Source organism: Symbiobacterium sp., assembly GCF_040797425.1.
Taxonomy (GTDB): domain Bacteria; phylum Bacillota; class Sulfobacillia; order Symbiobacteriales; family Symbiobacteriaceae; genus Symbiobacterium.
On record NZ_JBFNEH010000006.1, the window covers coordinates 1 to 108,488 of the forward strand.

At 68.2% G+C, this 108,488-nt stretch carries 94 protein-coding genes and 1 pseudogene; 21 read left to right on the top strand and 74 right to left on the bottom strand.

What is annotated here, in order from left to right:
* Positions 1-219 precede the first annotated feature (219 nt).
* The 18 genes from pheT to sleB all read right to left on the bottom strand — a co-directional run bounded on the left by pheT (position 220) and on the right by sleB (position 20,649).
* Positions 220-2,841: a phenylalanine--tRNA ligase subunit beta gene (gene pheT / locus AB2385_RS03010; protein WP_367653445.1), complete on the bottom strand. Its 2,622-nt coding sequence runs from the start codon at positions 2,839-2,841 to the stop codon at positions 220-222.
* 19 nt (positions 2,842-2,860) lie between these two features.
* Entirely contained in the window at positions 2,861-3,892 is a 1,032-nt protein-coding gene (gene pheS / locus AB2385_RS03015; protein WP_367653446.1) for a phenylalanine--tRNA ligase subunit alpha, read from the bottom strand.
* Positions 3,893-4,897: 1,005 nt separating this feature from the next.
* Positions 4,898-5,995: a polysaccharide pyruvyl transferase CsaB gene (gene csaB, locus AB2385_RS03020; protein WP_367653447.1), complete on the bottom strand. Its 1,098-nt coding sequence runs from the start codon at positions 5,993-5,995 to the stop codon at positions 4,898-4,900.
* A gap of 27 nt (positions 5,996-6,022) precedes the next feature.
* Entirely contained in the window at positions 6,023-7,588 is a 1,566-nt protein-coding gene (gene murJ / locus AB2385_RS03025; protein ID WP_367653448.1) for a murein biosynthesis integral membrane protein MurJ, read from the bottom strand.
* Positions 7,585-8,664 carry a glycosyltransferase family 4 protein gene (locus tag AB2385_RS03030; protein WP_367653449.1) on the bottom strand — a complete coding sequence of 360 codons (1,080 nt, stop codon included), beginning with the start codon at positions 8,662-8,664 and terminating at the stop codon, positions 7,585-7,587. Before AB2385_RS03030 ends, murJ begins: the two co-directional genes overlap by 4 nt.
* A complete protein-coding gene (locus AB2385_RS03035) occupies positions 8,661-10,286 on the bottom strand; it encodes an O-antigen ligase family protein (protein ID WP_367653450.1) in 1,626 nt (541 codons plus the stop codon). The genes AB2385_RS03030 and AB2385_RS03035 overlap by 4 nt, the downstream gene beginning before the upstream one ends.
* A gap of 12 nt (positions 10,287-10,298) precedes the next feature.
* Positions 10,299-10,793 (bottom strand): DUF4330 domain-containing protein, encoded by a 495-nt coding sequence (locus tag AB2385_RS03040; protein WP_367653451.1) that lies wholly within the window; start codon positions 10,791-10,793, stop codon positions 10,299-10,301.
* A complete protein-coding gene (locus AB2385_RS03045; protein ID WP_367653452.1) occupies positions 10,780-11,925 on the bottom strand; it encodes a glycosyltransferase family 4 protein in 1,146 nt (381 codons plus the stop codon). The genes AB2385_RS03040 and AB2385_RS03045 overlap by 14 nt, the downstream gene beginning before the upstream one ends.
* A 73-nt stretch (positions 11,926-11,998) precedes the next feature.
* Positions 11,999-12,802, bottom strand: a complete 804-nt coding sequence (locus AB2385_RS03050) for a TrmH family RNA methyltransferase (protein ID WP_367653453.1) — start codon at positions 12,800-12,802, stop codon at positions 11,999-12,001.
* Entirely contained in the window at positions 12,799-13,464 is a 666-nt protein-coding gene (locus tag AB2385_RS03055; RefSeq protein ID WP_367653454.1) for a TrkA family potassium uptake protein, read from the bottom strand. Before AB2385_RS03055 ends, AB2385_RS03050 begins: the two co-directional genes overlap by 4 nt.
* Positions 13,461-14,831 (bottom strand): TrkH family potassium uptake protein, encoded by a 1,371-nt coding sequence (locus AB2385_RS03060; RefSeq protein ID WP_367653455.1) that lies wholly within the window; start codon positions 14,829-14,831, stop codon positions 13,461-13,463. Before AB2385_RS03060 ends, AB2385_RS03055 begins: the two co-directional genes overlap by 4 nt.
* Positions 14,832-14,846: 15 nt before the next feature.
* Entirely contained in the window at positions 14,847-15,497 is a 651-nt protein-coding gene (locus AB2385_RS03065; RefSeq protein ID WP_367653456.1) for a TrkA family potassium uptake protein, read from the bottom strand.
* A gap of 113 nt (positions 15,498-15,610) precedes the next feature.
* Positions 15,611-15,964, bottom strand: a complete 354-nt coding sequence (gene rplT, locus AB2385_RS03070; RefSeq protein ID WP_367653458.1) for a 50S ribosomal protein L20 — start codon at positions 15,962-15,964, stop codon at positions 15,611-15,613.
* Between the two features lie 61 nt (positions 15,965-16,025).
* Positions 16,026-16,220 carry a 50S ribosomal protein L35 gene (gene rpmI, locus AB2385_RS03075; protein ID WP_367653459.1) on the bottom strand — a complete coding sequence of 65 codons (195 nt, stop codon included), beginning with the start codon at positions 16,218-16,220 and terminating at the stop codon, positions 16,026-16,028.
* A 17-nt stretch (positions 16,221-16,237) separates the two neighbouring features.
* Positions 16,238-16,786, bottom strand: a complete 549-nt coding sequence (gene infC, locus AB2385_RS03080; protein ID WP_367653534.1) for a translation initiation factor IF-3 — start codon at positions 16,784-16,786, stop codon at positions 16,238-16,240.
* Between the two features lie 305 nt (positions 16,787-17,091).
* Entirely contained in the window at positions 17,092-18,180 is a 1,089-nt protein-coding gene (locus AB2385_RS03085) for an acyltransferase family protein (protein ID WP_367653460.1), read from the bottom strand.
* 343 nt (positions 18,181-18,523) lie between these two features.
* Complete coding sequence (ypeB, locus tag AB2385_RS03090; RefSeq protein WP_367653461.1) at positions 18,524-19,930, bottom strand: germination protein YpeB; 1,407 nt, start codon at positions 19,928-19,930, stop codon at positions 18,524-18,526.
* A gap of 17 nt (positions 19,931-19,947) precedes the next feature.
* Positions 19,948-20,649: a spore cortex-lytic enzyme gene (sleB, locus tag AB2385_RS03095; protein ID WP_367653462.1), complete on the bottom strand. Its 702-nt coding sequence runs from the start codon at positions 20,647-20,649 to the stop codon at positions 19,948-19,950.
* A gap of 227 nt (positions 20,650-20,876) precedes the next feature.
* Between sleB and AB2385_RS03100 the strand changes: the two genes are divergently transcribed.
* The gene (locus tag AB2385_RS03100) at positions 20,877-22,199 is read left to right on the top strand and encodes an amidase domain-containing protein (RefSeq protein ID WP_367653463.1); all 1,323 of its coding nucleotides are present in this window, start codon (positions 20,877-20,879) and stop codon (positions 22,197-22,199) included.
* A gap of 52 nt (positions 22,200-22,251) precedes the next feature.
* On the opposite strand, the gene proC is transcribed toward AB2385_RS03100, so the two are convergent.
* The 20 genes and pseudogenes from proC to trxB all read right to left on the bottom strand — a co-directional run bounded on the left by proC (position 22,252) and on the right by trxB (position 49,891).
* Entirely contained in the window at positions 22,252-23,097 is an 846-nt protein-coding gene (gene proC, locus AB2385_RS03105) for a pyrroline-5-carboxylate reductase (protein WP_367653464.1), read from the bottom strand.
* Positions 23,098-23,446: 349 nt separating this feature from the next.
* Positions 23,447-25,138, bottom strand: a complete 1,692-nt coding sequence (abc-f, locus tag AB2385_RS03110) for a ribosomal protection-like ABC-F family protein (protein ID WP_367653465.1) — start codon at positions 25,136-25,138, stop codon at positions 23,447-23,449.
* Between the two features lie 761 nt (positions 25,139-25,899).
* Positions 25,900-29,301, bottom strand: coding sequence for a DEAD/DEAH box helicase family protein (locus AB2385_RS03115; RefSeq protein WP_367653466.1), 3,402 nt, complete (start codon positions 29,299-29,301; stop codon positions 25,900-25,902).
* A gap of 1 nt (position 29,302) precedes the next feature.
* Positions 29,303-30,490 (bottom strand): restriction endonuclease subunit S, encoded by a 1,188-nt coding sequence (locus AB2385_RS03120; RefSeq protein WP_367653467.1) that lies wholly within the window; start codon positions 30,488-30,490, stop codon positions 29,303-29,305.
* On the bottom strand, positions 30,487-32,025 hold the full coding sequence (locus AB2385_RS03125; protein WP_367653468.1) for an N-6 DNA methylase: 1,539 nt from the start codon (positions 32,023-32,025) through the stop codon (positions 30,487-30,489). The genes AB2385_RS03120 and AB2385_RS03125 overlap by 4 nt, the downstream gene beginning before the upstream one ends.
* Positions 32,026-32,396: 371 nt before the next feature.
* A complete protein-coding gene (locus AB2385_RS03130; protein WP_367653469.1) occupies positions 32,397-33,851 on the bottom strand; it encodes an aldehyde dehydrogenase family protein in 1,455 nt (484 codons plus the stop codon).
* A gap of 133 nt (positions 33,852-33,984) precedes the next feature.
* The gene (tatC, locus tag AB2385_RS03135; protein ID WP_367653470.1) at positions 33,985-34,701 is read right to left on the bottom strand and encodes a twin-arginine translocase subunit TatC; all 717 of its coding nucleotides are present in this window, start codon (positions 34,699-34,701) and stop codon (positions 33,985-33,987) included.
* A 296-nt stretch (positions 34,702-34,997) separates the two neighbouring features.
* Positions 34,998-35,609 (bottom strand): methyl-accepting chemotaxis protein, encoded by a 612-nt coding sequence (locus AB2385_RS03140; RefSeq protein ID WP_367653535.1) that lies wholly within the window; start codon positions 35,607-35,609, stop codon positions 34,998-35,000.
* Positions 35,610-35,988: 379 nt separating this feature from the next.
* A pseudogene (locus AB2385_RS03145) lies at positions 35,989-36,174 on the bottom strand (HAMP domain-containing protein); the annotation flags it as partial.
* A gap of 51 nt (positions 36,175-36,225) precedes the next feature.
* Complete coding sequence (locus AB2385_RS03150; RefSeq protein ID WP_367653471.1) at positions 36,226-36,702, bottom strand: CHASE3 domain-containing protein; 477 nt, start codon at positions 36,700-36,702, stop codon at positions 36,226-36,228.
* A 653-nt stretch (positions 36,703-37,355) separates the two neighbouring features.
* On the bottom strand, positions 37,356-38,363 hold the full coding sequence (locus tag AB2385_RS03155) for a M42 family metallopeptidase (protein ID WP_367653472.1): 1,008 nt from the start codon (positions 38,361-38,363) through the stop codon (positions 37,356-37,358).
* The gene (locus AB2385_RS03160) at positions 38,360-39,388 is read right to left on the bottom strand and encodes a M42 family metallopeptidase (protein ID WP_367653473.1); all 1,029 of its coding nucleotides are present in this window, start codon (positions 39,386-39,388) and stop codon (positions 38,360-38,362) included. Before AB2385_RS03160 ends, AB2385_RS03155 begins: the two co-directional genes overlap by 4 nt.
* Positions 39,379-40,434 carry a M20/M25/M40 family metallo-hydrolase gene (locus AB2385_RS03165; protein ID WP_367653474.1) on the bottom strand — a complete coding sequence of 352 codons (1,056 nt, stop codon included), beginning with the start codon at positions 40,432-40,434 and terminating at the stop codon, positions 39,379-39,381. Before AB2385_RS03165 ends, AB2385_RS03160 begins: the two co-directional genes overlap by 10 nt.
* 46 nt (positions 40,435-40,480) lie before the next feature.
* Positions 40,481-40,951, bottom strand: coding sequence for a DUF523 domain-containing protein (locus AB2385_RS03170; RefSeq protein WP_367653475.1), 471 nt, complete (start codon positions 40,949-40,951; stop codon positions 40,481-40,483).
* Positions 40,952-41,305: 354 nt separating this feature from the next.
* Positions 41,306-42,883, bottom strand: coding sequence for a peptide ABC transporter substrate-binding protein (locus AB2385_RS03175; protein ID WP_367653476.1), 1,578 nt, complete (start codon positions 42,881-42,883; stop codon positions 41,306-41,308).
* 897 nt (positions 42,884-43,780) lie between these two features.
* Complete coding sequence (locus AB2385_RS03180; RefSeq protein ID WP_367653477.1) at positions 43,781-44,830, bottom strand: stalk domain-containing protein; 1,050 nt, start codon at positions 44,828-44,830, stop codon at positions 43,781-43,783.
* Positions 44,831-45,041: 211 nt separating this feature from the next.
* Positions 45,042-45,890 carry a M15 family metallopeptidase gene (locus tag AB2385_RS03185; protein WP_367653478.1) on the bottom strand — a complete coding sequence of 283 codons (849 nt, stop codon included), beginning with the start codon at positions 45,888-45,890 and terminating at the stop codon, positions 45,042-45,044.
* A gap of 109 nt (positions 45,891-45,999) precedes the next feature.
* Positions 46,000-46,809, bottom strand: coding sequence for a PleD family two-component system response regulator (locus AB2385_RS03190; RefSeq protein WP_367653479.1), 810 nt, complete (start codon positions 46,807-46,809; stop codon positions 46,000-46,002).
* A gap of 110 nt (positions 46,810-46,919) precedes the next feature.
* Positions 46,920-48,809: a selenocysteine-specific translation elongation factor gene (selB, locus tag AB2385_RS03195; protein WP_367653480.1), complete on the bottom strand. Its 1,890-nt coding sequence runs from the start codon at positions 48,807-48,809 to the stop codon at positions 46,920-46,922.
* A gap of 134 nt (positions 48,810-48,943) precedes the next feature.
* Positions 48,944-49,891: a thioredoxin-disulfide reductase gene (gene trxB, locus AB2385_RS03200; protein WP_367653481.1), complete on the bottom strand. Its 948-nt coding sequence runs from the start codon at positions 49,889-49,891 to the stop codon at positions 48,944-48,946.
* A gap of 1,144 nt (positions 49,892-51,035) precedes the next feature.
* On the opposite strand from trxB, the gene AB2385_RS03205 reads away from it, so the two are divergent.
* Positions 51,036-51,941, top strand: a complete 906-nt coding sequence (locus AB2385_RS03205) for a 1,4-dihydroxy-2-naphthoate polyprenyltransferase (protein WP_367653482.1) — start codon at positions 51,036-51,038, stop codon at positions 51,939-51,941.
* Between the two features lie 176 nt (positions 51,942-52,117).
* Here AB2385_RS03205 and AB2385_RS03210 read toward each other — a convergent pair whose 3' ends face one another.
* On the bottom strand, positions 52,118-52,807 hold the full coding sequence (locus tag AB2385_RS03210; RefSeq protein WP_367653483.1) for a hypothetical protein: 690 nt from the start codon (positions 52,805-52,807) through the stop codon (positions 52,118-52,120).
* A 538-nt stretch (positions 52,808-53,345) separates the two neighbouring features.
* Between AB2385_RS03210 and AB2385_RS03215 the strand changes: the two genes are divergently transcribed.
* Positions 53,346-54,872 (top strand): N-acetylmuramoyl-L-alanine amidase, encoded by a 1,527-nt coding sequence (locus AB2385_RS03215; RefSeq protein ID WP_367653484.1) that lies wholly within the window; start codon positions 53,346-53,348, stop codon positions 54,870-54,872.
* A 52-nt stretch (positions 54,873-54,924) separates the two neighbouring features.
* Here the strand turns inward: AB2385_RS03215 and AB2385_RS03220 are convergent, their stop codons facing one another.
* The 4 genes from AB2385_RS03220 to AB2385_RS03235 all read right to left on the bottom strand — a co-directional run bounded on the left by AB2385_RS03220 (position 54,925) and on the right by AB2385_RS03235 (position 58,955).
* The gene (locus AB2385_RS03220) at positions 54,925-56,040 is read right to left on the bottom strand and encodes a lysostaphin resistance A-like protein (RefSeq protein WP_367653485.1); all 1,116 of its coding nucleotides are present in this window, start codon (positions 56,038-56,040) and stop codon (positions 54,925-54,927) included.
* A gap of 208 nt (positions 56,041-56,248) precedes the next feature.
* Positions 56,249-56,818, bottom strand: coding sequence for a hypothetical protein (locus AB2385_RS03225; RefSeq protein WP_367653486.1), 570 nt, complete (start codon positions 56,816-56,818; stop codon positions 56,249-56,251).
* The gene (locus AB2385_RS03230) at positions 56,815-57,558 is read right to left on the bottom strand and encodes a type 1 glutamine amidotransferase (protein WP_367653487.1); all 744 of its coding nucleotides are present in this window, start codon (positions 57,556-57,558) and stop codon (positions 56,815-56,817) included. The genes AB2385_RS03225 and AB2385_RS03230 overlap by 4 nt, the downstream gene beginning before the upstream one ends.
* 2 nt (positions 57,559-57,560) lie before the next feature.
* Positions 57,561-58,955, bottom strand: a complete 1,395-nt coding sequence (locus tag AB2385_RS03235; protein WP_367653488.1) for a MurT ligase domain-containing protein — start codon at positions 58,953-58,955, stop codon at positions 57,561-57,563.
* Positions 58,956-59,124: 169 nt separating this feature from the next.
* Between AB2385_RS03235 and AB2385_RS03240 the strand changes: the two genes are divergently transcribed.
* The 4 genes from AB2385_RS03240 (at position 59,125) to AB2385_RS03255 (ending at position 62,505) form a co-directional block, all read left to right on the top strand.
* Positions 59,125-60,324, top strand: coding sequence for a hypothetical protein (locus tag AB2385_RS03240; protein WP_367653489.1), 1,200 nt, complete (start codon positions 59,125-59,127; stop codon positions 60,322-60,324).
* Between the two features lie 201 nt (positions 60,325-60,525).
* Positions 60,526-61,137 (top strand): MFS transporter, encoded by a 612-nt coding sequence (locus tag AB2385_RS03245; RefSeq protein ID WP_367653490.1) that lies wholly within the window; start codon positions 60,526-60,528, stop codon positions 61,135-61,137.
* Complete coding sequence (locus AB2385_RS03250) at positions 61,137-61,799, top strand: hypothetical protein (protein WP_367653491.1); 663 nt, start codon at positions 61,137-61,139, stop codon at positions 61,797-61,799. Before AB2385_RS03245 ends, AB2385_RS03250 begins: the two co-directional genes overlap by 1 nt.
* A 58-nt stretch (positions 61,800-61,857) precedes the next feature.
* On the top strand, positions 61,858-62,505 hold the full coding sequence (locus AB2385_RS03255) for a nitroreductase family protein (protein WP_367653492.1): 648 nt from the start codon (positions 61,858-61,860) through the stop codon (positions 62,503-62,505).
* 107 nt (positions 62,506-62,612) lie between these two features.
* Here AB2385_RS03255 and AB2385_RS03260 read toward each other — a convergent pair whose 3' ends face one another.
* The 3 genes from AB2385_RS03260 to AB2385_RS03270 all read right to left on the bottom strand — a co-directional run bounded on the left by AB2385_RS03260 (position 62,613) and on the right by AB2385_RS03270 (position 65,016).
* The gene (locus AB2385_RS03260; RefSeq protein WP_367653493.1) at positions 62,613-63,380 is read right to left on the bottom strand and encodes an amino acid ABC transporter ATP-binding protein; all 768 of its coding nucleotides are present in this window, start codon (positions 63,378-63,380) and stop codon (positions 62,613-62,615) included.
* A 1-nt stretch (position 63,381) separates the two neighbouring features.
* On the bottom strand, positions 63,382-64,038 hold the full coding sequence (locus AB2385_RS03265) for an amino acid ABC transporter permease (RefSeq protein ID WP_367653494.1): 657 nt from the start codon (positions 64,036-64,038) through the stop codon (positions 63,382-63,384).
* 63 nt (positions 64,039-64,101) lie between these two features.
* The gene (locus AB2385_RS03270; RefSeq protein ID WP_367653495.1) at positions 64,102-65,016 is read right to left on the bottom strand and encodes an ABC transporter substrate-binding protein; all 915 of its coding nucleotides are present in this window, start codon (positions 65,014-65,016) and stop codon (positions 64,102-64,104) included.
* Between the two features lie 133 nt (positions 65,017-65,149).
* Between AB2385_RS03270 and AB2385_RS03275 the strand changes: the two genes are divergently transcribed.
* Complete coding sequence (locus AB2385_RS03275; RefSeq protein WP_367653496.1) at positions 65,150-65,956, top strand: hypothetical protein; 807 nt, start codon at positions 65,150-65,152, stop codon at positions 65,954-65,956.
* 493 nt (positions 65,957-66,449) lie between these two features.
* Here AB2385_RS03275 and AB2385_RS03280 read toward each other — a convergent pair whose 3' ends face one another.
* The 10 genes from AB2385_RS03280 to AB2385_RS03325 form a co-directional block, all read right to left on the bottom strand.
* Entirely contained in the window at positions 66,450-66,719 is a 270-nt protein-coding gene (locus tag AB2385_RS03280) for a DUF2007 domain-containing protein (protein ID WP_367653497.1), read from the bottom strand.
* A gap of 178 nt (positions 66,720-66,897) precedes the next feature.
* Entirely contained in the window at positions 66,898-67,569 is a 672-nt protein-coding gene (locus tag AB2385_RS03285) for a hypothetical protein (protein ID WP_367653498.1), read from the bottom strand.
* Positions 67,570-67,619: 50 nt separating this feature from the next.
* Positions 67,620-69,035: a CCA tRNA nucleotidyltransferase gene (locus tag AB2385_RS03290; RefSeq protein ID WP_367653499.1), complete on the bottom strand. Its 1,416-nt coding sequence runs from the start codon at positions 69,033-69,035 to the stop codon at positions 67,620-67,622.
* 4 nt (positions 69,036-69,039) lie between these two features.
* On the bottom strand, positions 69,040-69,882 hold the full coding sequence (locus AB2385_RS03295) for an HAD family hydrolase (protein WP_367653500.1): 843 nt from the start codon (positions 69,880-69,882) through the stop codon (positions 69,040-69,042).
* Between the two features lie 79 nt (positions 69,883-69,961).
* A complete protein-coding gene (locus AB2385_RS03300) occupies positions 69,962-70,597 on the bottom strand; it encodes a thiamine diphosphokinase (protein ID WP_367653501.1) in 636 nt (211 codons plus the stop codon).
* 75 nt (positions 70,598-70,672) lie between these two features.
* Positions 70,673-71,275: an RNA polymerase sigma factor gene (locus AB2385_RS03305; RefSeq protein WP_367653502.1), complete on the bottom strand. Its 603-nt coding sequence runs from the start codon at positions 71,273-71,275 to the stop codon at positions 70,673-70,675.
* Between the two features lie 182 nt (positions 71,276-71,457).
* On the bottom strand, positions 71,458-72,351 hold the full coding sequence (locus AB2385_RS03310) for a DUF72 domain-containing protein (RefSeq protein WP_367653503.1): 894 nt from the start codon (positions 72,349-72,351) through the stop codon (positions 71,458-71,460).
* Positions 72,352-72,435: 84 nt separating this feature from the next.
* Positions 72,436-72,783, bottom strand: coding sequence for a spore coat protein (locus tag AB2385_RS03315; RefSeq protein ID WP_367653537.1), 348 nt, complete (start codon positions 72,781-72,783; stop codon positions 72,436-72,438).
* Complete coding sequence (locus AB2385_RS03320; RefSeq protein WP_367653504.1) at positions 72,776-73,051, bottom strand: hypothetical protein; 276 nt, start codon at positions 73,049-73,051, stop codon at positions 72,776-72,778. Before AB2385_RS03320 ends, AB2385_RS03315 begins: the two co-directional genes overlap by 8 nt.
* Positions 73,052-73,135: 84 nt before the next feature.
* On the bottom strand, positions 73,136-73,750 hold the full coding sequence (locus tag AB2385_RS03325; protein WP_367653505.1) for a superoxide dismutase: 615 nt from the start codon (positions 73,748-73,750) through the stop codon (positions 73,136-73,138).
* Positions 73,751-74,086: 336 nt separating this feature from the next.
* On the opposite strand from AB2385_RS03325, the gene udk reads away from it, so the two are divergent.
* From udk to AB2385_RS03365, 8 genes are all read left to right on the top strand, one after another.
* A complete protein-coding gene (gene udk / locus AB2385_RS03330; RefSeq protein WP_367653506.1) occupies positions 74,087-74,722 on the top strand; it encodes a uridine kinase in 636 nt (211 codons plus the stop codon).
* 107 nt (positions 74,723-74,829) lie between these two features.
* On the top strand, positions 74,830-75,048 hold the full coding sequence (locus tag AB2385_RS03335) for a NifU family protein (RefSeq protein WP_367653538.1): 219 nt from the start codon (positions 74,830-74,832) through the stop codon (positions 75,046-75,048).
* Positions 75,049-75,076: 28 nt separating this feature from the next.
* Positions 75,077-75,373: a hypothetical protein gene (locus AB2385_RS03340; RefSeq protein WP_367653507.1), complete on the top strand. Its 297-nt coding sequence runs from the start codon at positions 75,077-75,079 to the stop codon at positions 75,371-75,373.
* Positions 75,374-75,688: 315 nt separating this feature from the next.
* The gene (locus tag AB2385_RS03345) at positions 75,689-77,353 is read left to right on the top strand and encodes a peptide ABC transporter substrate-binding protein (protein ID WP_367653508.1); all 1,665 of its coding nucleotides are present in this window, start codon (positions 75,689-75,691) and stop codon (positions 77,351-77,353) included.
* A gap of 104 nt (positions 77,354-77,457) precedes the next feature.
* Positions 77,458-78,390, top strand: coding sequence for an ABC transporter permease (locus AB2385_RS03350; RefSeq protein WP_367653509.1), 933 nt, complete (start codon positions 77,458-77,460; stop codon positions 78,388-78,390).
* A gap of 6 nt (positions 78,391-78,396) precedes the next feature.
* Positions 78,397-79,314: an ABC transporter permease gene (locus AB2385_RS03355; RefSeq protein WP_367653510.1), complete on the top strand. Its 918-nt coding sequence runs from the start codon at positions 78,397-78,399 to the stop codon at positions 79,312-79,314.
* 12 nt (positions 79,315-79,326) lie between these two features.
* The gene (locus AB2385_RS03360; RefSeq protein WP_367653511.1) at positions 79,327-80,331 is read left to right on the top strand and encodes an ABC transporter ATP-binding protein; all 1,005 of its coding nucleotides are present in this window, start codon (positions 79,327-79,329) and stop codon (positions 80,329-80,331) included.
* Between the two features lie 41 nt (positions 80,332-80,372).
* A complete protein-coding gene (locus tag AB2385_RS03365) occupies positions 80,373-81,320 on the top strand; it encodes an ABC transporter ATP-binding protein (RefSeq protein ID WP_367653539.1) in 948 nt (315 codons plus the stop codon).
* Positions 81,321-81,420: 100 nt separating this feature from the next.
* Here AB2385_RS03365 and AB2385_RS03370 read toward each other — a convergent pair whose 3' ends face one another.
* From AB2385_RS03370 to typA, 5 genes are all read right to left on the bottom strand, one after another.
* Positions 81,421-82,176: a hypothetical protein gene (locus AB2385_RS03370; protein ID WP_367653512.1), complete on the bottom strand. Its 756-nt coding sequence runs from the start codon at positions 82,174-82,176 to the stop codon at positions 81,421-81,423.
* Between the two features lie 117 nt (positions 82,177-82,293).
* Positions 82,294-82,992 carry a response regulator transcription factor gene (locus AB2385_RS03375; protein WP_367653513.1) on the bottom strand — a complete coding sequence of 233 codons (699 nt, stop codon included), beginning with the start codon at positions 82,990-82,992 and terminating at the stop codon, positions 82,294-82,296.
* Positions 82,993-83,010: 18 nt separating this feature from the next.
* The gene (locus tag AB2385_RS03380; protein WP_367653514.1) at positions 83,011-84,612 is read right to left on the bottom strand and encodes an ATP-binding protein; all 1,602 of its coding nucleotides are present in this window, start codon (positions 84,610-84,612) and stop codon (positions 83,011-83,013) included.
* A 77-nt stretch (positions 84,613-84,689) separates the two neighbouring features.
* Positions 84,690-86,018, bottom strand: coding sequence for a pyrimidine-nucleoside phosphorylase (locus AB2385_RS03385; RefSeq protein ID WP_367653515.1), 1,329 nt, complete (start codon positions 86,016-86,018; stop codon positions 84,690-84,692).
* 300 nt (positions 86,019-86,318) lie between these two features.
* Entirely contained in the window at positions 86,319-88,178 is a 1,860-nt protein-coding gene (typA, locus tag AB2385_RS03390; RefSeq protein ID WP_367653516.1) for a translational GTPase TypA, read from the bottom strand.
* A gap of 202 nt (positions 88,179-88,380) precedes the next feature.
* Here typA and AB2385_RS03395 point away from each other — a divergent pair, with 202 nt between their 5' ends.
* Positions 88,381-89,253, top strand: a complete 873-nt coding sequence (locus AB2385_RS03395; RefSeq protein WP_367653517.1) for a S8 family serine peptidase — start codon at positions 88,381-88,383, stop codon at positions 89,251-89,253.
* 371 nt (positions 89,254-89,624) lie between these two features.
* Here the strand turns inward: AB2385_RS03395 and AB2385_RS03400 are convergent, their stop codons facing one another.
* The 6 genes from AB2385_RS03400 to AB2385_RS03425 form a co-directional block, all read right to left on the bottom strand.
* Positions 89,625-90,866, bottom strand: coding sequence for a hypothetical protein (locus tag AB2385_RS03400; protein ID WP_367653518.1), 1,242 nt, complete (start codon positions 90,864-90,866; stop codon positions 89,625-89,627).
* 166 nt (positions 90,867-91,032) lie between these two features.
* On the bottom strand, positions 91,033-91,860 hold the full coding sequence (locus tag AB2385_RS03405; RefSeq protein WP_367653519.1) for a GNAT family N-acetyltransferase: 828 nt from the start codon (positions 91,858-91,860) through the stop codon (positions 91,033-91,035).
* Positions 91,861-91,957: 97 nt separating this feature from the next.
* Positions 91,958-93,043 carry a DNA polymerase IV gene (dinB, locus tag AB2385_RS03410; protein WP_367653520.1) on the bottom strand — a complete coding sequence of 362 codons (1,086 nt, stop codon included), beginning with the start codon at positions 93,041-93,043 and terminating at the stop codon, positions 91,958-91,960.
* Positions 93,040-94,398 (bottom strand): UDP-N-acetylmuramoyl-L-alanine--D-glutamate ligase, encoded by a 1,359-nt coding sequence (gene murD, locus AB2385_RS03415; RefSeq protein ID WP_367653521.1) that lies wholly within the window; start codon positions 94,396-94,398, stop codon positions 93,040-93,042. Before murD ends, dinB begins: the two co-directional genes overlap by 4 nt.
* Positions 94,399-94,558: 160 nt before the next feature.
* Positions 94,559-95,752 carry a pyridoxal phosphate-dependent aminotransferase gene (locus tag AB2385_RS03420; protein ID WP_367653522.1) on the bottom strand — a complete coding sequence of 398 codons (1,194 nt, stop codon included), beginning with the start codon at positions 95,750-95,752 and terminating at the stop codon, positions 94,559-94,561.
* A gap of 192 nt (positions 95,753-95,944) precedes the next feature.
* Positions 95,945-98,200 (bottom strand): SH3 domain-containing protein, encoded by a 2,256-nt coding sequence (locus AB2385_RS03425; RefSeq protein ID WP_367653523.1) that lies wholly within the window; start codon positions 98,198-98,200, stop codon positions 95,945-95,947.
* A gap of 306 nt (positions 98,201-98,506) precedes the next feature.
* On the opposite strand from AB2385_RS03425, the gene hcp reads away from it, so the two are divergent.
* A complete protein-coding gene (gene hcp, locus AB2385_RS03430) occupies positions 98,507-99,793 on the top strand; it encodes a hydroxylamine reductase (protein ID WP_367653524.1) in 1,287 nt (428 codons plus the stop codon).
* An 89-nt stretch (positions 99,794-99,882) separates the two neighbouring features.
* Here hcp and AB2385_RS03435 read toward each other — a convergent pair whose 3' ends face one another.
* From AB2385_RS03435 to AB2385_RS03450, 4 genes are all read right to left on the bottom strand, one after another.
* The gene (locus AB2385_RS03435) at positions 99,883-100,089 is read right to left on the bottom strand and encodes a hypothetical protein (protein WP_367653540.1); all 207 of its coding nucleotides are present in this window, start codon (positions 100,087-100,089) and stop codon (positions 99,883-99,885) included.
* A 308-nt stretch (positions 100,090-100,397) separates the two neighbouring features.
* Positions 100,398-100,613 carry a hypothetical protein gene (locus AB2385_RS03440; protein WP_367653525.1) on the bottom strand — a complete coding sequence of 72 codons (216 nt, stop codon included), beginning with the start codon at positions 100,611-100,613 and terminating at the stop codon, positions 100,398-100,400.
* Between the two features lie 50 nt (positions 100,614-100,663).
* Positions 100,664-101,155, bottom strand: coding sequence for a methylated-DNA--[protein]-cysteine S-methyltransferase (locus AB2385_RS03445; protein ID WP_367653526.1), 492 nt, complete (start codon positions 101,153-101,155; stop codon positions 100,664-100,666).
* A gap of 73 nt (positions 101,156-101,228) precedes the next feature.
* Positions 101,229-103,202: an AMP-binding protein gene (locus tag AB2385_RS03450; RefSeq protein ID WP_367653527.1), complete on the bottom strand. Its 1,974-nt coding sequence runs from the start codon at positions 103,200-103,202 to the stop codon at positions 101,229-101,231.
* Between the two features lie 265 nt (positions 103,203-103,467).
* Between AB2385_RS03450 and AB2385_RS03455 the strand changes: the two genes are divergently transcribed.
* Positions 103,468-104,181, top strand: coding sequence for a hypothetical protein (locus AB2385_RS03455; RefSeq protein ID WP_367653528.1), 714 nt, complete (start codon positions 103,468-103,470; stop codon positions 104,179-104,181).
* Positions 104,182-104,322: 141 nt separating this feature from the next.
* Here the strand turns inward: AB2385_RS03455 and uvsE are convergent, their stop codons facing one another.
* Complete coding sequence (gene uvsE, locus AB2385_RS03460) at positions 104,323-105,237, bottom strand: UV DNA damage repair endonuclease UvsE (RefSeq protein WP_367653529.1); 915 nt, start codon at positions 105,235-105,237, stop codon at positions 104,323-104,325.
* A gap of 12 nt (positions 105,238-105,249) precedes the next feature.
* Positions 105,250-105,861, bottom strand: coding sequence for a response regulator (locus AB2385_RS03465; protein ID WP_367653530.1), 612 nt, complete (start codon positions 105,859-105,861; stop codon positions 105,250-105,252).
* A 251-nt stretch (positions 105,862-106,112) separates the two neighbouring features.
* Here AB2385_RS03465 and AB2385_RS03470 point away from each other — a divergent pair, with 251 nt between their 5' ends.
* Positions 106,113-107,276, top strand: coding sequence for a sensor histidine kinase (locus AB2385_RS03470; protein WP_367653531.1), 1,164 nt, complete (start codon positions 106,113-106,115; stop codon positions 107,274-107,276).
* On the opposite strand, the gene AB2385_RS03475 is transcribed toward AB2385_RS03470, so the two are convergent.
* On the bottom strand, positions 107,233-108,018 hold the full coding sequence (locus tag AB2385_RS03475; RefSeq protein ID WP_367653532.1) for an arylesterase: 786 nt from the start codon (positions 108,016-108,018) through the stop codon (positions 107,233-107,235). The two genes, AB2385_RS03470 and AB2385_RS03475, sit on opposite strands and share 44 nt — an antisense overlap.
* 97 nt (positions 108,019-108,115) lie before the next feature.
* On the opposite strand from AB2385_RS03475, the gene AB2385_RS03480 reads away from it, so the two are divergent.
* Complete coding sequence (locus AB2385_RS03480) at positions 108,116-108,418, top strand: hypothetical protein (RefSeq protein ID WP_367653533.1); 303 nt, start codon at positions 108,116-108,118, stop codon at positions 108,416-108,418.
* Positions 108,419-108,488 lie beyond the last annotated feature (70 nt).

Consider the following 108,488-nt stretch of genomic DNA (forward strand, 5'->3'; position numbering starts at 1 on the left):
GATTCAGCGCAGTCCGTCCGCGGGAGTGTGCTGAATCTTGACACTCCCGCCCCCGGAGACCTGGCTGCGTCCACCGTAAGCTCCGCCCCGTCCGACAAAAACGGAGAGGCAGCCGCCGAAGCGGTTGCCTCTCCGTTCATCGTCACTCTGCCGTCCATCCCACGAGGTCGGCACCGAACCGACCACCCGGGGTGCGTGACCCCCGCCACCGCGGCTCCGTCAGCCCCGCAGCTCCGCCCCCAGCGCCTTCAGCGCAGCCAGGATGCGGCCCTGCACAGGCTCGAGATCGGCGTCGGTGAGCGTGCGGTCGGCGGCCCGGAAGGTCAGGCGGAACGCCAGCGAGCGCTTGCCCGGGGCCACCCCCTCGCCCTGGTACAGGTCGAAGAGCTTCACGTCCTCCAACAGCTCGCCGCCGGATTCCCGGATCACCGCCTCCACCTGGGCGGCGGGGAGGTCGACGTCGACCACGACCGCCAGGTCCCGGGCGACGGCGGGGAACCGGGGCACCGGGTGGTAGACGGCCTGGGGCCGCATCGCCGCCAGCAGCGGGCCGAAGGCGATCTCGGCCACGTAGACCCGGGCGGGCAGTTCCCACTCGCGCTGCACCCGCGGGTGCAGCTCGCCCAGGAGGCCAACCTGCTCACCGCCGATCACCAGGGCCGCCTGCCGACCCGGGTGCAGCACCGGGCTGTCGCTGCGGACGAAGCTGGCGCCCTCCACGCCAAGGCCCCACAGCAGGTGCTCGATCACGCCCTTGAGGGCGAAGAAGTCGGCGGGCTTCTCCGGGCTCCGCCAGCCCAGCGGGGACAGGTTGCCCGTCATGGCCACGGCGAGCGCCAGCGGCTCGTCGGGCAGCTGCTGCCCTTCGATGGGGAGATAGACGTGGCTGATCTCGAACAGCGCCAGGTCGCGGATCTGCCGGTTGACGTTGTACTTCACCACGTCCAGCAGCCCCGGCAGCAGCATCGTGCGCAGCGTCGAGCGCTCGTCGTACATCGGGTTCGCCAGGGTGAGGTACCGCCGGTGCGGGTCGTCGGCCGGCAGCCCCAGCATGTCGTACACCCGCGGGTGAACCAGCGAGTGCGTCAGGACCTCGGTGAGACCCGCCCCCGCCAGCAGGCGCCGCGCCGCCAGCTTCGCCTCCGCCTGGGGCGAACGGCCGCCACGGTTGGAGGCCAGCACGGGAAGCTCCAGCGGGATCTGGTCGTAGCCCTCGCAGCGAGCGATCTCCTCGATCAGGTCCACCTCAATGGCGATGTCGCTGCGGCGGGTGGGAACGACGACGACCAGGATTTCGCCGTCGCCGGGGATCAGGCCCGCCAGCTGCTCGCCGGCCTCCTCCAGCGCCGCCCGGGCGGCTCGGGCCCAGGCCCGGTACGCCTCGGGGTCGGACGGTACCGGGGAGACCTGGTGCATGGCGGTCCAGACCGGCCGGCCGCCCAGGTCCTCGCCCTCCTCCTCCTCGGCCTCCGGGGCGCCGGCGGCCAGGTCGGCGATCAGGTCCTCAGGGCGCAGGACCGCCATGCCGAGGCTGCGCAGGTGCTCGGCCATCCGCTCGGGGGTGAGCTGCAGCCCCGTGAGGGCATTGGCCTTCTCGGTGCGCAGCAGGATGACGGGCGGGACGGTGGGACGCGGGTAGACATCCACGTGGCCGGCAATCACCGTGCCCCCGGCGAGGTCGGCCATGAGCTGCGCCGCCCGGTCGGCGGCCCGGATGCAACCGGAGGGGTCGACTCCCTTGGTGAACCGCTTGGACGCCTCGCTGGGCAGGTTGTAGCGCAGCGACGTGCGCCGGTTGTTGATGTTGTCGAAGTGGGCCGACTCGATGAGGATGTCCACCGTCTGGTCGGTGACCTCGGACTCCTCGCCGCCCATCACGCCGGCCAGGGCCACCGGCCCCTCGCCGTCGGCGATGACCAGCACGTTCTCGTCCAGGACCCGCTCCTGGCCGTCCAGGGTGGTGAACCGCTCGCCGTTACCGGCCCGGCGGACGATGATCTGCCGGCCGCGGATCTTCTCGTAGTCGAAGGTGTGCAGCGGCTGGCCCAGTTCGAGCATGACATAGTTGGCGATGTCCACGACGTTGTTGATCGGCCGCATGCCCGCAGCGCGCACCCGGGCCTGGAGCCACAGCGGCGAGGGGCCGATCTTCACCCCGCGCACCACGCGCGCCACGTAGCGGCTGCAGAGGTCGGGGGCGTCGATGCGGATCTGGATGAAATCGTGGGTGTCCGTCCCCGGCTGGTCCGGCGTGTAGATCTCCGGCAGCCGCACCTCTGTCCCCAGGATCGCGGCCACCTCCTGGGCCACGCCGATCATGCTCTGGCAGTGGGCCGCGTAATTGGCCGTGAGGTCCAGCTCCAGGACCCAGTCGTTCAGGCCGAGCACCTCGGCCACATCCATGCCCGGCTCCAGCCCCTGGTCGGCGGGCAGAATCAGGATACCGTCGGCGTCATCGCCCACCTGCAGTTCCACCTCGGAGCAGAGCATGCCGTGGGAATCCAGGCCCCGGAGCTTCTTCACCCCCATCTCCACGCCGCCGGGCAGCTTGGCACCGGGCACAGCCGCCGGCACCAGGGCACCCACCGTGACGTTCTGGGCGCCGGTGAGGATCTGCAGCACCTGGCCGCCGCCCACGTCCACCTGGCAGACCCAGAGGGTGTCGGCGTTCGGATGGTGCTCCATGGCCACCACCCGGCCCACCACGACCCCCTCCACCCCGGGGTTCGCGGACCTCAGGTTCTCCACCACCACGCCCCGGGCCGTCAGCCGCTCGGCCAGTTCCTGCGGGGAGAGGTCCACCTGCACATACTCCTTCAGCCAGTTGTACGAAACCTGCATGTGTGCCGCCTCCCCCTCGCTAGAACTGCCTCAGGAACCGCATATCGTTGTTGACGAAGTGCCGGATGTCCTCGATGCCGTACATCAGCATCGCCACCCGCTCGGGGCCGTATCCGAAGGCCCAGCCGGAGACCTCCTCGGGATCGTAGCCGCCGGCCCGGAGCACGTTCGGGTGCACCATGCCGGAGCCGCCGATCTCGATCCAGCCCGAGCCCTTGCACGTGCGGCAGCCCTTGCCGCCGCAGAAGATGCACGAGATGTCCATCTCCGCCGAGGGCTCCGTGAACGGGAAGTACGAAGGCCGCAGGCGGATGCCCACGTTGGGGCCGAAGAGGCCGCGGGCCATCTCGGTAAGGGCCCCCTTCAGCGAGGCCATGGTGATGCCCTTGTCGATCACCAGCCCCTCGACCTGGTGGAACATCATGGCGTGGGTCGCGTCCTCGAAGTCACGCCGGAAGACCCGGCCGGGACAGATGATCTTCACCGGCGTGCGGCCCTTGGCGACCTCGAGCATGTACCGGATCTGCGTGTTGGAGGTATGCGTGCGCAGCAGCACCTCGTCGGTGATGAAGAGCGAGTCCTGCGCGTCGCGCGCCGGGTGGCCCTTGGGGATGTTCAGCGCCTCGAAGTTGTACCAGTCGGTCTCCACCTGGCGCGACTCGGCCACCTCGTAGCCCATGGCGATGAAGATCTCCTCGATGCGGTGGATCACCTGGTTCAGGATGTGCAGATGGCCGCGGCGCACCGGCTCGCCAGGCAGGGTCACGTCCACCCGCTCCGCCTCCAGCCGGGCGGCCAGCTCGGCTTCGGCCAGCACCTGCTCCCGGGCGTCCAGCGCGGCGGTGATCGCCTGCTTGATCTCGTTGCCCAGGGCGCCCATCGCCTTGCGTTCCTCCACCGTGGGGAGCTTGCCGAGGCCGCTCAGGGCGCGGTTCAGCTCAGACTTCTTGCCGAGGTAGCGCACGCGCATCTCCTGGATGGTTGCCACGTCCGCCGCCTTGGCGATGGCCTCCAAGGCCTCATCGCGCAGCTTCAGCAACTGGTCCTTCAACAAGGCCACCTCCGGGAAAATCAAGATGAGCGCCTTCGTCCCCAACGGGACGAAAGCGCTCGCTTCCGCGGTACCACCCGATTTGAGCCCTGCAGGGCTCCGCTCGTCCAGGCGCCAGCACGCCCCCCTCCTGTAACGGGAAGGACCCGTCCCCACCTACTCAGTCTTCCCGACTCCATCTTGCCGGACCCATCCAGGCCCGGCTTGGAAGCCGTTCAGCGGGGCAGCTCCGGAGGGAACTTCACACGGCGGGCGGAGAGCCGGCTTCCAGTCGGGGCCTGGCCTCCCTGGACACCGCCACTGCCGGTTACTTTCCTCCATCACAGCCGTTGACAACAGTGCCACAACCTGTGCAGTTGAGTATAGCAAACGACTACTGGACTGTAAAGCGCTTATACAGCAGGTAAGCGATGATGGAACCGGTGTGGGAGAAGATGGTCCAGAGCACCTCAGCGGTAGCGGAGTTGGGGTTGGTCAAGCCGCCACTCCCTCCCTCTGCCCTTGTTCCATTTGTCCGACATCGGGTATTATAGCATGCCCCCCACCGCCCCTCAAGGCTTCACCGTGCGAACATAGTGCAGCCGTGAAGCGGGCAAGAAAGGAAACCGCACCACCGCGATGCCGAAAAATGGAAGCCCTGCCCGAGCGCTCGACAAGCGCTTCCAGGCAAGGCTGGCAAAGGCGGGGCATGCCACCGCTTCCATCTCTGCAGACAGCCGGGGCGCCGAGCCCCGCTGCCCTGGCCGGGGCGGGAGTACGAGGGCCTGGCCGGGCAGGGTGAGCGAAGCCGCGTTGCTGGCGCCGGTTCAGGCTCCGCAGGCGGACGGCGCGGCGCAGCGGAGCGAACTGCGCAGCGAGCACGCCCGTCCGCCGAGGAGCACTACCGCCGGTCTGCGCCAGCGGCGGCGAGCCGCCCTGCCCGGGCACCCGCCATGCGCTTCCAGTCGGGGCGAGGCAGGGCGCGCGAAACCGCGTTGCTGGCGCCGGTTCAGGCTCCGCAGAAGCTCACCCCTTCGGCAGCAACTCCACCGCCAGCTCCGCATTCAGCCGGGCCAGCGGCACCAGCCGGTCCATATGCCGGAGCAGCTCCTCCCGACAGGCGTCCGCGTTCCCAAGCGCCCGCCGCCCCGCCGCCGCCACCGCCTCCGGGTCAAGCGCTCCGAGGCTTCCCGCCACCGGCTGCCCGATCAGGCGCAGGAACGCGTCGTTCTTCGGATCGTACGAGAGACCCACCAGCGGCACCCCACTCATGGCGGCGAACACCAGCGAGTGGTACCGGAGCCCCACCAGCAGGTTGCACCGGGCGATCATCGCCCGCAGTTCCTCGTAGTTGTACGTCCCCTGCAACACCACCGCAGGCGACTGCATGTGCGCGGCCACCGCCTGGCCGGCCGCCACGTCCTTCTGCTGCTGCATGGGGATGAAGACCACCGCCGCCCCGAACTCCCGGGCCAGCTGATCCAGCGCCCGGGCGAGGCCCGGTTCGTTTTCCCCTTCCCCCTGCTTCCACGGCCGCACCGAAACGCCGATCAGCGGACGGCTCACGTCCACGCCGGCGGTGCGGAGCAGCGCCTCCCCCCACTCGGGGTCCGCGGGGCCGAGGGTGAGAGCCGCGTCGGCCGTCACCGTGATGGGCGGCCGGCGCACCCCGAGCCGCCGGAAGGCCTCGGCCGCCTCCGGGTCGCGGGCGGTGATCAGGTTCACCCGGTTCACGATCAGCGGCACCAGCACCTTGCCCAGAGGCCGCACAATGGGGCCCACGCCCTGGGCGTAGAACATCACCGGCCTGCGCCGGATCTGCGCCAGCGTGGCCAGGCCGAGGTAGTAGATGAGCGACCGGCTGCTGGTGACGTCCTGCAGCAGGCTGCCGCCGCCGAACATCACCAGGTCGGCCCGCCCGATGGCCTCCCAGATGGCCTTGAGGTCGCTGCGGCTGACGGCGCGGATGCCGTGCAGGCTGCGCGTCTGCGCGGCCGTGCCCGAGATGGCGGTGAAGGTCACGTCCGGACGCAGCTCGCCGATCGACCGCCGGATGCCCGCAAGCATCGCCTCGTCGCCTGCGTTGTGGAAACCGTAATACCCGGCGATCAAGATCTCAGCCACAGTTGCTCCCTCCTTCCACCCGGCTCATCACGCACGCCTCCGCAGCCGGCGCACGGCCCGCTCCACAACCTCCGCCCCTTCCCGGTTGCCCAGGAGAAGGGCAAGGCCCACATGCACTGCCACCACCACGCCCAGCCCGGGGAAGAGCCGCACCGACTGCGCCAGCAGTCCGCTGCCCGGCGCCACCGCCGAGAGCAGCCGGAAGAGCCCCCAACCCGCCAGGGCGCCGGCCGCCGCGGTGCAGAGGTTGACGCCGACGCGGGCGGCCAGTTCCCGCCCGCCGATCGTTCCCAGCTGCGCCCGCAGCCGCCAGAGCAGGAAGGCGACCGAGACCAGGGTGGCGAGGGTCTGCCCCAGCGCCAGCCCTCCGTGGGCCAGCGGCCCGGCCAGGGCCAACTTGAACAGCAGGCTGAAGGCAACCAACACGGCGGCCGCCTGCATCGGGGTGCGGGGGTCCTGCATGGCCCAGAAGCAGCGGTTCAGGAAGTCCTGCCAGCCGAAGAGCAGAATGCCCGGCGCGTAGAACAGCAACGCATACGCCGTGGCCCGGGTGGCCGCCGGGTCGAACGCCCCCCGCTCGAAGATGAGCTGCACGATGGGCTCCCGGAAGACCAGGAGGCCGATGGCCATGGGCAGTAGCACGAAGCTGAGGATGCGGAGGCCGCGCGCGGCGCTCTGGCCCAGCTCCTCCCTGTTCCCCTCGGCCGCTTCCGACGCCAGGGTGGGGTAGAGCACCGTGGCGATGGCGGCGCCCACCACGCCGTAGGGCAGGGAGTTGACCCGCACGGCATAGTTCAGGGCCGAGATGGAGCCCTCGGCCAGCCCCGAGGCCAGGAACCGGTCGAAGAAGTCCTGAATCTGAATGACCCCGGTGGTGACCAGCACCGGGAGAATCAGCCGCCCCACCTGCGCCAGGCCCGGGTCGTGCCAGTCGATCCGCGGTCTGTAGACGAAGCCGAGGCGGCGCAGTCCGGGCAGCAGCATCAGGGCGCCCGCGGCGGCACCGACCACCACGGCCTGAGCGACCCAGTGGACCTGGGAAGGCTGCGCCACGAGCAGCAGCGTCAGCACCACCGGCAGGTTGTTCACCATGCCGACGAAGGCAGGGGCGGTAAAGCGCTGGTTGGCGTTGAGCACGGCCGTCGCCACGCCGGCGAGCCCCATGAAGAGGAGCATCGGCAGCATGGTGCGGGTGAGCGAAATCGTCAGGGCCTGCACTTGGGCGGGGAACCGGGGCACCAGCGCCGGCACGAACCAGGGCGCCAACGCCCAGCCCAGGAGCAGCAGCAGCACCGTCACCAGCAGGGTCAGGGTGAGCACGCTCCGGACCAGGTTTTCGGCCGCGCGTTCCCCCTGCCGCTGCAGCACCTCCCGGTAGACGGGAATGAAGACCATCACCAGGCCGGCGCTGACGGTGGCGAAGAGCGAGTACGGCAGGTCCTGCGCCGTCAGGTAGGCATCCGTGGTATAGCTCGCACCGAACCGGGCGGCCAGGAGCATCTCCCGCACGTAGCCGAGGATGCGGCTCAGGATCGTGGCGCCCGAGATGATGGTCGCGGCCTTCACCAGGGTGCGCGGGGTCGCGGCCATCATCGCGCTATCAACTCCTCATAGAGTGCGTCGGTCTCGGCGGCCATTCGGTCGGCGCTGAACTGAGCGGCTGCGCGCGCCCGCCCGGCGGCGCCCATGCGGGCGGCCAGTGCGGGGTCCGCCAGCAGCCGGCGGATCGCCCCGGCCAGGGCCTGCGGATCCTCCGGCTCGACCAGGAAGCCGGTCTCGCCGTGCGCCACCACCTCGGACAGCCCGCCCGTGCAGGACGCGACCACCGGGCGGCCGGCGGCCATCCCCTCCACCGCCACCAGCCCGAGCCCCTCCGAGCGGGAGGGCACCGCCAGGATGCCGATCCGACTCAGGAAGGCCGGAACGTCGGAGACGAAGCCGACAAAATCCACCGGCAGCCCCGCCGCCTGCGCCTCCAGCGCGGCGCGCTGAGAGCCGTCGCCGCCGATCAGCAGGCGGGCCTCGCCCCTGAGCTCCGCCATGGCGGCGATGAGCACGTCGAAGCCCTTCTCCCGCTCCAACCGGCCGAGGGCCCCCACCACCCCGGGAACGGGCGGTTGCGCCGCCTCATACGACCGGGTGTCGACGCCCCCGTGGATCACGCGCACGCGCCCGGGGTCGGCCCCCTGGGCAATCAGCGCGTCGCGCACGGCCACGGAGACGGCCACAATGCGGTCGGCCAGGTGCCGCACCGCCAGGGTGCGGAGCAGGCTCCCGGCCTCCCGGATCTGCACCGACGCCTCGGCGGCCGAGGCGAAGCCGTGCTTGGTGTAAATCACCCGGGCGCCCGCCAGCCGGCCGGCGATGCGCCCGGACAGGGCGCCGTGGGCCTGCACGATCTGCGGGCGCCAGCTGCGCATGAGGGCCAGCAGCCCCTGCACCGCAGGCCAGGAGAGGGAGCGGTCGGCCCCGGGGTAGAGGAAGACCGGCACGCCGGCGCGCCGAAGGGCGGCCGCCAGCGCCCCGTCGGGGCAGGCCACCGCCACCTCGTAACGTGCGGCGATGCGGGGCTGGGTGACCAGCGTGAGCACGTACCGGCCCGCACCGCCAATGTTGGTATCGCTGCACACGTGCAGGACCCTGGGCTTGCCGGATTTCGCTGAAGTCAAGCTGTTCGTCCCTCTCTATGGCCCAAGGCGAGCCCCGCCCCCAGGCCGGCGACGGCCCAAAAGGCGAAGAGCACCTTAGGGTTGTACCACACGTAGTCCACCATGCCGTGGACGAGCAGGCCGGTGAGTGCACAGGGCACCGCGGCCAGCAGGTAGCTGCTCAGCGGCCTCGCACCCGTCACGAAGGGCCGGCGCACCACGGCGAGAAGAAGCCACAGCACGAAGACGAGGCCCAGCACGCCCATCTCGGCCAAGATCTCCAGCGGCACGTTGTGGGCGTGGGCCGCCCGCGCACCGGAGAGCATGAACTCCTGGTAGCCGGCGGCAAACGCCTCGGCGCCTGCTCCGGCGCCCAGTACCCAGTACTTCCGCAGCATGGCCAGCACGCCGATCCAGATGTTCACGCGGTAGAGGTTCGACGTGTCCTGCAGCGAGAAGGCCGAGAGCAGCCGGTTCAGCAGCGCATCGGGCGCCGCCAGCACCACCGCCAGGCCGCCGAGGAAGAGGAACACCGCCCAGCGGCGGAAACGCATCAGAATGAAGAGGCCGACCGCACCCGCGAAAGCAAGCCAGCCACCCCGGGAGCCGGTGAGCAGCAGGGCGAGGAGCATCAGGGCCACGGGCAGGGCCAGGGGCAGCTGCCTGCGGGGGTTCTGCAGCCACAGGGCGATGGCCGGCGGCAGGAAGAGCGTCATGTACTCGGCCAGGTAGTTGGGGTTGCCCATGCTGGCGAAGACGCGGATCACGCTCTCCGCCTGCTCGGGATCCACCCACGACTCCTCCACCTCGGGCGGGTGGATCACCTGGTAGACGCCCCACAGGGCCATCAGCATCGCACCGGCCAGCACCGGCCCGAGGAGCACCGCCGCGTCCCGGGAGGTGCGCACCTGGTCGGCGACGAGCCAGAAGAGCAGCCCGGCCGTGAGCCAGATGATCAGGTTGCGGAGGCTGGAGGCGGGCGTGAGCGACTGGAACGTGGACGCCGCCGTCACCAGGAGGAACAGGGAGAACGGCAGCAGGGCCGACGGCGTGCGCCAGCGGAAGTCGCCCCGGACCATCCTCAGCACCAAGGCCAATCCGGCCAGGGCCCACACGCCCACGATCATCAGGGCGGTGGAAAGCGAGGACATGCCGTGCGGCACCAGGGGCAGCAGGCCCAGGAGCATTCCCAGCAGGTAGACCACCGGCGAGGTGGCCCGCTCGGCCTCCGCCTCAGCCGGGGCGAGGACCACATCGTCCGCGTAGCCCCAGAAGAGCCGCCAGAGGTGGCTGCCCGCCAGCAGGCCCCCGACGGCCCGGGCTGCGCGCCGGCAGAGCCCCACCACCAGGCTGCCTTCCCAGACTCCGGCGAGCCACGGACCCAACCGGCGTCCCACCGCCTCGTACAACCGGGCGAGCCACCCGAGGGCACGCCCCACCCGGCCGCCGCCGGCGGCCCCGGCGGGCCAGTCCGAGTACCAGAAGCGGCCCAGCAGCGAGCCGGCGAAGACGCGCCCGCAGAAGGCGCCCAGCGCGGAGAGCGCCCGGCCGGTCAGGCTCGCCTCCCACACGCCCAGGAGCCAGGCAGCCAGGCGCCCGACGAGGCTTGTCTCCCACAGATCCAGCAGGGGTGACCGCACCATGGGCGTCGCCCCCTACTGCTGGTCCGGGGTGAGGTTGAACGCCACGGTGGTGCCGGTTGCGGCCCAGTAGGCGCTCTTGAACTGGATGCTCCGGCCCACCTTCACCTCGATACCGCTCATGGTGATGCCGTTGGGCGACACCCGGGCGGGCCCCCGGATCGTCACATACAGGTCAAAATGCGTATCAGACTCATACGACACGATGCCATCGGCCACTTCCCAGGCGATGAGGGCGGGCTCGGCGTCGACGGCGACGATCTTGCCCATCCAGGTGTTGGACTTGCTGTCGAACACGTCGTCGCCCACTTTGATCGCATCCACCGTCCACTGGGTGACGGCCGGCACCCGGAAGGTCATCTCGATGGTCTGGTCCTGCCCCGCCGGGGCGGCCTCCTGCCCGGCCAGGGCGCCGTAGGCGAACCTTCCCGCCACCGCCAGGATGCCCAGGAGCACCACCAGGTCGAGCAGGTTGATCTTGCCGAAGAGCCGGCCCTTATTGTCGATCACCAGTCAGCACCTCCGCGTACACGTCTAAGATGCGGGCCGTCACAGACTCGATGGAAAGGCTGGCCACCACGAACTCCCGCCCCGCCCGGCCGAGGCGCGCCCGCTCGGCGGCCCGTTCGGGGCCCAGCAGGCTGGCGATGTCGGCTGCCAGGACGGCGGGATCGAGAGGGGTACCGCCCTCGCGGGCGGTGAAGTTGGCCGCCGCGTAGACCGGGATCCGCTCCGGGGTGAGGATGCCCCGGTATCCCCCCTCGCCGGCGATGACCACCGGCCGCTCGCACAGCATCGCCTCGGTGGCGGTGCGCGCCACGGCCACCACCACGTCGGCCAGGTTGAAGAAGGCGGCCACGTCGAGGCGGTGGCCCACGGCGGCCGCGGCGGGCCGGCCCAGCCGGGCGTTCACCTCGTCGGCCAGGCGCTGCACCTCCGCGTAGCGGTTGCCGTCGCCGAGGATCCAGAGGCGGATCGTCGGGAACTGCGCATTCAGCGAGGGCAGCGCCCGGAGCAGGGCCACGGCCGTGTCGGCAAACTCATCGGTGAGCCGGCTGGCGTGCACCACGTGCGGGCCGCCCAGGTCTGGCCCCAGCTCGGCCAGCAGCGGGCCGATGTCGACGCCGGGCCGGAACTCGCCGGTCTCGAAGCCGTTGGGGATGACGCGGATGATCTCGGGCGGCGCGCCCAGCGGCCCCTCCAGGTGGCGGCGCACGTCCTCGCTCACGGCGATGGCCCGCTGGCCGAAGGTGGTCAGGTACTTCCACGGGAAGCCGGCGGCGTAGGTGCCGTGGTAGGTCGTCACCAGCGGGATGCCCCGGCCCCGCACCACCAGGGAGCAGAGCCAGGCGGGAATGCGGGCGTGCGCGTGGACCAGGCCCACGTTGTACCGGGCGATCACGCGCCGCAGGCCGAAAAAGGCGCGCGCCATCACCAGCGGGTTGCGGCTGGCCATGGGCACGACTTCGTGCGGAATCCCCCGCTCCGTAAGCATCGGCACCATGCGGCCGCCAGCCGAGGCGACGACCACGCGGTGCCCGCGCCGGTGCAGTTCCCGGGCGAGGCTGATCACGTGGGTCTCCGCCCCGCCCAGGTCCAGGGCCATGGCGGCGAGCAGGATCGTTGGCAGGTTGTTGGGCATGGCGCACCGTCCCCCCTGTGCGAGGGCTGTCTCAGGTATTTTACCTGTAACGTTTCGCGCAAACAAGTCGGGGTCAGCGGCCGCGACCCTGCTGCCGCAGCGCCTCGTAGAGGAGGAGCGACGCCGCGACGGCAGCGTTCAGCGACTCGGTGGGCCCCACCATTGGAATGGAAAGCACGCCGTCGGCGCAGTCGCGCGCGAGCGGCGAGGGGCCCGCCCCCTCGTTCCCGATGACCACAGCGGCCCCCCGCGCCAGGTCCACGTCCCACGGTGCCAGGTCGCCGCCGGCGTCGGCCACGTAGATGCGGCGCCCCCGGGTGCGCAGCGCTGCGAGCGCCTCGCCCAGCCCCAGCTCCACCACCGGGAGCCGGAAGAGCGATCCCATCGCCCCCCGCACCACCTTTGGGTTCAGGGGGTCCGCGCCGCCGCAGACCACGGCGCCGCCGCCGCCCAGCGCCTCCAGCGAGCGGATGGCGGTGCCCAGGTTCCCGGGATCCTGCAGGCCGTCCAGCACCAGCACCAGGCCGGGCCCGAGGTCGTCCAGGCCGAAGCGGCGCGGACGGAAGACGCCCACCACTCCCTGCGGCGTGCGGGTGTCGGCGGCCCGTTCCAGGGCCGCGGGCGTGACCGCGTGGAGCGGCACGCCCCGGGCCGCGGCCGCGCGCAGCAGGGCGGCGCCGCGGGGGCGCTCCGCCAAATCGGGGGTGTAAAGGAGGTAAGCCACCTCCACCCCCGCGGCCAGCGCCTCCTCCACCAGCCGCACGCCCTCCATGTGGGCCAGGCCCGCCGCCTCCCGCTCTTTCCGCTCCCGGGCCAGCAGCCGGGCCTGCTGAACCAGCTTGTGTTTCGGCCCCAGCGGGGCCTCGTGGCCGCTCATCCTTGCTGCAACATCCTCTCGAGTTGTCTGACGCCCTCTTTGCTCCCCAGCAGCACCAGGTGGTCGCCGGGTTTGATCTGGTCGGTGGCCAGCGGCGCGGCGTTGATGTGCTCGCCCGACTTCAGCGCCAGCACCGAGATGCCGAAGCGGGCCCGCAGGTTGGCCTCGCGGAGGGTCAGGCCCTCCAGCTGGGGCGGCGCCTCCATCTCCAGGATGGTGTACTCCGGCGAGAGCTCGATGTAGTCGATCTCGCTGCCGGTGAGCAGGGAGTGGGCGACCCGCGCGCCCATGTCGCGCTCGGGGTAGAAGACCCGGTCGGCGCCCACCTTCTCGAGGGTGCGGCCGTGCAGCTCGCTCATCGCCTTGGCGACCACCAGGGGCACGCCCTGCTCCTTCAAGAGGACGGTGGTCAGGATCGAGGCCTCGACGTCGTTGCCGATGGCGACGACGCCGACGTCGAAGTTGCGCAGGCCCAGGGCCCGGAGCGCCTCCTCGTCGGTGGAGTCGCAGGCGACGGCGTGGGTGAGCTCTGCGGCGAAGTGGTCCACCAGGTCCTGGCTCTGGTCGATGCCCAGCACCTCGTGGCCCATGCGCTGCAGGTGCAGCGCCACGCTGGACCCGAACCGGCCCAGCCCGACCACGACGATCGTCTTTCGGCTCATCCGATCATCACCCGCTCCTCCGGATAGTCGATGTGCGCCCGCTCCCGGCGCCGCTGGGCCAGGGCCACGGCGGCAGTGAGCGGCCCGATGCGGCCGATGTACATGGTGAGGGCGATCAGCAGGCGGCCGGGGATGCTCAGGTGGGGCGTGACACCCGTCGTGAGCCCCACGGTGGCGAATGCCGAGGTGCCCTCGAACAGGACGTCGGCGATGGTGACCGGGTTGGTGGGGTCGGAGACCACATGGCTCTCGGTCACGAGCAATACGCCGCCCACGACGACGATGAGGACCAGGGCCATCGCGGCGATGGCGATCGCCCGGTCCAGGAGCTCCCGGGGCAGCCGCCGGCCCATCACCTGGATCTCCTCGGTGCCCCGCACCGTCGCCCGCACGGCCAGGATGATCACCGCGAAGGTGGTTGTCTTGATGCCGCCTCCCGTGCCTCCGGGCGAGCCGCCGATGTACATCAGCACGATGGCCACCAGCAGGGCGGCGTAAGCCATCTTCCCCATGGAGATGGACTCAAAGCCGGCGGTGCGGAAGGTGACCGACGTGAAGAAGGCGTTGAAGAGCTTGTCCGTGAGCGGCAGCGGCCCCAGGGTGGCCGGATTGCTGTACTCCAGCGCCAGGATGAGGAGCGTGCCCGCGACCAGCAGCCCGCCCGTCACGACCAGCACGATCTTGGTCTGCAGGGCGAAGCGCTCCCACCGCCGCTGGCGCCAGATGTCCTGCATCACGATGAAACCGATGCCGCCGAGGAGGACCAGTGCGGCCACCACCAGCAGGATGAACGGGTCCCGGTTAAAGATGCGCAGTGAGTGAGAGGTGAGGTCAAGGCCCGCATTGTTGAAAGCACTGATCGCGTGGAATACCCCGAAGTAGAGCGCCTTCCCCGGGGGAAAGTACGCGAGGAAGCGCAGGGCGAGCAGCACGGCCCCCACCGCCTCGATGACCAGGGTCGTGGCGATGATGGTGCGGGTCATCTTCACCACCCCGGCGATGGAGAAGGAGCCGAGGGCCTCCTGCATCATCAGCCGCTCCTGCAGCCCGATGCGCCGGCCCGTCACCAGGAACATCATCGTGGAGAGGCTCATGATGCCGAAGCCGCCTGCCTGGATCAGCAACATGATGACGATCTCTCCGAAGGTGCTGAAGGTGCTCGCCACGTCCACCACCGCCAGGCCGGTGACGCAGACGGCGGAGGTGGCCATGAAGAGGGCGTCCACCAGCGACAGCTGCTGCCCCGGCTCGTGGGCGATCGGCAGGGCGAGCAGGACGGTTCCGGCGAGGATCATCAATGCAAAGCCGAGGGCCAGGACCTGCGACGGAGTGAACGCCGGCGCCTGCCGGCGCTGCTGCGTTGCCATGTTCCGCCCTCCCCGCTACTCGCCCTGGAGCCGGGTGATGCCCTCGGCCGACCCGATGACCACCATCACGTCGCCCTCGGCGATGCGCTCGGCGGCCCGCGGCGAGACGATCACCCGGTTCCCCCGCTTGATGGCCATCACGTTCAGCCCGAAGCGGTGAGGCAGATCGAGTTCCAGCAGGCTCTTGCCCAGCACCGTTTTGGGGGGAGCAATCTCGGCCATGCCGTACTCATCAGACAAGCGCACATAGTCGATGATGCCGCCCGTGGCGATGTTGCTGGCCACGCGGATGCCCATGTCCCGCTGCGGGTAGACGACCCGGTCGACGCCCAGGTGCTTCAGGATGCGGCCGTGGGCCTCGTCCTGCGCCTTGGCCACCAGGTAGGGCACGCCGAGATCCCGGCAGTTGAGCACCGTGATCACGCTGGCCTCGACGTTGTCGCCGATCGCCACGATGACGGTGTCGAACTCCTGAATGCGCAGTGCGCGCAAGGCGGCCGGGTCAGTGCAGTCGGCCCTGACCACCCGCCCGAGCACGGGCGCCAGGTCGTCCACGCGGCTTTGATCGATGTCCACCGCAAGCACGTACTGCCCCATCTCGGTGAGCGTCCGGGCGACGCTGGCGCCGAACCGTCCGAGTCCGATTACCGCATATCGCTTGCGCATGGTCGCTGCTCCCTTCGCTGACGGGTGAGTGCCCGGTGTCGCTAGCCCCCAATATACTCCAACTCCGGACAAGTGGAAAGCCCACCCGGGAAGGGTGGGCGTGAGGAACGACGTTACAGGCTGGCCTTGGCCTTCTCCACCAGGGCGGAGAAGCCGGCGGCGTCGTTGACGGCGATGTCGGCCAGGACCTTGCGGTTCAGCTGCACGCCGGCCTTGCTGAGGCCGTTCATGAACTGGCTGTAGGTGAGACCGTTCATGCGGGCGGCGGCGTTGATGCGGGCGATCCAGAGCCGGCGGAAGTTGCGCTTCCGCTGCCGCCGGTCGCGCCGGGCGTAGTACAGCGCCTTCATCACGGTCTCGTTGGCGGGGCGGAACAGCTTGCTCTTGCCACCCCAATAGCCCTTGGCCAGCTTCAGGATCTTCTTATGCCGAGCACGGGTGGTCTTCCCGGGCTTGATGCGCGCCATGTTGCTCTCCTCCTATATCCGCTCCGGAGCCCCCACCCCGGAGCGCGGTGATGGTATATGGCTAGTGGGGCAGGATCTCCCGGATATTCTTCTGGAACGCCGGGGAGAGGACGAGGTTCCGCTTCAGGGCGCGGATCCGGCGCTCACGCTTGTGAGTGTTCTTGTGGTGCTTGTTCGTGGGGTAATGCTTGACCAGGCCGCTGCCCGTCAGCTTGAACCGCTTGGCAGCGCCGCGATGGGACTTCATCTTCGGCATGGCTGGGTTACTCCTCCTTACTGTTCCTGGCCCTGCTGGGCCGACTTGGATTCGAGGTTCGGCTTCGGGGCCAGGATCATGATCATGTTCCGGCCCTCAAGCTTGGCGGGGCGTTCCACGACGCAGATGTCCTTGACGGCCTCGAGCAGCCGGTCAAGCACCTCCTTGCCCAGTTGGGCGTGGACCACCTCGCGGCCGCGGAACATGATCGTGGCCTTGACCTTGTCTCCATCCCGGAGGAAGGCCTCCGCCTGACGCCGCCGCACCGCGAAGTCGTGCTCCTCGATGTTCGGCCGCATCTTGACCTCTTTGATCGTCACGACCTTCTGCTTCTTCCGCGCCTCGCGCTCCCGCTTCGCCTGCTCGTACTTGTACCGGCCGTAGTCCATGATCTTGCAGACCGGCGGCCGGGCGTTGGGCGCGACCTCCACAAGGTCGAGTCCCCGCTCCTCGGCGATGCGCAGCGCCTCGCGCACGGAGAACACGCCCAGCTGTTCGCCCGTTTCCGAGACAAGCCGGACCTCGCGGGCCCTGATCATTTCATTGACCCGGACCTGTTCCTTGATACACGTACACCTCCTGACCGCTGTGCCGGGACGGCCTCTGGCAGAGACACAGCAGAAACGGGTGGCCGAAGGCCACCCGTATCGTAAGCTGAACCGGCTACGCCGCCATGTGGCGACGACCCGACAACCCGACCTCGAAACCGTACTGGCAACCGGCCGTACGGTGAGAAGCGGTGGCTTCTGCTTCTGAGGTTCCCGTCTCTTCACTTGCGTGCCTAAGCGTACCATGTTGCGCACAGCTTGTCAAGCGTATGCGATCGTTCCGCGCAGCATTCGCCCGCGGACAACCCCCATCGCCCCCGGGTTCACTGGCGGCCATGCGGGGCGGTTGCTGCGGCCAGTTCCGCCGCACCCGGCTCCCGGGCCGGAGCCGGACGGGCCCGGCCGTCCACGCCGAGCCGGCCCACCACGAAGGCGCCCCAGCGGAAGCGGTTGAGGGCGTAGGTGACCAGCCCTGCAGCCAGCGCGGCCGCCATCCAGAGGGCCAGGATGATGACCTCCCGAGGCAGGTAGAAGAAGGGGCGGGCCACCCGCAGGAAGAGCTCCAGGAAGAACCAGTGGAGCAGGTAGATGCCGTAGGAGGCGCGGTTCACATGGTTGAGCAGCGCCGGAACCCGCTGGAAGCGCCCCGTGATCCAGAAGCCGACCAGGATTACGGCCACGGCGTAGACGAAGATATCGAACCGCTGCGAGGTGAGGGGCAGGAAGCCGGTCTCGGTGAAGTAGACGGCCGTTGCGGCCGAGGCAAGCAGCAGCAGCACGGCGCCCGGCCAATACCGCCCGAGCCACGCCTGGAACGCATCCCGTTCACGGCCCGAGTAGTAGCCCAGCACGTAGTAGAACACCCAGGCCGGCAGCAGGTGGTACCAGTTGAAGCCCAGGTACGGCAGGCTCACCCAGCCCAGGTTCAGTGCGGCCAGGTAGAGGAAGTTCACCACACCCGCCGCGGTGAGCATCACCTTGGGCCCGAAGCGGTCCATCAGCGGCTTCATGAGGGGATGGACGAGGTAGAACTGCATCACCACGAGCACGAAGTAGCCGTGATACCCGCCCCGGATGTTGTAAGAGAGCCGCGGGAGGAAGGGAACGTGCCAGTTGTAGGCCTGCCAGGCGGCGTAGAAAGCGGCGAAGACGAGGTAAGGCGTGAGCAGGTACTTCACCCGCAGCCAGATGGTCTCGCCGTACGTCCGCTTCCGCTTGGAGTAGCCGATGAGAAACGCGGACATGAACGCAAACACGGGCGTGCTGAAGAGCACCAGGGTTCTAACGGCGGTCAACCCCGGTCCCGCCTCGGCCCCACCGAGGGTCAGCGTGATCGAGTGCATCAGGACCACAGTGAGGCAGGCGATCGCCCGGACGATGATCAGTTCCGGAACAATTTTCTTGCGTTCCACGCCAGGACCTCCCAGAGCACCGCTACTGACCACGGCCTGGCGCCGGAGCGCCGGCGGGCGCGGTCGATCCCGGTCGTGGGTTCCTGCGGCCGCCCGACGGGGCGAACCGCACCAGTCTGCCGTCAAGCATGACGAAAGATGGCCCTCCTTGTGTTCGGACTGCGTACCGTAAACACTTCGGGAGAAGGCCATCGCTTGCCTGCTGATTCCGCAAAAAAAGTCTGGCCGGCATGTTCCAACTTCGGCCAGCACAGGAGACCGGCAGTACGGCATCGGTTTGCGGCGGCGCGAAAACAGCCCGGGGGCTCCCCGGGCTGTCCGTTCCAGCAGCGCCCTTCCTGTCTTAGATGGCCAGCGTGCCGCTGGGCGTGATGATCATCTGCAGGATGCGCTCCTCCAGGCCGGTCTGGGCGTTCACGTAGACCAGGTACGTCTCCTCCCCCAGCTTGCCGCGGAACTCCCAGGCGAGCACCTCGCCGTCGCCCGCCTCGGTGGGGATCAGGGCGAGGCGGGCCTCCTCCACCGCCAGTTCGGGGTTGAGCACTGCCGCGGCCTGCTCCTGCGTCACCACCGGAGCGAGGCCGCCCCGCTCCCGGTGCGACATCACGTAGCCGTACGCATCCACCCCCACCACCTCGCCACGGTCGAGCGCCACCCGCACCTTCACCTGGTCGGGGTAGACCAGCACGCCGTTCGGAGCGGCCACGAACTGCACCGTGGCGAAACCGTCCACCACCTCGCCGTAGGTGGGCGCCATCGCCGGGTAGCCGTGCGCCGCCAGGTAGGCGAGGCCGATCTCCCGGGCCTGCTCCAGGGTGAACTGCGCCTCCCCGGCCGGCCGGGCGTTCACGTAGGAGACCAGGTGGCCGCCCTCGCGGGTCACGTCCACCGTGATGGCGGGCTGCCCCTGGCCGGGCGAGAGGCGCACGGCGTAGACCGGAGGGATGCCCTCCCGCTGGTCCACCTGCACCACCGTCGCCGAGACCCCCTCGGGCAGGTAGGTGAGCGCCAGCCGCTGCGCCTCCTCGGCGGTGATCGGCGAGCCGCCCATGGCGGGGATGCGCTTCTCCAGGTGGTCGGAGAAGGGGCCGTCGTAGACCAGCACCGGCATCTGGTCCATCTGGGGCCCGATCTGGTCCAGCCCGCCGGGCAGCAGGCTCTTCTCCGACTGGTCCTGGGTGGCGTTTCGCCGCGCCAGGGTCAGCCGCTCCCGCCACCCGGAGAACAGGTCCGACAGCCCCGCGCTGGCCTGCGCAAAGCGGAAGCCGTCGCGGAGGGCCGCCTGGCCGCTCTGCCGCAGCTGCTCGGTGAGTTCGGTGGCCGCCTGGTACAGCCGGGCCAGTTCCTGCCGCTGCGCCTGTTCCATCGCCCGGCCGGCGGCCTCGCTGCGGACAATGCTGTAGGCGAAGTCGCCCACCTGGTTCAGGAACTTGCCCGTGGCGGCGCCCAGCTCCTCCGGCAGGGGCAGGGCCATGAAGTTCGCTGCGGCAAGGCTCGCCCGGCGGTAGACCTCGCCCATGTAGAGGGCGTTCTGCCGGGTGGAGCCGGCGGCCAGGCTCTTGCCCATCACGCCCCGCATGGCCTCCACGTGGCTGATCATCTCGGCGAAGTTGCGCTGCCGTTCGGCCTCGAGTTCATACGCCAGGGCCTGGGTCTGCCGGACCAGGTGGGCGGTCCAGGCGCCCCACACGCCCAGGGCGGTCGCCGCGATCACCCCGGCGGCGATGCCGCCCACAAGGCTGCGACGCACGGGCTACCCCTCCCTTCTCAGCGGGCGAAGACGTGGCTGCCGATCTGGGTGATGATCGGCCGGGACCAGACCCACTGGCTCACGGCCGTGGCCGGGTTCCAGAAGAAGACGGCGCCGTAGGTGGGATCCCAGCCGTTCACGGCGTCCCGGGCCGCCCGGAGGTCCTCGGCGGTGGGCGGGGTGCTGTAGATGCGCCCGTTGCTGACCGACTCGAAGGCGTAGGGCTCGTAGATCACCCCTTCCAGAGTCTTGGGGAAGCGGGGGTCGGCCACCCGGTTGAGCAGCACCGCGGCCACGGCCACCTTCCCCTCGTAGGGCTCCGCCTCGGCTTCCGCCCGCACCACCCGGGCCAGCAGGTCGATGTTGACCCCCGGGCGGGACGTGGCCGCCTGGGTCTGCCCTCCGTAGCCCAGGGCCTCCCACGTCTGCGAGCCGACCACGCCGTCCACGGTGAGGCCGTTGCGCTGCTGGAAGAGGCGCACGGCCCCGGCGGTCTGGCTGCCGAAGACGCCGTCCACCGCGCCGTTGTAGTAGCCCCACTCCTTCAGCTTGCGCTGCACGTCCCGCACGGCGTCCCCCGTGGCCCCCTGGCGCAGGGTAGGCCGGGCGGCCGCCTCCACCTCCCCGCGGCCGCCGGCGGGCCCGCGGGGTAGGAGGCCGCCGGGGCCGAGCACGAACGCCGCGCAGAGCACCAGCACCGCTGCGATCCCCTTGCGCACGTCTGCTCCCTCCGTTCAAACCGATCGTCTGCGCCCTAGTCTGTCACCGCGGTGCCCGTGCTATGTTGCGTGCAGCGCAGGACGACAGAAACTGGATGCGCGCCGGCCCCGGTCACGATCACGGAAGACAGAATCAGGATGCACGACGGCCACCGGAAGGGGACAGAATAACGCCAGCATGCCACTGCCAGGTGGCGCCCAACGACCGCTCAAGTGAGGGGATGCGCGTGCTCAAGCGGCGGACCCGTCTGTTCTTCTGCGCGCTGCTCAGCGCGGCGCTGCTCGGCGCCGCGGCGTACCCGCCCGCGCCCGCCCGTGCGGCCTCGCCCGGTGCCATCCTCCCGGTCCGAGACGGCAGCGGGACCGGCCACGCCGAAACCGACGGCGCCCTCCCGGCGGCCGCGCCGTCCGAGACCCGGCCGGCGCCGCCGGGAGGCGAGCAGGGCTCCCACACGGGGGAGGCGCCCGTGCCTGAGTCGCCGGCCGAACCGGAGAAGCCCGACTTTCCGGCGCTACTCAAGGAGATCTACCAGCGCAGGGCCCGGCGGTTCGTCGAGGGTCCGGCCGGGCCGCCGCTCCAGGACGACTTCCTGCTGGAGAAGAAGACCGCGCAGTGGGCCCTGGCGCACGAGGAGGCCAAGTACAAGTATGTAGAGACCTGGGCCCGGGAGCGGGGGGTCCGGTTCGTCGAGGCCAGGAGCGACATCTGGGCGAAGGAGCTCAAGGTGACGGAGGACCGGGCGCGGTTCTACGTGGCCCAGACCCTTCAGCTGGGCTACCAGTACCCCGGAGAGGAGGTCGTGAACCGGTTCGGCGTGGGCAGCCACCACATCATCGAGCTGCACCGCACGGCGGACGGCCGGTGGCTCATCGGCCTGGAGTGGTACTCCGACCCGCTGGGTGACGAAACCGAGACGCCCGCGGAGACGCCCAAGCGAAGGCCCGCAGCGGGCGGTCCGCGCCGGACGCTCGCCGGGGGGCCGGGGACGTTGGATGCGGCTGCCGCGGCCGCAGGGGCGGTCGGGACGTCCGCCGGGGCCGCCACGGAACTGGCGGCGCGCCGCTACAACCGGGAAGGGGCCGTGCAGTATGCCGACACCTATTGCGGCCTGGCGGCGGGCTGCGGCAACGGGAACAAGTACAACCCCAAGTTCCGGAACTACATGGGTGAGGGCGGCGACTGCGCCAACTTCGTCTCCCAGGCCCTGCGCCACGGCGGCAACCTGCCGGTGCCCTACTTCACCCGGGTGGACGGCCTCATCTCCCACCTGCGCTACGCCGGCCTCGGCGACCTGGTGGCCAGGGGCGACTTCGGCACCGTGTGGCAGATCGCCGCCGGCAAGCCGAGCGGCTTCCGGTCGTTCGTGAAGCCCGGCGACGTGCTGGCCTACCAGTACAAGGGGAAGATGGCCCACGTGGCCCTGATCACGGGCTTCGACAGCCGGGGCTACCCGGTGGGCAACTCGCACACCGTAGACCGCTACCATGTCCCGTTCGACCTGGGCTGGGACAAGTCGACGATCTACTGGTTCGTGCAGATGCGTGAATAGAAGCGGGCCGGGGGAAGCCCTCCGGCCCGCGACGCTTGTTCTGGCACCTCGCTCAATCCCCCACCTCGCTGGCGGGCACGGCCGGCGCCTGGCCGAGCTCCCGGGAGCGCTCGGTAGCCCGGGCGATGGCCCGCACTAGGGCCTGCGTGAAGCCCGCCTCCCGCAGGACCTGCAGCCCCGCCGCCGTTGTACCGCCGGGCGAGGTGACCTGCTCCCTGAGCTCCGCCGGGTCGGCGCCGGTGGCGGCCAGCGTCATGGCGGCGCCCTTCACGGTCTGCAGCGTGAGGGCCCTGGCCACCTCCGGGGAGAGGCCCACCGCCTCGCCGGCCTCGATCATCGCCTCGACGAGCAGGTAGATGTAGGCCGGCCCGCTGCCCGAGAGGCCCGTGACGGCGTCCATCTGCTCCTCGGGCACGGTGCAGACCTGGCCCACGCTGCCCAGGATGGCGGTCACCAAGTCCATCGCCTCGGGGGTCGCAAAGCGGCCGCCGCAGATGGCCGTGGCCGACTCCCCGACCTGGCACGACGTGTTGGGCATCGCCCGGATCACGACGACGCCGGGCGTCACCCGCTCCTCGATGTACCGGGTGGTGATGCCCGCGGCCAGCGAGAGCAGGATCTGCCCCTGCCGGAAGCGCCCGCCCACCTCGGCCAGCAGCCCGCCCACATCCTTCGGCTTGCAGGCCACCACCAGCACCTGGCAGACGTCGACCACGGACCCCTTGCTGCCGGCGGTGCGCAAGCCGTAGCGCCGGGCCAGGTAAGCCAGCCGCTCCCGATCGGAGCGGTTGCTGACCAGCACCTGCTCGGGCCGGACGATACCGGCGTTCAACATGCCCCGGATCAGCGCCTCTGCGATGGCGCCAGCCCCCAGGAAGCCCACGTTTCCCGTCAACATCCGCTCCACCTCCGTAAGCGTTCGCCCGGCCGGCCTCAAACCAAAAGCCCTTCGCCCTCCTCATGGAAGGGCGAAGGGCTTGCTGCCTCCGCGGTACCACCTTCATTGGCCGCCTCTGCGGCCCACTCGCACAGGTCTGACAACCCGTGGCCACGGTTAACGGCTGGCCAGACCGGGGCGGCTCGTCGCCGCCGGCTCCGGGGCGGGTTCGAGCGGCTCGTGCCGACCCGGGCTCTCAGCACCGCCTGGGTGGCGGGCCCGGGCTCTCTGCCGGCGGAGGGTACGCTCTACTGTTCCCCATCCTCGCCTTTCGGTATTGACTGCATCTTACCAGTGAAACGTCGCCCCGTCAAGTCCTTTTTTGCTTTAAAGCGCGCAAGGTCCTGCTCAGCCGGATGAACTCCTCCTGCAAGGCCTCGGCCTCCCCCTCCTGCGGGGCGGCCAGGGCGGCGCTGAGCTGGGCCAGGCGGGTCTCCAGCAGCAGAATCTCCTCCGCGGCGGAGCGCGCAGTCTCGGTCCAGCTCCCGACCCGCCGGGTAAACTCGGCGTAGTTTCCCCGGAAGAACTCGAGCCGTCCGTCCGCGACGTGCAGGATGCAGTCGGCCAGTCGCTGTACCAGGTAGCGGTCGTGGGAGACGAGAATCAGGGTGCCCGGGTAGTCGGCCAGCGCCTCCTCCACCCGCTCCCGGGAGGCGAGGTCCAGGCCGTTGGTGGGCTCGTCCAGCACCAGCAGGTCGGGATCGGCCAGGAGGAGCTTCGCGACCGCCAGCCGCACCCTCTCGCCGCCGGAGAGCACCTCCACCGGCTTATACACTTCATCGCGCCGGAAGAGAAGACAGGCCAGCAGGGTGCGGATGTGCGGCTGATCGGCGGCGGGGTTGCCACCGCTGGCCTCCTCCAGCACCGTATTGCGCGGGTCCAGGGTCTCCAGCTCCTGCGCCAGGTAGCCGACCCTCACCGGCGCCACGTACAGGCGCCCCTCCGCGGGCTTCAGCTCCCCGGTGAGCAGGCGGACCAGCGTGGTCTTGCCGCTGCCGTTGGGGCCCAGCACCGCCACCCGGTCTCCCCGCTGCACATAAAAGGAAGCGTTGCGGAACAGCCAGCGCCGGCCGTCGTAGGTAAACCCCAGGCCCTCGGCCAGCACCAGGTTGCGGGCCACGTCGGTGCCGCCCCGCAGGGAGAGGTGGACGCGCTCCTGCTCCCGGGGCTTCTCCACCTTGATCCGCTCCAGCCGCTTCTCCCGCGCCTTGGCCACCCGCATGTGATCGCGGGCACTGTTGCGATCAAACCCCTTCTGGAACGGGCTGGCGGTGGGGTCGGGGCGGGCGTTGTGGGCCCGGTTCGCCCATTCCCGCTCCCGGCGGATCGCGGCTTCCAGCTGCCGCTTCTTCCGCAGGTACTCCCGGTACTCGGCGTCGGCCCGCTCCCGCTCAGCCTGCTTCTGCCGGGCGTAGGCGGTGTAGTTGCCCGCGTACTCCCGGATGCGGCCGTTCTCCAGTTCGAGGATGCGGGTGACCACCTGGTCCAGGAAGTACCGGTCGTGGCTCACCAGCAGCACGGTGCCCCGGTAGCGGCAGAGGACGTCCTGCAGCCAGTCCAGTCCCTCGGTGTCGAGATGGTTGGTGGGCTCGTCCAGCAGGAGGAGCTCCGGGGTCCCGGCGAGCACCTGCGCCAGCGCCGCCCGGGTCTTCTGCCCGCCCGAGAGGGCGCCGGCCGGGCGGCGGAGCAGGGCCCGGTCGATGCCGCAGCGGCCCAGCAGGACGGGATCCACCGGGCCCAGCAGCTCGCCCAGCGGCCGGTCCGGGTCCCACCGGTCCTCCTGGCTGAGGTAGCCCCGGCTGATGTCCGGGTGGATCCAGTGGAGCGTGCCCCCGTCGGGCGCCAGCTCGCCGGCGAGGATGCGTAGCAGGGTGGACTTGCCGCAGCCGTTCAGCCCTACCAGCCCGACCCGCTCCCCCTGCGCCAGGTCGAAGCTGACGCCGTCCAGCACCGTCCGGTCAGCGAATTCTTTCCGCAGGTTGCGGACTTGCAGTATCATCATCGGGAACCGCCTCCTCCGTGATGGTCGGGGCGGCCCCGTGCACGGGCCTGACAAAACAGGACCACGGTTCCTCCCGTGGTCCTGATCTCCGCAGTAGAATACGAAGTGTGCGACATGCGCAGACAGGCGCCACCGTGACGGGACCGCTTCAAGCCGCGCCCGGTCCGCCGGCCATCCAGCCGGTGGTGCGAGCGCCGTGTTCAGCTTAGAAAGCGGTCGTCCGCTTCACGGTCGTGTACCTCCGCCTGTGGCAACAGATTTCGTAACCAGTGTAGGGGTTGGCGAAGTGAAAGTCAAGGGAGCTGGGGGGCCATGAGCGCTGAGCGACGAGCGGTGCGCGAATAAGTTCTTCCTTGGCGGGCACAAGATGAGGAATGGGCACTCCGATCAGGAGTGCCCCGGAGCCCGCATGTTGCCGCCTCATCATTCGAGACGGCGGTCGAGGACTCTGTATGAGGGTTCGACCGCTACCGGGTAGCGGGAGAGATGCCCTGGTAAGGGTCAGCATGAACGCGATGAGCTTCGAAGAGCTCAGTTTCGAAGGTAAAGGTCACGCTGATCTTCACCACGTGGCATCCTCCTTTCGGAGGCGGGCCTGCGATTGCTCCCATACGCACAGTAGCACAGAACACACCGCACGGTCTGTCGAAGGCTGTCGGTGTGTTCGCTCTTTCGTTCGCCACTGTTCAGCAAGAAGCAACCGTCCCCCGCAACCAGAAAATGCCCCCCGGTACTGTGCAGTCAGAACCGTCGGTCGCGGATTAGGAAACAGCCCGCTGCCGGATCTCCCGGAGGATCGAGACCAGCCGATCCACCTGTTCCAGCGAGAACAGCCCCTCCGGCCCCGTAGGGCTGAGGTCGGTAAAGGGCGACTCGTACAGCCGCCCGGGGTCCATGACCCCGTGGTCAGTCAGGTGATCGATGATCAGGTTGACAAACTCAATCTGATTCGCCGTGGCGGTCGAGTCCTTGAGGAAGTCTGCGAAGGCCCGCTTCGCGGCCTCCCGGTCCAGCCCGACCAGCGACCGGATGAAGAGCCCGAGGCCGTCCGATGCGGCCTTCGCGGCCTCCAGCTCCTCCGGTGAGCCCACTCCGGCTTCCATCATCATGCGCTCCAGCTCCGTCAGATCGGTAGCGGTGAGCGGCCGGTTGGTACGGAGCTTCCGAATGGTTACGTGATCCGCAACATCCAGCAGGAACTGGCGGGCCTTGGCCCGGAAGCGCTCCAGATCAGGTCCGCCGCCCAGGTCGGTCAGCACCACCTCGACCCCCGTACCGATCTCGTCCTCGAAGTCGGTGTAGATCGGCTTGCGCCTCTGCCTGTCGATGAAGGGGATGAGGCCGCGCAGGCGTCGCCGGGCGATCTCCAACATGTCCACCGTGACACCTTGCCACCAGGCGTCCGTCTGCATGTCAAGGATCAGCTCCATCTCCGCCGCAACCAGGGGTATGGCCGCTTTCTCCTCCAGCAGCCCCACAAGGTCCCGTACCTTGCTCTGAAGTCGCTTGAAGCGGGGGCTGCCGCGGAGCAGGTCCAGCTGGAGGCCCAGCATCAGCAGGTCGAAGCGCTTGCTCTCCTCCGGCTCGGGCTCCAGCCCGCTGGGCAGGCCGGCAACCTCGCTGAGATCCAGATAGTCGGACGGGCTCAGAGACTCCCAGGCCTCCGCATCCGCGTACCGCTCCACAAGGCGACGCTTGGGACGGACGACGAAGTTGTCGACGTTCATGGACGCGATCTCCGTGCGCAGCAACTCGGCGTTGGCCTGACGCACCGCAGCCAGCGTGGACGTTCCGCCATAGGGCGCATCGCCTTCCCCGACCTGGCCGCCGCCCTGCAGCCGCCGGTCCAGCTCCTTAATGAGCTCCAGGCGGGTGGTGAACAGCCGCTTGCTGAGCGATTCGCCGATCGCCCCCTCTGTCGTCTCGGCGTTCTGGCTGAAGAACTCCAGGTTCTGGCAGAAGTCGAAGATGTAGAAGTACTCCTTGTCCCGGCCGGGGCCGAACAGGTCGGGGCATAGGCGGGTCCCGCGGCCGATCATCTGCCAGAATTTGGTCTTCGACCGGACGATCTTGAAGAAGACCAGATTCACAACCTCGGGCACGTCGATGCCGGTGTCCAGCATGTCCACCGAAATGGCGATGTGCGGCGGCTTGTTCGGGTTGGAAAAGTCGTCGATCAGGCTCTGCGCGTACTCGGTCTGGAAGTCGATCACCCGCGCAAACTCGCCCTTGAGGTGCGGGTAGTTGGCGTTGAAGCGTTCCTCGATGAACTTGGCATGGTCGTGGTTCTTGGCAAAGATGATCGTCTTGCCCAGGCGGTCGCCTCCGGCCACTTTGATGCCGCGGGTCATCAGGTACTCCAAGACCTTGTCGACGGTATCCGCGTTGAAGAACCACTTGTTGACCGCCTGTGCCGAGACGCTCTCAGGGGGCTCCTCCCCCTCACCCCAATCGATGAGGTCCCACTGCTCCTTCTCTTCGGGGGACAGATCGTCGTACTTGATCCCTTCGCGCTGGAACTTCAGGGGCACGGAGACCGCCTTGAACGGGACCAAAAACTTGTCCTTGACCGCGTCCTCGTAGGTGTACGCGTCGGTCGGAACGCCCTCCTCCAGGTCGAACAGGCGATATGTATTCCGATCAACCTCCTCCTTGGGCGTGGCCGTGAGCCCCAGGAGCAGAGCGTCAAAGTACTCGAAGATCGCCCGATACTTGTGAAAGACAGAACGGTGCGCCTCATCGATGACGACAAGGTCGAAATAGCCCACACCGAAGCGGCGCTGCCCGTCCTTCTTCTCGTTGATCAAGTTCATCATGGTCGGGTAGGTGCAGACGTAAACCCGACCTTCGGTGGTCTTGTCCGTTACGAGGTTGACCGGTGCGGAATCGGGCAGGTATTTCTTGAACGCGCCGACGGCCTGGTTGACCAGCGCCAGCCGGTCAGCCAGGAAAAGCACGCGCTTCACCCAGTTGCAGCGCATGAGTAGGTCTACCAACGCGATGGCAGTACGGGTCTTGCCGGAGCCCGTGGCCATGACGAGCAAGGCCTTGCGCCGCTTGTCGCTCTCAAAGGCCTCGCCCACCCGACGGACGGCGCGGATCTGATAGTAGCGGTTGACAATGTCGGTGTTGATCGGCGCCTCACGCAGCGACTTGCGGCTGGTCCGGCGCTGGATGAGGAGTTCCAACTCGTCCCGTGTGTAAAACCCCTGCACGCGCCGGGGCGGGTACATGGTATCGTCCCAGAGCCAGTGCTCGTACCCGTTGGTGTAGAAGATCACCGGACGGCGGCCAAACTGCCGCTCCAGACAGTCGGCATAGAGCTTGGCTTTCTGTTGGCCAACTCGCGGGTCTTTGCGAGTGCTCTTGGCCTCGACCACAGCAAGCGGCAAGCCATCGGCCCCCCAAAGGACATAGTCCACATAACCCTCTTCACTCTCGTTTGGCATACCCTCCACAGGGAACTCCCGGTCGCGGGGCTGATCGAGCGCCCAGCCGGCCTCCCTGAGCAGCAGATCGATGAAGGCGTCGCGGGTCTCCTCCTCGGAGTAGTCGTGTAGATCGGGCTGCGCCTCATTGGCCCGCTTCGCGGCCGCGATCTCCGCCCGCAGCCGCTCCAACTCCGCGTTCAGGGCATCCCTGTCCGCCTGCAGCTGGGCCAGCTGCTCGTCCCGCTCACGCAGCTCGGCCTCCAACCGCTCGAGGGCCTCCCGGGACTGCGGGGAAACAGCCTGAGCGGGCGGCAGCAGACTGGGGTCGAAGGAGAGCGACGGATCGGGCCTGGCGCCCCGGGCGTAGGTGCGGGCAAGCCAGTAGGTCACGTGGAACAGCTCACGCACTGCCAGCAGGGCGTCCCGCTTGTCCACGGGGCCCGGTTCGTGCACGGCCTCGTTGCCCAGGCGCATGATGAGCTGAGCCTTGTAGAAGATCTTGTTGCCGACGGTCTCCCTGAAGGTGGGCTCATGGATCAGCGCGCTCAGGTTGCTCTGATACGGCCGGCGCAGAGAAGAGTCATACCGGTAGAGCCAGTGGACGAGCCGCTCCAGCGTGTACCGCGCGTAGAAGCACGCGGCCCGAGGGTCGCTGTTGACGAGGGACTCCGCCCGCTGAGCGTTTTCGAAGAGGTCGGGCCACTCTTCGGCCAGGAAGGCGAAGTTGCTCATGTTACAACTCCCCTTTGAAGGCACGGTGCTGCAGGGAGGCGTACAGGGCTTCGAACTGGACCAACGACGTGCGGTACTTCGACTTCAACTGTTGAATGGTTGAAACTTGCTCCCCAAATTTGCGCTGTCGCTCGATGGGGGGAACAACCAAAGTAATATCTGCTAACATGGTTTGATTGATCTTGTATGTGCCGTTGGTAGTTCTCGCTAGCAGTTCGATCTGGTGTCGAACCAACGGCGAGTTCCACATCTGCTCAAAAAACACCTTGTCTACCAGGTCAGCAGAAAGCCTAATAGCAATCATGGTGTCCGGGAAAATTACGCCAGGCATGGAATAAGGCGGAAAGTGCCCTCTGCCTACCAAGTCCAGGTTTCCGTTTCCCCGGCAGATCAGGAAATCATTTTCATCAACCATGTATTGTGGTCCTGGAATCGATACGAAGCTACCGTTTTTGACGGCAGTGACGTCAAATTCACTGCCCGTAATCGCACTGAGGGTTAAGACGTTGTAGTTGGCCGTACCGCCCTTAGCCGGTGATACCCCGTTCCGCGGCGGCGCAGTTAACAGTTCCTGGAGACGTATCGTCGGCCATCGCCTGGTATTGATGGCGATGTCCCCAAACGAGTCCACAAATAGAGTTCTAATGAGTCCATCAAGTGTTGTGAGACTTTTCCTCCGACTGTTGATGAGGGCCTCGGCCCGGTCGAGCACCTCCGCGATCCGCCTTTGCTGATCTAACGGTGGCAGGTAAATCTCGACCGCAGCCATTACCTCCTTCGAGATCTCCTTGAAAGTTGCACCTCTTCCCAGACTCTCTAGGTACAGTCGGTTCCTCCGCAACCAGTGATACAGAAACTTCGAGTCTACCTGTTTCGGATCCGGGACTAGGCTCTTAAACCCTTGGTTAGTGGCCATAGGCACCGTGTTAATTGCTACGTAGCCAATCGGAGCGCGCGAACTAAAGAGAACCGATCCCGGTGGGAGTATTTCTGCGGCGCAACTGTCCAGCCCAGCACGTGTAATCTTGCGTTGAGTGTCGGTGATATAAGGACCCGATAGCTCACTGAGATCTTTGGGCGTTGCCCACGGAATATCTCCGTCCCAGTAATCGGGACAGTTTGTGCGAGGAGTACCACCGGACACGATCTGGCAACAATCCCCCAACCGGGTCCGTCTCCATCCCCTCATCCCAGCATCCTCCTCAACTCTGTCAGCCCCTGCTGAATCTCCTCCTCCAGCCGGGCGAGGTCGGAGAAGATCTCCTGCGGCGAGCGGTGCTCCACCTCTTCGTGCTCCAGTTCCTTGTACCGGTTTAGGCTGAGATCGTACCCCTGCTCCGCGATTTCATCCTTCGGCACACAGAAGCTCTGGGCCGTGCGCGGGCGCTTCCGCTCAGCCCCCTTCCGTTCCTTCCAGCGCCGGAGCACATCGGGCAGGTTGTTCTTTTCGTGCTCCTCGGGCGTCAGCGGGCTTTCGGGCACCGGCCCCAGCTTCTCCAACGGCAGCAGCGGCTGCCGCTTGTCGTCGAGGCTCCAGCCGTCGGCCTGCACGTCGTAGAACCACACGTAGTCCGTGCCGCCCGAGTTCGTTTTGGTGAACACCAAGATAGCTGTGGATACGCCCGAGTACGGCTTGAAGGTGCCGCTGGGCAGCTTGATCACCGCCTCCAGCTTGTGCCCCTCTACCAACTCCTTGCGGATCGTCCTGTGCGCCTTGGACGAGCCAAACAGCACGCCCTCGGGGACGATTACCGCAGCCCGGCCACCGGGCTTCAGAAGCCGCAGGAAGAGCGCCAGGAAGAGCAACTCGGTCTTCTTGGTCTTGACCACCTGCAGCAGTTCTTTGGCGCAGTTCTCGTAGTCCAGCGATCCGGCGAAGGGCGGATTGGCGAGGATGAGGGTGTAGCGTTCCGCTTCGCCGGCGTTGTCGCTGCTCAGCGAATCGCGGTACTCGACCCGGGCGTTCTCCACTCCATGCAACAGCATGTTCATGTTGCCAATGCGCAGCATGGTCTGGTCGAAATCGAAACCGTGGAACATGGAGTTATGGAAATGCTGCCGCTTGGCATCATCCCGCAGCATCTCGGGATAATGCTTCCGCAGATACTCCCCCGCAGCCACCAGGAAGCCGCAGGTGCCGCTGGCCGGGTCGCAGATCACGTCGTCGGGCGTGGGGGCGGCGATCTCCACCATCAACTGGATGATGTGCCGCGGCGTGCGGAACTGGCCGTTCTGCCCCGCAGTGGCGATCTTCGAGAGCATGTACTCGTAGAGGTCACCGCTGGTGTCCCGATCGCCCAGCGGCACCTGATCCACCATGTCGACCACCCGGGCGAGAAGGGCCGGGGTCGGGATGGTAAAGCGCGCGTCCTTCATGTGCCGCGCGTAGGTGGAGCCCTCGCTGCCCAGGGCACGCAGGAAGGGGAAGACGTGCTCCGACATCACCTCATACATCTCAGCAGGCGCGAAATGCTTGAGGCGGGACCAGCGCATGTCGTCGTACGGGCGGCCCTTGGCGTCGGTCCCCTCCGGGAAGATTCGCCGCTCCATGGGCCGCTTGAGCCGCCGGGCCTTGTTCTCCTCAAGGATCTGCAGGTCATCAAGCCGGCGCAGGAAAAGCAGGTAGGTGATCTGTTCGATCACCTCCAGGGGGTTCGAGATGCCGCCCGACCAGAAGGCGTCCCAAATGCGGTCAATCTGATTGCGCAGTTCGCCAGTCAGCATGCGTGAGCAGACTCCCCACAAGTGTAGTAGTTCCAGTGCGTATCACTAAGATGGATGCTCCAACACCCTCCATATGTTCTCGATTTCTGCCCTGCTCCCCTCCCCTGGTGCGGCAGACCCCCGTTGTCGCCGCGTCAACCCCTACAAGATGACCCCGGCGGACCGCCGGGGTCATCTCATGCGCAGGCTGAGCAGGTTCAAGCTCAGTTGCTCGTCAGTCCCTTGCAAGCCGGGCTCAGAGCCATCGAAACGGCGGTTCTGTCGATGGGCCGCAAGCAGGGGAAGTGAGCGGCTGGCGATCGGTAAGCACATGCCCACTCACCGCTCACCACCCACTTCCCCTCCCACCGCCCACGACCCACAGCCCACTGCTAGAACGGATACTCCCGCTCCTTCAGCTGCACCGAAATCCACTTCAGCGTCGTGAATTCGTGCAGCGCCCACTCGCCGCCGTAGCGGCCGATGCCCGAGGCCTTCTCGCCGCCGAAGGCGATGAGCGGCTCGTCGTTCACGCTCTGGTCGTTTACGTGCACCATGCCCGAATGGATCTGCATCGCCACCTCGACGCCGTGCTCCAGGCTGCCGGCATGGACGGCGCCGCTCAGGCCGTACTCCGTGTCGTTGGCCACCCGGATGGCCTCCTCCTCGCTCTCCACCGGGATGATCGCCGCCACCGGGCCGAAGATCTCCTCCCGGGCGATGGGCATGTCGTTCCGGACGTCGGCCAGGATGTAGGGGCTCATCAGGTTCCCCTCTACCTTGCCCTCCAGCACAACCCGGGCGCCCTGCTCCACGCTGCGGTGGATCAGGTCGAGGATCCGGTCCACCTGCTTCCGGTTGATCAGCGGGCCGACGACGGTATCCTTCTCCCGCGGGTCGCCCACCTTCAGGCGGCTGGCGGCGTTCCGGAACTTCTCAATGAACGGCTCGTAGACCTTCCGGTGCACGATGATGCGGTTCAGCGCCATGCAGATCTGGCCCTGGTGCAGGAACTTGCCGAAGGTGGCAGACCGGACGGCCTTGTCCACGTCCGCGTCCTCCAACACGATGAGGACGTTGTTGCCGCCCAGCTCCAGGGCCACCCGCTTCAGCATGCGGCCGCTGATCTCGGCGACCCGACGGCCGACCTCGGTGGAGCCGGTGAAGGCGATCACGCCCGGAATCGGGTGCTCCACGAACGCATCGCCGATCTCAGACCCGGTGCCTACCACCACGTTGAGCAGCCCGGGCGGGAAGCCTGCCTCCTCGAAGAGCTTGCCGATCAGGAGGCCGCCGGCAACCAGGGTGTCGCTGGCCGGCTTCACCACCACCCCGTTGCCGCAGGCCAGGGCCGGGGCCACCGCCCGCATGGCCAGGAACATGGGGAAGTTGAAGGGGCCGATGACGCCCACGACCCCCACCGGCACGCGGAAGATGCGATTCTCCTTCCCCGGGATGATGGAAGGCACAATCTGACCCTGCATCCGGAGGGGATAGGTGGCGGCCTCCCGCATCATGCCGATGATGGAGTCGAACTCGATGCAGGCCTTCACGTAGGTGCTCCCGGTCTCCACCTGGAGGGTTTCGATGATGTCGTCGCGGTGGCGGGCGAAGACCTCCGCCGCCCGGTTCATCATGGCCGACCGCTCAAAGGGACTCACGCGTTGCCACTCCCGCTGCGCCGCCTGCGCCGCGCGATAGGCCTCGTCCAGGTCTGCGCGCGTCGCCATGCGAATCGTCAGGAGCGGTTCGTCGGTATACGGGTTCCGATCGGTGTACACGTGCTCGCTGCTGCCTTCACGCCACTTGCCGCCGATCAGCTGCTTGGTCCACTGGCTGAAATCCATCTGCCATCCCTCCATCGCATGCTAGGCCATACCTGCGCCAATGGTGTTGCAACGGGCGGGCTGTCATTCCCGCCCTCGACCAGTGATTCAGGGCCCCGTCCATGCGGCGAGGTCGAAAGCGCTGGCCGCGCGCCTACGGGTTCTTCGGCGCGGCGAACCGGGCCAAAATGATCGCCAGTTCGTAGAGTCCGTACAGCGGCACAAGGAAGATCAGCATCGAGATCACGTCCGGCGGCGAGAGCACGGCCGCCAGGATCATGATCGCCAGGAAGGCGTACTTGCGCACCCGGGCCAGGAACTGGGCAGTCACCAGCCCCAGCCGGGCGAGGATGAGCACCACCAGGGGCAGCTCGAAGGCGATCCCCAGCGGGTTGCAGATGCCCAGGACGAACGAGAGGTAGGCGCTGGGCGTAATCATCTGCGCGACGTAGGCGGTCGCGGCCATCGACATGAAGAACTGCTTGGTGATGGGCACCACCACGAACCAGCCAAACGCCCAGCCCAGAAGGAAAAGCCCCGTGGCAAACGGCAGGCCGATGTAGAGCACCCGCTTCTCGTTGGGCCTCAGGGCGGGCAGGATGAAGGCGACCGCCTGGTAGACCACCACCGGAAAGGCGAGCACGATTCCCAGCAAGATCGCCAGCTTGAACTGGGTAAGAAACGTATCCGCGAAGGTATACTGGACCAGCTGCACGCCGTCGGCCCGGGCCATGTCCATGATGGCCTTGAAGATGGGCTGCGAGACGAACAGCGCGATCACGACCCCCACGGCCACCGCGAGCAGCGACTTGATGATGCGCTCCCGCAGCTCCGCCAGGTGTTCGACCAAGGGTTGCTCCTTGTCTTCCATGTAGCCTGACTCCCCACTCTCCCCGGCGGTCCACGCGGTCGCGCGTCCGCCTACATCTGAAGTGTAGCCCGCCCGTGCACCAAGCGTCAACCATCGCGGGATGCCCCTGCCACCCGCCGGCCGGCGCCACGCAGCGTCACTCCACCCAGGAGCAGCGGTCCCAGTCCGGCCCGCTGCGCCGCGAGGCCACCACCGCTACCCTCCCGGAGACACCGAGGGGCCGCCCCCCCACAGGGAGCGGCCCTTCGGGCTCAATCGGCCGGCCGAGCGGTTCTGCGCCGCGGGCCGTCGCCAGGTTACAGATGGAACCGCCTGACCCGCTCCTGCAGTTGGGCGGCGATGTCCGAAAGGCCCTTGGCCGACGTCGCCGTCTGCTCCGCGGCGGCCGTCAGTTCCTCCACCGACGCCGACACCTCCTCCGCGGCCGCCGCGTTCTCCTCCGCCAGCCGCGCGATGCGGTCCACCGCGTCCGTCACCTCCACCACGCTGGCCGCCATCTCCTCGCTCGCCGCCGTGTTCTCTTCCGTCATCGCCGCCACCGCACCAAACGTCTGCACCGCCTGGGCAGAGCTCTCCTTCACCTGCTCTGCCGTGTGCGCAATCCGCTCCACCTCGGCCACCGACTGCTGCACCACCCGCAGGATCTCCTGCAGTGCCTCGCCCGCCTGCGCCGCCAGCTCGTTGCCCGCCGCCACGCGCTCGGTGCCCAGGGCCATCGCCTTCACCGCCTCGGCGGTACCCGTCTGAATGTCCCGGATCAGCGCCGCAATCTGCCCCGCCGATGCCGCCGACTGCTCCGCCAGCTTGCGCACCTCTTCCGCCACCACGGCGAAGCCACGCCCGTGCTGCCCCGCCCGTGCTGCCTCGATGGCCGCATTCAGCGCCAGCAGGTTGGTCTGGTCCGCAATCCCCCGAGATCGCGTCCGTGATGGAGCCGATCTGCCCTGACAGCCGCTCCAGTTCCTTAATCCGCTCGGCCGCCTGGCTCACCGCGTCTCCCACCTGCCTCAGCGCCTGCAGGGTGCGCTCCACCACATCGGCGCCCGAACGGGCCCGCTCCGCAGCCTGCGCCGCCTCTTCGGCGGTGGACACCGCTGCCCGGGTCATCTCATCCAGCGCACCGGCCATCTCCTTCTGCCGCACCGCGGCCGCCTGCTCCGCCGCAGACGACAGTTCCTGCGATGCCGTGAACAGCGATTCGGAGGTCTGGTGGATCCCCTGCACCACGTCCCGCAGGCTGGCCAGCATCTTGTTGAACGCCCGTGTCGTCTGGCCCACCTCGTCCTCCGACGTCACCTGCAGTTCGCTGATCCCCAGGTTCCCGGCGGCCATCTGGCCGGCGGCCTCTGCCAGCTTCTGCACCGGCTTCACGATGGCCCGCGCCACGGCGACGGCCAGGACGACGCCCCCCACCAGGGCCAGCCCCACCGTCACCAGGATGGTGATCCGCATCCGCTGTGCATCTGCGAGCATCGTGGCGCGCTCCTCTGTATCCAGCCGCGTCTGGCGTTCCACGACCAGTTCTCACTCTTCGAGGATCGACTCCATCAGAGGGACTCCCTGGGACTGCAGGATGGCGGTGGCGGACTGCGTGTCCTTGCTGCGCACCTGCGCCGCGACCGAGTCGAGTACGGCGTCATATTGCTCCTGCAACGATCTGAGCTTCTGAATTCGCCCGAACGTCTCCTGGGACTGGGCGTGTGCGTACATGTCGTCGAGCGTCGCATATACCCTGGTCTGGGCGTCTTCAATCTTATCCAGAGACGTACTGTCACCAAAAAGGATGTAATTTCGGATGTAAGCAAGCTGCTGCAGGAAGTCCGCCTTCACGTGCAGACTGCCCTGGAGCAGCACGGAGCGTCGGCCCAGGTCGTTCACGGATGTCACCACATCGCCCAGGGAGCTGATGGTGAACGTACCGACGGCTCCGAGCATCACGATCACGAGCAGGGGCGCCGCGAGAACCTTGGTAAAGATGGTCAGCCGCTTCAGCAAGCGCATACCTGTACCTCCTGCAGATGTTGGTGTGACGCATCGACAGTAGAAGAGAACCGGGAATGGCCTGGTGAAGATGCTTCGTCCGTGCGCCGCCGGCGCTTGGCAGGTGCAGTCCCTCTCCGACCACGCTAGTCCATGGCGTGCGACCTCCCTTACTTAGTCCATAATCTGTTATGTAGTTAATATGTACATTTATGGTGAAGTGATCTTTATCGTAGACGGCCAGGAAGAACTTGGTCAAGGATGATGACGGAGGAAAAGTCATACCTAATTGTGACCATCGGGCCTAACAGTCCCTACCACACGCCGGACATAGTGCGAATGGACAGGTGCAGTCACACGCTCTCCGCCGCCGGCGGCCGCAGACTCCCTCCCCGCTGCTGCCCGCCACAGGAAAACCGTGGCCCGATGCGTACCGGACCACGGTTTTCGCTCTTGAGCCCGCGGCAACCTTACGGCCGTGTGCCTGTCCGCAGCGCCCGGATGCGCCGATGAAATGCAGAAATGCGCGCACCCGGCCTGTTCAGGCCCTGCCAGAACACAAGACGAACGGAGACGGCGGACCTGGCCACGCGGGCCCAGGCCAGTCGCATAACAGCGGGCACCCGGCGGCAAGACCGCCGGGTGCCCGGTGCTGTTCCCTCTTGATCCGACCGCTAACCCAGTTCCAACGGACGGGCCAGCAGCTTGAGGAGCAGGTCGGCCGCGCCATGTGCATCGCGGAGGCTGGCCATCTCCGCCCCCGTGCCCTGGTAGCGGACCGGGATGTCGACCACCGCCGTGGGCACGCCCGCGCCGGCAGAGGCCACGACGCGCCCCTCGCTGTCGGTGGGGCTCACCGCGCGCTGCAGCGGGATCAACTCGGCTGCAGCCACCGCTGCGATCTCCTCCGCCAGGCCGTGGTGCGCCACGTACACCGAGTCCTTCAGCCGCAGGGACGGACCGCCGCCCAGGCGGGTGGTCAGCTGCCGGACGCCAGGCTGGTCGCCGCTCAGTGCCGAGTCCACGACCACGGCCACGTCGGGCTCGGCACCGAAGGCCGCCACCGCGGCCCCGCGCGGCGCCACCTCGCCCTGCGACGTGAAGGCGAAGATCACCGTGTGGGCGGTCTCCTTCAGGTGCGCCGCCACCTCCAGCAGGACCGCGCAGCCGAGGCGGTTGTCCAGGTTGGGGCCGACGAGCAGGTCGTCCCACGCCTCGACGGGCCCAGCCAGGGTGCACATGTCGCCGAGAGGAACCCGCTCCAGGGCCTCCTCCCTGGACGTCGCACCGATGTCGCAGAAGAGTTTCTTGAACGTGAGGTCCTTCGGCTCCTCGCCGTGCTCGGCCTGCAGCACGCCCACCGCGCCGCTGCCCCACACGACCCGCTTCCCCACCAGGTGATGCGGCTTCAGCCCGCCCACGGGGGCGAGGTATATGAGCCCCTTGTCGCTCACGTTGAGGGCGATGGCTCCAGGGGTATCCATGTGGGCGGAGATCAGCACCCGGCGGCCGCCCGGTGCGCCGTTGCGCACGGCCAGCAGGTTGCCGAACCGGTCGGCGCGCACCTCATCCACGTACGGTGCAATCTGGGCGCGCAGGGCGTCAGCCACCCGCTGCTCCCGGGCCGAAGGGCCCCAGATTGACGCCAGCTGCTGCACGCGCTCAAGCAGTTTCTCGCTCATGGGCGGAAGTCCCCTTTCTCGACGCTCTCCAGGAATCGCCGGACCAGCTGCACCGCGCCGTCCACGTCGTCCAGGTGGCAGAGGGCAGCGTTGGTATGGATGTAGCGGCAGGGCACCGAGATCGTGCAGGCCGGCACGCCCTCCCGCGCGAGGGCGATCGTACCGGCGTCGGTGCCGCCGGAGGTGAGGCGCCGGAACTGGTGCCGGATGCCATGCGCGCGGGCCAGGCGGACCAGCTCTTCCCACACCCGCTTGTGCGGAATGCCGGCGGCGTCCATGAGGGAGATCACCGGCCCCTCCCCCATGTTGGTGATGGTATCAAACGGGTCAACCCCGGCCACGTTGGCGGAACCCGTGCCCTCCAGGGCCAGGGCCACGTCCGGCTTCAGGTGGAAGGCCGCCGCCTTCGCCCCCCGCAGCCCCACTTCTTCCTGGACGGTGAAGGCCCCCAGCAGCGTGATGCCGGGGAAGTCGTACTCCAGGAGCACCCGGGCCAGCACCGTGCAGCCCACCCGGTCGTCCATGGCCTTGCCCTTGGCCACCCGGTCGCCCAACAGTTCGAACTGGGTGGCGAAGTAGACCGGCTCGCCGGGCTCGATGCCCAGGGCTTCCACCTCCGCCCGGGAGCGGCAGCCCAGGTCGACGTACATCTCGTCGAAGGGAATGACCTTCCGGCGCTCCTCGTCGCTGCAGAGGTGCCAGGCCTTGGCGCCGATCACGCCGGGGATGCGCCGGTGGGTGAGCCACACCTGCCGGCCGGGGAGCACCCGGTCGTCCAGGCCGCCCACCTTCTTCAGCGACACGTACCCGTCATCGGTGATCGAACCCACCAGGAAGCCCACCTCGTCCATGTGGGCGTCCAGCATCACCCGCACGGGCCCCGATCCCTTGCGGACGATCAGGTTGCCCATGGGGTCGGACCACATCTCGTCAACCCGCGGCGCCAGGACCTCCTTCAGGAGGGCGCGCACCTCGCCCTCGTCGCCGGAGACGCCGCAGGCGTTGGACAGGCGTTCTAGTAGCATCGCAACTCCTCCACGAAGGCCTGATCGATCCGGGCCACCACCCGGGCCAGGAGCCGGCCGGCCTGCCGGATGTCGGCCAGGTCCACCAGCTCCACCGGCGTGTGCATGTACCGGAGGGGGATCGAGAGGATGCCGGTGGCCACGCCGCCCCGCACCACCTGCATGCCCCAGGCGTCGGTGCCGGACGGGCCGGACATCACCTCCAGCTGATAGTCGATCCCCACCTCTTCGGCCACCTGCCGCATGAGCTTCACCAGTCTGGGCGTGCAGTTGGGCCCCACCCCGATGGTGGGCCCCCCGCCCAGCGGGAAGGCGTCCTTCTCGCTGCCGGGGTGGCGGGCGAAGGTAACGTCCACGGCGATGGCGATGTCGGGTTGCAGGGCGTACGTGGCCGCCACCGCCCCGGGATAGCCGCCGAACTCCTCGCCCACCGAGCCGACGGCGTAGAAGTCGGCGCGGTGGCGCAGCGTCTTCAGCTCCTCCAGGGCCACGGCCAGGGCGGCCTGGCTCGCCCGGTTGTCGAGGTAGCGGCTGGAGATGCGCCCGTTCTGGAGCACCCGGAACTGGTAGCGGAAGAGCACCGGGTCGCCCACCTGAACGAGCGCCCGCACCTCTTCCTCCGGCAGGCCGGTGTCGATGTAGAGCTCCTCCACCGGCACCAGGCGCCTGCGCTCCTCGGGGCTGGTCACATGCGGCGGCTTGGAACCCACCACGCCGGGAATGATCCGACGGCCGTGAACCTCCATCTCCTGGGCCATCAGGAGCCGGCGGTCCACGCCGCCCACGGGGCTGAAGCGGAGGAAGCCGCCCGGTTCGATCTCCGTCACCACGCCGCCGATGGAGTCCATGTGGGCAACCGCCGCCACGCGCGGCCGGGGCTCGGGTCCCTCGCCCCGCTTCAGGCCGATGTAGCTGCCCAGCCGGTCCAGCCGGGCCTCATCCACCAGCGGGGCCCAGGCTGTGAGCAGGTACTCGGCCACCGCCCGCTCCCGCCCGGTGATGCTGCTCAGGCGGGTCAGTTCGGCCAGATGTTGGGTGAGATCCAACGCGGTATCGTCCCTTCTTTCCAAGGTAATGCCATTGGATTCGCCATCAGGTGTGCGCATTTCCTGTGCCCCCGTCCCAGGTTTCTTCGGAGTAGACCCGCACGCCGTGCCGCCGCAGCAGGGCCGCGGTCACCCCGGCGCCGGGCACGGTCGCCCCGCTGAAGGTGCCGTCGTAGATGGCTGCGCTGCCGCAGGACGGGCTGCGCTCCTTCAGGATCGCCACGCTCGCCCCCGCGGCCTCGGCCATGCGCAGGGCCTCCCGGGCCCCGGCCAGGAACTGGGCCGTCACGTCGTCGCCGGCCGAGTTGACCACCCGGGCCCGGCCGTCCAGCACCGCCTCCCCGTCGCCGCCGACGATCTCCGCCGGCACCCGGGGCGTAGGCAGGCCGCCCATCTGCTCGGGGCAGACGGGCACCGCCCGGCCCTGCCGGATCAGCTTCACGAGGTCGGGCCGCTCCTTGGTGCCTCCGTCGTACCGGCAGTGGCAGCCGACCAGGCAGGCGCTGACCAGGATCATGGGGTTCATCTCCTCCCGCCCTAGTCTCCCGCACCGATTTCGAAGCGAGTCGGCCAATCTCCTACCTGTGCCTCCGTGCGCCCCCCGGTCTCCCTACAACGTCAAGATCTGGTTCCACAACCAGTCTCGCCGTCACCGGCGAACCGGACGGGATGGCCCATGCGTGGTCCCGTGGGAGACGGAAAGGGCCTGCGGGGCACCCGGGTATGGACAACCGTCTGGATGGATGCCGTCACCCTGGTACGGCGAGTCGGCGAATCGCATGCAAACTGCCCCGCCGCGAGGGCGGGGCAGTGGGTGAGCCACGGTGGCGCTTCCTGCACCGTCCCGGTTTCTGGGGCTCCGTCCTACAGATTACTTCGTAATGCTCGCGTTACGCAGGTTGAGCGGCGAGGTGGCCGGCATCGACCAGCCCTGAACGTTCTTGGAGACCAAGACGATCCGGGTGTAGTGGTAGATCGGGATAATCGGCATCTCGTCCATGAGCAGCGCCTCGGCCTCGTGCATGGCCTTCATGCGCTCGTTCTGATCTGCGCTCTTCCTGGCGAACTCGACCAGCGAGTCGTACTGGGCGTTGCCCCAGTTGGTATCGTTGTTGCCGCCGCCGGTGACCCACATGTCGAGGAAGGTCATCGGGTCGAGGTAGTCGCCCATCCAGCCGGCCCGGGCGATGTCAAAGTCGCCGGTGTTGCGGCTGTCGAGGTAGACGGCCCACTCCTGGTTCGTCAACTCGACGTCGATGTTCAGGTTCTTCTTCCACATCTCCTGGATGGCCTCGGCGATCTTCTGGTGAGCCTCAGACTTGTTATACAGAATGGTCAGCTTCGGGAAGCCCTCGCCGTTGGGATAGCCGGCCTCCGCCAGGAGCTGCTGCGCCTTCTGCACGTCCTCGGTGAAGAGGTCGCCGGCGTTCTTGCGGAAATCGTTCGCCGAGCCGGTTGGATCCGGAATGCCTTCGGGCACCAGCGAGCGGGCCGGGGGCTCGCCGCCCTTCGTGATCTCCTCAACAATAGCCTCGCGGTCGATGGCGTAGGCCAGCGCCTGACGGACCCGCTTGTCGTTCAGCGGCTCCTTCTCCACGTTGCAGATGTAGTAGTAGAAGGCCATGTCAGGCAGGATCTTCAGCTCGCCGGTCCCGTTCTCGCCGTACTGTTCCTTCAGGCGGTCGAGCTCCGCCGTGTTCACGCCGGCCTGCACGATGTCCAGTTCGCCGTTCTCCCACATCGTAGTGGCGGTGGACTCTTCCTCGATCAGGTAGAACTCGATCCGGTCGAGCTTGATGTTGTCAGCATCCCAGTAGTTCGGGTTCTTCTCGACGACGACCTTGTCCTTGTCGGTCCAACTGACCATCTTGAACGGTCCGTTCCCGACCGTGGTCTCGGGATCGCGGAACCACCCGTCCGGGTTGGCCTCGACGCTGGCCTTGTGGACCGGGTAGTAGGTGTGATGCGCCGTCAGGGAGAGGAAGTACGGGGTCGGGGCCACGAGCGTGACCTGCAGGGTCTTGTCATCGAGGGCCACGGCACCGAAGTTCGCGGCCAGCTTCTCGAACTCAGCCTTGATCTCCTCGTCGGAGGCGTTCGCCCACTTCGGGTCGCTGGTGAAGGTGTTCATCTCCTCGGCGCCCTTGATGTAGTACAACTGGTAGGCGTACTCGGAGGCGAGCAGCGGGTCGAGGGTGGACTTCCAGGACCAGACGAAATCCTCGGCGGTCAGCGGGTCGCCATTGGACCACTTCAGGCCGTCACGGAGGTGGAAGGTGAAGACGGTGTTGTCCTCGTTGACGTCGACCTTCTCCGCAGCGGCGGGAACGGCATTCCCCTGGTCATTCAGCCGCATGAGGCCCTCGAACAGAGCGAGCTCTACATGGGACTCAGGAAAGCCGGTGCTGACCCGCGGGTCTATCGTCTGCGGATTGGTGCCAATGTTCATGCGAATAACCTGCTCATCCGCCGACGAGCCCGATTGTGCGGACCCGCCACCGGAACAACCGACCGCCAGCAGCATCACGACAGCTAGCATCCCTGCGACGAAACGACGCATTGTGTGTAACCTCCCTCAGCGCATTTCTCTCTGTGTCTGGTTTGCGAATGGTTCCAGGGTCACGGACGCTTTCGAAGCCGCTGTCTCTGGTTCACCTCCTCGTTCTGACGCCGACACGGTCAAAGACCCTTAATTATATATAGAGACGTTCCACCAGTTCAGCAGCAGGGCCATTCTTTTGCCCCCTAATGCTTTGCCTGGTGAAACAACGGGAACAGTTCGGTCCGATTCTACCAATCTCCTCCGTGCGGAATAATGTTGCACAAGAGGATTTATTCTCACCCCGCCCCCGCGGTGAGTCAGCAAACAAGGAAGGCGGAGGTCAACCTTCGTTGACTCTCCGCTCTCTGCGTCGGGTCGCGAGCCGCTCGGTCAGCCAGGCCGCCGGGGCGACAGTTGTCCCTGTAGTACGCGTCGTGGGGCAACAGCGACACGTCATCCGGGAACGCGGCCGAAATGCGCCTGGCAGTGGACGTCTTGCCGGAACCGGCGCCCCCGGCGATCGCGATCGCCGCCCTCGGCACTGACACAGCACAGCCCGCCTTCAGACATGAGCAGAAGCCGGAACCCCGTGCGATTCTCCCCCAGGGTGTAGTGCAGACGCAAGAATGAGTTGGGAGGGTTTCACACACGGTTTTCCAGCTTCCGGCGCTTCCCTGTCCGACGAACGCCCCGGGGCCGTACATCGACACCCAGACGGTGAGATCCACCATGGCAGGCATCGTGCGACCTGCGTCACCAACCTGACTGCCCCGCCGGGAGGGCGGGGCAGTCGCGCGTCCAGATTTACAGCTTCGCCTTGTTCCCCTCCCAGTACTTGAGAAGCAGGTAGGAGTTCATCGGCTTCCAGTCGGAGTCATAGATGCCGAAGTGCAGGTGGTCCACGAACTTGCCGGACGTGCCCTCGGGCCCTTCACCCGTACTGCCCACGTAGCCCAGCAACTGCCCGGTCTTCACATGCGCTCCCAGGTAGAGGCCCGGGGCATAGCCGCTCAGGTGGGCGTAGTAGAAGTAGTAGCCAGGGTGATCGTCCAGTTCGACGGTGACGCGGTAGCCGCCCAGGGTGTTCCAGCCATAGCGGACGACCTTGCCGGAGGCCACGGCCACGATGGGCGTGCCCTTCGGGGAGACGATGTCGGTGCCCTCGTGGCCGAAGGTCTCGCCGTTCCACCAGCGGGAGTCGCCCATGGTGTCGGTGTAGCCGGAGTAAGTCGCCCCCTGGGGAAACGGGAAGACGTAGGTGGGGTCGGCGAAGAGCGAGTCCGGCCGGGGGTTGCGGTTGGTGGCACCCGCCTGGCCGGCGCCGGTGCTGGCCGTGCTGCCGGTGTTCGCCCCGCTGCTGCCGGAGCTGGCGCTGCCGCCGTTCGCACCGGCGGTGTTGGAGGTGGCGCTCCCCGTGCTCGTCACCGGAAGCTTGTACCCGTTCGAAACGGTAAGGGTGGAGCCCGAGAAGGAGACGTCGGCGCCAAGGCGCACCGCCAGCCACCAGGCCGGCACCATCGTCTGGCCGTTCTTCAGGTAGGGCGCCACCGGCGCCCAGACGGCCTTGTCGTTCTGGAAGGAGAGGCTGTTGCCCAGCCACAGGGTGAGCCAGTATCCGGTCTTATATACGGTGATCATCTTGCTCTTGTCGTCGTAACTGACCTTGTAACCCAGGCTTTCGGCGTAGGGCCGCACGGCCACCATCAACTGTCCGTTGACCATCTCCGGCTGGGTGTTGGTGAGCGTGACGCCGTTGGAGATCACCGAGTAGGTGGCTGCGGAGGCCGGTGCGGGCAAGAGTCCGAGACAGGCGGAAAGGGCAAGGGCCGCTGCGATCTGCCGTGAACGGTGCATCGTCCAATCTGCCTCCATCTCGCTGCAGGGTGGGGGCTTGGCGCCACTCTGGCATCCTCGCCCTGGTTCTCCTGCTTTTGTCATGTCCAACAGATCATGTATTCCATTGTTCACCGAGCGGCAGGGGAAATCCTTCACCAGCCAACAATTACCAAACACGAAACACCGGCCGCCGCGCGAGGCGGGGCCGGTGATGCCGTTGGGAACGGTCTCAGCGGTTCTGCTTCAGGAACTCCTCGTAGGTAAGGCCCGACTCGTACACCTTCCGGGCGAGTTCCTTGCCCAGGTAGCGCACGTGCCAGGGCTCGTACATGTAGCCGGTGATATCCTCCTTGCCCTCCGGGTACCGCACGATGAAGCCGTGCTCGTGCGCGTGGGCTGCCAGCCACTCGGCCTCCGGGGTACCGGCGAAGCAGGCGTCGGCAGCGCACTCGCCCGTGCTGCCCGAGACGTCCATCGCCAGGCCGGTCTGGTGTTCGCTGTGGCCGGGCCGTGCGCTGTAGCGCTCCGCCTCCTCCAGGCCGTCGGCGCTGACGTAGGCCGTAAACAGCGCCTCCTGGTACTCGTAGGAACGGTAGCCGGAGACGCCGGCCAGGTAGATGCCGTCCTCCTCGGCCGCAGCGAACATCTCCTCCAGTGCGGCCGCGGCCTCGGCGCGCATCAGGCGCCGCTCATGCCACTCGGAGAAGATGAAGCGCACGTTGGGCTCCACCAGGTCGGATGGCACATAGTCCGGCGGCAGCGCGTACTCCTTGTTCACCAGCACGTCGATGGCATCGGGGTTAGCCACCAGCTTGACCTCACGTCCCTCCCCGGGTTTCGGCGAGTCCTCTGCCGGTTCGGTTCCGGGCTCCGGGTCGGTGGTGGTTGGCTGCTGGGGCTCGACCGCATCGGCCGGCTCCTGCTCCGCCGGCTCCGGGTCCCCGGCGGCCGCACCGTTGTCGGTGGGCAGCGCCGTGGGCCCTGCACCGGACGTGCAGGCGGCGGCCAGGGCGGCCAACACCAGCGTCAGCACCAGGGCAAGGCGCTTCAGGCGGAAACATGTCGCGGAAGAAGACATCTGTTCACCTTCCTGCACTCACTGGTTCAGCGCTTGCTGATTCCACAGGGTTAGACGGACCGTCCCGGTGGCCCGGTTCCGCGGTATGGGGGCGGCGGTGCCGCCCCCTTCATACCATCTGCAAGGCCGCCCCGGCCCGTTCCCGGGCCAGGTGGAGAAGCACGTTGGCGTCGGCCGCCTCGGTGGGGTAGACGGCGATGCCGGCGGTGACCGTGCCCGGCAGGGGCACCTGCAGCCGCCGCACCACGGCCTGGGCCGCCCTGGCGTCGGCGTCCGGCAGCACCAGTGCGATCTCCCGCGGGGCGATGCGGACCACCAGGTCCGACTGCCGCAGGTTCCGCATCAGGCTCCGGATCAACTCCGGCATCTCCTCCTCCTCGATGTCGGGCGGCAGGCGGAGCACCGTGAGGCTCAGGTGCGACCGAGAGCGGTCGGCCCGCTTGAGTTCCCGACTCACGTACTCCGTCAGGGTCCACGACACCCGCTGGTCCCCGACGGGCGCCGCGCAGTCCTCCATGCAGTCGCGGAGCCGCCGCAGCAGTACCACCGCGCTGAAGGGCTTGGAAAGGATGGTGGTCACCCCGGCGCGAGCCAGTTCGACGACCCGGGCCAGGGGCGGCTGCGGCGTCAGGACGATAATCGGAATGTGCACCCACGCCGGGTTCGTGCGCAGGGCGTGGATCAGGTCGTTCACGTCGCCTGTGGGGAAGTTCAGTTCCGTGATGACCGCGCAGATGCTGCCCGGTTCTGCGCCGACCACCTGTTCGATGGCGTCAGACGGGCTGTCGGAGAGGATCACCTCGTAACCCACGGCTTCGAGGATGCCGGCGATCCGCTGACGCTCCAGGAGCGACGGGTCCACCACCAGCAAGCGTCCGACTGTCCGCACGGCGAGCACCTCCGCAGTCGCCCGTTTCACTGCCCCTCCCCCTTCTGTGTGGCGGTTTCGACAGTATTAGACACAATTCCTGCAAATTCCGTGCCGTTTGGGTACATTTGGGCAAGAAACTGACGAAACGTGCGCGCGTGCTACGCATTCGGACCGGGCAGTCGCTCGTCGCCGGCGCGGCGGGTGATTCGCTGCTCGTCCAGCCACTCCAGCAGGGGCAGGGCGTACTTGCGGGAGGTGCCCAGGAGGTCGCGCAACTCGGCTACCGTAATCCGGCCGTGCTGCCGCAGGTGCTCCCGGGTGCGCTGCGCCGCCTCCTCCAGGACCGCAGCCTGGATAATCAGGTCATCGCCCACCCGCACGGCCTCGCCCTGGTCGATGAGGTACAGGATCACCTCTTCCGTATCCCGGTCTGGCACCAGTTGCTTCAGTTCGGCCACCGACGGTGGGCTGAAGCCGGCGGCGGCGATGGCCGCCCGCAGGCGCTCGGCCACCCGGGACTGGCTCGCCGTCAGTGCGGGATTGCGGCCCGGCAGGGCCACCCGGTCGCGCACGAGCGCCAGCTCCCCGGCCGCCTCGGCGGCGCCCAGCAGTGCGGCAAACTCCTTGCCGCCCAGGCCGAGCTTGCGGCGGACCTCCTCCTTGCCCAGGCCCCAGCGCAGCGGGTGCTGCCGGTAGTAGGCCTCCAGTTCGCCGCGTACGGCGGCGCAGAACTGGCCGAAGCCCCGGCGGTGAATCCAGAGCCCCCCGTCCAGCTCCCGCAGGTCGGCGGCGAGGCCCGGCAGTTCCGCCTGGATCGCCTCGGCCGGCACGCCGGTCCGCCGGGCGAGTTCCGCCAAGCTCAGCGGCACCATGCCGGAGCGGAGCAACGTCTCCGCAATCACGCCGCCGGTGCCGCCCGACTCCTTCGCCTCCAGCTCGGCGATGGCCGCGGCGGCCTGCGACCGCCGGTAGCGGGCGTGCGGCTCGATCACCTGGCCGCCGCCCATGGTGTGTACGGGCGAGTAGCTGCGGATGATGTAACGGTCGCCCCGGCCGACCACCACCGGCTCCTCCAGCTTCACCTGCACGAAAGCCGAGTCGCCGGGCTTCAGGGTGTCGCCCGTGAGCAGGAGCACCCGACCCAACACCTCGCTGGTGCCCGTGTGCAGGTGCACCCGCTCGCCGTGCTTCAGCTCCCGGGGCCACGACTCCAGCAGGTGGAGCCGTCCGGCGAAACAGAGGGTAGGCCGCAGCATCCCGGGCGCACAGAGCACGTGCCCGCGCCGCACCTGCGACCGCTCCACGCCGGAGAGATTCACGGCCACCCGCTGGCCGGCCTCGGCGCGCTCCACCTTCTCGCCGTGGACCTGCAAGCCCCGCACCCGCACCTCGAGGCCGTCGGGAAGCAGCTCCAGCCGGTCGCCCTCGCGAATGACGCCGCCCACCAGCGTGCCGGTGACCACGGTGCCGAACCCGGGGCGCACGAAGGACCGGTCGATGGGGAGCCGCGCGAAGGCCGTGACATCCTTGGGCTCGGTCTCCTCCAGCAGCGCGTCCACCGCCCGCATCAGGGCATCGAGCCCTTCCCCGGTAACAGCCGAGACGGGGCAGAACGGGGCGCCCTCCAGGAAGGTGCCGGCCACGGCATCGCGCACGTCGGCCTCCACCAGCTCCAGCATCTCCCGGTCCACCAGATCGATCTTGGTGATGGCCACGAGCCCCTTCTTCACCTCCAGGAGCCGGAGGATGTCCAGGTGCTCGCGGGTCTGGGGCATCACCCCTTCGTCCGCCGCCACCACGAGGATGACGGCGTCGATGCCGGTGATGCCCGCCAGCATGTTCTTGATGAACTTCTCGTGCCCGGGCACGTCGATCACGGCGGCGCGCCGGCCGCTGGGCAGCTCGAAACGGGCGAACCCGATGTCGATCGAGATGCCCCTCTCCTGCTCCTCGGGCAGGCGGTCGGTCTCCACGCCGGTCAGCGCCCGGATCAGGGCGGTCTTACCGTGATCCACGTGTCCGGCTGTTCCGATGATGTAGTGCTTCATGGCGCCCTCCTTCCGGCCGACCGGGCGCGCCGCGCCGGGCGACGACCTCTCCCGCTGCCCGCCCGGCCGTGCCGGGTCGAGGGCCTGCCGGGACGCTCATCGCCTCTGCCGGCCCCACCGCGCCGCGACCTGCGCTACGCCGGGGACTGGGACCGCTCCCGCGCGCCGGCCTCTTCCAGGAACCGCTCGCAGTCCAGTGCGGCCATGCAGCCCGACCCGGCGGCGGTGATGGCCTGGCGGTACCGGGAATCCTGCACATCGCCGCAGGCGAAAACGCCCGGGACGCTGGTATGCGCGGTGCCGGGGACGGTCTTGATGTAACCGAGCTCGTCCATCTCGAGCTGGCCCCGGAGGAAATCCGTGTTGGGCTTGTGGCCGATGGCCACGAACATGCCGTCGGCCTCGAGCAGCCGCTCCTCGCCGGTCTCCCTGTCGCGAACCTTGAGCGCCTTGAACCCCTTCTCGTCTGCGACGACCGCGACGGGAACGGCGTTGAGCACCCAACTGATCTTGGGGTTCTGGCGGGCGCGGTCCTGCATGATCTTGGACGCCCTGAGCTCGCCCCGCCGGTGCACCACGGTGACGTCGGCAAACCGGGTGAGGAAGTTGGCCTCCTCCATGGCCGAGTCGCCACCGCCGACCACCAGCACCTTCTTGCCGCGGTAGAAGAAGCCGTCGCAGGTGGCGCAGTAGGAAACACCCCGGCCGATGTTCTCGTCCTCGCCCGGGATGCCCAGGTGCTTGGCCGAAGCCCCGGTGGCGATGATCACCGCCTCGGCCTCGATCACGTCGGTCTCATCCACGGTGATCCTGAAGGGCCGCTGCGACAGGTCCACGGCGGTGACATAGCCCCTGCGGAACTCCGCACCGAACCGCTCCGCCTGGCGGCGCATGTTGTCCATCAGTTCCGGGCCCATCACGCCCTCGGGGAAGCCGGGGAAGTTCTCGACCTCGGTGGTGGTGGTGAGCTGGCCGCCGGGCTCGTTGCCCTCGATGACCAGGGGCTGCAGGTTGGCCCGGGCGGTGTAGATGGCCGCGGTCAGGCCGGCAGGTCCGGTGCCGAGAATCACGACTTTGCGCACGACTGCATCCTCCCACTGGGAACAGATTTGGACGAGATCGCCGGTCCCCGCTCCCGTCCATTCTATCAGTTAAGACGTCACACGGGTAGCGCGGAGATATGCCCCGGGGGGTATCTCCGCCGGTGGGTTGAGGGGGTATGAAGGCGTTCGACGCGATAGGGGGAAAAATGGAACGGTATTTTCGGTGAGATAGAGGGAATTCCTGCCCCCTATCGGTCGTGGCGAGGGGGTAGACCAAGGGGAAGAGGGGCTCAAAGGGCCTCGGACGGGTCCGTCAGGAGGTGAAAACCGAGAATTCATACTCCCGGGGGGTATGGTCGCCCGGAGATATGGGGCAGATTTTCCCCATAATCCTGCAAAAATAGGCGCCCGATTTTCCCTCTATTTCCCGCCCGGTGGTGCGGCCGCTGCACCCCCGCAGAACGCCCGCTGGGTCGTGTCGGGCCCGCTCGACCGTCGTGAGCTCGCCGCAGCACACCCGCCGCCTGCGAATCGCTCCTGCCGAGCGGCCACCGCACTCCCGCAGAACGCCCGCTGGGTCGTGTTGGCCCGCTCGATCGTCGTGAGCCCGCCGCAGCACACCCGCCGACCGCGAGTCGCTGCTGCTGAACGGCCACCGCACTCCCGCAGAACGCCAGTTGGGTCGTGTTGGCCCGCTCGGCCGTCGTGAGCCCGCCGCAGCAGACCCGCCGACCGCCAGTCGCTCCAGGTCTTTGGCGGGTGGCCAGCGGAAGGCCAGGCCACACGGGAAACGGTGCGGGCCCTGGTACCGGCCCCACCGCGCGCCGAAGGCGCGGACCCGTGGTCCACGCCTTCGGCTATGCATCCTGGAGAACCAGCTCCAGGCGTCGGTACCCGCACGGACGTACCGGGCGCCCGGCCGTCCGAACGGCGTTGGCGGAGCGCCGCCGGAACCCCTCACGGCCCGATAGGGCGAATCCGCCGCCTTGCGGGGAGGCCGGCCCCACTCGCGTTGGTCGGGCAGCGAGCCTCGCTGATAGCTTTCCCGCGCCCTCCCGCCGTTATGCACGTTGCGTCCGGTTTGGGACAACTTCGCCCCGGCCAGGTGCTATGCCGCTACTGGTCTGATAATATTCATGATGAACAACAAACCTGAGCACGAAGGAGCAACGATAGAGTAACGATGGCAGCACGAGCACGACTGGGCGTCTGGTGGCGCATGCTCCGCCCGTTCACGCTGGTGGCGAGCATCACCCCGGTGATCGGAGGCACGGCGCTGGCGTACGCGGACGGGCACTTTCACGTGGGCCGCTTCCTCGCGTTCCTCCTGGCCGCGATCCTCATTCAGTCTGCCACCAATATGTTCAACGAGTATTTCGATTACGTGCGTGGGCTGGATACCCGCGAGCATGTGGGTATTGCCGGCACGATCGTGCGCGACGGCGTCTCGCCCCGCCTGGTGATCAGCCTGGCCTGGGCCTTTTTCGCCACAGCGATCGCTCTCGGGCTCTACATCTCGGCCACCAGTTCGTGGTGGGTGTTCGGCGCGGGCCTGCTTTGCCTCGGGATCGCCTTCGTCTACTCGGGCGGGCCGCGTCCCCTCTCCTCCACCCCCTTCGGGGAGCTGGCCGCCGGCTTCACCATGGGCCCGGTGATGATGATGCTGGTCTACTACACCCAGGCGCTGACGGTGACGGCCCCGGCCATCTTGGCGTCTGTCCCCATCGGTCTCTTGATCGGTGCGATCCTGCTGGCCAACAACATTCGTGACGTCGAGGCCGATCGAGCCGGCGGGCGCCGCACCCTGCCCATCGTGCTGGGCAGGGACCGGGCCGTCGGCGTGCTGGCTGGCAGCTTCGCCCTGGCCTACATCATCACGCTGGCGCTGGTGGCCACCCGGCACCTCACACCGTGGGCCCTGCTGGTCCTGCTCTCGCTGCCCGCCGCCTGGCGGCCGGTGCGGCTCTTCCGCCAGGAACGCGAGCCGGTGCGGCTCCACCCGGCGGTGAAGGGCGTCGCACAACTGCTGGCCCGGTTCGGCGTGCTGCTGGTGCTGGGGCTGTTGCTCTCGGTGTGGGTATCGCGGTAGGCTGGCGCCACACGGGGCGTCGGAAAGCCCTGCCGCCAGACGTAACGGTAACGATTTGAGCCACGCCCTCCATACGACGTGGCTCATTTCGTTACCCTTCGTGGTTCAACCATATCGGCGGCGAGCTACATGGCCAGCGCTCCCCCCGGGGGGAACGCTCCCGCGCCCCTGCGGCGCTACCCTCCGCCCTCGGCGTCGCCCGACCCGGCGTCCGGCTCCACCCAGGTGACCGACCGCACGACCGCCTCGAAGATCGGGCGGTACTTGTCGAAGGTCGGCGCCAGCGCCGTGCCGTGGATCACGTACGCGATACCCTCCCGCACCAACACGGTACGGTAGACCCGGGCCTCACCCTTCGGGGCGGTGAAGCGGTCCACCATCCAGCGGCCGGGGACGCCGCTGACAACGATGTCACCGCTCTCCAGCGTCTCGGTGTCGGGATACCGGTTGCGGACCTCCGCCTCCATCGCCTCGACGTAGACATCCAGGGTCGGATCGGGAAAGTGGTCGTCGGCGGTGACCACCACGTTCTCCAGGAAGATGTCGTCCTCCCCGACCTGGGGGCTGACCATCACCACCACTGCGTCTTCCGTCTCGTAGGCCGCCCAGTCGCCGGGGATCCCCACCGAGAGTCCGGTCTCGGGATCGACGTAGGTCAGGGCAAGCAGGGAACTCCCCACGTCATCCTCGTCCTCGCCTTCCGCCGGTTCAGACCCGCCCCCGACGGCCGGGGTGGGCGCGTCGGACACATGCTCGGGCCCGGCGTTCTCAACCGCAGGGGTGCGGGCCCGGGGCCCATCGCAGCCTGCTGCCAGCAGCACCAGAGTTGTCAGCAGGAGTGCGAGGAGACTGGATCGCAGGCGCATGGGAACCCTCCCTTTCGTGATGCGAAACGCTCATACTCGTGTTCGCCCCCGTGCGGTGCCTCTCCTGCCCGCACTTGCAGGACTGCGGATCCCGCAAGCCAACCTGCCACCTCTCTCCCCGCTCTCCCACCTGCACCTGTGGAACCACGGCTCCCCAGGGCACCCTGCCACCTCACCCCCCACTTCCCGCCTGCACCGGGGGGACGACGGCTCCCCTGCCACCTCTTCCCCGCTCCCCACCTGCACCCGGGGACCACCCGGCGCCGACCTGCCGCTTCTCCCCCGCCCCCCGCCTGCACGGGGGGTGCAACGCTCCCCGCGCCGGCGTGCAGCCGCTCCCGTGCTCGCCGGCCAGCCGGCCTCAACGGCACCGCCACCACCGGGAAGGCCCCGCGTCACCATGACACCCGAAATAGTGCTTGCTCGAACAAGCACACGCTTTTTCCCGAGAGAGTCTTGATTATTCAGACAAGCCTCTGCCACACTAGCCGTACAGCCCACCGCGGGCTGAATCCGAATCGGTAGGGGAGGGTTCGCAATGCGTGCGCGGCGATGGGTAAGCCTGGCAGTGCTCGTGCTGTTCCTGTTCGGCGTGGTGGGGGCCGGACTGGCAGCACCGGAGGAGTTCCCGCGGGGGAACCGGCTGGACGGGCCCCTGGGACAGGCCTTCCAGAAGGCGGCCGACAAGTACGGCGTGCCGGTGGAACTCCTGGTCGCCCTGGCCTATGCGGAGACCCGGCTGGATGACCACGACGGCGTGCCCAGCGTGGCCGGCGGCTACGGCATGATGCACCTGGTCTCCAACCCGGAGGTGCAGATGCTGGAAGAGGCGGCCGCCCTGACGGGACTCGATCCCGAGAAGCTGAAGGTGGACACCGAGGCCAACATCATGGGCGGCGCCGCCCTGCTGGCCCACTACGCCCAGCAGGGGACGGTCTCGGTGAAGGGCACGGGCGACTGGTTCGAGGCGGTGGCCCGCTACAGCCGGCTGGAAGGTGCGGCGGCCCGTGAGTACGCCCTGCAGGTGTACGACTTCCTGAACCAGGGCATCGACGCCGTGGTCGACGGCGAGGAGATCCGCATCGAGCCGCAGGCCGTGAAGCCCAACGAAGGCGAGTACGCCGGCATGGTCAGGGCCCAGTCGCAGGACTACGGGCCCGCCGCCTGGGTGCCGGCCCACTCGTCCAACTACACGGCCGCCAACCGGCCCAGCAGCCACTCCATCCGCTACATCATCATCCACGTGACCCAGGGCTCCTACGCCGGGACCATCAGCTGGTTCCAGAACCCCAGCTCCAACGTGAGCGCCCACTACGTCATCCGCTCCAGCGACGGGGCGATCACGCAGATGGTACGGGAGAAGGACATCGCCTGGCACGCCGGTAACTGGACCTATAACACGCAGTCCATCGGCATCGAGCACGAGGGCTGGGTGTCGAACTGCACCTGGTTCACCGACGCCATGTACCGCTCCAGCGCGGCGCTCACCCGCAACATCGCCCTCAAGTACGGCATCCCCATGAACCGGAATTACATCATCGGCCACAACGAGGTGCCGGGCGCGACGCACACCGACCCGGGCAGCTGCTGGGACTGGAACTACTACATGAGCCTGGTCACGCAGGGCTCGGGAGGCTCGTGGTCTGCCATCGTGGACAACACCACCAGCGGCCGCTTCCGGGCCTCCAGCAGCTGGGGCACCTCCTCCTGGTCCAGCCAGCGTTACGGCAGCGACTACCGCTTCGCCGAGCCGGCCTCGGTGAGCGACGCCGCCTACTACAAGTTCAACATCCCATCCACGGGCTACTACGACATCTACATGTGGTACCCGGCCAACAGCGGCTACAACGACAAGACTCCGGTAGTGATCTGGCAGGCCAACAGCAACAACACCGGCACTACCCCCGTGACCGTCCACGTGAACCAGCGGCAGAACGGCGGCAAGTGGGTCCACCTGGGCACGTTCCGGCTCCTGGCCGGCGATCGGGAGGTCATCGCGGTGAGCCGCTGGACCAGCGGCACCGGCTACGTGATCGCCGACGCGTTCCGGGTCGTCAGGCGGTAACGCACAGGGGGCTGCCCCGGGCACATCCTGCCCGGGACAGCCCCCGCTGCTTTTATCTGGCCAGCAATAGCACGATAACGCTGCTGCACAGGTTCATGGCGATGTGGGCAGCGATGCTGGCCCCGGTGCCCCAGCGCCACCGCACCAGGCACAGCGTCAGGGCGACGACCAGCAGGGTGGTGAGCCGCCCGAGGGAGGCGTCGACCAGCACGTGCTTGAAGGCGAAGAGGAGGGCGGTGATCAGGATGCCCCCAGCCGTGCCCAGGGCGCGCGTGAGGCCGGTCTGAACCACGCCCCGCCACGCCAGCTCCTCGGTCACCGGCACCACCAGGCCGTTGGCGGTGAGCAACAGCACCCAGACCCGAACAGGCGGAGGGACAGGGATCGCGCGGGCGGCCGGCGTCGCGCCGGCCTGTGCGAACAGCCAGCCGTCGACCCGGGCGGTCACCGGGAGCAGGAGCACCACGCCCAGCCCGGCGGCGATCCCCGCGAGGAGTCCCGCGGGACGTGCCCGCAGGTCCCAGTGCTCCCGACCCAACCCCCGCGTGAGTGCGAAGCGACCGATGGCCAGCGCGATGAGGGGAAACCCCGGGAGAATGGCCAGTTGGTCCGCCGTGAGGTAGTCGCCCAGCCGCGGGCCGAGCAGGAGCCCCGCCGCCGCGCGGAGCCAGAACTCCATCACCACCCAGGCAAACGCCGCCAGGAAGGCCACCCGCCCCTCGGAGGAGAGGCGCCGGGCTTCCCACCGGGGGAGGCGGGCGCCCAGCATGCCGCCCAGGATCGGGCTGATCAGGGCCAGGAGGAGACCGGGCGGCCCGAAAGCGATGGGGTTATACGACTCGCCTCCCGCGTCCAGCGACAGGCGGAAGGCCAGCAGCAGCGCCACCTGGACCGCCGCGCCGATCTGGAGCGGGCGCGCCCAGGCCGGCCCGCCCAGCCACCGCACCGCCGCGCCGGCCAGCAGGTGAATCGGGATGATGGCCAAGGTCACCAGCCAGAAACGGAGGGGGACGGCGACCGGCATGAGGACCGGCGCCAGGGGCCAGATGGCCAGGAACAGAAAGAGGAACAGCCCCACGCCCAGGAGCAGGCCGCGGGCGACCACGCCCCACCAACCGGTCCGGCGCCTGCTCGCCCGCGGGTCAAGCACGCTCTGCCCAGGGTTCAAGCCAGCACCCCCGAAATGCGGAGTTCTTGCACTCAGTTGCCTGGCATTCAACGCTGCATGCCCAGGCTCCTGCGCGAATGTTTGCGCATCCGGAAGCGACCCGGCGCGCCGCGGACCGGCCGCCGCGCCGGGAAGAACCGCACGGAAAGCGGCGCAAAGGGAGGGCCGGCCCCGCGGCGCAATCCGCCGGGGGACGGCCCCCTCGTCGCTACCCCAATGCCTGCCACACGGCCCGGTCCCGCGCCACCAGGCGCCGCCACGCCTCCCCCACCCACGCCAGGAAGGGCTCGTCCCAGGGCGGGTCGGCCGGCCAGCGCGCCTCCACCGCCGCCTGCAGCTCCAGGTCCCACTGCCCGTAGAGCCTGACGAGGGTGTCGTGGGCGGCGCGGGCCTCCCGGGCGGCGGGGTCGCCCTGGTTCTCGCCGCCCGCCAGGAAGGCCTCCTCGCAGAGGTAGTAGTTGCAGGTGGCCGCCCGGCGGTCGGGGGGAATGGTGCAGCCCTGCGTCCCGTGGTAGACGCACTTGGTGGGCCAGACCCCAGCGTTTGCGCCCGGGTTGGGCACCCGCCGGAGGAGCAGCCCCCGGGGACCGGGGCGCAGGTTGCCGGCGGCGATCTCGCCCAGCAGCCACTGCGCCCCGCCCCGGGAGACGATGCGGCCGATGTCGGCCCAGTCCACCCCCGGCAGCGAGGCGCAGCAGCCCGTGGGGCCGTGGGGGCATTCCGCGCAGAGCGTCGAGTGAAGCCGGGCCTCCACCCCGGCCCGCTCGACGCGGATCACTTGCCGAACCGGGCGATGATGGCCTCATGCGCCCGCATCTCCAGATCATCGTTCAGGCGGCCGATCTTCACCTCGCCGCCGTAGCGCCGGTCCAGGGCCCGCTGGATCAGCCAGTCGGCCAGGTGCGGGTTCTTGGGCAGGATGGCGCCGTGCAGGTAAGTCCCGACGGTGTTCTTGTAAATGACTCCTTCCGTGCGGTCGGAGCCGTTGTTGCCGTAGCCCTTCACCACCCGCCCGAGCGGCCGCAGCCCCTTGCCCAGGTAGGTGCGGCCGGAGTGGTTCTCGAAGCCCACGATGGTCCGCGTGCCTCCGAAGAGGTCGCTCTCGATGATGCAGTTGCCGATCATCCGCTTCTGGCCGCCCTCGGTCCAGAGGTCGAGGATGCCCGTGAAGCGGATCATCTCGCCGGTGTGCGTTTTGAAATACTTGCCCAGCATCTGGTAGCCACCGCAGACGGCCAGCACCGCCAGGCCGTCCTCGATGGCCTCAGCCAGCGAGTTCCCCTTCACCTTCATGAAGTCCTCGGCGATGAGGGCCTGCTCCCGGTCCTGCCCGCCGCCCATCATCAGGAGGTCGAACTGGCGGAAGTCGGCGGTCTCGCCCAGGCGTACCTGCGTGACCACCGGGTCGAGGCCGTGCCAGCGGGAGCGCTGTGTGAGGACGATGATGTTGCCCCGGTCGCCGTAGAGGTTCATATACTCCGGATAGAGCCAGCCAATGTGAATACGGGGGCGCTCCACGCCTACACCTCCCAGTATTTCTTCGTGTGGCCCTGCCTGGCGATGAGGCCGCGGATCTGCAGCATCGCCGTGTAGGTCGGCAGGATGTACAGCAGGTCCCCGGGCTGAATGTAGCGCAGCCCCTGCTTCACGGCCAGCGCGGGGTCCTTTTCGATGGAGAGTTTGGCGATGTCGAGGCCTGCGTACTTCAGGCGCACGGCCATGTCCTCCGCCCGCTGGCCGGTGCAGATGACGAAGTTGATCTCGTCCTGGTGGCCGGCCAGCGCCTCGAAGTCGACGTCCCAGAGCCACGAGATGTCGGTGCCGTCCGCGTACTGGTCGTTGATGGCGATCACCAGGTTCTTGCGGGCCTCGGCCTGCATCACGGTCTGGATCACCGAGTCGAAGCCGGCCGGGTTCTTCACCAGGGCCATGAAGACCTGCCGGTCGCCGATGGCGATGCGCTCCATCCGGCCGAACTGGCTGGTGGTGGCCTCCAGCCCCTTCTGGATGACCGAGAGGGGAAGGCCCAGCGCCACCGCCCCGGCCGCGGCTGCCAGGGCGTTGTAGACGTTGTAGAGGCCGGGGATCTGCAGCCGGACGTCGCAGTCCCCTGCCGGGGTGACCAGGTGGAAAGAGGAGCCGCGGGCGTCCACGTCCCACAGCCGATCGGCGTAGACCTGGGGCTCCGGCCGCCGGTGGCCGCACTGCGGGCACTGGTACTTTCCCAGGTGGGCGTAGTGGAGCGCCGAGTAGTCATAGGGGTGGCCGCACTGAACGCAGTGGCGGGCGTCCGCGGTCTGGGACGGGGCGCAGAGCGAGGCGGTGTCGGCCTCGAGGCCGTAGTAGAGCGCCTCCACGCCCTTTCGGGCGCCCAGGCGGGCGCAGTTGGGGTCGTCTGCGTTCAGCACCGCCCGCCCACCTGCCGCCAGGTGGTCGAGCCCGCGGGCGACGAGCTCCACCGTGTGCTCCAACTCGCCGAACCGGTCCAGCTGGTCGCGGAAGAAGTTGGTCACCACCACTGCCCGGGGCCGGATCTCCTGGCACGCCCGGGGCATCGTGGCCTCGTCGATCTCCATGAGCCCCACCGTGCGGTCGACGCGCCCGGTCCAGCCGGCCGCTTGGATGAAGGCGGTGGTCAGGCCGGCGATGAGGTTCGCCCCGGCCCGGTTGTGGGCCACGCCGTACCCCGCCGCCTCGAAGATCGACGAGAGCATCTTCGCGGTGGTGGTCTTACCGTTGGTGCCGGTGACCGCCACGACCCCTTCCCGGGGCTGCGCAGCCAGGTTGCGCAGCAGGTCGGGGTCCACTTTGCGGGCAACCGCGCCGGGCAGTGACGTGCCCCCGCGCCCCGCCATGCGGGTGGCGGTCACCACGCCCTTGCCCACCCAGACTGCCAATCGTGATCGGAGGTTCATTAATGCTCCCTCTACTTTCTAGAGGGGGAATGCCCTTCCCCCTCGCCCCGATTCTATGTTAACTTCAAGCGTGGAGCCTTTGCAGGTGTCCTCCGGCTCCGATGGCCCCAAACTTATTCTAGATTCCCCGCCGTTTGGCTGTTTCCTTCGCAGAAGGGAGTCGTTCTCGTTGCTGCCAGGCCGCGTCCGAATCGCCGCCTTTACCCTCGCGATCCTCGTCCTCTCCGGTTGCTCCGCCGCCAACGAAGCCGAAGAGGCCGCACCAGGCGGCGTCGACCCGGAGGCCCCCGTGGCCGCCGGCTACCCCGCCATGCCGCTCCCGGGGGAGCGCACGCCGCTCCAGGGCCGCTCCCTCTCTGGACTCTATGCGAGCCCCCCGTCGGCTGACACCCTGGCGGCGCTGGAGACCGCCGAGCCGTCGCCGGACGGCCTCTTCCGGGCGCTGCTGAGCGATGGCGAGATCTGGGTCACCCGCATCGACGGCGCCTGGATCTGGCAGGTTGCGCTGCCGCCCGTGTCCGCGGCGGGCACGGCGCAGGGCGCGGCGGAAGGTGCGCCGGGCACGCAGGGGGCGGACGCGGACCGAGCGGCGGCGGGCGGCCAAGCAGCCTCGGCGGGTGGGACGGCACAGTCGAACGTTTCCCCGCCGTTGGACGGAGCGGGCGGCCCGGACGATGCGTCCCCCGCAGCGGGCGGGGCAGCGCCGACCCCGGTGGGGCCGCTGCAGTGGACGCCCGAATCCACCCTCCTCTTCCGCGACTCGGCCGGACGCTGGCTGGAGGCCGACCCGCTCACGGCTCAGGTGAAGCCGCTTGGCGCCGCGCTGAACGGAGTGGCCGCGCTCACCCTCTCGCCGGACGGGCGTGAGGTGCTCTACTATAAAGGCAACCGGCTCTACCGGGCCCTACGCGACGGCAGCCAGGAGCAGCTGGTGGGCGAGAACGTGATCGGCCACTGGGACAGCGCCGGCCAGCTGGTGGTGACGCCGCGGCCCGTCAGGCAAGCGGAAGAGCAACCGCAGGGGCAGACGCAAGCGCAGCCCCCGGGGCAGTCCCGCCGGGAGCCACCCGCGCAGGCCCAAGGCCAGTCTCCGGGAGGGTCGCAGGGGGCATCGCAAGGCCAGTCGGGAGAGCCATCGCACCAGCCCTCCGAAGGGCAGTCCCAGGGGCAATCTGAAGGGCAATCCCTGGAGCAGGGCCAGGGGCAGTCCGAAGGAGAATCGCTTGCGGAGTCCCCGGCACAAACCCACGTGCAATCCCACGATGAATCCCAAATGGAATCTCAGGAGCAATCGCAGGAGCAGCCCAACGACCAACCGCAAGGGCAATCTCACGAGCAGTCTGAGGAGCAATCCCAGGGGCAGCCCTAGACACGGTCCTCAGGGGCGCCCCATCGGGAGGTACCGCAGGGGGGTCCTAAGGGGGAGTCACAGAGCCGGTCTCGGCGGGCCCCGGGGGCATGCACAGGGTCAGCAGCGAGATGCAGTGGGGAGCGCCAGCGCCCTGCGAAGCGGATCCCCGGACGGTGTCGGGTAGGGAACCGGCCCGAGGCGACAAAGGAGGCCAAACGCGTGAACAGTGGTCTATTGCGGGAGCAGCGATACCTGAAAAAGACGGGGCTGGTCATGCTGATTACCGTGCTCAACATGACCGCCCCTCTCTCGACCGACATGTACCTGCCGTCTGTTCCCACGATGCTGAAGTACTTCGCCGTGTCGGAACGGGTGCTCAACCTCACCCTCGTGGGCTTCTTCTTTTTCTTCGCCGTGGGCATGCTGCTGTTCGGGCCGCTCAGCGACCGCTTCGGGCGGAAGCCCGTGCTGATCGCGGGCTTGAGCGTGTACGCAGGGGCCTCCCTCCACTGCGCCGGCGCCACATCCATCTGGCTGCTGATCCTGTTCCGCGTCCTGCAGGCGCTCGGCGCGGGCTGCGTGGTCTCGGTCTCCACGGCCCTGGTGAAAGACAGCTTCGCCGGCCGGCTCAGGGGCACGATTCTCGCCACCATCCAGTCGATGTCCGTCGTGGCCCCGATCGTCGCGCCGATCATCGGGGCCCTCATCGCCCAGTACGCCTCCTGGCGGGCCACGTTCCTCGTGCTGGCCGGCATTTCGCTGCTGTCGCTCACCGCGGCGCTGCTCCTGCAGGAGACGCTGCCGCCGGAAGCCCGGCTCCGGGAGGCGTAATGGGCAGCCTCGGCCGCCTGGGCGTGGTGGCCCGAAACCGGCCGTTCCTCAGCCTGCTGGCCGTCGTCGGGCTGATTCCCGCCGGGTTCATGGCGTATATTGCCGTGAGTTCCTACATCTATACCGATTACTTCTGGCTGTCGGAGTCGGCCTTCAGCCTCTTCTTCGCGGCCAACGCGGCGGTCTCCGTTATCGGCCCGCTCTCCTACATCCGGCTGAACGGCCGGGTCGCGCCCCGCACTGTGATCACCGCGGCTCTCACGTTGGCCCTGTGCGGCGGGCTGGCCGTGCTCCTCTTCGGCCGGCTGGCTCCCCTGGCGTTCCTGCCGTCGTTCATGCCCTTCACGTTCGGGTCCAGCATGATCCGACCCGTCGCCACCGATACCCTCCTGAACCAGCAGGACACGGACACGGGCTCGGCCGCTGCGCTCATCAACTTCGGCAACACCCTGATGGGTTCCCTGGGCATGATTCTGGGCACACTCCCATGGCCAACCTTCGTGATGGGCCTGGGCGTGATCACCCTCACGGTGTCCGCGCTGTCGCTCACCGGGTGGTTCCTGCTGCTCCGCTCCGACGTCCCGCTCAAGGGGGTCAAGCCGGAGCTGAGCCCCGGGGGCGCCTCGCTCGCCCCCGGACTGGGCACGGGTGACGCCAGGTAATCCGCCTAACGGTTCTGCCGTTAGCTTGGAAATTCGCTTGCAAAGGAGAGAGCCTCAGATGCTGCACCAGACAGAGCCCTGCGACGTGTTGGAGGCCATGGCACGACGGCACAGCGTGCGGGAGTTCCGTCCCGATCCCGTCCCTGACGCGATGCTGCTGGCCCTGCTGGAGGCCGCGCACCAGGCGCCCAGCGCCAACAACCATCAGCCCTGGGAGTTCGTGTTGGTCCGCCGCCCGGAGACCAAGGCCGCCCTGGCCGCAGCCACGTCCGGCCGCAACGCCCAGGTCGTGCAGACGGCGGGTGCGTCCGTGGTCTGCCTGGCGTCGCTCCGGCAGGCAGACGCCCTGGCCGACCGCATCGAGGCCCAGGTGAAGGCGGGGCAGGCGCCGCCCGAGCGGGAGGCCATGGTGAAGCGGCTGCGGGAGGATCAGCTGCACCGGCAGATGCTGGTCCTGCCCAACACATACACAGCTGTGGGGTTCATGCTGCTGGCTGCCACCAAGTTCGGGCTCGCCACCCTCTGGATGACGGGCTTTGACGGCGAGAAGGTGAAGGAGGCGGTGGGCGTGCCCGCCGACGACTACCTCTTCGCCGGGGTGGTGGCCGTGGGCCATGCGGCGGAAGGCTGGACGCAGCCGCCCCGGAACCGCCGGCCCCTGGAGGAGATTTACTACTTCGAGCAGTTCGGACGGCGTGAGCCGTAACTTCCGGTGAAACGAAGCCCCCGGGCGTGCACCCACGCCCGGGGGCCTTTCCTGTCAACCAACACCTCGGCGCTCACACACCTGCCCGTGGAAATCCCTCCGGCCCCTCAGTGCAGCACCTTCGAGAGGAACTCCCGCGTCCGCGGGTGCCGCGGCTCGCCGAAGATCTGCTCCGGGGGCCCCTCCTCCACGATCAGGCCGCCGTCCATGAAGAGCACCCGGTCCCCCACCTCCCGGGCAAAGCCCATCTCGTGGGTGACGACCACCATGGTCATGCCGTCGTTGGCCAGGTCCTGCATCACCTGCAGCACCTCGCCCACCAGTTCCGGGTCCAGGGCGGAGGTGGGCTCGTCGAAGAGCATCACGTCGGGTTCCATGGCCAGGGCCCGGGCGATGGCCACCCGCTGCTGCTGGCCGCCGGAGAGGAAGTTGGGGTACTGGCCCGCCTTGTCGGCGAGACCCACCCGCCGGAGCAGCCGGAGCCCCAGTTCCTCGGCCTCGGCCCGGGGCATCCGGCGCACCCGGATCGGCGCCTCGATCACGTTCTCCAGGGCCGTCATGTGCGGGAAGAGGTTGAAGCGCTGGAAAACCATGCCCATGCGGGCCCGCTGCTGGTCCAGCACCTTCTCGGGCAGCGGCACCAGCCGGCCGCCGACCTGCCGCTGCCCCACCTCCTCCCCCTTGAACAGCACCCGCCCGGCGGTGGGCTTCTCCAGGAAGTTGATGCAGCGCAGCAGGGTGGACTTGCCCGAGCCCGACGGGCCGATGATGACCACCACCTCGCCCTTGTGGACCGTAAGATCGATGCCCCGCAGCACCTCCAGCTTGCCGAAGCTCTTCTTCAGCCCCTCGATGACGATGATCGGCTCGGCCATGCTATCCCCTCGCCTCCAGCTTCTTCTCCAGGCGGCTGGCCAGCGCGCTCAGGCTCATGGTGACCACGAGGTAGAGCACCGCCGTCCACACGAAGGTCTGCCACACCAGGTTCGTGCGGGAGACGAACTGCATCGAGTACTTCATCACTTCCAGGATGGAGATGGTCGAGGCCAGGGAGGTGTCCTTCGTCAGCGCCGACATCTCGTTCACCATGGGCGGCAACAGGCGCCGGTAGGTCTGCGGCAGGATGATCCGCCGCATCGCCAGGCCGTAGGACATGCCCAGGGAGCGGGCGGCCTCCATCTGCCCCCGGTCGATGGACTGGATGGCCGCCCGGATGATCTCGGCGATGTAGGCGCCGGCGTTCAGGCTGTAGCCCAGCACCGCCGCCTCGAACGCGGGGATGAGGATGCCCACCTGGGGCAGGGCGTTGTAGATAAAGAGCAGCTGAAGCAGCAGCGGCGTGCCGCGAAAGAGGTTCACGTACACAGCCGCGGGCACAGTGAGCAGCGGGTTGCGGGAGATGCGCGCCAGGGCCGCCAGCAGCCCCAGGAGGGTGCCGAAAAAGGCGCTGATCACCGTGAGTTTGAGCGTCACACCCAGCCCTTCGAAGAGCACGGGCAGTACGTTGATGCTGTGCTCAACGAACCTGTCCAACCCGAGTCACCCCTTTCCCGAGCCGCGACGCGCCGCAGGCGCCGTCGTCTCCGCCGTGCAACCCTAGTGCCCGGCCGCGTCGCCGAACCACTTCACCTGCAGCTCCTGAATGACGCCCTCGGCCTGCAGCTCGTCCACGGCCTTCTGGATGGCGTCCCGGAGTTCGGTCTCGCCCTTGCGCAGTGCGACGCCGATCGGGTCAGGCTCCATCTCGGCGAAGCCGGTCACCCGGTACTGGTCGGGATCGAGCTGGGCGTAGTAGCCGGCCACCGGGGCGTCGATGGCTACCACGTCAGCCCGCCCGTTCGCCAGTTCCCGGAAGGCGTCGGTGGCATACGGGAAGGAGCGCAGCTCCTTGGGCTGGATGCCCTTGTTGGCCATGAGGTCCTCGACGTAGTACTGGGCCGTGGTCTCCTCCTGCACGACGACGATCTTGTCAGCGAGGTCGGCGTCGCTCTTCACCTCAACGCCGGGGCGCGAGGCGTAGGCGATGCCCATCGTCAGGTACTGGACGAAATCCATCTCCTTCTGCCGTTCCTCGGTGATGGTCATGGACGACATGATGACGTCGTAGTGCCCACCCAGCAGCCCGGCCTGGATGCCGGCCCAGTCGATGATGGTGAAGTCAGCCTTGACGCCCAGCTTCTCGGCCACGGCGTTGGCCAGGTCGATGTCGAAGCCGATTGGGGTCTTGCCGTCCTCAGCGACGAACTCCATGGGCGGATACGACGCATCGATGCCCACCCGCAGTACGCCCTCGGCCTGGATGCGCTCCAGCGAAGAGGTCTCCTTCTTCTCCCCACTGCCGGGCTCCTGGCTGCCGCCGGACTCCGAGGACTGCCCCTCCGCCGGCTGCTGTGCGGCGGCACCGCCGTTCGCCTGCCCCCCGTCGGACGGCTGCGCGCCGCCGCAGGCCGCCAGCACGACGGTGGCGAGCAGCAGGATAACAAGGAAGAAAGCGGAACTCTTTCTCATCATGATTGAACCCCCCACGATTTGGCCTATCGCTATAGTGAATCTTCACTGCAGCAGAATGATTGGAGACCAAGATTCGCCGCGAAACGGTTAGCACCTTCTTGTGGGGATTCAGAATTTGAAAGGAGTTGGCTGAATGAGCAGCCCTGTCATCTCGCAAGAGCCCGAGCCCGCATCGCCGCGGCGGGGTTGGGTTGGGCGCCTGTTCCGCTGGCTGGGCATGCTGCTGCTCATGGCCGCCGTCGGCACTGGCGCGGCGCTGCTCACCTTCGAGTTCCGCATGCAGGCGGTGCAGACCAGTGCGACCGCCGACCTGAATGCCCTCAGGCAGGACACCATGGAGCAGGTGGCCGAGCTGCGCTCGGAACTGCGGAGTAAGACCACGGCGCTCGAGGAGGAAATCCAGGCGAAGCAGGCCAGCCTGGAGGCCGACCTGAAGCGGGTGGAAGAGGCAGCGCAGTCTGCGGGCCTGCTGATGGAGCAGAACGGTGAACTGACCACGCTGCAGTCCCGGCTGGCGGAGATTGATGCGCTGAGACAGGAGCTCCGCACCGCCCAGGAGCAGATGGAGCAGAAGATGAAGGCCCTGGAGGACTCGGTGAAGGAACAGCTCGCCGCCTCGGAGCAGGAGACCGCCGCCGCGCTCTCCGTGGAGATGACGGTGAAGGGCCTCCTGGTCAAGGCCCAGGGCGAAGTGCTCCTGGCGCAGGTGTACTGGGCCGAGGGGAACCGCGGCCTCGCCCGCGACGAGCTGGCCATCGCCCAGCAGTCGCTCATGGACGCCCTGGAGGCCGCACCGGCGCAGGCCAAGGCTGACCTGCAGAAGGTCGTGGACCTGGCCGAGTCGACCAGGGCGGCGCTGATCCTGGAATCGAACTCGGCCCGGGACCAGCTCAATCTGCTCTGGCACGAGGTCAGCGCCCGGCTGAGCAAGGACTGGTGAGAATGGCTGTGGACTGTGCCGGTGGGCCGCGAGTTGTGGGTTGTAAGCGCTGAGGCGCGTGCCCTGCGCCGCGAGCCGTGAGCTTGCAGCGGCGAATCGCAGGGCATGGGCCGTGGGCCGAGAACCGTCGAGGCCAGTCGATAAGGGGGCAGCCGGTGCGGCTGCCCCCTTTGTGTGCGCGACCGGAGGCCGGGCGGCGTGCCACAGCGCGGTCCCCCGTCAGATGGTTGGCAACCGTCACCGTGCTGCCGCTCACGAGATGCAGCCGGTTCCCCCGCCGAGGTACGCGAACATGGGCCTGACTGGGTGCCAGACGAGGTCGAACCCCTCGCCGTCGTGGCGCTCCTGCCCGCCGCACGGGAGCGGTTCCGCGCGGAAGGGGCAGCGAACGGGCACGGCCCCGCCCAGGGGCGGGGCCATGCATTCTGCGGCTTCCCAAACACGAGCGGCGGCAGTCCGCACGCCCTGCGGCTGCCGCCGTGCCCATCATCCGCTACCCATCCTGCTCCTTTCCGCCACCTTCCGGTTCCGCCGGCGGCTCTTCCCTGGCCGCCAGCAGCTCGCGGGCGGCCTCCTCCTGGTCCGGCGGTACGAGAATCGAGATGAAGCCACCGACCCGGGCCGGGCCCAGGATAAAGGGCAGCGCCTGGGCGCCCCGGGCATCGGTGAGCACGGGGATGCCGTTTCCCTCCAGCAGTCCGCGGATCAGCTCAGCCTCGATGTGGTCCGGCGCCTTGTAAACCTCGACCCACTCGACATCCATGGCCATCCCTCCAGATTGTCGGCCACGTCGTTCCGCAGGGCTCCCGGCCTATGGAGTCCACCTGCGGATCCCCGGCTACCCGCCTGCGGGCAGTCCGCCTCACCGCACCGCTCACACTCCACGATTCACCGCCACGGCCACAACCGGTCTCCTCGTCACACCGCCCACGACCCCCATCTCACAGCTCAACGGTTCCGGGCTCGTGCAGGTCCCAGGCCGCCTCCAGAGCGGCTTGCAGCACCCGCTGCTGCCCCTCTGCGTCGCCCGGCACGGCGGGCTGGCGGATCACGACGCCCCGGGGAACAGCGATCCCGCGCAGGCCGCCGGCGCCGGTGGCCAGAACCACCGTCGGCACGCCGGCCAGCTCGATGAGACGGGCGATCAGGGCGGCGGTGAGCCAGCCCGACTCGCCCGATGCGCACAGCAGCGTCACATCGGCGCCCATGCGGCGGATGCGGTAGGCCACCGACAGCCCCGACCCTGCGAGCAGCGGCAGCGGGTCGGTGATGTTCCCGCTGAAGCTGTACGCAAAGGGGGCGACGGCGTCGATGGCCCGGGACGCGGCCATGGCCCGCAGCCGCTCCAGGGGGAACACGAGGTTGAGGTCCTCCCCTGCCGGCTGCGGGAGGCGCCCCGAAACGGCCAGATCCTCGTATTGGACGACGACCGGGAACTCGCGGAACGTCGGGTCCCCGCCCGGGCGCCCCTCATCGTAAGGCTCCTGCAGCCCATGCTTCAGGTATACGCCCGCCGTCGCCACCAGCGCCACCTTCGACTCCGCCACCGGCCGTACCCACTGGCTCCAGGGCACGAAGCCGGCGGTCAGATCGTGCAACTCTTTCTCCGTCACCTGTTCCGCCTCCCCTGCGCAGACGTATCCATCATCGCCGACCAGAACGCTTACATCGTTCCCTTCCAGCCTCCGGCCGCCATCTCCTGCAGCCGCCGCAGGAGCACCTCCCGCCGGTTCCGACCGGGGTCCTCCACCACCTCGTCCAGCAGCGCCTTCAGCACCTCCCCCACGTAGGGGCCCGGTCCGCGGCCGAAGGCGGCCATCACGTCGTGGCCGTCCACCGCCAGGTCTGTCACCTTGAGGGCGGCGTCGGCGGCCAGCACCCGCCGGACCTCATCCAGCAGGGCCATCGTCTCCGGGCCGAGATCCCCCTCCCGCTTGCCGGAGGCCAGCCGGTCCGCCCGGCGCAGCTGCACCAGGTCGTCCATGTACTCCAGACCGATCCGCCGCACCATGCGCCGGATTGCGGCGTCGGTGACGGGGCCGTCCAGGTGAAGGTCCATGTGGTAGCGCACTAGGTGCACGGTGCGGGTGCGGATGTCGTTGTCGAACCGCAGGCGCCGGAGCAGTTCGTCCGCCATCTCCGCCCCCACCAGCTCGTGCCGGTAGAAGTGGCGGTTGCCCTCCTCGTCCACCGAGAGGCAGCGGGGCTTCGCCACGTCGTGGAGCAGCGCCGCCAGCCGGAGGTGCAGGGCGGGCGGCACGAGGGCGAGGGCCATCAGGGCGTGCTCCCACACCGGGAAGGCGTGATACTGGTTCTGCTCCACCCCCACCATCTCCAGGAGCTCCGGCGCAAACTGCTCCAGCAGGTTCAGTTCCCGCAGACGCTGCATGCCCCAGGCCGGGCGGTCGGTCACCAGCAGGCGGCCGAACTCGGTGCCGATCCGCTCGGGCGCCACCCGGGAGAGCAGCGGGGCGGCCCCCCGGATCGCACGCAGCAGCGCGGGCTCGATCTCCAGGTGGAACTCCGCCGCCAGCCGCACCGCCCGCAGCGTGCGCAGGGGGTCCTCCGCCAGCCGATCCTCCGGCCGCCCGCAGGCCCGCAGGAGGCCCTTGGCCAGGTCCCGGCGGCCCCCCAGCGGGTCGACAAATCCGCGGCCGGGCACGAAGGCCATGGCGTCCATGGTGAAATCCCGGAGGGCCAGGTCGGCGGCGAGATGGCCCCCGCGGTACGGGGTGATCTCATAGACCACGCCATCGCGCGGCACCAAGACCGTGCCGGTCTCACGCGCCACGCCGATCTGCTTCCCCTCCGGGATGAGCGCCAGGATCTCGTCGGGGGACGCGCTGGTGGCCAGGTCCCAATCCTTGGGCGTGCGGCCCAGGAGCAGGTCGCGCACCGCCCCGCCCACCACGGCCACCTCATGCCCCGCCCCGGCCAGCGAGTCCATCAGTGCACGCCCGGCCGGCGGAAGGGCGCGCCGCAGCCGGCCCGGCAGGCGCAGCGCGGCCCAGCCGAGCCGGAGCGAGCGGAGCGCCGTTCCAACCAGCGGGGCCCGGTGCGCCGGCGTACTCTCCCGCACCTCGTCACCCCCCGAGCCGCAGGGCCCGCGCCACCGCTTCGGCCGGCGTCGCCACCCAGTCTGCGGCCTCCAGGGCCGCCGGATGGCTGCCCGGCACGGCCACCCCGATGCCGGCGAAGCGGACCATGGGAACGTCGTAGGTGTTGTCGCCCACGGCCAGCACCGCCTCCGGCGGGATGTTCCGCCGGCGGCAGTAGCCGGCCAGGGCGGTGCCCTTGTCCACGGCGGCGTGCCAGATGTGGAGCACCGTCTCGCCCGGAATGCGGTCGCTCAGGTCGAACTGCGAGTCCGGGAGCCCTGCGGGGAACGCCTCCAGCACTCGCCTCACGGACCGGTCGCCGTACACCGCCGCCAGGGTCGGCGGCCCGGGGAGGCGCCCGAGCAGGGGATCGATCTCCGTGTAGGGGTTCCAGTCCTCCCAGCCGTTGAAGTCGTCCGCCCGCCGCGTGGCAAGGGCCGTGTCCACGGCGAACGGGGCGCAGGCCAATCCTGCACCACGAGATGGGCCCTGTCCAGCGACCGCCAGCGCCGCAGTGATCGCCAGCCCCTCGTCCAGGGCGAGCCGGCGCAGCCGCTCCCAGGCCTCCGGCGACAGCGGGCGGTGCGAGCTGACGCGTCCCGTCCCGTCGGCGACCTCCAGCGCGCCGAGGTAGCAGATGGCCGGCCCGGTCATCCCCAGCTCCCGGTACAGGGGCAGGGTCGACCGCCACGACCGGCCCGTGACAAGGATCACCTCCGCACCGGACGCGCGGGCCGCCTCCACGGCCCAGCGGTTGGACGCGGAGATCCGCCCGGACCGGTCCACGAGGGTGTTATCCAGATCGAACGCAAACAGCCTGATGTGCATAGCCCCACGCCAACACAGGCCCGGGAGCGGACTCCCGGGCACGACAGCATCCCGTTCCGCCCGGAGCGAGCGGAACTGTCTAGTCCCATGCCTGAACCACGAGCAGGTATCCTTCCCCCACGCTGACGCGGGCGCACCGGTCCACGATCCGGTTGGAAACGCCCAGCGACTCGCCCCAGCGCAGGGTCGCACCGCTGAGGGGCCAGTGGACGCCGGTGACCGTCACGCCCGTCACGGCGGGGCTGAGCGGCACCAATGATAGGAAGGAACCGGCCTCACGCGGAACCTCGAGCCACTCCCCACCCCGCAGCACGCGGGCGATGTTCTTGCCGTCCGTCATCGTAACGGGCACCGGGCAGGTGGGCAGGAGCAGCAGGTTCGAGACGGTGTGGTCGAGCCGGGTGCCGGAGCCGCCCACCAGCAGCACCTCACCGGCCCCCCGGCGCACGGCCTCCGCGAGGGCCAGTTCGGTGTCGGTCTCGTCCTTCTCTACCGGCACCTGCAGAATGGGCACGCCCTCTGCGCGGGCGGCGGCCAGCACATCCGCCGGCAGCGAGTCGAAGTCGCCCAGCAGCACGTCGGGCCGGAGGCCCAGCGCGCGGGCGTGCCGCAGTCCGGCGTCGGCGCAGATCACCAGGTCCGGCCGCCCCACCAGGCGGCGCACGCGCGTGATGTCGTAAACCTCTCCTGCTGCGAATACCACCGCTCTGCTCATGGCGTGTCCCCTTCACGACGGTCTCCACCCATTATAGCAGAGCAGTGGAGCGCAGAAGCGGCGCTGCGGCGGGCGCTAGTTGCTGCAGACGTCGCCGGCGATGCGGCGGCGTTCGAGGATCCGCGCCAGCCCCTTCAGGCCGTAGTTCAGCCGGCTCTTGACGGTACCGATGGGAATCGCCAGCCGCTCGGCGATCTCGCGATAGCCAAGGTCGCGGAAGAACCGCAGTTCGATGACGACCCGATACTGCGGCGAAAGCTCGGCGAGGGCGCCGAGCAGGGCCTCCGTCATCAGGGCCCGCTCCGCCTCTTCCTCCAGGTGCCCGGGAGACCGGCTGACCGAGTGGCCCAGCGGCTCCTCCGCGGCGTAGCGCCGCCGCCGGAGCAGGTCGATGGCACGGTTGCGGGCCACCCGGAAGAGCCACGCCTGCAGGTGCCCTTCCTGGCGGAACCGGTCGCCGTGCTGCCAGGCCTTCAGCAGGGTGTCCTGGCAGATCTCCTCAGCGGTGTGGATGTCGCCCACGAGGCGATGGGCGTATTGAAGCAAGGCGCCGCCGTAACGTTCCATCATCATGCCCAGCGCCTCTTCGTTCGCCGCGGTGAGGCGAAGACCAGTCGGGCTTCCGGACTCATCCCCCATGGGAAGGCGCCGCGCATTCAGGCCAGCCTGCCTTGCCATGGCTCCTATTGCCTCCTTTGTCCCCCACATATGAAAGCATCGTGTATAATTATTGCTAAATCATTCCGGTCTGAACTATCCTGCGTGGCGGTATCTTACAACAATCTTACAAGATTAGCATGCACAGCTTCGGCCCGTTATGCAAGAGCGTTCCCAAACGCGATCCGACCGCAGTGCCACAGTCAGAACAGTCGCAACTGTTCCGGATTCTGCCGGGCGCCGGGGGCCAGCGGCACGCCCCGCTCATCCCGCGGCGGCGTGGGCATTCCCAGCAGTTCCATCAAGTCCAGGGCGTTGCGCACCGCGTAGTTGGACCGGTTGTTGTTCATCAGGAGGTGGACCTCCTCGGCCTCCTGCGCCAGCACCTGCCGGATCGGGTCCAGCCACTCTGCCAGCTCCTCCTTGCTGTACAGGTAGTCGAAGCGCTCGGCCGTGGTCCTGGCCCCCTTGATATACCAGGTCTTCGTGTTGCGGCCGTGGAAGCGGACGATCGCCAGGCGCGGGTCGGTCACCGCGACCACCCGCGGGACGGTCCCTGAGCCCACCTGCGGCGCGTCGCAGGCCACGTGGACGGCCCGGATCGCGCGCAGGAACCGGAGGGTCTCCTCCCGGTTCTCCTCGGTGAACCACGAACGGTGCCGGAACTCCACCGCCACCACCTGGTCGGCGAAGAACTCCCGGCAGACCTGCACCCATTCCCGCGACTCCTCCGTGCAGGTGAACCAGGGGGGGAACTGGAAGTGCAGGGCGCCCAGCTTCCCCGCCTCCCGCAGCGGCTCCACCGACTCGGCGAAGCGCTTGAAGACCTCCATCAGGTCCTCCTCGCCGGGGCGCGGCTCGCGGTGGTGGCGCGTCAGCGCGCCGTAGGCCTTCACGTTGAAGCGGAAGTCCGGCGGCGTGCGGGCCGCCCACCCGGCGAAGAACCGGGCCGGCTGCAGCCGGTAGAACGTGCTGTCCACCTCCACCAACGAGAAGTGGCGGGCGTAGTACGTCAGGCGCTCCCGCGGCGGCAGCCCTGGGGGGTAGTAATCCTCGTGATCAGACCAGGCACAGGTGCCCACACGGATGCGGGCCATGCCCCTCCCTCCTCTCGCCTCCATGGTAACACAAGGAATCCCGCCCCGAGCGGGCGGGGCGGGAAGTGCTGAGGAGGGAAGGTCTTACTGGTAGTGCCCGGGGGGTTCGGTGTGGGCCGGGTGCGCTCTCGGGTCGGCCGTGTGGTAGCGCCGCACGGAGGGAGGCTCGGTGAGGCCCAGCTGGTCGTGCTCGGCCTGAAACCGCCTCCGGACCTGGGCGACGTGTTCGGGCGATGCCCACCGGATCGGATACTCGCCGCGGGTGCGCAGGAAGCTGAACAGCACCTCCTGGTTGTGGGTCTCCTCGCCGTGCATGGCCAGGAAGAACTCCCGCACCCCGTTGTTGGTGGACTCCAGCGCGGCCTCGGCATAGAGCCTGGCCAGCTCTTTGGCGCTGCACAGGCAGTCGCGCAGCCGGTCGACGTCAGCCATCCGCACGGTGGTACCCTCCCCCAGACTGCAGGAGCAGCTTGGCGTGCTTCGTAATGTCGCCGGGGGCGTCCAGCAGGGCCAGCAGCATGTCAATCCGCCGGTGGTGGATGTCGGCATGCTCGTGCATGAGCTGCCGGGCGTCGGGGTCTTCCATCTCGGCTGCGTAGTGGTGCGCCTTCTTGAGGGCGAGGAACTCCGCGTCCAGCGCGTGCCGCACGAAGGTCAGTTCCTGCTCGGTCAGCCGGTTCTCCTCCGCATCGTACACCATGCCGTTCCGCCTCCTTCGCGCTTAGTATGGCGCGAGGGAGGCGGCGGCATGCCGGGCACAGCGGCCTCGTGGGTCAGTGCAGCACTACTTCTTGGCTGCGGCGTACCGCTCGGCCACCTTGTCCCAGTTGATCACGTTGAAGAACGCCTGGATGTAGTCGGCCCGGCGGTTCTGGTACTTCAGGTAGTAGGCGTGCTCCCACACGTCCATGCCCAGGATGGGCGTGTCGCCCTGCATCAGCGGGCTGTCCTGGTTGGCTGTGGAGTAGACCGCCAGCTTGCCGTCCTTGGTGACGACGAGCCAGGCCCAGCCGGAGCCGAAGCGGCCCGCGCCGGCCTTGGCGAACTCGCTCTTGAAGTTCTCGAAGGATCCGAAGGCCGCCTTGATCGCCTCGGCCAGCTCGCCCGTGGGCTCCTTGGCACCGCCGGGGGTCATGATCTCCCAGTAGAGGCTGTGGTTGGCGTGGCCGCCACCGTTGTTCCGCACGGCCGTGCGGATCGACTCGGGAATGCTGTCGATCTGGGTGAGCAGCTCCTCAACGGACTTGGCCTGCAGGTCTGCGTGCCCCTCCAGCGCAGCGTTGAGGTTGTTCACGTAGGTGGCGTGGTGCTTGCCGTGGTGAATCTCCATCGTCTGCGTGTCGATGTAAGGCTCGAGCGCGTTGGTGGGGTACGGAAGCGGCGGAAGCTGGAAAGCCATCAGGAAACCCTCCTATCTCATTCTAAATGTTTCTTTTCACCTCGTTTGACGCCAGAACTTGGCGCGGAGGAACGGTCTCCCCTGCTAGACTACCCAAACTCGACCACTTTTTCAACTCGAATGTGACGAAACTGCTGTCGCCCAACCTGACCGGCGGCACGGGCCTCGTACGCAAGCCGGCGAAGCCGAGACCGCGCGGATCACGGCCCTGGAACACGTCCCCCGGCACAGGGCCGCGCTCTCGGGGCCAGAACGTCCTTGCGCCCTCGCCGCCCCTGGGCCATAATCGAACGGGGACTACTGGCTCCGGCACCTGCGCGAAGGGGGTAATCTTTCATGCCAGTCCCGAGGGCGGTCATCGCCATCGCAGGAGGCACCGGCTCAGGCAAGACATCCATCGCGAACCGCATCGCCGCTGAGTTCCCGCACCACGTCACGCTGCTCCCCCACGACGCGTACTACAAGGACAACCGCCACCTCACGTACGAGGAGCGGGCCCGCCTCAACTACGACCACCCGGACGCGTTCGACAACGAGCTCTTCATCCACCACCTGCACGAGCTGCGGGCGGGCCGGCCCATCGAACGGCCCGTCTACAACTTCGCCACCCACCTGCGGGAGGACCGCACGGTACGCATCGAGCCCTCTCATATCATCGTGGTGGAGGGCGTGATGGTCCTGGAGGACCCCCGCATGCGGGAGATGTACGATCTGATGGTCTACGTCGACACCGACGCCGACGTGCGGATCCTCCGCCGCATCATCCGCGACATCAACGAGCGCGGACGCACCCTCGACTCGGTGATCCACCAGTACCTGACCACCGTGAAGCCCATGCACGAGGCGTTCGTGGAGCCCACCAAGCGGTACGCCAACGTGATCATCCCCGAGGGCGCCCACAACGAGGCGGGGCTGGAAGTGCTCCTCTCTCAGATCCGCCACCTGATCGGCCAGCATGCTCCGTCCCTATGACTGCCTTTTCACAGCAACAGCGCTGTGGTACACTGAACATGGCCGAACAGGCGGGTTTGAAGTACCCAGTCGCACCGATGCGGGGGTGAACGAGCATGGCTGAGGATCTGTATGCACGCGTCGAGCGGGCGCTGGACATGATTCGCCCCGCGATCCGGATGGATGGCGGTGAGGTGGAACTGATCTCCGTCGAGGACGGCGTCGCCCGGGTGCGGATGGTGGGCGCCTGCGGCGGCTGCCCCATGTCCACCATGACGCTCAAGATGGGCATCGAGCGGGCCATCCGCCAGCAGGTGCCGGAAGTCCGGGCCGTGGAAGCCGTCTAGTCCCGCACGGGGAGGGCTTGCGCTTCGCATGCACCGCGGGTCGCATGAAGAGGTTGAGCGCGCGCTGAAGGCGCGGCTTCATAGGCAGATGGGGATGACGGCAGCGGTGATGGGGGTCATCGCTGCCGGAGTTGGCTTCTGGTGGATCGGCCGGGTCTTCGGGGTCACCCCCTACCGGGCGTTGGCTGACGCACTGCCCTTGTTCAGCCTGGTACTTGTCCTGTTGGGTCTGGTGGCCCTCGCCAGCTTCGCTGCGATCCGGCTCGTGCAGTACATCGAGCGCAGGGCGGAACGCGGCACAGAAGGCAAGCAGGTCGACGGTTAGTCGGCCTGCTGTTACTGTTCGAACTATCACATCCTGGATCAGGTGTTCTGATGAGTGTTTCTAGCGCGATATTGCCTGGCGACAAGGATATCTCCGCAGAGGGACCGAATATACTTTGGTGTTTTCCACAGATAAAGCGCTGAGATGGTCCGGCGCGAAACTTGTGGAAACTTTCCTTATATCTCGGCGCCCTGTCTGGGTTGCGCTCTCAAAGGAGGTGGCTCAGCCGAGACCGGCCAGGCAGGTGACGGCCGGACCAGTGGTTCCGGTATCCGCACACACAGAGAAACAGATGACTGAGGGAGGTCTGCACACATGCGTCGTTTCGTCGCAGGCATGCTGGCTGTCGTGATGCTGGCTGCCGTCGGGTGCTCCAGCTCCTCGGGCGGATCGGACAGCGACCAGGTCATCCGGATCAACATCGGCACCAACCCGCAGACGATTGACCCGCGCGTCAGCACCGGTCTTCCCGAAGCCCACGTGGAGATCGCCCTGTTTGAAGGCCTGATGCGGCTGGACGAGAACGGCAACGCGATTCCGGGCGCTGCGGAGAGCTATGACGTCAACGAGGACAACACGGTCTTCACCTTCCACCTCCGTGACGGCCTGAAGTGGTCCAACGGCGACCCGCTCACCGCTCAGGACTTCGTCTGGTCCTGGAAGTCGACCCTCAATCCGCTGCTCGCCTCCGAGTACGCTTACCAGCTGTACTACATCAAGGGCGCCGAGCAGATGAACACCTTCACCAGCGATCCCAAGTGGGAGAACGCCTCCGACGAGGAGATCGCAGCCGAGTTTGAGCGGCTGTCCCAGGACTTCGGCGCCGTGGCTCTGGACGAGAAGACCCTCCAGGTCACCCTCGAGGCGCCGACCCCGTACTTCCTCTCCCTGACCGCTTTCCACACCTACTATCCGGTGCACAGGGCCAGCGTTGAGGCCAACCCCGAGGCGTGGTTCCGCGATACCAAGACCACCATCGGCAACGGCCCCTTCAAGATCGTCAGCTGGACCGAGAAGGAGAAGATCGTTGTCGAGCGGAACCCCAACTACTGGGACGCCAAGAACATCAAGCTCGACCGGATCGAGTTCTACCTGATCGAGGAAGAGTCCACGGTCACCACGATGTTTGAGAACGGTGAGCTCGACATCGTCGAGTCCGGCGTCAACGTCGCCGAGCTGGATCGCCTGAAGGCCGATTATCCGGACGAGCTGCACATTCTGCCTGACCTGGGCATCTACTACTACCTGTTCAACGTCGAGAAGGAGCCGCTGAACGACAAGCGGGTCCGCCAGGCCCTGACCTACGCCATCGACCGCCAGCAGATCGTGGAGCAGATCACCAAGGCCGGCCAGGTTCCCGCCTTCTCGCTCGTGCCCGAGGGCATTCCGGATCCGAGCGGCTCGGAGAACGACTTCCGGAAGAATGGCGGCGACTTCTTCACCGAGGACGTGCAGAAGGCCCAGCAGCTGCTCGCCGAGGCCGGCTACCCGAACGGCCAGGGCTTCCCGAAGCTGACGATCCTGTACAACACCTCTGAGGCCCACCAGAAGATCGCTGAGGCCATTCAGGAGATGTGGAAGAAGAACCTGGGCATCGACGTCGAGCTGACGAACCAGGAATGGGCCGTCTACCTCGACAGCCGTCAGACCGGCGACTATGAGATCGCCCGGGCCGGCTGGATCGGCGACTACATCGACCCGATGACCTTCATCGACATGTGGGTCACCGACGGCGGCAACAACGACACCAACTGGGGCAACCCCGAGTACGACCGGCTGGTCTCGATTGCCAAGAAGAGCGCCGACCCGGTCGAGCGCATGAAGGCCATGCACGATGCTGAGGCCCTCCTGATGGACGAGATGCCGATTCTGCCCATCTACCACTACACCCGGGTCGTCATGGTTTCGAAGAACGTCGAGGGGTGGTCGATGCCGCTGACCTCGCCGCTGAACCTGCGCGACGCTTCGATTAAGAAGTAACCCGTAAGAGTAGCCCCGGAAACCAGGACGGTGCAGGAAGCGCCACCGTGGCTTACCGCGGTGGCGCTTCCCACAATTCCGCCTCACCGGGATGGAGGGATACGATGGCCCGCTACCTGCTGCAACGCATCATCACCATGTTCGTGGTTGCCTTCGTTGTGGTGACGGCCACGTTCTTCTTGATGCGAGCGCTGCCCGGTGGTCCGTTCAGTTCGGAGCGGAACGTGCCGCCAGCGATCCTCAAGAACCTGGAGCGGCGGTACAACCTCAACAAGCCCATCCACGAACAGTACCTCGACTATCTGAAGGGCGTCTTGGTATGGGACCTGGGGCCTTCCTTCAAGTATAAGGGCCTCACCGTGAACGATGTCATCAACCGCGGCTTCCCGGTCTCGGCGAAGCTGGGTGGCATCTCACTGCTCCTTTCGATCATCGTCGGCATCCCGCTGGGGATCCTCGCCGCGATGAAACACAACGGCGTGACCGACCGAACGATATCCGGCCTGGCGATCTTAACGGCTGCGGCACCGAGTTTCGTCATAGCAGGCGTGCTGCAGTATGTCTTCGCGTATAGGCTGGGCTGGTTCCCGTCGGCGACCTGGGGCGACGGCAAGTTACGGTACATCGTCCTACCCGTCCTGGCGCTCTCCAGCTACAACCTGGCCTGGATCGTGAAGCTGACCCGGTCCAGCATGCTCGAGGTCATCAACCAAGACTATATCCGCACGGCGCGGGCCAAGGGACTGCGTGAGATCGTCGTCATCTACCGCCACATGATCAAGAACGCCATGGTACCCGTCATCGCCTCGCTGGCGCCGATGACGGCCAGCATCCTGACCGGCAGCTTCATCGTGGAGAACGTCTTCGGCATCCCCGGTATCGGCCGGGAGTTCGTTCAGTCCATCACCAACCGCGACTACACGGTAACGCTGGGCATGACGCTCTTCTTCTGCCTGCTGCTGGTGGGCTTCACGCTGATCGCCGACATCGTCCTGGCGTTCATCGATCCCCGTGTACGCCTGGAGAAGGAGGGGTAACGCAGAATGGCCATTCCCGCTGATCAGCGCTTTGCGCCCCTCCCCAACCGGCAGGAAGCGGCCGAGCGGATCACCACGCCGCCGATCAGCTTCGCCGCCGACGCCTGGCGCCGCTTCAAGGCGAACCCGCTGGCTCTGCTGGGCCTGATCACCATCGTCATCTTCCTGATCGCCTGCTTCATCGGCCCCCTCCTCACGCCCTGGGACCCGACCACGCAGTTCCTGGCCGGGCGTGACCAGCCGCCCTCGGCGCAGCACTGGTTCGGCACCGACGCACACGGCCGTGACCTCTTCGAGCGGACGCTTTACGGCGGCCGCATCTCCCTGGCCGTGGCCTTCTTCGCCGGCCTGCTGCAGCTGGTGGTGGGCGTGACCTACGGCGCCACCGCCGGCCTCCTGGGCGGCAAGTGGGACAACATCATGATGCGCATCGTCGACATCATCGATACCATCCCGCTCACGATCTACGTCATCCTGCTGGCCGTGATCATGGGGCAGGGGCTCACCTCGATCTTCGTCGCCATCGGCATTGTCTACTGGACCAGTATGGCGCGACTGGTACGGGCGCAGGTGCTGGCACTCAAGGAACAGGAGTTCATGCTGGCGGCGCGGGCCCTGGGCGCGGGCCGCAGGCGGCTCGTCTTCCGCCACCTGATCCCCAACGCCATGGCCCCGATTGTCGTCGAACTCACGTTCTCGATTCCGCGTGCGATGTTCACCGAGGCGTTCCTGTCGTTCATCGGCCTCGGCGTCAGCGCCCCGATGGCGTCCTGGGGCGTGCTGGCCTCCAACGGCTTCGAGGGCCTGCGCTCCTACCCGTGGGAGCTGGCCTTCCCGGCCGCGGCGATCATCATCGTCTCACTCGCCTTCAACTTCATCGGCGACGGTCTGCGTGACGCGCTGGACCCGAAGCTGCGCCGATAGGGAGGAACGGCCATGAACCCCATTCTCACCATCGAAGGACTCCGCACCACGTTCACGACCTACGCCGGCGAAGTACAGGCCGTGCGGGACGTGAACCTGACCGTGCGGGAGGGCGAGTGCCTGGCCGTCGTCGGCGAATCCGGCTCTGGCAAGAGCGTCACCATGCTCGCCGTGATGCGCCTGCTGGCCAGCAACGCCCGCACCGAAGGAAAGGCCATCTTCGGTGGCGTCGACCTGATCAGCCTCCCCGAGCGCGAGATGCGGAAGATCCGGGGCAAGGACATCGCCATGGTCTTCCAGGACCCCATGACGGGCCTCAACCCGACGCTGACCATCGGCCTGCAGATGCGGGAAGGCATGATGCAGCACCTGGGCCTCTCCCGCGCCGAGGCGGACAAGCGGTCCATCGAGCTGCTCAGTCTGGTGGGCGTGCCGGCGCCGGAGCGACGGCTCAAGCAGTACCCCCACGAGTTCTCCGGCGGCATGCGCCAGCGCGTGATGATCGCCATGGCGCTCGCCTGCAATCCCAAGCTGATCATCGCCGACGAGCCCACCACGGCTCTGGACGTGACGATTCAGGCCCAGATCCTGGACCTGCTGAAGCGGCTCCAGAAGGAGTTCAACAGCTCTGTTGTGCTCATCACCCACAACCTCGGCGTCGTCGCCGGCATGGCGGATCGCGTGGCGGTGATGTACGGCGGCCGCGTGGCCGAGGTGGGCACCGTGACCGAGATTTTCGAGGAGCCCCGGCATCCGTACACCTGGGCCCTGCTCCGGGCGGTGCCGCGCCCCGACCAGCCGCGTGCGCGGCTGGAGGCCATCGCAGGCTCCCCGCCCAACATGCTGCAACCACCGCCCGGGTGCCCCTTCCACCCCCGCTGCCCGTACGCCATGAACATCTGCGCCGCCGAGCAGCCCCAGATGACCAAGCTCAGCGACGAACACCAGGCGGCGTGCTGGCTGCTGCACCCGGACGCTCCGCCCGTCAACCCTGAGCAGGAGGTGTCGGAGCCGTGAACGAGCAGGCCAAGCCGCTCATCGAGGTCAAGAACCTCAAGATGCACTTTCCGATCACGGCCGGCTTCCCGATTCCCCGCCAGATCGGTGCCGTCCAGGCCGTCGACGACGTCAGCTTCTCGATCCGCCCCGGCGAGACGCTGGGCCTCGTGGGCGAGTCGGGCTGCGGCAAGACCACCGTCGGCCGCACGCTCCTCCGCCTCTACAAGCCCACCGCGGGCGAGGTCTACTTCGAGGGCAAGGAGATTGCCCACCTGCCCGAGAAGGAGTTCCTCCCCTACCGGCGCAAGATGCAGATGATCTTCCAGGACCCTTACGCTTCCCTTGACCCCCGCATGACGGCCGCCGACATCATCGGCGAGGCCATCGACATCCACAACCTGGCCACCGGCCAGGAGCGGATGGACCGGATCTACCACCTGCTGGAGTTGGTGGGCCTCCTGCCCGAGCATGCCAACCGCTTCCCCCACGAGTTCTCGGGCGGCCAGCGGCAGCGCATCGGCATCGCCCGGGCACTGGCCGTGGAGCCCCAGTTCATCGTGTGCGACGAACCGATCTCGGCGCTCGACGTCTCCATTCAGGCGCAGGTCGTGAACCTGCTGGAAGACCTGCAGGCCCAGCTGGGGCTGGCCTACCTGTTCATCGCCCACGACCTGGCCATGGTCAAGCACATCTCCCACCGCATCGCGGTGATGTACCTGGGTCGCATCGTCGAGTTGGCCGACAGCGACACGCTGTACCGGCACCCGATGCACCCCTACACGCTGGCGCTCCTCTCGGCTGCGCCCATTCCCGATCCGAAAATCGAAACCACCCGGCAGCGCATCCTCCTGGAGGGCGACCCGCCCAGCCCCGTCAACCCGCCCCCCGGCTGCCGGTTCCAGAACCGCTGCTCCTACGTGCAGGAGCGGTGCCGCACGGAGGACCCGCAGCTGGTGACCGTGGAGACGGGCCACGAGGTGGCCTGCCACTTCCCCGTGGGGAGCTGACCCCCTCGAGGCCCCGATTCCGACGGATAGATCAAAAGACCAGGGTGCTAATCCACCCTGGTCTTTCTCTGTCTGCGATGAACGGGCGAAGCGGCCGGACTCAGGCGATGAGGGCGGTCTGCAGCGCAAACTGTCCGATCAGGGCCGCCGCGCACGCGGCCGACGACAGTGCGGGACAGTTCCACGAAGCCCGGCGCTGGCCCACCAGCAGGAGCGCCAGCGGCAACAGAAGCGACCCGGCCAGCCAGAACCCCAGCGGGGCCTGCAAGGTGATGCCGCCCAGCAGCAGGCCGCGGCCCACGTCGGTGGCGGCCAGGAACGTGATGCCAAGGCCGGTGGCGATAGCCCGGACCGGGATCCCGTCGCAGTCCGCCTCCACCTCCACCTCATCGCGCTCCCCGCCGACGGCGCTGCAGAGCGCCAGGATGCCGAGGCCGCCCGCCAGTGCGGCCGTGCCCAGTGACGCGGCCAGCGAGAGCGCAGGCAGCTGGTCACCGCCCGTCTGGCAGAGGCTGGCGAAGAGCACCGCGATCAACCCCAGAATGGCCGCCTCCCGCCCGCGCTGGCGCCGGAGGTCGAACCGGACGCGCCGCAACCAGGTCCACGAGGCAACCAGGGCCATCGTCGCGTAGGGCAGGGCCAGGCCGAGCCAGACCCACCGCTCGGCGCCGCCGGCCAGCAGGGCGAGGCAGCCGAGCCCGGCCAGGGGGCCGGAGAGCATGCCTGCGACGCGCCAGCCCAGCGGCGGATGATCGCGCACCGGGCCGCTGCGGCTGTCCAGAAAGGCCAACACGGCCGAAAGGCCGAACGACCACGAGAGCAGCTGCAGCCCGACGGCGTGGAGGACATGTGACAAATCGAGCACCCCCTGAACGGCGGACGTTCTCACCTTCAGGGTAGCGCCCGATTCTATCACAATCCTTTCGCCGATATTGCCCAAACCTAACAGGGACAAAATCGTTACCTAAGGATACTATGCCTCGAACTTGTAGCCTATGCCCCAAATGGTCTTGACAAACTCGGGATGCCCGGGATCCCGCTCGATCTTCTCCCGCAGCCGGCGCACGCAGACCGTGAGGGCGGCCTCGTCGCCCGAGTAGTCGGAGTGCCACACTCGCTGCAGGAGCGCCTCGCGGCTAAAGACGTGGCCCGGGTGGCTGGCCAGGAGCCAGAGCAGGTCGAACTCCTTCGGCGTGAGCTCCACCGGCTGGCCCCGCACCACCACCGTGCGCGAGGAGCGGTTGATCTCGATGTCCCTGAACCGGAGCACCTGCTCCTCGGCGGCAGGCCGCGCCGGACCCGAGGTGCGGCGCAGGATCGCCTTGACGCGCAGCAACAGTTCGGAGAGGCGGAAGGGCTTCGTCAGGTAGTCGTCGGCGCCCACGTTGAAGCCGACCACTTTGTCCATCTCCTCGCCGCGGGCCGAGAGGATCAGCGTGGGGATGCTGTCCGTCGCTTGCAGCTGGGCCAGGACCTCGAAGCCGTCCATCTTGGGCAGCATGATGTCCAGGATCATCAGGTCGGGCTTGAGCGACTGTGCGAGGCGCAGCGCCTCCAGCCCGTCCTCCGCCCGGTAGACCTCGTACCCCTCCTGCTGCAGCGCCTGATCCAGCGCCTTCAGGATCTTCGGGTCATCATCCACCACCAGAATCCGCTTCTTCGTGCTCGCCATAGCCTCCGCTCCCTTGCTTTAGCCTCCGCTCCCTTGCTCCGACCAGGTCGGTAGCGTGAATGTGAAGGCAGCGCCGGCCCCGGGTTCCGACTCCACCCAGATCCGGCCGCCGTGCGCTTTCACCAGGGACGCCGAGAGCGCCAGCCCCAGCCCCCAGCCCTCCGGCCGACGCGCTCCGCCCTGCCGGAAAGCCTCGAAGATGACCTCCTGCTCCTCCCTGGGCACCCCGGGGCCCGTGTCCCGCACGGTCACGTGGAGCTCATCGCCCACCGGCCGGCACTCCACCGACACCCGCCCCCCTTCGGGGGTGAACTTGATGGCGTTGCTGAGCAGGTTCATAAGCACCTGCGACACGCGCAGGGGGTCGGCGGAGACCAGCGGCAGGCCCGACGGGCAGTCCACCGTGAGCCGGATCCGCTTTTTCTCCGCGAGCGGCTGCACCGTCCGGACGACGTCGCGGACGGGATCGGCGAGGTCCAGCATCTCCCGGAAGAGCTTCACCTTCCCCGCCTCGAGGCGGGAGTAGTCCAGCAGGTTGGTGATCATGTTCAGCAGCTTCTGGCTGGACTCCAGCACCTCGCTCAGGGACTCGCGCTGCTCCGGCTCCAGCCGCGGGTCGTTCAGGAGCAGTTCGGTGAAGGTGATGATCGAGGTCAGGGGCGTGCGGAGCTCGTGGGAGATCATGGTGAGGAACTCCGATTTGTAGCGGGAGGCCCGCTCCAGGGCCTGGTTCGCCTCCTCCAGCTCCCGCGTGCGTTCCGCCACCTTCTGCTCCAGGCCGGTGTAGAGCTCACGCAGCCGGTCTGACATCTGCTCGAAGGCGTCGGCCACCACCGCCGTCTCGTGGTTGGCCCGGAGGGGCCGCAGCCGCTCCTTGCTGATGAGGAACTGGCCCATGCCGACGCTCGTGGCCACCGCCGCCAGCTCCTCCAGCGGGGCGGCGATCTGCTGCCGGAGGATGATCCAGATCAGGCCGAAGCAGAACAGCGCCAGAAAGACGACGAAGGCGGCGAGCCGGATCGACTCGGCCCGCGCGGCGGCCAGCGTTTCCCGCATGGGCAGCGTCACGCTGATGGCCCCCGCCAGGTCCCCGAGCTTCAGGCCCTCCTTGGGGTAGCCCGTGGGGTCCAGCTCGCCCTTGGGCTCGCCGTGGCAGCGGAGGCACGACTCCTCGGCCCGGAGGGCCATCACGTAGCGGAACGCCGGCGTGCCGTCCTCCAGGGTCACCCGCTGCCACACCTCGTTGTTCTCGTCGCTCTGGAGGAAGTACTCGAGGGCGGCGCGTTCGAACTCGTCCGGTGCGTTCTCGGGGATGCGGGGCACCAGGTTCGTCTGCTTCACCTGCGACTTGGAGAGGTCCTCGAAGATGTCGCTGACCCCCCGGCCCACGTCGGCGGGCTCCAGCGGGCGGGCCTCGCCGTGGACGTACTCGCCGCCGCTGGAGCGGGAGATGAACGAGCGCGTCGCCTGCTGCTGCTTGGCCACGAGGCTCGCCTTGGCGAGGAGGTCGGCGTCGGCCTGCCGCTGCTGGTAGGCGAAGTCCCAGGAGAGAGCGATGAAGAGCACCGCGAGCACCAGGCCCGTGATGCCCACCATGAACTTCGCCGTCAGGCTGCGCATGAGACCACTTCCCTTGTCCCTATCATACCTTGCCTCCCCCGGGCGCACCATCCGACCCTCGACCCATCAGGGGACCATCACACCCACCGTTCGGTCCCCGCCGCAGTCACCATGCCATAGACCAGCGGCCGCTCGGCCGGCTTCTCAGGACCGATCCGGTAGGCCCCCTGCAGCCGCGCCTGCGCCTCGGCCAGGCGGGCCTCCGAGTTGACGTGCAGCTCCGCCAGCACGTCGCCCGGCGCCACGGCCTCGCCCACCTTCTTGCGGAGGACGACGCCGACGCCCAGATCGATGGGCGCCCCCTTGGTCTCCCTTCCGGCGCCCAGCATCATGGCCGCCACGCCCACCTCCAGCGCCTCGATGGACTGCACGAAGCCGCCCTCGCTGGCCACGACCGGCACCACCCGCCGGGCCCGAGGCAGTTTCACCGGCTGCCGGATGTAGGTGGAGTCGCCCCCCTGGGCCTCGACCATCTCGATCAGCTTGTTCAGGCCGCGCCCCGAGCGCAGGGCACGCAGCAGCTGCTGGCGCGCCTCGGCCTCGTCCGCCGCCACCCCGGCGAGGCGGAGCATCTGCGCACCGAGCCGGAGGCAGATCTCCTCCAGGTCTTTCGGGCCGAAGCCGCGCAGGGTTTCGATCGCCTCCGCGACCTCCAGCGCGTTGCCCACGGCGTGGCCCAGCGGCTGGTCCATGTCGGAGATGATGGCGGCGACCTCCCGCCCCACCTGCCGGCCGATGGCCACCATGGTCTCGGCGAGGCGGAAGGCGTCGTCGAGGTTCTTCATGAAGGCGCCCGAGCCGACCTTCACGTCGAGCACCACCGCGTCCGCACCGCCGGCGATCTTCTTGGACATGATCGACGACGCGATGAGCGGAATCGAGTCGACCGTGGCGGTCACGTCCCGCAGGGCGTACAGCTTCTTGTCGGCGGGCACCAGGTTGCCCGTCTGGCCCGCCACGGCGCAGCCGACGCGGTTCACCTGGTCGACGAACTCCTCCTTGGTGAGCTCCACCCGGAACCCGGGGATCGACTCCAGCTTGTCGATGGTGCCGCCCGTGTGCCCGAGCCCCCGGCCGGACATCTTGGCCACCGGAGCGCCGCAGGCCGCCACCAGCGGAACCAGCACCAGCGAGACCTTGTCACCCACGCCGCCGGTGGAATGCTTGTCGACCTTGCGGCCACGGATCGCCGAGAGGTCGATCATGTCGCCCGACTCGGCCATCGCCATCGTCAGGTCGGCGGTCTCGCGGGCCGTCATGCCCTGGAAGCACACGGCCATCGCCCATGCCGACATCTGGTAATCGGGCACCTCGCCCGAGACATACCCCGCAATGAGGCTCCGGATTTCCTCGGTGGTCAGTTCCTTACCCATACGCTTGCGGTAGATGATGTCGTATGCGCGCACTCTTGACTCCTCCTTCGAAACCAATGCCCCTTAACCTTTCGACCGTCTGGCAAGCGGTTCCTGTCGAACGCCCATCTCTGGATATCGCGCCGCTGCCACACCTTGCCACGCCTTCCGGTAGCGTACCCCATTCGGCCCGGTCGGCACCCGCGTACACGGCCGGGCCGACTCGGACTTATCCGGTCCCGGGAGGCCGCACCCCCTGTTGCCGTGTGCGGCCGGCCCAACGCCCGCCGCATGCAAAAGTGGAGGGCATCCCTGCCCTCCACTGGTTTGCCGTCTGTACCCCCGCTCGGGCGGCTAGCGCCCCTGCTTCAGCCGCTGCAGCACCTCGGCGTTGATCTCCTTCCCCTTGGCCACCCGCGCCCGGATGAGCGGGTCGAGGTACTGCTTGCGGAGCCGGATCGACTTGGGCGTGACCTCCACCAGTTCGTCGTCGTCGATCTGCTCCAGTGCCTCTTCCAGCGTGAGCAGGCGGGGCGGGTCCAGCAGCAGCTTCTCGTCAGAGCCCGCCGCCCGGATGTTGGTGAGGTGCTTCGTCTTGCAGACGTTCACGTCGATGTCCTGCCCGCGGTTGCTCTCGCCCACCACCATCCCCACGTACACCTCGGTGCCGGGCTCGATGAAGAGCGTTCCCCGGTCCTGCAGCTGGTAGAGGGCGTACTGCGTGGCCACGCCCGCCTCCGAGGCCACCAGGGAGCCCCGCGTGCGGGTCGGGATGTCGCCCCGGTACGGCCCGTAGTCGTAGAAGACGTGGTGCATGATGCCGTAGCCGCGGGTCATGGTGAGGAACTCCGAACGGAAGCCGATGAGGCCCCGGGCGGGGATGATGAACTCCAGGCGCACGTTGCCGTTGCCGTGGTTGACCATGTTGGTCATCTCGGCCTTGCGCGTGCCCAGCGCCTCCATGACCGTGCCCATGTACTCCTCGGGCAGGTCGATGATCAGCTGTTCCAGCGGCTCCAGCCGGTTGCCGTTTTCGTCCTTGCGGAAGATCACCTTCGGCTTGGAGACCGCCAGTTCGTAACCCTCGCGGCGCATGGTCTCGATGAGGATCGAAAGGTGCAGCTCGCCGCGGCCGGAGACGATGAAGGCGTCAGGGGAGTCGGTCTCCTCCACCCGCAGGGCCACGTTCCGCTCCAGTTCCTTGAAGAGGCGTGCCCGCAGGTGGCGGGAGGTGACGTACTTGCCCTCCCGGCCGGCGAAGGGCGAGTCGTTGGTGCGGAAGGTCATCTGCATCGTCGGCTCGTCGACCTTGATGGGCGGCAGCGGCTGCGGGTTCTCGGGATCGGTGATGGTCTCGCCGATGTTCACGTCCTCCAGGCCGGTCATGGCGATGATGTCGCCCACCGACGCCTCCTCGAGGGGCACCCGCTTCAGCCCCTGGAAGCCGAAGAGCTGCGCCGCGCGGAACCGGACGACGCTCCCGTCCAGCTTCGCCACCGCCACCTGCTGGCCGGCCTTCACCGTACCCTGCCGGATGCGGGCAATGGCGACGCGCCCCACGTACTCGTCGTAGTCCAGCGAGGTGACCATCGCCTGCAGCGGGGCGTCCGGGTCGCCCTCGGGGCAGGGGATGTGCTCCAGGATCGTGTCGAAGATGGGCCGGAGATCCTTCCCCTCCTCATCCAGGCTGTACGTCGCCACGCCGTCGCGCGCCGAGGCGTAGATCACGGGGTACTCCAGCTGGTCATCGTCCGCGCCTAACTCGATGAACAGGTCGAGGATTTCGTCCTCCACCTCGGCGATCCGCCGGTCGGGGCGGTCGATCTTGTTGATCACCACCACCGGCTTCAGGCCCGCCTCCATGGCCTTGCGCAGTACGAACTTGGTCTGCGCCATCGGCCCCTCGGCCGCGTCCACGACCAGGAGGCAGCCGTCCACCATCGTCATGATCCGCTCGACCTCGCCGGAGAAGTCCGCGTGTCCGGGAGTATCCACGATGTTGATCCGTACGCCCTTGTAGATGATCCCGGTGTTCTTGGACAGGATGGTGATGCCCCGCTCCCGCTCCAGCTCGTTGGAGTCCATCACGCGCTCGGCGACCTGCTCGTTGGCGCGGAACGCGCCGGACTGGCGGAGCAGACCGTCGACCAGCGTGGTCTTGCCGTGATCGACGTGGGCGATGATCGCCACATTGCGCAGGTCCGTTCGCTTCATGTGTCATCGCGCTCCTTAGGCGAAGTCTGCCCACCTGAATCAGGGTCCACAACGCAGGACCCAATTCTCGTATTATACGGGGAGTGCCATAAAAAGTAAAGCACACGTCACGCCGGTAGCAATCCGGCCCGCCGTGCCGTACTGATGGGTGAGACCCGGGCGGGCTCCGGGCGCCTGCCGACCAGAGGAGCGATCCTATGTTATGGGCCGATCGGTATGGCAGTCTCCCCCGTGGCACATCCGGCGGACCGGTTTCCCCGAGGCCTGGCGGCTGGTGCGCATGGAGCGGGTGCAGTACAGGCCGGTCGAGGTGGGTCTGCTGGACAGCGGCGTCGACTTGAAGCACCCGTACCTGCGGCACCTGCTGGGCCCGGGCATCAACCTCCTGAGCCCCGGCAAGCCGCCCCAGGACGAGCACGGCCACGGCACCCACATCGCCGGCATCCTGGCGGTGGCTTCCGGGGCCCTGCAGCGGGAGCGACCGGTGTGGCCGCCGCCGCTGCGCATCCGGCCGGTGAAGATCTTCGACCGGAAGGGCGTGGGGCGCATCGCCGACATCGTGGCGGGACTCCGGTGGTGCCTGGAGCAGGGATGCGAGATCGTGAACCTCAGCTTCGGCACCGACCGACAGGCCAGCGAGCAGCTGGCCCGGGCGATCCGCACCCTGGACCGGTACGGCATCCTGCTGGTGGGGGCGGCAGGCAACGACGGACGCGCCGGCAGCGTTGACACGCCGGGGGTCTACCCGGAGGTCGTCGCGGTGGCGGCCTCCAACCGCCGCGACCGGCTGGCCCGCTTCTCCAGCCGCGGGCCGGAGGTGGATCTCGTGGCCCCCGGCACCGGGCTCTTCTCACTGCTCCCGGGCGGGGCATTCGGCTATATGAGCGGCACCTCCATGGCCGCACCTCACGTGACGGCCGCGGCGGCCCTGCTGCTCCAGGTGCGCCCCGGCCTCGGACCGGCAGCCATCCGCGCCCGTCTCAAGGCCACCGCCGAGTGGCTGCCGGAGGTTCCGGTCTCCGCCCAGGGCGCTGGCCTGCTCCGGGCAGACCGGCTGCTGCGCGCGGAAGTGTGAAGGGGCCGCCTGCAGGAAGGCGGCCCCGCTATGCTGGCGACTTCTGGACGAGCCGGGGGAGGGCTACCCCGACCGGACCCTGCTCATCCTCGGCAAGCACGACGCCACGGGAAACATCAAGAAGTCGATGACGGCATGGGGGCGGGACGGGCGTGGCGTTCCATCTGGTGCGGGGAGCCCGGCACAACGCGAATCAGGATGCGCCGGAGGAGACCAACCGGATCATCCGGGAGTCTGTGCAGCAGAGATGAGCAGCCCCGTGCGACTCGAGTTCACCCCAGAATGGCCCGTCCGGGCGTGGTTAGGCGAACTTACCCCTGCGCGATCAGGCGCTCCGACCAGCGAAGCGCCTTTCTTGCTGTGATCGCGGCTTACCGATCGACCAGCATCCAGGTCTCGTCCAGGTCCAGCACGGCCTCGGGGTGGATGAGGCGCACGGTGATCTCGTCGGCGGCCCGCATCGCCGGCGACGCCTCGTCCGCGAACAGGTAGCTGACCCCTTGCTTGCCCTCGCCGATGTGCCCGCCTCCGGTCTGCATGTTCGTCACCGTCTCCCCACCCGGGCCGATGAACTCCACCTTCGGAATCGAGTAGGTCGGAGTCACCCGCGGCAGGCGGTCGGGTTTCATGATCTCGAAGCTGACGCCCCGTTCATCCACCTTGTGCAGGCGGTAGGCGCCGTCGTAGAACGGCATCACCACCAGGTCAGCCGGCTCCACCACGACCTCCTGCCCGCCGAACTGGCCCCACGGAATCACCGCCTCCAGCACCTGCTCGGTTGCGAACCCGATGCCGTGGAGTTTCAGGCGGACCGGGACGGGCCACTCGTCCGGCGGCTCGAAAGTGGCGATGAAGCTGCCGTCCGGTTCCCGGTCAAAATCGACCATGTCTCGGGCCGTGTCGCCGAAGACCAGGTCGGCGCCGAGAGCGGGGTCGTGCTCACCGGGGAGCAGCGTGATACGGCCGTGCAGCCTGGCCTGCCCGACGCTCACCTCCAACCGGTCCACCCGCAGCGTGCGGCCCAGCCCGGTGCCCTCCAGGTCGAGCGGGAACTGCTCCGGCGCGGGGTCCAGGTACTCCTCCCGCACAGGCAGTTCGAACACCAGCGGGGCGTAGTGCGTGCCGGGCTCGGCGAGGTCGCGTTTGGCGGGCGTCATCGCATACCACTTCGTGACCTCCACGGTCACGGCATCGGCGGAAAGCGGCCGCTCCACCGGGGGCAGGATCATCACCTGGTGGAACCCCTCGGCGGAGAACGCTCCATATCCGTGCCAGTAAGGATTCGGCCCCCAGTCTCCCATCCCGATGCCCCAATCCGTCTCAATCCAGGTGGCCATGAAGGGACTGCCCGTGGTCGTGTAGAGCACGTACGTCCGGAGCGGGCTGTACCAGACCGCATCCAGCCTCACCCGGGCGTCGGTGTCCGGAATGGCGAACGTGCGGTCCAAGGCCACCACCAGCCCCTCCTGCTCCGCCCGGGCCCATCCGGGAATCGCCCTGCGGGCATACTCGGCCGGCTCCTCGACCCGCTGGGAGCCGTAGGTGCCCGGCTTGTAGCCCGAACTGCAGCCCGCCAGCAACAGCAGAATCACCAACCACAGGAGCGTTCGCATCGTCTGCCCTCCCTCCGGGTCCATTCTATAGACCGCCACACCACGTCTGGCGTTCTTCCCGCGCCTGTCCCACTTTTCTTCCACCGAACCGTAGCCATTGCAAAGGGCCGTGCCCACACGGGCACAGCCCCGCTCCAACGAGAGGGCGCCCCGGTGGGCGCCCGGACTAGCTGACAGGCCCGGGGTAGTAGTAATCCTGCCCCTGCACCACTTGAAAACCCACCGAGGTGTAGAGTTGCAGCGCCCGGGCGTTTCTCGCCTCCACTTCCAGGAACACCGCGCAGCCCTGGGCCGCGAGCCGGGCGACGACGGTCTCGAGCGCCCGCCGCCCGATGCCCCGGCCCTGGAAGCGGGGGAACACCGCGAACCCGTAGAGCCACGCTTCGGCTCCACTCCGCTGCACCCGGATTTTGCCCACGGCGGTTCCCTCGTGCAGGATCATGTACGTGGTTGTGCCGGGTTCCTGAAGCATCCGGCGGTTCATGCTCCGTGCGTCGGCTTCGTCCGTCCCGAATGCCTCGACATCCAGGCGGACCTGCGTCTCCACGTCTTCAGGAGTGGCAGGGCGAAGGAGGCCCGGATCCGCCGCCGGAAGGGTGGCGCCCGCCCACTTCATCTGGTGCTCGGTGAAGGCATACCGGGCGCCCTGCTTCCGGAGAAACGCCCGTCCGGCCTCGGAAGCCGTGGGGCTGTTCAGCAGAATCTCCGTGAAGCCGGCCTTGCGGCAGTAGTCCATCGCCTGGTCGTAGAGCGCCTGAAAGTGCCCCCGCCGCCGCACGTCCGGATGCACCATCCCGCACAGTTCCACTGTGGAACCGAAGCCGTAGACACCGAGAAAACCGATCAGGCGCCCGTCCTGATACCGCAGGAAATCCGGATCGGTGCGGTCGGTCCGCCTCAGGCAGTCCCAGTTGAGTTTCAGCGCGATACCATCGTGCGCCTCCACCGCCTGCTGAAGGGCGGCAACCGCAGCCTGCTGCGTTTCGGTTAGCATGCAGACACTCCCGTACGGAACCCGAATTGACTACCCGCCGAGCGCTTACCAGCGCCGCCGTTGTGGTATATACCACCTCAGGAAGTCCACCCCGGCGTTACAGCGGCAGATACGCCTGAAACAGCTCGCCCTTCTTCACCAGGTTGTGCACCGAGAGCCCCAGCAGCCGCACCTTCCGCCCCTCCCACTCCACCCGGCTGAAGATTTCCCTGGCGACCCGGCCGATGGTGCGGGCGTCGCTGGTGGGCATGGGCAGGGTCTGGCTGCGGGTGATCTGCAGGAAGTCGCCTTCCTTGGGCCCGCGCTCGACGAAGACGTTCCACTTGATCTTCACCGTCACCGTGCGGGCGGCCAGCCCCTGCCGCTGCAGCTCCGCCGCCAGGTTGTCAGCATACCGTTCCAGCAGCTCCATCAGGTAGGCCCGGTCGGTCTGGTCGACGGGGAAGGTGTTCTCCTCGCCGATGGACTTGGCCTCCCGGTACGGCACCACCGGACTCGGGTCGATCCCCCGGGCCAGCTCCACCAGCTCGTCGGCCCGCTTGCCGAAGTGCTTCCGCAGGGTCTCCAGGTCGTAGGCCAGCAGGTCCCGGCAGGTGAAGATGCCCAGGGCGTTCAGCGCCTGCTCCGTGGCCGGCCCCACGCCCCACAGCCTGCGCACCGGCAGGGTGGGGAGCAGCTGCTGCGCCCGCTCCCAGGTGATCACCGTGAGGCCGTCGGGCTTCTGCATGTCGGAGGCCAGCTTGGCCAGGAACTTGCAGTACGAGACGCCCGCAGAGCCGGTGAGCTGCAGCTCCGCCTTGATGGCCGCCTTCAGCTCCCGGGCCACGTGCACGGCGTCCTGACCCGACACGTCCAGGAAGGCCTCGTCAATCGAGAGCGGCTCGATCACGTCTGTAAACCGCCGCATGATCGCGCGCACCTGCCGGCCCACCTCGGCGTACTTGGCGTGGTTGGGCCGGATGAAGATCGCCTGGGGACAACGCCTGAGGGCCTCGCGCGAGGGCATGGCGGAGCGCACCCCAAAGCGGCGCGCCTCGTACGAGCAGGTGGACACCACGCCCCGGGAGTTGGGGAAGCCGCCCACGATCACGGGCTTTCCCCTCAGGTGCGGGTTGTCCCGCTGCTCGATGGAGGCGAAGAACGCGTCCATGTCCAGGTGGATGACCCAGAGGTCCTTCCTCACTGCAGCGCCTCCACCAGCGACTTGAAGTGCCGCCCCCGCTCCTCGAAGTTCCGGTAGGCGTCAAACGAGGCGCAGGCGGGGGAGAGCAGCACGGTGTCTCCCGAGACGGCGGCAGCCCGGGCGAGAGCCACCGCCTCGGCCATGTCGGCCGCCCGGTGCACCGGCCCGGTGTAGCCGCCCCGTCGCACCGCCTCCTCGATCTTGGGGGCGGTGGGCCCCGTCAGGATCAGGCATTTCACCTTTTCCTTCACCAGCGGGGCGATGGGGTCAAAGCGGATGCCCTTGTCGGACCCGCCCGCGATGAGCACGATCGGCGCGGGCAGCGTCGAGAGCGCCGCCACCGCCTCGGTGGGCGACGTGGCCTTGGAGTCGTTGTACCACTTCACTCCGTCCAGCACCCGCACCGGCTCGATGCGGTGCTCGACGCCGGTGAAGCGGGTCAGCACCTCGCGGACGGCCGAGAGCGGCGCGCCTGCGAGGTAGCAGGCCGCCATGGCGGCCAGGACGTTCTCCTGGTTGTGCAGGCCGGGCAGTCTGAGCTCCTCCACCAACAGAGTGGGAAGCTCCTGGCCGCCCCGGCGCCAGACCAGCTGGCCGTCCCGGATAAAGGCGGCGTCCCTGCCGCCGGGGTCGCCCCGACGGCTGAAGAGCACCACCCGGCTGCGGGCCTCGTCCGCAAAGGAGCGGACGAGGGGGTCGTCCGCGTTCAGCACCAGCCAGTCGGCTGGCGACTGGCAGCGGAAGATCCCCTTCTTCGCCTCCACGTACTCCTCCATGGTGGCGTGCACGTCCAGGTGGTTGGGGCTGATGTTGGTGATGACGGCGATGTGGGGCGAGCGGCGCACGAGCTGGAGCTGGAAGGACGAGAGCTCCAGCACCACCACGGCCTCGGGCGGAATCGCCTCCACCTTCTCGATGAGCGGCGTGCCGATGTTGCCGCCCACGTGGATCTCGCGGGCAGAGGCGCGCAGGATCTCGCCGATCAGCGTGGTCGTGGTGGTCTTGCCCGCGCTGCCCGTCACCCCGATCACGGGGGCGCGGCAGAGGTCGAGCACCAGGCCGATCTCGCCGGAGATCACCGCGCCCCGCCGCCGGGCCGCCTCGATTTCCGGCAGGTGCTTGGGCATGCCCGGGGTGAGGAAGATGAGGTCGTGGTCGGCCAGGGGGGCCAGGTATCCCTCGCCCGTCACGAGCCGCACCCCGAGCCGGTGAAGCTCCGCCGCCCGCTCCCCGAGCTCCGCGGCGGACCGCCGGTCGCAGGCGGTGACGCTGACCCCCTTGTGAACCAGGTAACGAATCAGCGCCAGGTTGGAAACCCCGATGCCCACGACGGCCGCACGACGCTGCAGTTCCATCCCGGATGACCTCCCGGTTGACGCTGACTGATTCTGCCCGCCCGCTGGTCACCGCCCGCCGTGCGGCCGGCCTGGCCTCTGGCAACACCCACACGGCGGCTCGCTCCCTGCGGGACTGTCCGGAGCCGGCTTCACGCGCCGGCCCCGGACAGGCGTGTTCTTACCCCTGCGCCAGTAGCCGCTCGATGCGGTCCAGCCCCTCGTCGATGCGCTCCATCGACGTGGCGTAGGAGAAGCGGATGTAGTTCGGCGCGCCGAAGCCCGTCCCCGGTACCACGGCCACCTGGGCGTGCTCCAGAATCACCTCGGCGAGGTCGTCCGAGGTCTCGATCTTGCGCCCGGCGACCGTCTCGCCGAAGAGGCCGGAGACGTTGGGGAACAGGTAGAACGCCCCCTGCGGGGCCACCTTCACCGAGAAGCCCGGCAGCCGGTTCAGCCGCTCCATCATATGCCTGCGGCGGCGGTCAAACTCCTGCCGCATCTGCTCCACGGGCTCCTGGCTGCCCGTGAGGGCCGCAACCGCGGCGGCCTGGGAGATGGAGCTCGGGCCGGAGGTCGACTGCGACTGCAGGTCGGCCATCGCCTTGGCGAAGATGCGCTCGGAAGCCGTGTACCCCATGCGCCAGCCGGTCATGGCGTACGCCTTGGAGAGGCCGTTCACGGTGATGGTCCGCTTCTTGACCTCCTCGCCGAAGCTGGCGATGGAGACATGCTCGGCGCCGTCGTAGAGCAGCTTCTCGTAGATCTCGTCGGTGACGATGATGAGGTCCCGCTCCACCGCCAGCGCCGCGATCTCCTCCAGGTCCTTCCGGGTGAGCACTGCTCCCGTGGGGTTGCTGGGGCTGTTGAGGTTGATGGCCCGGGTGCGGTTGGTGAGCTTCTCCCGGATCATGTCGGCGGTGATGCGGAATCCGGTGGATTCATCGGTCTCCACCACCACGGGCACGCCGCCGGCCAGGCGCACAATCTCGGGGTAGGAGACCCAGTACGGGGCCTGGATGATCACCTCTTCGCCGGGATCCAGGATTACCTGGTAGGCGTTGTAGAGCGACTGCTTGCCTCCGTTGGAGACGACGATTTCATCGGGGTGGTATTTCAGGCCGTTGTCGCGTTCCAGCTTCGCACAGATCGCCTTCCGCAACTCCAGGGTTCCTGCGGAGGGGGTATACTTGGTTTTTCCCTGCTGGATGGCGGCGATACCTGCAGCCTTGATGGCGTCCGGGGTGTCGAAGTCGGGTTCCCCCACCGAAAAATTGACGACGTCGATGCCCTCGGCTTTCATCTGCTTCGACCTGGCGTCAATCGCCATGGTCGGAGAGGGCGACAGGATTCGGGCCCGGGCTGACAAACGCATGCGCATACCACCCCTTTGCATCCCTTGCATCTTCGGCCGGCTCTCGGAATCTTATCACTAGGACAGTATACACGTTCGAACCACGGCTGGAAAGTTGCTCCCGCTCCAGGGATCTGCAAGCGGCCCCTGGCGGCGGTCCCCCTGCCAGGGGGAGACCGCCACCCGGGGCCGCTGCCCTGTCGTGAGGCGGCGCTACCGCTCGGCGTAGAACCGCTCCAGCGCCCGCACGATCGCCTCCGCGGCGGCCTTCTGGAAGGCCGGGTCCACGGTGCGGGGGCCCTCCGTCGGGTTGTTGATGAACGCGACCTCCACCAGGGCCGACGGCGCCAGCGTGTTGCGGGTGACGAACATGGTGTCGTCGAACACGCCCCGGTCCCGGGTGCCCAGGGCCGCCACCAGCTCCTCCTGAAGCAGCTGGGCCAGTTCCCGGGAGCGGGCGCCGTTGAGCGTGGCGCTGGTGTAGTAGACCTCTGTGCCCTGAGAGAGGCTCTCGCCCGAGTTGTGGTGCAGCGAGAGGAACAGGTCAACCCCCAGGGCGTTGGCGAGCATCGTCCGGTACTGCAGGTCCAGCTGGTCCCAGGGCTCGCCGTCCACGGCGTTCAGGAACTGTTCGGGCGCCACCCGCCGGTCGGTGGCCCGGGTCATGTAGACCACGGCCCCCTTCTCCGCCAGCAGCGCCCGCAGCCGGAGCGCGACGTCGAGGTTCACGGCCTTCTCCACCACGCCCACGTTGCGGCTGACGGCGCCGCCATCGTCGCCGCCGTGGCCGGGATCGAGCATGATCACCTTGCCGGCCAGGCCCGGCGGGTAGATGACCAGGTCGTACCCGCCGTCAGCGGCCTTCAGCGCGAAGGGCCGCTTGCTGGCCACCGCCACCCGGACCCCGGTGGCATGCTGCACCACCTGCAGGCCCGCGGGCACCTCGACCGGCCCCAGTACGGCGCCGGGGAAGTCCACGAAGATCTGTCCGTCCGCCGCGCGGGCCTCCGGCCGCACCGCTGCGCTCAACTGGAAGTGCACGACCCGGTTCTCACCCGCCGTCTCCTGCCGGATCCCGGCCAGCACCGGCCGCAGGGTGATGAACAGGTTGCCGCTGAGGCTCGCCTCCACCGTCACCTGCGGCTCGCCGCTGAGCGCGAGGCGCAGGCCGTCGGCGGTCACGGTGGCGCTCGTCACCCCCAGGAGGTTCAGCGGCATGGTCCGCTCGGCGGTGAGGCCGGTGGCGAAGGGAATCCACAGCGCGCCGTTCTGCAGCACCGGCTCGCCGAGGGGCTGGTCCGGCGCCGCCACCTCGAGGCGGTAGACGCCGAGGGCGGTCTGGCTCATGCTCACCTTGAAGCCCTGCGAGGCGGTCGGGGAGCCGCCGGCCGGCTCCTCTGCGGGCGGCGTGCTGCGCTCCCGCACGAAGCCGGCGCGCGTCCAGCCCACCTGCCCCGACGCCCGCCGCACCTTCACCCAGCCGGTGTCGTGCTCCAGCACCTCCACCGGCTCACCGGGCGGCAGCTCGTCCAGCACCCGCGCCGACACCGCGGGGATCAGGTAGAGGGTGGCGCCCCTCTCCCCCACCACCGCCTCGCCCTCGGCCGGTGCGGCCGTGCTGGCGGGTTGCGGCGCCTGCCGTGCGAGGCTCCAGCCCGTCTCGCTCACCTGGATGCGCAGGTCGCCGTCGGTCACCTCAGCCAGCGAGCCGGGCAGCCAACCCCAGCGGCCCTGGGGCGAGACCACCCGCAGCCAGCCGCCGCTGGCGTCCAGGAGCTGCAGGGACTCGCCGGGCCAGACGGTGTCCGTCCGGCGCGCCTCGCTGTTGGGGCCGGCGTAGATGCCCGTCTCGGCGGAGACCCGCACCACCTTGCCCGGCTGCACGGCGGGCGCCGTGGGCGGTGTGAAGGCGATGTCGGGCACGGTGCCGGCGGGTGCGGCGGGCGGCGGCTCAGGCTGAGGAGCCGGGGCGGGCGCCGTGCCCGAGCCCGGCTGCGTGCCCGCATCGGGCGGCGTCGCCTGCTGCACGTACTGGGAGAACACCCAGCCCTCGGTGCCGTCACTGAGCTGAACGCGCCACCACTCCGGGATCATCTCCAGCAGGCGCACGTACTGCCCCTGGTACAGCCGGGTCAGAACCGGGGCGTCCAGCGACGGCTCCCGGCGGACGTTGAGCACGTCGGTATCCACCACGGCGTAGCGCATCTCGTCTTCCAACAGCACCCGGGAAAACCAGCCGGCCACCCAGCCCTCCAGCCCGGAGTCCAGCCGGATCCGATACCACTGTCCCTCCCGGCCCAGCACGGTGGCCTCCTGGTCGAAGCCGAGCCCGCCGAGGATGGCGTACTCGGTGCCAGGACCGGACCGGACGTTGAGGCCGTCCTGGTCGATGGGGCGCAGGGTGGCGGCCTCTGCGGGAACGGGAATCAGGCAGGCCAACAACAGCGCTGCGGCGGTGAGTCGCTTCACAGCACCACTCTCCTCAACTAGCCGTATGAATAACCTCATGCCTAGTTAGACGAAGCCTGGACGATGTGGTTCCATCTATTACAAACTTCGCCTACTCCTTTCCATCCCTGACCGTCTGGCTCCTTCGGTCTGGGGCAACGTCCTGCAAATGGTCATCAGGCGAAGGCTGCTGACCCAAAGTGCTACACCGCGGGCTGGCCATGACCTCTTTGGCTCATTTGAGTACGGCCTGTGAAAAACATCACATGGGCCGGTGCGGGGGCTGCGCTATACCGGAGACGAGCATTCGCAAAGGAGCTGAGGCACGTGTTCTGCAACCAGTGCGAGATGACCGCCCACGGCACCGGCTGCACCAAGGTGGGCATCTGTGGGAAGGACGAAAACATCCAGGCCCTGCAGGAGAACCTGATCTACGCCCTGAAGGGCATCGCGGCCTACACGTACCACGCCCGTGAACTGGGCTACACCGACCCCGAGATCGACGCCTTCTTCGCCGAGGGGCTCTACTCCACGCTCACCAACGTGGACTTCGACCTGAACCACTTCCTGGAGCTCAACATGAAGGCGGGCCAGATGACCATCCGGGCCATGACGATGCTGAAGAAGGCCCACACCGACAACTTCGGCGAGATGGTGCCGACGCAGGTTCCCACCGGCACGGTCGCCGGCCCGGCCATCGTGGTCACCGGCCACAACCTGAAGGCGCTCTACGAGCTGCTGAAGCAGACCGAGGGGAAGGGCATCCACATCTACACCCACTCCGAAATGCTGCCGGCCCACGCCTACCCGGGCCTGAAGCGGTTCCCGCACCTGGTGGGCAACCTTGGCGCCGCCTGGTGCGACCAGAAGAAGCTCTTCGCTGAATTCCCCGGTGCGATCGTGGGCACCTCCAACTGCGTGCAGATCCCGCTGGACAGCTACAAGGACCGCATCTTCACCGTGGGCGCCAGCCGGCTGCCGGGCGTGCCGCACATCGAGAACTGGGACTTCACCCCGGTGATCGAGAAGGCGCTGTCGTTGCCGCCCTGCGAAGAGCGGCCCGGAGAGGTGACGCTCACCACCGGCTTCGCCGACACAAACGTCCTGCCGATGGCCGACAAGATCCTTGAGGCCGTGAAGGCGGGCAAGATCCGGCACTTCTTCGTGGTGGGCGGCTGCGACGCGCCCGGATCGCTGGGCAACTACTACCGGGAGTTCGTGCGGCAGACCCCGCCGGACACGCTGGTCCTCACGCTGGCCTGCGGCAAGTTCCGCTTCAACGACCTCGACCTGGGCACCATCGACGGCATCCCCCGCCTGCTGGACCTGGGCCAGTGCAACGACGCCATCGCCGCCATCCGCATCGCCGCCGCGCTGGCCGAGGCCCTGGGCTGCGGCGTGAACGACCTGCCGCTTTCGATCGTGCTCTCCTGGATGGAGCAGAAGGCTGTGGCCGTGCTGATGAGCCTCCTCTCCCTGGGCATCAGGGGCATCTACCTGGGCCCGAAGCCGCCCGCCTGGATCACGCCCGGCGTTCTGAAGGTGCTGCAGGAGCAGTTCGACCTGCACCTCACCACCACCCCCGAGGCGGACCTGAAGGCGCTGCTGGGCTAGCGGCCGGAAACAGAAGAGCGAGAAGGGCTTGCCCTTCTCGCTCTTCTGTTTCCGCAACGCGATCACGGACACTGGACCGGCGTTTTCGCCTAGTCGTCCTTGTGGCCGTAATGCTTCGTAATCGTTTCGATCGAGTCGCCTTCGATGACGTGATGGGCGTTGGGCGCCTTCAGGCGGATGACGCGGTTCTCGTAGTCGAACTCCGTGTCACCCAGGTGGATCTCGAAGTGCTGGCCGCCGGAGGTCGTGACGAGAATCTCGCCCCAGGCCTTCAGTTCCTTCTCAACGAACTCCATCTTCACTGCGACTCAGCTCCTTTCTGCCGACCGCCTCCAGAGGCGGTCAATCTATAATGATTCTATTGCTCTACTGCATATATTTCAATCCCCGAAGGGTTGCTATCCCACCCCCGCGAGTCTAGTGCTTTTTCATACGGTTTTCTGCATCCGTTGGTCCGGGCGTGGCCCGTCCCCACCGGGCCACGCGCGGCGGCCAGCAGCCCCTCGCACCCGGTGGCCGGGAAAGGGCGACCAGGGGGACGGGCCGGCCAGACGGCTGCGGCGCCCAAAACGGGGCAGGGGCCCCGAGCAGGACCCCTGCCACTCTAGTCGTTGTCCAGGTGACCGTAGTGTTTCTGAATGGTCTCAACCGAGTCGCCGTCGATCACGAACAGGGCCTGGGGCGACTTCAGCCGGATCACGCGGTTCTCCCTGTCGAACTCCGTGTCGCCAAGGTGAATCTCGAAGTGTTGGCCGCCTGAGGTCGTGATGAGAATCTCACCCCAGGTCCTCAGTTCTTGCTCGACAAGCTCCATCTTCATGGGCCATCCCTCCGGCGGATAGTCTCTCCAGACCCTGCCGGGATAACCCCTCACAGAGCCCCTTCCAGCTGCAGCAGGCGCCGCTTCATCTCCGGGCCGCCCATGCTGTACTGGCCGATGGTCCCGTCCCGCCGCACGACCCGGTGGCAGGGAACAAGCAGCGGCACCGGGTTGCGGCGCATGGCGTTGCCCACCGCCCGGGCCGCCCCGGGCCGGCCGACGGCCGCCGCCAGGTCGGCGTAGGTGCGCACCTCGCCGCGGGGGATTGCCCGGCAGACCGCCAGCACGGCCTGCTCGAAGGGGCTGAGGAACGAGAGGTCCACGGGCCCGTCGTAGGGCTCGCCCGCCAGCCATCCCTCCAGCACCGCCTCCAGCTCGGCCCGCCGGCTGTCGTCGCGCACGGGGGTCTGGCCCGTGCACTCCCGGCACGAGGCGCGGAACGCCTCGTCGCCCTCCTCCTCCAGCGACAGGCAGGCGATGCCTTTCTCCGTCCAGGCCACGTAGATGGGGCCGAGGCTGGTGTGGCAACGGGTGTACTTCACTGCGGCTTTCCTCCCTTGATCGCTCCCTGTCGCGCACACGGGCGACCGGCCGTCCGGACCGCTCGCCAGTCCATCAGCCAACAGATTTCCCTGTGCCGGCCGGTCCCTCCTCCCCCCGCAGACGCTGAATCTCCGCCACCGCCTCCGGGTTCTCCAGGGCCGAGAGGTCGCCGGGGTTCCCGCCGAGGTACGCCGCCCGGATCACCCGGCGCATGATCTTGCCGTTGCGGGTCCGGGGCAGGGCGCTGACGAAGTGGACGGCCTCCGGCAACAGGGGCCGGCCCATCTCCCGGGCGATCCGCTCCCTGAGCTCCCCCGCGAGGGCCTCACCGGCCCGGGCGCCGGGGCGCGGCACCACGAAGCAGACCGCCACCTCTCCCTTCACGGGATGCGGCACACCCACCGCTGCGGCCTCCTGCACCTGCGGATGACTCACCAGCACCGACTCGTACTCCGCCGGGCCCACCCGCTTGCCCGCCACGTTCAGCGTGTCGTCCGACCGGCCGTGGATGTACCAGAACCCGTCATCGTCCACGGAGGCCCAGTCGCCGTGCACCCACACGCCCTCGAAACGCTTCCAGTAGGTCTCCAGGTAGCGCTCGGGGTCGCGCCAGAAGCCCCGGGTCATGCCGACCCACGGCGTGGTAAGCGTCAACTCCCCCACCTGCCCGGGCGGCACCGGCCGGCCCTCCGCGTCCAGCAGCGTCGCCGCCATGCCGGGGACGACGGTGTTGAACGAGCAGACCTTGATGGGCCGGATGGGCACGCAGCCCAGGATGCCGCCGGAGATCTCGGTGCCGCCGGAGTAGTTGATCATCGGGCAGCGGCTGCCGCCCACGTGCTCCACAAACCAGCGGTAGGGCTCCGGGTTCCAGGGTTCGCCAGTACCGCCCAGCACCCGCAGGCTGGAGAGATCGTGGCGCTCGACCCACTCGGTGCCCGCCGGGGCCAGGGCGCGGATCACCGTGGGCGAGAGCCCCAGGTGGGTGATGCCGTGCCGCTCCACCATGTCCCAGAGCCGGTCCGGGGCCGGGTGGTCGGGCGCGCCGTCGTAGAGGTAGACCGTGGCGCCGAGGAAGAGGGCGCCGTAGATAAGCCAGGGGCCCATCATCCAGCCCAGGTCGGTGAACCACATCACCAGGTCGCCCGGACCCACGTCGAAGCAGTGGGCCATGTCCTGCGCCGCCTTCACCGGGAAGCCGCCGTGCACGTGCACCGCCCCTTTGGGCCGGCCGGTGGTCCCCGAGGTGTAGATGATCATGCACGGGTCCTCGGGGTCCAGCCGCTCGGTCTCGAACCGCGCCGGCTGGGCCCGCACCACGTCGTCGTACCACAGGTCCCGGCCCGGGGTCCAGCGCACCTCTCCGCCCGTGCGCCGCACCACCACCAGGTGCCGCACCGAGGGCGCCAGCGCTGCGGCCTCGTCGGCCACCGCCTTCAGGTTCACGGGCCGTCCCCGCCGGTAGAAGCCGTCGGCGGTGATCAGGACCTTCGCCTCGCAGTCAGCCAGCCGGCTGGCGGCGGCGCCGGGGGCGAAGCCGGAGAAGATGGGCGTGAAGACTGCACCCAGCCGGGCAAGGGCGATGATGGCGGCCACCGCCTCGGGAATCATGGGCAGCATCAGCCCCACCCGGTCCCCGCGGCCGACGCCCAGCGCCCGCAGCCCGTTCGCCAGCCGGTTCGACTCGGCCCAGAGCTGCCGGTACGTCCAGCTGCGCACCGCGCCCTCCTCCCCCTCGTGGAGCACGGCCAGCTGGTGCGGGCGCTGCTTCAGGTGCTTGTCCACCGCCTCGTGGGCCAGGTTCATGCGCGCCCCGCGGAACCAGGTGGCCCAGGGTACGCCGGCTGACAGGTCCAGGATCTGCCTGGGCGGCTCGTACCACTCGATGCCGATGTCTCTCACCGCCTGCTCCCAGAACCAGGCGGGGTCAGCTTTCGCCCGGGCGTGCAGTTCCTCCAGGTCGGCCACGCCGCAGGCCGCGATGAACCGGGCAATGCGGGATTCGTTGCGCCATTTCGCGTCGGGCTGCCACACGTAGTCTGCCATCCGCTCACCAACCCCCCAAATCCGAATCAGTAACACTTTAGTCACTCATCCGCAAATTCCTACGGAGATGTGACCGGTTGGTGCGCTCGGGTCCGACCCGGCCGACAGGTCGACACTGGTGGAGGGAGTGGCAACGGCGTCCCGGGCGTCGCCGCCACAGCCATGAGGAAGACTCGGCGTGCGGGCCGTATCTCATGTTGAATCCTTACGCAAGCATGATATATAATCGATATGTATACTAACTATCACGACCGGGGTCGGTGACATGATGCTGCACACCTCGAAGGCATCCGCTGTGGCGCCCCGCCGCTCCGTGCCCCGACCGCGCATCCTGCCCCGGTACCTTCCCGCCGCGGCGCTGCTCTGCGCTGCGCTGCTGCTCCTCTGGTGGGCGCTCCCCGGACTGGTGGCTCCCGTGGCCGACTTCGAGCAGGGGCCGGGCGGCACCGAGGCGTACGTGACGATCGCCCGGCAGATCCGTGAGCAGTCGGCGGCCTTCTGGACCGGCGGCGACGTCCACCTGCGCCTGAACGAGCGGGAGGTCAGCGGCATGATCTCCTCGGCCCTGCTCACCGGCGGCTCGCCCGACGGGCCGCTCTCCCGGGTGCGCAGCCACCTGGGCGACGACGCCATTCAGGTGGAAGCCGTGGTGCGCCCCCCCGCCGATCTGGCGCCCGCCCGGCTGACGGGTCCCGTCGGCGTACGGCTCTGGCTGGCGCCGGAAGTGACAGAGACCGGCGTGATCCAGTTCCGCATCCGGCGGGCCTACCTGGGGCGGATTCCCGTCTCACCGGGGCTGATCCGCCTGGCCGGTCGGTTCGTGCGGGTGAACGTGCAGGGATACAGCGCACAGGAGGCGGCCTTCGCCCTGCCGGTGAGCGACATGGTCTCGCAGGCTCTCGGCCGGCGCATCGAGATCCGTTCCTTCACGGCCGAGGCCGGCCAGCTCCATCTGACCATCGCCATGCCCGAGTACTGAAAAGCCCGGGGGCGGGAAATCCCGCAACCCCGGGCTTTGTCGTGCGGCGGGAGCCACCCTCACTGCGGGTGCGACCCGCCTGGCCTCCCGCTCCAACGTGCGGCGCGCGCAACGTGCGCCGCGCCACCCTGTGGGCGGCGCTCACCCCAGCCCCGGCACGGCCTCCCGCAGGGCCAGGAGCGCCTTGTCCTTCATCTTGCATTCCAGCATCACGTCGGCCTCCAGGTCGGGGACCCGGTCGGCGAAGGCGCGGAAGTCCGCCGGGTCGATGTAGTCGGCGTGATAGCGGGAGCGATGGCCGTCACGGGGCGAGGAGAAGTGCAGCTTCGGCCGCACGCCCTGCCACGTGGGGAGGATCTTCTCCAGCCACGGCAGCCAGTCGTCCTCCCGCAGCACCCGGTGGTGGTGCAGGTCGAAGACCATCGGCCGCCCGACCTCCCGGGCGATGGCCAGCACGTCGGCCGTGTCCCACGTCACGTCGTCGTTCTCCAGCCAGAGGCGGTCGGCGATGCGCTTCTCCAGCCGTCCGAAGTTGGCCACGAAGCGCTTGGCGGCTGCCGGCTTGTCGCCGTAGCCGCCGCCGATGTGGAGCACCAGCCCGGCCTCGGGGCCCAGCTCCAGGAGTTCCAGGATGCGGGCGTGGTAGCTCAGGTCCTGCATCGCCTTGGCCACCACCGACTCGTCAGGGGCGCTCAGCACCACGAACTGGCCGGGGTGCAGGGTCAGGCGGATCCCCGTCTCCCGGGCCAGCCGGGCCACGGCTGCGAAGTCGTGGGCCAGGTCCGCCTCCCAATCCCATTCCGCCGCCACGGGGTGGGTGGCCAGCGGCACCAGGTCGGACGTGATGCGGAAGAGGCGGATCCCCTGCTCCTGATTCCAGCGAATCACCGCCTCCAGGGTCTTCAGGTTGCTCCGGGCCACCTGGTAGAGCAGGGGCCGCCGCTGCTCCGGCGCCATGGGCTCCAGCCGCCTGGCGGTGATGGAGCGCAGCCGCGGGCCGCCTTTGCGGCCCTGAAGCGTCAGGTTGATGCCAACGTAGCCCAGCCGGAGGACCAAGGGGCAAACCTCCTAGTTCAGTACCCCCCGGCGCATCGCCTCGGCCACCGCCTGCGTCCGGTTCTGCACCCCCATCTTCTCAAACAGGAGGTTCATGTGCCGGCGCACGGTGCGCTCGCTCAGGTAAAGCCGGGAGCCGATCTCCGCGTAGGATGCCCCCTCGGCCAGCATCCTGAGCATGGTGATCTCCTCCTCCCGGAGCTCCGCCTCGCCCCGGCCGGCGAGCTTACCCGCCAGAGACGGATGAATCACGACGCCGCCCTGTGCGGTGGTGCGCACCGCCGACGCGATCTCGGCGAAGGAGGCCGTCTTGGGGATGTAGCCGCTGGCCCCGAGCGCCAGGGCCGACCGGACCAGCGCCGCGTCGGCATACGTGGAGAGCACGAGGATGGCGGGCGGGTCACTGCCCTGGAGGATCTGGCGGGCGGCGTCGAGCCCGCTGCCGTCGGGCAGCTTCAGATCCAGGAGGATGACGTCGGGCTTCAGCCGTGCGGCCTGGGACACCGCCTCGGCCGCCGTGGCCGCCTCGCCCACCACCTTGAACTCCGGGTCGCTCTCCATCAGCTGCCTGAGGCCCTCGCGCACGACGGTCTGATCTTCCACCAGCATGATCCGCAGTTCCAAGGTGCTCACCTCCTGCAGCCCGCCGGGACTGGCGTGGGGATCGCATCGGGAAGGCGTTGGGATGCCATCGGAACGGAATCGCTGTGGGCTCGGATTCGCTGAGCCCGGTCGGGATGGAACCCGGCCGGGGGAGGGGCCCGCCCCGAAGAGGCCCGCAGCAGGCCCTCAAGATGGCATCGGAATTACACGTGAACAGCACTACAATAGGGTTAGACTAGCATCATATTACCAAATGGGGGGCGACCAGAGCCATGCGGTGGGCCGACGTTCCGGTCGAGAACAAGGCGCAGATTGCCTGGGGGGTTCTGGTGGCGATCTACCTGCTGGGCACGCAGCGGACCGAACTGATCCGGCCGCCCGTGGTGGCCGTGTTCGCCGTCTCTGCGGCGGCTGCCTTCCTGGAGCTCTGGCTGCGCAGCCGGGGCTGGCCCCACCTGCTCTGGTACGACTGCGTCGTCTGGTCGGTGCTCCTCACCGCCCTGGTCGTGGTGACCGGAGGGAGGGGCTCCGAGGTGTGGCCGGCCTACATCCTGATGTCGCTCACCGCCCCGGTGGTGCTGCGCCGGGTGGCGCCGTACATCCTGCTGGGGATCAACGTGACCGCCTACGGGCTGATCTACCTCTTCCTCAACCCCCTCGGCGTGCCGCTGGACTGGGGGCAGGTCTTCCTGCGCATCGGCACCATCTTCCTGGTGGCCTACGTGGTGGACCGGGTCACGGCCCGGGAGCGGCAGTCCAACGAGCGGGCGGTGGCGCTCGCCCGCAGCCGGGTGATCGAGCTGGTGCAGGCGCGCGACGCCGAGCGCCGGCTGATCGCCAGCGACATCCACGACTGGCTGGGCACGGGCATCATCGCCCCGCTCCGGCGGCTGGAGATCGCGGCCCGCCAGCCCGACCTGGACCACTGCCGGCAGCACGTGGAGGACGCGGCCGAGATGCTGCGGAAGGCTCACGCCGAGCTGCGCCGCCTGATGGAGAACCTGCATCCCCACCTGCTGGAGCAGATGGGGCTGGCCGAGGGGCTGCGGGCATACCTCACCGACTGGGGCGAGGAGCACGGCGTGGCGATTGCCTACCACCTGGAGCCGGGTCCCGAGCCGCCGGCGGACGTGGCGGTGGCGCTCTTCCGCATCCAGCAGGAGGCCCTGAACAACTGCGCCAAACACGCACACGCCAGCCGCGTGGAGGTGCGGCTGGCGCTGGGCCCCGACCGGGTGCGGTTCACGCTCACCGACAACGGCGTCGGCTTCACGGGCCGCCCGGGACGGGGGCTGACCGGCATGCAGGAGCGGGCCGCCGCCTTCGGCGGGACGGTGAAGGTGCACTCCCGGCCCGGGCAGGGAACGACCGTCGAGGCGGAACTGCCCGTGATTAAGGTTGAAGCAGCGGCTCCAGCGTGGCCAACACGTTCCTGACCACGATGGCATAGCCTTCCGGGGTGGGGTGGATGCCGTCCCGCTGGTTCAGGTAGGGCGACCCGGCCACGCCCTCGAGGAAGAAGGGGATGAGCGGCAGGTCGTACGCCGCGGCCAGGTCGGGGTAGATCTGCGCGAAGGCCTGCTGGTACTCCTCGCCGTAGTTGGGCGGGGCCATCATGCCGGCGAGCACCGCTTGCGCCCCCGCCGCCTGCACGTGCTCGATGATGCCGGCCAGGTTGGCCCGCACCTCCGCCACGGGCACGGCCTGCATCCCGTCGTTGGCGCCCAGTTCCAGGATGATGATCTGCGGCTGGTGCTCCAGCACCGTCTCCACCCGCAGGAGGCCGCCCGCGGTCAGTTCCCCGGAGATGCCGGCGTTCACCACCCGGTAGCGGTATCCCGCCTGGTCCAGCAGCGCCTGCAGTTGGCTCGGGTAGTTACGGTCGGGCTCGACGCCGAGGCCCGCGGTCAGGCTGTCTCCGAACGCGACGATCACCGGCCAATCGGACCGGTCGCGCTCCGGGTCCGGCGTAAGGACAGTCGGGGGCTCGGCGGCAAGGTTCCCCGCTGCCGCCCGGCCGAGGGAAGACTCGAGGGCAACCGCCTGTGCGGCCGCTGCGTCGCTGGCGATGGCCTGGAGCGACGTCAGCCCCGGCTCTGCGTGGGGCCGGCGGGCCAAGGCGAGGACAGCCGGCAGCAGGAAGGCGACGATCAGAGGGAGAAGCCAACTGCGGCGCAACGGCGTCTACTCCTTTCTTCGCTCCTTTAATTCGCCAGCGGGCGAACTGGCACCCTGCAGGGCGCAGTGCAGTAAAATCTGGAAGGCGGTGCGTGCGGTGTTCACGTTCACACCCCAGGCAGCCCAGAAGCTGAACGCCATCATGCAGGAACGGGGCGGCCACCTGGCCGTGAAGATCGAGATCGACTCCAGCGGCTCCGGCGAGGTCTGGCGCATGACGCTGGTCAGGCGCTCCGCGGCGACGGCGGTGGTGAGCGGAGTGCCAGTGCAGGTTGACGCCGGGACGGCGCAGCTCCTGGACGGGCTGATCATCGACTGGGTGATGACCCCCGACGGCCCGGGACTCGGCGTGTACGACCAGAACTTGCTGGACGAGGTGAAGCCGCGGCGCCGGTCGTGACGGCGGGCCCCGTACGGCGGCTCTACACTGAGAAGTGTGGGTACCAAGAGGAAATGGCGGTTCGCCAGCC

What these genes read in the sequence shown, in the direction of transcription:
- pheT (WP_367653445.1), bottom strand. Translation starts at nt 2,841, where the DNA reads ATGCAGGTTTCGTACAACTGGCTGAAGGAGTATGTGCAGGTGGACCTC.
- murJ (WP_367653448.1), bottom strand. Translation starts at nt 7,588, where the DNA reads ATGATGGCCGCGACCCCGCGCACCCTGGTGAAGGCCGCGACCATCATC.
- AB2385_RS03035 (WP_367653450.1), bottom strand. Translation starts at nt 10,286, where the DNA reads ATGGTGCGGTCACCCCTGCTGGATCTGTGGGAGACAAGCCTCGTCGGG.
- AB2385_RS03045 (WP_367653452.1), bottom strand. Translation starts at nt 11,925, where the DNA reads ATGCCCAACAACCTGCCAACGATCCTGCTCGCCGCCATGGCCCTGGAC.
- AB2385_RS03050 (WP_367653453.1), bottom strand. Translation starts at nt 12,802, where the DNA reads ATGAGCGGCCACGAGGCCCCGCTGGGGCCGAAACACAAGCTGGTTCAG.
- AB2385_RS03055 (WP_367653454.1), bottom strand. Translation starts at nt 13,464, where the DNA reads ATGAGCCGAAAGACGATCGTCGTGGTCGGGCTGGGCCGGTTCGGGTCC.
- AB2385_RS03060 (WP_367653455.1), bottom strand. Translation starts at nt 14,831, where the DNA reads ATGGCAACGCAGCAGCGCCGGCAGGCGCCGGCGTTCACTCCGTCGCAG.
- AB2385_RS03065 (WP_367653456.1), bottom strand. Translation starts at nt 15,497, where the DNA reads ATGCGCAAGCGATATGCGGTAATCGGACTCGGACGGTTCGGCGCCAGC.
- rplT (WP_367653458.1), bottom strand. Translation starts at nt 15,964, where the DNA reads ATGGCGCGCATCAAGCCCGGGAAGACCACCCGTGCTCGGCATAAGAAG.
- rpmI (WP_367653459.1), bottom strand. Translation starts at nt 16,220, where the DNA reads ATGCCGAAGATGAAGTCCCATCGCGGCGCTGCCAAGCGGTTCAAGCTG.
- proC (WP_367653464.1), bottom strand. Translation starts at nt 23,097, where the DNA reads ATGTTGACGGGAAACGTGGGCTTCCTGGGGGCTGGCGCCATCGCAGAG.
- abc-f (WP_367653465.1), bottom strand. Translation starts at nt 25,138, where the DNA reads ATGATGATACTGCAAGTCCGCAACCTGCGGAAAGAATTCGCTGACCGG.
- AB2385_RS03115 (WP_367653466.1), bottom strand. Translation starts at nt 29,301, where the DNA reads ATGAGCAACTTCGCCTTCCTGGCCGAAGAGTGGCCCGACCTCTTCGAA.
- AB2385_RS03120 (WP_367653467.1), bottom strand. Translation starts at nt 30,490, where the DNA reads ATGAGGGGATGGAGACGGACCCGGTTGGGGGATTGTTGCCAGATCGTG.
- AB2385_RS03125 (WP_367653468.1), bottom strand. Translation starts at nt 32,025, where the DNA reads ATGCTGACTGGCGAACTGCGCAATCAGATTGACCGCATTTGGGACGCC.
- AB2385_RS03130 (WP_367653469.1), bottom strand. Translation starts at nt 33,851, where the DNA reads ATGGATTTCAGCCAGTGGACCAAGCAGCTGATCGGCGGCAAGTGGCGT.
- tatC (WP_367653470.1), bottom strand. Translation starts at nt 34,701, where the DNA reads ATGGAAGACAAGGAGCAACCCTTGGTCGAACACCTGGCGGAGCTGCGG.
- AB2385_RS03150 (WP_367653471.1), bottom strand. Translation starts at nt 36,702, where the DNA reads ATGCGCTTGCTGAAGCGGCTGACCATCTTTACCAAGGTTCTCGCGGCG.
- AB2385_RS03155 (WP_367653472.1), bottom strand. Translation starts at nt 38,363, where the DNA reads ATGAGCGAGAAACTGCTTGAGCGCGTGCAGCAGCTGGCGTCAATCTGG.
- AB2385_RS03160 (WP_367653473.1), bottom strand. Translation starts at nt 39,388, where the DNA reads ATGCTACTAGAACGCCTGTCCAACGCCTGCGGCGTCTCCGGCGACGAG.
- AB2385_RS03170 (WP_367653475.1), bottom strand. Translation starts at nt 40,951, where the DNA reads ATGATCCTGGTCAGCGCCTGCCTGGTCGGCTGCCACTGCCGGTACGAC.
- AB2385_RS03175 (WP_367653476.1), bottom strand. Translation starts at nt 42,883, where the DNA reads ATGAACATTGGCACCAATCCGCAGACGATAGACCCGCGGGTCAGCACC.
- AB2385_RS03180 (WP_367653477.1), bottom strand. Translation starts at nt 44,830, where the DNA reads ATGCACCGTTCACGGCAGATCGCAGCGGCCCTTGCCCTTTCCGCCTGT.
- AB2385_RS03185 (WP_367653478.1), bottom strand. Translation starts at nt 45,890, where the DNA reads ATGTCTTCTTCCGCGACATGTTTCCGCCTGAAGCGCCTTGCCCTGGTG.
- selB (WP_367653480.1), bottom strand. Translation starts at nt 48,809, where the DNA reads ATGAAGCACTACATCATCGGAACAGCCGGACACGTGGATCACGGTAAG.
- AB2385_RS03205 (WP_367653482.1), top strand. Translation starts at nt 51,036, where the DNA reads ATGGCAGCACGAGCACGACTGGGCGTCTGGTGGCGCATGCTCCGCCCG.
- AB2385_RS03210 (WP_367653483.1), bottom strand. Translation starts at nt 52,807, where the DNA reads ATGCGCCTGCGATCCAGTCTCCTCGCACTCCTGCTGACAACTCTGGTG.
- AB2385_RS03215 (WP_367653484.1), top strand. Translation starts at nt 53,346, where the DNA reads ATGCGTGCGCGGCGATGGGTAAGCCTGGCAGTGCTCGTGCTGTTCCTG.
- AB2385_RS03235 (WP_367653488.1), bottom strand. Translation starts at nt 58,955, where the DNA reads ATGAACCTCCGATCACGATTGGCAGTCTGGGTGGGCAAGGGCGTGGTG.
- AB2385_RS03250 (WP_367653491.1), top strand. Translation starts at nt 61,137, where the DNA reads ATGGGCAGCCTCGGCCGCCTGGGCGTGGTGGCCCGAAACCGGCCGTTC.
- AB2385_RS03255 (WP_367653492.1), top strand. Translation starts at nt 61,858, where the DNA reads ATGCTGCACCAGACAGAGCCCTGCGACGTGTTGGAGGCCATGGCACGA.
- AB2385_RS03260 (WP_367653493.1), bottom strand. Translation starts at nt 63,380, where the DNA reads ATGGCCGAGCCGATCATCGTCATCGAGGGGCTGAAGAAGAGCTTCGGC.
- AB2385_RS03270 (WP_367653495.1), bottom strand. Translation starts at nt 65,016, where the DNA reads ATGATGAGAAAGAGTTCCGCTTTCTTCCTTGTTATCCTGCTGCTCGCC.
- AB2385_RS03275 (WP_367653496.1), top strand. Translation starts at nt 65,150, where the DNA reads ATGAGCAGCCCTGTCATCTCGCAAGAGCCCGAGCCCGCATCGCCGCGG.
- AB2385_RS03280 (WP_367653497.1), bottom strand. Translation starts at nt 66,719, where the DNA reads ATGGATGTCGAGTGGGTCGAGGTTTACAAGGCGCCGGACCACATCGAG.
- AB2385_RS03295 (WP_367653500.1), bottom strand. Translation starts at nt 69,882, where the DNA reads ATGCACATCAGGCTGTTTGCGTTCGATCTGGATAACACCCTCGTGGAC.
- AB2385_RS03300 (WP_367653501.1), bottom strand. Translation starts at nt 70,597, where the DNA reads ATGAGCAGAGCGGTGGTATTCGCAGCAGGAGAGGTTTACGACATCACG.
- AB2385_RS03305 (WP_367653502.1), bottom strand. Translation starts at nt 71,275, where the DNA reads ATGGCAAGGCAGGCTGGCCTGAATGCGCGGCGCCTTCCCATGGGGGAT.
- AB2385_RS03310 (WP_367653503.1), bottom strand. Translation starts at nt 72,351, where the DNA reads ATGGCCCGCATCCGTGTGGGCACCTGTGCCTGGTCTGATCACGAGGAT.
- AB2385_RS03315 (WP_367653537.1), bottom strand. Translation starts at nt 72,783, where the DNA reads ATGGCTGACGTCGACCGGCTGCGCGACTGCCTGTGCAGCGCCAAAGAG.
- AB2385_RS03320 (WP_367653504.1), bottom strand. Translation starts at nt 73,051, where the DNA reads ATGGTGTACGATGCGGAGGAGAACCGGCTGACCGAGCAGGAACTGACC.
- AB2385_RS03325 (WP_367653505.1), bottom strand. Translation starts at nt 73,750, where the DNA reads ATGGCTTTCCAGCTTCCGCCGCTTCCGTACCCCACCAACGCGCTCGAG.
- udk (WP_367653506.1), top strand. Translation starts at nt 74,087, where the DNA reads ATGCCAGTCCCGAGGGCGGTCATCGCCATCGCAGGAGGCACCGGCTCA.
- AB2385_RS03340 (WP_367653507.1), top strand. Translation starts at nt 75,077, where the DNA reads ATGCACCGCGGGTCGCATGAAGAGGTTGAGCGCGCGCTGAAGGCGCGG.
- AB2385_RS03345 (WP_367653508.1), top strand. Translation starts at nt 75,689, where the DNA reads ATGCGTCGTTTCGTCGCAGGCATGCTGGCTGTCGTGATGCTGGCTGCC.
- AB2385_RS03350 (WP_367653509.1), top strand. Translation starts at nt 77,458, where the DNA reads ATGGCCCGCTACCTGCTGCAACGCATCATCACCATGTTCGTGGTTGCC.
- AB2385_RS03355 (WP_367653510.1), top strand. Translation starts at nt 78,397, where the DNA reads ATGGCCATTCCCGCTGATCAGCGCTTTGCGCCCCTCCCCAACCGGCAG.
- AB2385_RS03360 (WP_367653511.1), top strand. Translation starts at nt 79,327, where the DNA reads ATGAACCCCATTCTCACCATCGAAGGACTCCGCACCACGTTCACGACC.
- AB2385_RS03365 (WP_367653539.1), top strand. Translation starts at nt 80,373, where the DNA reads ATGCACTTTCCGATCACGGCCGGCTTCCCGATTCCCCGCCAGATCGGT.
- AB2385_RS03375 (WP_367653513.1), bottom strand. Translation starts at nt 82,992, where the DNA reads ATGGCGAGCACGAAGAAGCGGATTCTGGTGGTGGATGATGACCCGAAG.
- AB2385_RS03380 (WP_367653514.1), bottom strand. Translation starts at nt 84,612, where the DNA reads ATGCGCAGCCTGACGGCGAAGTTCATGGTGGGCATCACGGGCCTGGTG.
- typA (WP_367653516.1), bottom strand. Translation starts at nt 88,178, where the DNA reads ATGAAGCGAACGGACCTGCGCAATGTGGCGATCATCGCCCACGTCGAT.
- AB2385_RS03395 (WP_367653517.1), top strand. Translation starts at nt 88,381, where the DNA reads ATGGGCCGATCGGTATGGCAGTCTCCCCCGTGGCACATCCGGCGGACC.
- AB2385_RS03400 (WP_367653518.1), bottom strand. Translation starts at nt 90,866, where the DNA reads ATGCGAACGCTCCTGTGGTTGGTGATTCTGCTGTTGCTGGCGGGCTGC.
- AB2385_RS03405 (WP_367653519.1), bottom strand. Translation starts at nt 91,860, where the DNA reads ATGCTAACCGAAACGCAGCAGGCTGCGGTTGCCGCCCTTCAGCAGGCG.
- murD (WP_367653521.1), bottom strand. Translation starts at nt 94,398, where the DNA reads ATGGAACTGCAGCGTCGTGCGGCCGTCGTGGGCATCGGGGTTTCCAAC.
- AB2385_RS03420 (WP_367653522.1), bottom strand. Translation starts at nt 95,752, where the DNA reads ATGCGTTTGTCAGCCCGGGCCCGAATCCTGTCGCCCTCTCCGACCATG.
- AB2385_RS03435 (WP_367653540.1), bottom strand. Translation starts at nt 100,089, where the DNA reads ATGGAGTTCGTTGAGAAGGAACTGAAGGCCTGGGGCGAGATTCTCGTC.
- AB2385_RS03440 (WP_367653525.1), bottom strand. Translation starts at nt 100,613, where the DNA reads ATGAAGATGGAGCTTGTCGAGCAAGAACTGAGGACCTGGGGTGAGATT.
- AB2385_RS03450 (WP_367653527.1), bottom strand. Translation starts at nt 103,202, where the DNA reads ATGGCAGACTACGTGTGGCAGCCCGACGCGAAATGGCGCAACGAATCC.
- AB2385_RS03455 (WP_367653528.1), top strand. Translation starts at nt 103,468, where the DNA reads ATGATGCTGCACACCTCGAAGGCATCCGCTGTGGCGCCCCGCCGCTCC.
- AB2385_RS03470 (WP_367653531.1), top strand. Translation starts at nt 106,113, where the DNA reads ATGCGGTGGGCCGACGTTCCGGTCGAGAACAAGGCGCAGATTGCCTGG.